97 protein-coding genes and 3 pseudogenes are annotated in these 104,905 nt (G+C 59.9%); 40 read left to right on the top strand and 60 right to left on the bottom strand.

The features are described 5' to 3' along the window. Positions 1-85 precede the first annotated feature (85 nt). A pseudogene (locus tag MESS4_RS30990) lies at positions 86-457 on the top strand (helix-turn-helix domain-containing protein); the annotation flags it as partial. 73 nt (positions 458-530) lie between these two features. On the opposite strand, the gene MESS4_RS30985 reads toward MESS4_RS30990, so the two are convergent. The 13 genes from MESS4_RS30985 to MESS4_RS30925 all read right to left on the bottom strand — a co-directional run bounded on the left by MESS4_RS30985 (position 531) and on the right by MESS4_RS30925 (position 14,557). Then, positions 531-1,427: an NAD(P)-dependent oxidoreductase gene (locus MESS4_RS30985; RefSeq protein ID WP_198292823.1), complete on the bottom strand. Its 897-nt coding sequence runs from the start codon at positions 1,425-1,427 to the stop codon at positions 531-533. Positions 1,428-1,714: 287 nt separating this feature from the next. Next, entirely contained in the window at positions 1,715-2,683 is a 969-nt protein-coding gene (locus MESS4_RS30980; RefSeq protein WP_006339987.1) for a sugar ABC transporter substrate-binding protein, read from the bottom strand. 562 nt (positions 2,684-3,245) lie between these two features. After that, positions 3,246-4,643: an NAD(P)(+) transhydrogenase (Re/Si-specific) subunit beta gene (locus MESS4_RS30975; RefSeq protein WP_006339984.1), complete on the bottom strand. Its 1,398-nt coding sequence runs from the start codon at positions 4,641-4,643 to the stop codon at positions 3,246-3,248. 6 nt (positions 4,644-4,649) lie between these two features. Next, on the bottom strand, positions 4,650-5,078 hold the full coding sequence (locus MESS4_RS30970; RefSeq protein ID WP_023813594.1) for a proton-translocating transhydrogenase family protein: 429 nt from the start codon (positions 5,076-5,078) through the stop codon (positions 4,650-4,652). After that, a complete protein-coding gene (locus MESS4_RS30965) occupies positions 5,075-6,358 on the bottom strand; it encodes a Re/Si-specific NAD(P)(+) transhydrogenase subunit alpha (protein WP_081609904.1) in 1,284 nt (427 codons plus the stop codon). The genes MESS4_RS30970 and MESS4_RS30965 overlap by 4 nt, the downstream gene beginning before the upstream one ends. 245 nt (positions 6,359-6,603) lie before the next feature. Then, the gene (locus MESS4_RS30960) at positions 6,604-7,530 is read right to left on the bottom strand and encodes an NAD(P)-dependent oxidoreductase (protein ID WP_006339980.1); all 927 of its coding nucleotides are present in this window, start codon (positions 7,528-7,530) and stop codon (positions 6,604-6,606) included. Between the two features lie 35 nt (positions 7,531-7,565). Further along, positions 7,566-8,345 (bottom strand): TIM barrel protein, encoded by a 780-nt coding sequence (locus tag MESS4_RS30955; protein WP_006339979.1) that lies wholly within the window; start codon positions 8,343-8,345, stop codon positions 7,566-7,568. Then, the gene (locus MESS4_RS30950; protein ID WP_006339977.1) at positions 8,342-8,992 is read right to left on the bottom strand and encodes an aldolase; all 651 of its coding nucleotides are present in this window, start codon (positions 8,990-8,992) and stop codon (positions 8,342-8,344) included. The genes MESS4_RS30955 and MESS4_RS30950 overlap by 4 nt, the downstream gene beginning before the upstream one ends. Next, positions 8,989-10,296 (bottom strand): 3-oxo-tetronate kinase, encoded by a 1,308-nt coding sequence (otnK, locus tag MESS4_RS30945; RefSeq protein WP_006339976.1) that lies wholly within the window; start codon positions 10,294-10,296, stop codon positions 8,989-8,991. The genes MESS4_RS30950 and otnK overlap by 4 nt, the downstream gene beginning before the upstream one ends. Then, on the bottom strand, positions 10,296-11,189 hold the full coding sequence (ltnD, locus tag MESS4_RS30940; RefSeq protein ID WP_006339972.1) for an L-threonate dehydrogenase: 894 nt from the start codon (positions 11,187-11,189) through the stop codon (positions 10,296-10,298). The genes otnK and ltnD overlap by 1 nt, the downstream gene beginning before the upstream one ends. Positions 11,190-11,379: 190 nt before the next feature. Continuing rightward, a complete protein-coding gene (locus MESS4_RS30935; protein WP_006339968.1) occupies positions 11,380-12,834 on the bottom strand; it encodes an aldehyde dehydrogenase family protein in 1,455 nt (484 codons plus the stop codon). Positions 12,835-12,855: 21 nt separating this feature from the next. Next, positions 12,856-13,683 carry a 3-oxoacyl-ACP reductase family protein gene (locus MESS4_RS30930; protein WP_006339967.1) on the bottom strand — a complete coding sequence of 276 codons (828 nt, stop codon included), beginning with the start codon at positions 13,681-13,683 and terminating at the stop codon, positions 12,856-12,858. Between the two features lie 85 nt (positions 13,684-13,768). Next, positions 13,769-14,557, bottom strand: a complete 789-nt coding sequence (locus tag MESS4_RS30925) for an aldolase/citrate lyase family protein (protein WP_036242672.1) — start codon at positions 14,555-14,557, stop codon at positions 13,769-13,771. A gap of 252 nt (positions 14,558-14,809) precedes the next feature. On the opposite strand from MESS4_RS30925, the gene MESS4_RS30920 reads away from it, so the two are divergent. Next, positions 14,810-15,649, top strand: a complete 840-nt coding sequence (locus MESS4_RS30920) for a hypothetical protein (RefSeq protein WP_006339965.1) — start codon at positions 14,810-14,812, stop codon at positions 15,647-15,649. Between the two features lie 191 nt (positions 15,650-15,840). On the opposite strand, the gene MESS4_RS30915 is transcribed toward MESS4_RS30920, so the two are convergent. From MESS4_RS30915 to MESS4_RS30895, 5 genes are all read right to left on the bottom strand, one after another. Continuing rightward, positions 15,841-16,794 carry a LysR family transcriptional regulator gene (locus tag MESS4_RS30915; RefSeq protein WP_244441250.1) on the bottom strand — a complete coding sequence of 318 codons (954 nt, stop codon included), beginning with the start codon at positions 16,792-16,794 and terminating at the stop codon, positions 15,841-15,843. A gap of 38 nt (positions 16,795-16,832) precedes the next feature. Continuing rightward, positions 16,833-18,287: an NAD-dependent succinate-semialdehyde dehydrogenase gene (locus MESS4_RS30910; protein WP_006339963.1), complete on the bottom strand. Its 1,455-nt coding sequence runs from the start codon at positions 18,285-18,287 to the stop codon at positions 16,833-16,835. A gap of 89 nt (positions 18,288-18,376) precedes the next feature. Then, positions 18,377-19,300, bottom strand: a complete 924-nt coding sequence (locus tag MESS4_RS30905; RefSeq protein ID WP_006339962.1) for an NAD(P)-dependent oxidoreductase — start codon at positions 19,298-19,300, stop codon at positions 18,377-18,379. A gap of 131 nt (positions 19,301-19,431) precedes the next feature. Then, complete coding sequence (locus MESS4_RS30900) at positions 19,432-20,277, bottom strand: SMP-30/gluconolactonase/LRE family protein (protein ID WP_157385715.1); 846 nt, start codon at positions 20,275-20,277, stop codon at positions 19,432-19,434. A gap of 30 nt (positions 20,278-20,307) precedes the next feature. Further along, positions 20,308-21,051: an SDR family oxidoreductase gene (locus MESS4_RS30895; protein ID WP_006339960.1), complete on the bottom strand. Its 744-nt coding sequence runs from the start codon at positions 21,049-21,051 to the stop codon at positions 20,308-20,310. Positions 21,052-21,277: 226 nt separating this feature from the next. Here MESS4_RS30895 and MESS4_RS30890 point away from each other — a divergent pair, with 226 nt between their 5' ends. Beyond that, on the top strand, positions 21,278-22,678 hold the full coding sequence (locus MESS4_RS30890) for an MmgE/PrpD family protein (protein ID WP_006339959.1): 1,401 nt from the start codon (positions 21,278-21,280) through the stop codon (positions 22,676-22,678). 81 nt (positions 22,679-22,759) lie between these two features. Here the strand turns inward: MESS4_RS30890 and MESS4_RS30885 are convergent, their stop codons facing one another. The 4 genes from MESS4_RS30885 to MESS4_RS30870 form a co-directional block, all read right to left on the bottom strand. Then, the gene (locus tag MESS4_RS30885) at positions 22,760-23,536 is read right to left on the bottom strand and encodes a glucose 1-dehydrogenase (RefSeq protein WP_006339952.1); all 777 of its coding nucleotides are present in this window, start codon (positions 23,534-23,536) and stop codon (positions 22,760-22,762) included. Positions 23,537-23,618: 82 nt separating this feature from the next. Then, positions 23,619-24,836, bottom strand: a complete 1,218-nt coding sequence (locus MESS4_RS30880; RefSeq protein WP_036242666.1) for an ABC transporter permease — start codon at positions 24,834-24,836, stop codon at positions 23,619-23,621. Positions 24,837-24,866: 30 nt separating this feature from the next. Next, a complete protein-coding gene (locus MESS4_RS30875) occupies positions 24,867-26,405 on the bottom strand; it encodes a sugar ABC transporter ATP-binding protein (RefSeq protein WP_006339950.1) in 1,539 nt (512 codons plus the stop codon). Between the two features lie 44 nt (positions 26,406-26,449). Continuing rightward, positions 26,450-27,415 (bottom strand): sugar ABC transporter substrate-binding protein, encoded by a 966-nt coding sequence (locus MESS4_RS30870; protein ID WP_006339949.1) that lies wholly within the window; start codon positions 27,413-27,415, stop codon positions 26,450-26,452. A 647-nt stretch (positions 27,416-28,062) separates the two neighbouring features. Between MESS4_RS30870 and MESS4_RS30865 the strand changes: the two genes are divergently transcribed. From MESS4_RS30865 to MESS4_RS30840, 6 genes are all read left to right on the top strand, one after another. Continuing rightward, positions 28,063-29,103, top strand: a complete 1,041-nt coding sequence (locus MESS4_RS30865; protein ID WP_006339946.1) for a zinc-binding dehydrogenase — start codon at positions 28,063-28,065, stop codon at positions 29,101-29,103. A 683-nt stretch (positions 29,104-29,786) separates the two neighbouring features. After that, positions 29,787-31,544, top strand: a complete 1,758-nt coding sequence (locus tag MESS4_RS30860) for an NAD(P)/FAD-dependent oxidoreductase (RefSeq protein ID WP_051070957.1) — start codon at positions 29,787-29,789, stop codon at positions 31,542-31,544. After that, positions 31,544-32,374 carry an SDR family NAD(P)-dependent oxidoreductase gene (locus MESS4_RS30855; protein WP_006339941.1) on the top strand — a complete coding sequence of 277 codons (831 nt, stop codon included), beginning with the start codon at positions 31,544-31,546 and terminating at the stop codon, positions 32,372-32,374. The genes MESS4_RS30860 and MESS4_RS30855 overlap by 1 nt, the downstream gene beginning before the upstream one ends. 29 nt (positions 32,375-32,403) lie before the next feature. After that, entirely contained in the window at positions 32,404-33,276 is an 873-nt protein-coding gene (locus MESS4_RS30850; protein ID WP_006339938.1) for a 3-keto-5-aminohexanoate cleavage protein, read from the top strand. A gap of 20 nt (positions 33,277-33,296) precedes the next feature. Then, positions 33,297-33,878 (top strand): carboxymuconolactone decarboxylase family protein, encoded by a 582-nt coding sequence (locus tag MESS4_RS30845; RefSeq protein ID WP_006339937.1) that lies wholly within the window; start codon positions 33,297-33,299, stop codon positions 33,876-33,878. Beyond that, complete coding sequence (locus MESS4_RS30840; RefSeq protein ID WP_006339936.1) at positions 33,875-34,933, top strand: amidohydrolase family protein; 1,059 nt, start codon at positions 33,875-33,877, stop codon at positions 34,931-34,933. The genes MESS4_RS30845 and MESS4_RS30840 overlap by 4 nt, the downstream gene beginning before the upstream one ends. On the opposite strand, the gene MESS4_RS30835 is transcribed toward MESS4_RS30840, so the two are convergent. From MESS4_RS30835 to MESS4_RS33860, 7 genes are all read right to left on the bottom strand, one after another. Continuing rightward, positions 34,912-35,826 carry a LysR family transcriptional regulator gene (locus MESS4_RS30835; RefSeq protein ID WP_036242710.1) on the bottom strand — a complete coding sequence of 305 codons (915 nt, stop codon included), beginning with the start codon at positions 35,824-35,826 and terminating at the stop codon, positions 34,912-34,914. The two genes, MESS4_RS30840 and MESS4_RS30835, sit on opposite strands and share 22 nt — an antisense overlap. Before the next feature lie 147 nt (positions 35,827-35,973). Next, complete coding sequence (locus MESS4_RS30830) at positions 35,974-36,780, bottom strand: aspartate/glutamate racemase family protein (RefSeq protein ID WP_006339934.1); 807 nt, start codon at positions 36,778-36,780, stop codon at positions 35,974-35,976. 53 nt (positions 36,781-36,833) lie between these two features. Next, positions 36,834-37,136: a YciI family protein gene (locus tag MESS4_RS30825; RefSeq protein ID WP_036242657.1), complete on the bottom strand. Its 303-nt coding sequence runs from the start codon at positions 37,134-37,136 to the stop codon at positions 36,834-36,836. A 59-nt stretch (positions 37,137-37,195) separates the two neighbouring features. Then, positions 37,196-37,981, bottom strand: coding sequence for a glucose 1-dehydrogenase (locus MESS4_RS30820; RefSeq protein ID WP_006339933.1), 786 nt, complete (start codon positions 37,979-37,981; stop codon positions 37,196-37,198). 92 nt (positions 37,982-38,073) lie between these two features. Next, positions 38,074-39,069: an Ldh family oxidoreductase gene (locus MESS4_RS30815; protein WP_006339932.1), complete on the bottom strand. Its 996-nt coding sequence runs from the start codon at positions 39,067-39,069 to the stop codon at positions 38,074-38,076. 224 nt (positions 39,070-39,293) lie between these two features. Then, entirely contained in the window at positions 39,294-40,631 is a 1,338-nt protein-coding gene (locus MESS4_RS33865) for an NAD(P)-binding domain-containing protein (RefSeq protein ID WP_006339931.1), read from the bottom strand. A 315-nt stretch (positions 40,632-40,946) separates the two neighbouring features. Next, the gene (locus tag MESS4_RS33860; RefSeq protein WP_006339930.1) at positions 40,947-41,108 is read right to left on the bottom strand and encodes a hypothetical protein; all 162 of its coding nucleotides are present in this window, start codon (positions 41,106-41,108) and stop codon (positions 40,947-40,949) included. Between the two features lie 253 nt (positions 41,109-41,361). Here MESS4_RS33860 and MESS4_RS30800 point away from each other — a divergent pair, with 253 nt between their 5' ends. Further along, positions 41,362-42,576: an arabinose transporter gene (locus tag MESS4_RS30800; protein WP_006339928.1), complete on the top strand. Its 1,215-nt coding sequence runs from the start codon at positions 41,362-41,364 to the stop codon at positions 42,574-42,576. Positions 42,577-42,798: 222 nt separating this feature from the next. On the opposite strand, the gene MESS4_RS30795 is transcribed toward MESS4_RS30800, so the two are convergent. Together MESS4_RS30795 and MESS4_RS30790 are read right to left on the bottom strand one after the other, a co-directional pair. After that, positions 42,799-43,653, bottom strand: coding sequence for an SDR family oxidoreductase (locus tag MESS4_RS30795; protein ID WP_006339927.1), 855 nt, complete (start codon positions 43,651-43,653; stop codon positions 42,799-42,801). Positions 43,654-43,668: 15 nt separating this feature from the next. Continuing rightward, on the bottom strand, positions 43,669-44,589 hold the full coding sequence (locus MESS4_RS30790; protein ID WP_244441249.1) for an aldolase/citrate lyase family protein: 921 nt from the start codon (positions 44,587-44,589) through the stop codon (positions 43,669-43,671). A gap of 416 nt (positions 44,590-45,005) precedes the next feature. Between MESS4_RS30790 and MESS4_RS30785 the strand changes: the two genes are divergently transcribed. Both MESS4_RS30785 and MESS4_RS30780 read left to right on the top strand, forming a co-directional pair. Beyond that, entirely contained in the window at positions 45,006-45,869 is an 864-nt protein-coding gene (locus MESS4_RS30785; protein ID WP_006339925.1) for a fumarylacetoacetate hydrolase family protein, read from the top strand. 383 nt (positions 45,870-46,252) lie between these two features. Continuing rightward, positions 46,253-47,242 carry a tripartite tricarboxylate transporter substrate binding protein gene (locus tag MESS4_RS30780; RefSeq protein ID WP_006339924.1) on the top strand — a complete coding sequence of 330 codons (990 nt, stop codon included), beginning with the start codon at positions 46,253-46,255 and terminating at the stop codon, positions 47,240-47,242. A 38-nt stretch (positions 47,243-47,280) separates the two neighbouring features. On the opposite strand, the gene MESS4_RS30775 is transcribed toward MESS4_RS30780, so the two are convergent. The 7 genes from MESS4_RS30775 to MESS4_RS30745 form a co-directional block, all read right to left on the bottom strand. Beyond that, positions 47,281-48,369: a LysR family transcriptional regulator gene (locus MESS4_RS30775; RefSeq protein WP_006339922.1), complete on the bottom strand. Its 1,089-nt coding sequence runs from the start codon at positions 48,367-48,369 to the stop codon at positions 47,281-47,283. A 79-nt stretch (positions 48,370-48,448) separates the two neighbouring features. Continuing rightward, positions 48,449-49,354 (bottom strand): SMP-30/gluconolactonase/LRE family protein, encoded by a 906-nt coding sequence (locus MESS4_RS30770; protein WP_157385714.1) that lies wholly within the window; start codon positions 49,352-49,354, stop codon positions 48,449-48,451. 105 nt (positions 49,355-49,459) lie between these two features. Next, the gene (locus MESS4_RS30765) at positions 49,460-50,488 is read right to left on the bottom strand and encodes a substrate-binding domain-containing protein (protein ID WP_006339919.1); all 1,029 of its coding nucleotides are present in this window, start codon (positions 50,486-50,488) and stop codon (positions 49,460-49,462) included. 46 nt (positions 50,489-50,534) lie between these two features. Then, positions 50,535-51,434 carry an ABC transporter permease gene (locus tag MESS4_RS30760; RefSeq protein ID WP_036242693.1) on the bottom strand — a complete coding sequence of 300 codons (900 nt, stop codon included), beginning with the start codon at positions 51,432-51,434 and terminating at the stop codon, positions 50,535-50,537. A gap of 98 nt (positions 51,435-51,532) precedes the next feature. Then, entirely contained in the window at positions 51,533-54,004 is a 2,472-nt protein-coding gene (locus MESS4_RS30755) for an ATP-binding cassette domain-containing protein (RefSeq protein WP_006339916.1), read from the bottom strand. A gap of 220 nt (positions 54,005-54,224) precedes the next feature. Beyond that, positions 54,225-54,980 carry an SDR family oxidoreductase gene (locus MESS4_RS30750; RefSeq protein ID WP_006339914.1) on the bottom strand — a complete coding sequence of 252 codons (756 nt, stop codon included), beginning with the start codon at positions 54,978-54,980 and terminating at the stop codon, positions 54,225-54,227. Between the two features lie 481 nt (positions 54,981-55,461). Beyond that, a complete protein-coding gene (locus MESS4_RS30745) occupies positions 55,462-56,430 on the bottom strand; it encodes a LysR family transcriptional regulator (protein ID WP_006339912.1) in 969 nt (322 codons plus the stop codon). 429 nt (positions 56,431-56,859) lie between these two features. Here MESS4_RS30745 and MESS4_RS30740 point away from each other — a divergent pair, with 429 nt between their 5' ends. Genes MESS4_RS30740 through MESS4_RS30725 form a run of 4 tightly spaced genes read left to right on the top strand, consistent with a single transcriptional unit; the run spans position 56,860 to position 61,137 of the window. After that, entirely contained in the window at positions 56,860-58,341 is a 1,482-nt protein-coding gene (locus MESS4_RS30740) for an aldehyde dehydrogenase (RefSeq protein ID WP_006339909.1), read from the top strand. A 55-nt stretch (positions 58,342-58,396) separates the two neighbouring features. Then, entirely contained in the window at positions 58,397-59,143 is a 747-nt protein-coding gene (locus tag MESS4_RS30735) for an SDR family NAD(P)-dependent oxidoreductase (RefSeq protein WP_006339907.1), read from the top strand. A gap of 28 nt (positions 59,144-59,171) precedes the next feature. Continuing rightward, on the top strand, positions 59,172-59,633 hold the full coding sequence (locus MESS4_RS30730) for a tripartite tricarboxylate transporter TctB family protein (RefSeq protein ID WP_006339905.1): 462 nt from the start codon (positions 59,172-59,174) through the stop codon (positions 59,631-59,633). Positions 59,634-59,643: 10 nt separating this feature from the next. Continuing rightward, positions 59,644-61,137, top strand: a complete 1,494-nt coding sequence (locus MESS4_RS30725; protein ID WP_006339903.1) for a tripartite tricarboxylate transporter permease — start codon at positions 59,644-59,646, stop codon at positions 61,135-61,137. Positions 61,138-61,890: 753 nt separating this feature from the next. Here the strand turns inward: MESS4_RS30725 and MESS4_RS30720 are convergent. Next, positions 61,891-62,190, bottom strand: a complete 300-nt coding sequence (locus MESS4_RS30720) for a YciI family protein (RefSeq protein ID WP_006339901.1) — start codon at positions 62,188-62,190, stop codon at positions 61,891-61,893. A gap of 460 nt (positions 62,191-62,650) precedes the next feature. Here MESS4_RS30720 and MESS4_RS30715 point away from each other — a divergent pair, with 460 nt between their 5' ends. Next, complete coding sequence (locus tag MESS4_RS30715; RefSeq protein WP_006339899.1) at positions 62,651-63,667, top strand: zinc-dependent alcohol dehydrogenase family protein; 1,017 nt, start codon at positions 62,651-62,653, stop codon at positions 63,665-63,667. Positions 63,668-63,891: 224 nt separating this feature from the next. On the opposite strand, the gene MESS4_RS30710 is transcribed toward MESS4_RS30715, so the two are convergent. The 6 genes and pseudogenes from MESS4_RS30710 to MESS4_RS30685 form a co-directional block, all read right to left on the bottom strand. Continuing rightward, a complete protein-coding gene (locus tag MESS4_RS30710) occupies positions 63,892-64,659 on the bottom strand; it encodes a DUF4405 domain-containing protein (RefSeq protein ID WP_244441248.1) in 768 nt (255 codons plus the stop codon). Beyond that, positions 64,643-65,122, bottom strand: a complete 480-nt coding sequence (locus MESS4_RS30705; RefSeq protein WP_006339896.1) for a hypothetical protein — start codon at positions 65,120-65,122, stop codon at positions 64,643-64,645. The genes MESS4_RS30710 and MESS4_RS30705 overlap by 17 nt, the downstream gene beginning before the upstream one ends. Positions 65,123-65,191: 69 nt before the next feature. Continuing rightward, on the bottom strand, positions 65,192-65,599 hold the full coding sequence (locus tag MESS4_RS30700; protein ID WP_051070956.1) for a cyclophilin-like fold protein: 408 nt from the start codon (positions 65,597-65,599) through the stop codon (positions 65,192-65,194). A 77-nt stretch (positions 65,600-65,676) separates the two neighbouring features. Continuing rightward, a complete protein-coding gene (locus tag MESS4_RS30695) occupies positions 65,677-66,777 on the bottom strand; it encodes an alpha/beta hydrolase (RefSeq protein WP_006339892.1) in 1,101 nt (366 codons plus the stop codon). Positions 66,778-66,827: 50 nt separating this feature from the next. Then, positions 66,828-67,574 (bottom strand): SDR family oxidoreductase, encoded by a 747-nt coding sequence (locus tag MESS4_RS30690; protein ID WP_006339890.1) that lies wholly within the window; start codon positions 67,572-67,574, stop codon positions 66,828-66,830. 64 nt (positions 67,575-67,638) lie between these two features. Continuing rightward, positions 67,639-68,713: pseudogene (locus MESS4_RS30685) on the bottom strand (MFS transporter). Between MESS4_RS30685 and MESS4_RS34880 the strand changes: the two are divergent. Together MESS4_RS34880 and MESS4_RS30680 are read left to right on the top strand one after the other, a co-directional pair. Beyond that, a complete protein-coding gene (locus tag MESS4_RS34880; protein ID WP_244441251.1) occupies positions 68,616-68,819 on the top strand; it encodes a hypothetical protein in 204 nt (67 codons plus the stop codon). The pseudogene MESS4_RS30685 and the gene MESS4_RS34880 sit on opposite strands and share 98 nt — an antisense overlap. 155 nt (positions 68,820-68,974) lie before the next feature. Next, positions 68,975-69,898 (top strand): LysR family transcriptional regulator, encoded by a 924-nt coding sequence (locus MESS4_RS30680; protein WP_006339886.1) that lies wholly within the window; start codon positions 68,975-68,977, stop codon positions 69,896-69,898. Positions 69,899-70,028: 130 nt separating this feature from the next. On the opposite strand, the gene MESS4_RS30675 is transcribed toward MESS4_RS30680, so the two are convergent. Next, entirely contained in the window at positions 70,029-70,922 is an 894-nt protein-coding gene (locus MESS4_RS30675; protein ID WP_006339885.1) for a LysR family transcriptional regulator, read from the bottom strand. A gap of 182 nt (positions 70,923-71,104) precedes the next feature. Here MESS4_RS30675 and paoA point away from each other — a divergent pair, with 182 nt between their 5' ends. The 3 genes from paoA to paoC are packed head-to-tail and all read left to right on the top strand — an operon-like array spanning position 71,105 to position 74,890. Continuing rightward, positions 71,105-71,755 (top strand): aldehyde dehydrogenase iron-sulfur subunit PaoA, encoded by a 651-nt coding sequence (paoA, locus tag MESS4_RS30670; RefSeq protein WP_006339883.1) that lies wholly within the window; start codon positions 71,105-71,107, stop codon positions 71,753-71,755. Further along, complete coding sequence (locus MESS4_RS30665; RefSeq protein ID WP_006339882.1) at positions 71,752-72,702, top strand: xanthine dehydrogenase family protein subunit M; 951 nt, start codon at positions 71,752-71,754, stop codon at positions 72,700-72,702. The genes paoA and MESS4_RS30665 overlap by 4 nt, the downstream gene beginning before the upstream one ends. A gap of 4 nt (positions 72,703-72,706) precedes the next feature. After that, positions 72,707-74,890: an aldehyde oxidoreductase molybdenum-binding subunit PaoC gene (gene paoC, locus MESS4_RS30660; RefSeq protein ID WP_006339880.1), complete on the top strand. Its 2,184-nt coding sequence runs from the start codon at positions 72,707-72,709 to the stop codon at positions 74,888-74,890. A 386-nt stretch (positions 74,891-75,276) separates the two neighbouring features. Here the strand turns inward: paoC and MESS4_RS30655 are convergent, their stop codons facing one another. The 5 genes from MESS4_RS30655 to MESS4_RS30640 all read right to left on the bottom strand — a co-directional run bounded on the left by MESS4_RS30655 (position 75,277) and on the right by MESS4_RS30640 (position 80,600). Beyond that, a complete protein-coding gene (locus tag MESS4_RS30655) occupies positions 75,277-76,005 on the bottom strand; it encodes an SDR family oxidoreductase (protein WP_006339879.1) in 729 nt (242 codons plus the stop codon). A gap of 126 nt (positions 76,006-76,131) precedes the next feature. Continuing rightward, positions 76,132-77,442, bottom strand: a complete 1,311-nt coding sequence (locus tag MESS4_RS30650; protein ID WP_006339876.1) for a sugar ABC transporter substrate-binding protein — start codon at positions 77,440-77,442, stop codon at positions 76,132-76,134. Between the two features lie 216 nt (positions 77,443-77,658). Further along, entirely contained in the window at positions 77,659-78,570 is a 912-nt protein-coding gene (locus tag MESS4_RS30645; protein ID WP_006339875.1) for an AraC family transcriptional regulator, read from the bottom strand. Beyond that, a complete protein-coding gene (locus MESS4_RS34170; RefSeq protein ID WP_198292822.1) occupies positions 78,570-78,719 on the bottom strand; it encodes a hypothetical protein in 150 nt (49 codons plus the stop codon). Before MESS4_RS34170 ends, MESS4_RS30645 begins: the two co-directional genes overlap by 1 nt. Before the next feature lie 609 nt (positions 78,720-79,328). After that, entirely contained in the window at positions 79,329-80,600 is a 1,272-nt protein-coding gene (locus MESS4_RS30640) for an aspartate aminotransferase family protein (RefSeq protein WP_006339873.1), read from the bottom strand. A gap of 691 nt (positions 80,601-81,291) precedes the next feature. Here MESS4_RS30640 and MESS4_RS30635 point away from each other — a divergent pair. Further along, entirely contained in the window at positions 81,292-81,645 is a 354-nt protein-coding gene (locus tag MESS4_RS30635; protein ID WP_036242647.1) for a transposase, read from the top strand. Between the two features lie 133 nt (positions 81,646-81,778). Here the strand turns inward: MESS4_RS30635 and MESS4_RS30630 are convergent, their stop codons facing one another. Together MESS4_RS30630 and MESS4_RS30625 are read right to left on the bottom strand one after the other, a co-directional pair. Continuing rightward, on the bottom strand, positions 81,779-82,237 hold the full coding sequence (locus tag MESS4_RS30630; RefSeq protein WP_006339869.1) for a hypothetical protein: 459 nt from the start codon (positions 82,235-82,237) through the stop codon (positions 81,779-81,781). A 57-nt stretch (positions 82,238-82,294) separates the two neighbouring features. After that, the gene (locus MESS4_RS30625) at positions 82,295-82,897 is read right to left on the bottom strand and encodes a hypothetical protein (RefSeq protein WP_036242645.1); all 603 of its coding nucleotides are present in this window, start codon (positions 82,895-82,897) and stop codon (positions 82,295-82,297) included. Between the two features lie 117 nt (positions 82,898-83,014). Here MESS4_RS30625 and MESS4_RS30620 point away from each other — a divergent pair, with 117 nt between their 5' ends. Next, positions 83,015-83,521: a helix-turn-helix transcriptional regulator gene (locus tag MESS4_RS30620; RefSeq protein WP_244441247.1), complete on the top strand. Its 507-nt coding sequence runs from the start codon at positions 83,015-83,017 to the stop codon at positions 83,519-83,521. A 291-nt stretch (positions 83,522-83,812) separates the two neighbouring features. On the opposite strand, the gene MESS4_RS30615 is transcribed toward MESS4_RS30620, so the two are convergent. Then, positions 83,813-84,838 carry an alpha/beta hydrolase gene (locus MESS4_RS30615; RefSeq protein ID WP_006339864.1) on the bottom strand — a complete coding sequence of 342 codons (1,026 nt, stop codon included), beginning with the start codon at positions 84,836-84,838 and terminating at the stop codon, positions 83,813-83,815. Next, positions 84,828-86,441: a hypothetical protein gene (locus MESS4_RS30610; RefSeq protein WP_036242688.1), complete on the bottom strand. Its 1,614-nt coding sequence runs from the start codon at positions 86,439-86,441 to the stop codon at positions 84,828-84,830. The genes MESS4_RS30615 and MESS4_RS30610 overlap by 11 nt, the downstream gene beginning before the upstream one ends. 114 nt (positions 86,442-86,555) lie before the next feature. Here MESS4_RS30610 and MESS4_RS30605 point away from each other — a divergent pair, with 114 nt between their 5' ends. Together MESS4_RS30605 and MESS4_RS30600 are read left to right on the top strand one after the other, a co-directional pair. Beyond that, a complete protein-coding gene (locus MESS4_RS30605) occupies positions 86,556-87,047 on the top strand; it encodes a hypothetical protein (RefSeq protein ID WP_036242643.1) in 492 nt (163 codons plus the stop codon). A 127-nt stretch (positions 87,048-87,174) separates the two neighbouring features. After that, on the top strand, positions 87,175-87,519 hold the full coding sequence (locus tag MESS4_RS30600; RefSeq protein WP_006339862.1) for a hypothetical protein: 345 nt from the start codon (positions 87,175-87,177) through the stop codon (positions 87,517-87,519). On the opposite strand, the gene MESS4_RS33850 is transcribed toward MESS4_RS30600, so the two are convergent. Genes MESS4_RS33850 through MESS4_RS30590 form a run of 3 tightly spaced genes read right to left on the bottom strand, consistent with a single transcriptional unit; the run spans position 87,516 to position 88,824 of the window. Beyond that, complete coding sequence (locus MESS4_RS33850; RefSeq protein ID WP_157385713.1) at positions 87,516-87,680, bottom strand: hypothetical protein; 165 nt, start codon at positions 87,678-87,680, stop codon at positions 87,516-87,518. The genes MESS4_RS30600 and MESS4_RS33850 overlap by 4 nt on opposite strands. Then, positions 87,677-88,225, bottom strand: coding sequence for a hypothetical protein (locus tag MESS4_RS30595; protein ID WP_006339861.1), 549 nt, complete (start codon positions 88,223-88,225; stop codon positions 87,677-87,679). The genes MESS4_RS33850 and MESS4_RS30595 overlap by 4 nt, the downstream gene beginning before the upstream one ends. Then, positions 88,222-88,824 (bottom strand): hypothetical protein, encoded by a 603-nt coding sequence (locus MESS4_RS30590; RefSeq protein ID WP_006339860.1) that lies wholly within the window; start codon positions 88,822-88,824, stop codon positions 88,222-88,224. Before MESS4_RS30590 ends, MESS4_RS30595 begins: the two co-directional genes overlap by 4 nt. Positions 88,825-88,911: 87 nt before the next feature. Between MESS4_RS30590 and MESS4_RS30585 the strand changes: the two genes are divergently transcribed. The 12 genes from MESS4_RS30585 (at position 88,912) to MESS4_RS30530 (ending at position 101,927) form a co-directional block, all read left to right on the top strand. Next, the gene (locus tag MESS4_RS30585; protein WP_081609903.1) at positions 88,912-89,565 is read left to right on the top strand and encodes a lytic transglycosylase domain-containing protein; all 654 of its coding nucleotides are present in this window, start codon (positions 88,912-88,914) and stop codon (positions 89,563-89,565) included. Between the two features lie 13 nt (positions 89,566-89,578). Further along, on the top strand, positions 89,579-89,893 hold the full coding sequence (locus MESS4_RS30580) for a TrbC/VirB2 family protein (RefSeq protein WP_023720448.1): 315 nt from the start codon (positions 89,579-89,581) through the stop codon (positions 89,891-89,893). A gap of 3 nt (positions 89,894-89,896) precedes the next feature. Then, positions 89,897-90,190 carry a VirB3 family type IV secretion system protein gene (locus tag MESS4_RS30575; protein WP_006339854.1) on the top strand — a complete coding sequence of 98 codons (294 nt, stop codon included), beginning with the start codon at positions 89,897-89,899 and terminating at the stop codon, positions 90,188-90,190. Next, the gene (locus tag MESS4_RS30570; RefSeq protein ID WP_006339852.1) at positions 90,187-92,589 is read left to right on the top strand and encodes a VirB4 family type IV secretion system protein; all 2,403 of its coding nucleotides are present in this window, start codon (positions 90,187-90,189) and stop codon (positions 92,587-92,589) included. Before MESS4_RS30575 ends, MESS4_RS30570 begins: the two co-directional genes overlap by 4 nt. Further along, the gene (locus MESS4_RS30565) at positions 92,573-93,730 is read left to right on the top strand and encodes a lytic transglycosylase domain-containing protein (protein WP_081609902.1); all 1,158 of its coding nucleotides are present in this window, start codon (positions 92,573-92,575) and stop codon (positions 93,728-93,730) included. The genes MESS4_RS30570 and MESS4_RS30565 overlap by 17 nt, the downstream gene beginning before the upstream one ends. A 9-nt stretch (positions 93,731-93,739) precedes the next feature. Next, a complete protein-coding gene (locus tag MESS4_RS30560; RefSeq protein WP_006339848.1) occupies positions 93,740-94,474 on the top strand; it encodes a type IV secretion system protein in 735 nt (244 codons plus the stop codon). Between the two features lie 182 nt (positions 94,475-94,656). Continuing rightward, positions 94,657-95,700, top strand: coding sequence for a type IV secretion system protein (locus MESS4_RS30555; RefSeq protein ID WP_006339846.1), 1,044 nt, complete (start codon positions 94,657-94,659; stop codon positions 95,698-95,700). Positions 95,701-95,766: 66 nt separating this feature from the next. After that, on the top strand, positions 95,767-96,486 hold the full coding sequence (locus tag MESS4_RS30550) for a type IV secretion system protein (RefSeq protein ID WP_006339844.1): 720 nt from the start codon (positions 95,767-95,769) through the stop codon (positions 96,484-96,486). A gap of 8 nt (positions 96,487-96,494) precedes the next feature. After that, positions 96,495-97,280 carry a TrbG/VirB9 family P-type conjugative transfer protein gene (locus MESS4_RS30545; RefSeq protein ID WP_157385712.1) on the top strand — a complete coding sequence of 262 codons (786 nt, stop codon included), beginning with the start codon at positions 96,495-96,497 and terminating at the stop codon, positions 97,278-97,280. Next, positions 97,280-98,746 (top strand): type IV secretion system protein VirB10, encoded by a 1,467-nt coding sequence (gene virB10, locus MESS4_RS30540; RefSeq protein ID WP_006339841.1) that lies wholly within the window; start codon positions 97,280-97,282, stop codon positions 98,744-98,746. Before MESS4_RS30545 ends, virB10 begins: the two co-directional genes overlap by 1 nt. Continuing rightward, the gene (gene virB11 / locus MESS4_RS30535) at positions 98,743-99,768 is read left to right on the top strand and encodes a P-type DNA transfer ATPase VirB11 (protein ID WP_006339839.1); all 1,026 of its coding nucleotides are present in this window, start codon (positions 98,743-98,745) and stop codon (positions 99,766-99,768) included. Before virB10 ends, virB11 begins: the two co-directional genes overlap by 4 nt. A gap of 11 nt (positions 99,769-99,779) precedes the next feature. After that, complete coding sequence (locus MESS4_RS30530; RefSeq protein ID WP_006339837.1) at positions 99,780-101,927, top strand: type IV secretory system conjugative DNA transfer family protein; 2,148 nt, start codon at positions 99,780-99,782, stop codon at positions 101,925-101,927. A gap of 96 nt (positions 101,928-102,023) precedes the next feature. Here the strand turns inward: MESS4_RS30530 and MESS4_RS30525 are convergent. Both MESS4_RS30525 and MESS4_RS30520 read right to left on the bottom strand, forming a co-directional pair. Beyond that, positions 102,024-102,326 (bottom strand): annotated as a pseudogene (locus MESS4_RS30525) (LysE family transporter); the annotation flags it as partial. A 38-nt stretch (positions 102,327-102,364) separates the two neighbouring features. Beyond that, positions 102,365-103,501, bottom strand: a complete 1,137-nt coding sequence (locus MESS4_RS30520; protein WP_006339834.1) for a PLP-dependent aspartate aminotransferase family protein — start codon at positions 103,499-103,501, stop codon at positions 102,365-102,367. 86 nt (positions 103,502-103,587) lie between these two features. Here MESS4_RS30520 and MESS4_RS30515 point away from each other — a divergent pair, with 86 nt between their 5' ends. Both MESS4_RS30515 and MESS4_RS30510 read left to right on the top strand, forming a co-directional pair. Further along, a complete protein-coding gene (locus MESS4_RS30515) occupies positions 103,588-104,253 on the top strand; it encodes an XRE family transcriptional regulator (protein ID WP_006339833.1) in 666 nt (221 codons plus the stop codon). A 28-nt stretch (positions 104,254-104,281) separates the two neighbouring features. Continuing rightward, on the top strand, positions 104,282-104,905 hold a 624-nt coding region (locus MESS4_RS30510), incomplete at its 3' end, for an FMN-binding negative transcriptional regulator (RefSeq protein WP_036242635.1).

The raw sequence follows: 104,905 nt of genomic DNA, 5'->3' as shown, positions 1-104,905 counted from the left end.
CAACTGTAGGAGCTTAGTTAAAATGTCCGGGTTTGGCAAAGTAGGAATGTCGCCCTGCTCGTCGATGAGCGAGGGAGATGGCGGGTTGGGACTGATCTTAATGAGCGAGCGCGAGCTGCAACGCATCGAGGTGCTGTCGAAGGTTTTGGAGCGGCGCATGACGGTTGTCTCGGCGGCGCATGTGCTGGATATGACGACGCGTCAGGTCCAGCGTCTGCTGAAGGCGTTCAGAGCCGAAGGCGCCGCAGCACTTCGGCACAAGGCTCGAGGACGACCGTCGAACCATCGATATGTCGCCGGCATCGGTGAACTGGCGGTTCAGTTGGTTCGGGAACACTATCTCGACTTCGGGCCGACCTTGGCGGCCGAGAAGTTGGAGGCGAACCACGGCCTGGTCGTGTCGCGAGAGACGTTGCGCAAATGGATGGCGGAGGCTGGAATCTGGCTGTCGCGAAAGCACGCTATGGCTCCACTACACCACCAATGGTCGCGAGCCGCTGATGGGCCTGACTTAGGAGCGAGGCGCCACATCATATTTTGACGTACTTCCGCCAGTTGTGTTGCTCCTTGAAGCCAAGCACTTCACGGATCTTTCGGTTCGACAGCAGTCCTTCGTTCTCGTCCACCGGCCGCCGCAGTGGGACCGTCGGGAAAAAGCGAGCCAGAAGTTCGGAATTGGGTTGTGGTACCGAATTCGAATCGTTGCTTGCGTTAAAAATCTGAAAACCCAGTCCGTCTTTGCGCAAGCACAGATCAACTATCTGGCCTAAATCGCGAGCATCTATATACGAAAACGTCAATCTACGCCGAGCGCCGGGATCCTCAGCAAAGCCTGGGAACCTGGCGTAGTCGGAAGGTTCCATGACATTGCCAATCCGCAGCGCATAAACGTCCGCGCCCGTTCGTCTCTGAAACCCTTCGGCCGTTACCTCGTTCACTCGCTTGGAAAGGCCGTAAGCATCAACGGGATCGATCGGGTAGTCTTCTTCCAGCGGTAGCCACTTGGGATCAACGACGCCATCAGTGAGGCAGATTCCGTAGGTCGTCTCGGAGGAAGCCACGATGACTTTCCGTAGCTTCATCTTTGCAGCCGCTTCCAGCACGTTGTAGGTAGACATCACGTTGATCCGAAACGTTTCCGAATCCACGGGAATATGCCCTGCGGGTACCGATGCTGCGAAATGCACAACCGCGTCAAAACCGCGGTGTCCGATTCCGTCATCGAGCTCGCCGTCGTCGGCATAGGTCTGCATCAGGGAAAAGACTTGGCCCAGATCAGTCAAATCCGCCAGCATGTCGCGCACCTTCGGATGCCGAAGGGGGGTACGGTCGACATTGGCTACCTTGTGGCCTGTCTCCGCGAGATAGTTCACCACATGCCGACCCGCCTTGCCGCTACCGCCCGTGAACAAGATTCGCATCGTCACATTCCTCTACGCAAGACGCATTCATTTATCGCCACAGTCGACAGCCGCCGCCCTCCGCAACGTGTATGCACCGAAGCGGCCAGACTCGATGGCGGAGCTCCGTGCCCTGCTAAACGCCGTCTCTAGCCCATGCGTTTGTGACCGCCTCGTCTCGACGATCGTTCGTCCAGGAGTCCGGGCGAAGTAAATTCGCGGTAAGCATGCAAAGAAGGGGTTCCCAATGCTTTGCATGCTTTCCGCCTTGTGCCAGGGCACCCAGCATTCAATGAAGGTATGGCTCAATCGACTTACCAGCGCGGGCAGTCCCCCACGTTTTCCTTCGTAAGCGGAAACAGCTTGTAGTCGATGTACTGACCCTTCTTGGCCTCCGCCGGATTGCTCACCGCTTTGAAGAGCGCGTCGAATGACAATTCGCCGATCAGTTTCGGTTGCGTGCAGACTGAGGCGTCCATCTCGCCAGAGGTGAGTGAGTTGTCTCCGAGGTCTGATCCGCCGCCGGTCGCGATGAGGAGAGCCTTGGCACTGGCGGCTTCGATGGCTTTGGCGCAACCGATGGCCATATCGTCAGCATGGCTGAAGATCATGTCCAGGTCCGGATTTGCGATCAATGCGTTCTGGCAGATCCGCTCGCCGGATGCCGGCGTCCAGTCAGATGGCTGCGACGAGACGATCTTGAATTTGATCTTCGCCTCATTCAACGCCGCCTCGAATCCCTGTTGCCGCTGTTTCACGACGGAGAATCCCGGCGCACCTTCGACAACCGCGATCTTTGCTTCGCGATCTTTCGGGAGCACGCCCGCTGCATAGATACCTGCGACATGCCCCGCCTCGATGTCATTTGTCGTTACGAGAGCGGTGAGATTTGGATAAACGTAGTCAACGGGGTGCGTGTTCGGATCCCCTACGGGCACGGCTGAGGCAACGATGGGAATTCCCGCCTCGGCGACCTTGTCGACAAGGCTTTGGACCGTGACGGAGTCGTTTGGCATGAACGCGATACCGTCGACCTTCTGGAGAATGAGATCGTCGATCTGGTTCGCCTGCGTTTCCATGCTCATTTTGGGGTCGAGCAAAATAACCTTGACGCCGTTCGCCTCGGCTTTCTCCTTGAAACCGTTCACGAGGACGACATCATATGGATAGGCCATGGTATTCGGGATAAGACCGAACACCAAATCCTTCGCCGATGCGGCGTTCGCCATCAACGACGCGGCGGTAAGTCCACCCAACAGTATTCGACTGATCTTCTTGTTCATTTCTGTATCTCCTCCCGGTTGTGGTCACCAAACTGGGGAGGTTTGATGCGCCATGTCCGCGCACCCGACTAACCTCAAAAACCCCAGCCATTGAAATATCCGTGCTCTGGCCAGCTAGAACCAAAAATGGAATGAACACGCTGCCGTTCTACTTCGCTGCGTCAGATTTCCCTCTATTTCTATCTGGCTTCCTGGAAATTCCGCTTGCGCAAGGAACACCGTAGCACCGGACCAGCGTTGGGTAAGTGGCTCCGCCCGCGAACGTCTTTCACGCCGTACGCAAAGATGAATCACTGGCGACTCTTGCGTTCGCTGACTTAGAGCAGAATCCAATTACGCGTTCTGGCCCGGTAAGAAACGTGCGACAGTATTCCGTCTAGGTCTCCGCGCCACCGAAGGACGGTGGTTCTCCTCGCCATTTTCTCGGCTGACGGCAAGGGTGCCGCGCCCCGCAATGCCCCGGCTCAGATGTCATCTCTTCAAAACTGAAAAGGCCGCCGCACTGCGCACGGACTGCCGCGCGTGTGTATGTTCCGGTGGCCGAAAGGCCAGAGCCGCTCCGTCAGTGATCCATGGCCTTGACTATCTCTTCCGTCATCTTCTTGGCGTCGCCGAGCAGCATCATGGTACCGTCCTTGTAGAACAGTGTGTTATCGATGCCGGCATAGCCAGAGCCGAGCGAGCGCTTGACGAACAGGCAGGTTCGCGCCTTGTCGACGTCGAGGATCGGCATGCCGTAGATGGGCGACGACTTGTCGTCACGCGCGGACGGGTTGGTGACGTCGTTGGCACCGATGACATAGGCGACGTCGGCCTGCGCGAATTCGGAGTTGATGTCCTCAAGCTCGAACACCTCGTCGTAAGGCACATTGGCTTCGGCGAGCAGCACGTTCATGTGGCCGGGCATGCGGCCGGCCACCGGATGAATGGCGTACTTCACGTCAACGCCGTTGGCCTTGAGCTTGTCGGCCATTTCGCGCAGCGCATGCTGTGCCTGGGCGACCGCCATGCCGTAGCCAGGCACGATGATGACCTTCTGCGCGTTCATCATCAGGTAGGCGGCGTCGTCGGCCGAGCCCTGCTTGACCGTACGTTCGATGCCGTCATCAGCCGCCGCTGCCGTTTCGCCGCCGAAGCCGCCGAGGATGACGGAGATGAACGAGCGGTTCATGCCCTTGCACATGATGTAGGACAGGATGGCGCCCGACGAGCCGACCAGCGCGCCGGTGATGATCAGCGCCAGATTGCCGAGCGTGAAGCCAAGCGCCGCCGCCGCCCAGCCGGAGTAAGAGTTGAGCATCGACACGACAACCGGCATGTCGGCGCCGCCGATCGGGATGATCAAGAGGATGCCGAGCACCAACGAAGCCGCCACGATCAGCCAGAAGATCAGTTTCGACTCCGTGGTGACCAGCAGCACGATCAGCACGATGAGCGCGATGCCAAGTGCGGCATTGATGAAGTGGCGGCCGCCGATCATGATCGGCTTGCCCGACATGCGGCCGTCGAGCTTCAAAAAAGCGATGACCGAGCCGGTGAAGGTGATGGCGCCGATGGCGACGCCGAGACTCATCTCGATCAGCGCCTGGGCATGGATGTCGCCCGCCGTGCCGATGCCGAAGCTTTCGGGCGCATAGATGGCGGCCGCGGCCACCATCAAGGCGGCAAGGCCGACCAGCGAGTGGAAGGCCGCAACCAGCTGCGGCATCGAAGTCATGGCGATGCGGCGCGCGGTGATGGCGCCAACGCCGCCGCCAATGGCGAGGCCGAGCACGATCAGGCCGAAGCGGCCGGCTGACGGGGTCGCCAGCGCCAGCGTGGTGGCGACGGCGATGCCCATGCCGATCATGCCATAGAGGTTGCCCTGACGGCTGGTCGTCGGGTGCGACAGGCCGCGCAGCGCCATGATGAACAGGACGCCGGAAACCAGATAGAGGAAGGACGCGAAGTTGGCGTTCATGGCGCTCTACTTGTCCTTCTTCTTGTACATGGCCAGCATGCGCTGGGTGACGAGGAAGCCGCCGAAGATATTGACCGAGACCAGCATCAGCGCGACGAAGCCGAAGCCGGCGGCGATGCCGGAAGCCGCGATGCCGACGGCGAGCAGCGCACCGACGACGATGACCGATGAGATGGCGTTGGTGACCGCCATCAGCGGCGTGTGCAAGGCGGGGGTCACCGACCAGACGACATAATAGCCGACGAAGATCGCCAGCACGAAAATGGCGAAGCGGAAGACAAAGGGATCGATGGCGCCGCCGGACAGCGCGTGCGCGGCGTCACCCGCCGCATCGGCACCGCCAGGCGCGGTCGCCATATTCTGCACCGCCAGCCGAACGGCGGCCGAGGCCTGGTCGAGCTGATCGAGGGCTTTCTGCAGGGTCTGGTCCATCACGCGATCCCTTTCGGCTTCGACGAGGGCGATTTGGGTGCGGCCGCCTTCTTGGGCGAGGCCTTCTTTGCAGCTGCGGGTTTACCTGAAGCGTCGGCGACCATGGTCGCGGCCGGGATCGCCGCCGGCTCGACATGAGGCTGCTGGTCGGCGTTGGCGAAGGCCGGATGCACGACCTTGCCGCTATCGGTCAGCATCGTTGCCTTGACCAGTTCGTCGTCGCGGTTGATGGCGAGTTGCTTCGTCGTCTTGTCGACCAGCGTCTCGAGGAAGGCAAACAGGTTCCTGGCATAAAGCAGCGAAGCGGAGGCCGCGACACGGCCGGGCACGTTGAGATGGCCGACGATCTTGACGTTGTTGGCCGTGGTCACCACCTTGCCGGCCTCGGCGCCCTCGACATTACCGCCGCGCTCGACCGCCAGATCGACGAGCACGGAGCCCGGCTTCATCGAGGCGACCATCGCCGCCGACACCAGCTTCGGCGCCGGGCGGCCGGGGATCAGCGCCGTGGTGATGACGATGTCCTGCTTGGCAATATGCTCAGCGGTGAGCGCAGCCTGCTTGGCCTGATATTCCCTGGACATTTCCTTGGCGTAGCCGCCGGCGGTCTCGGCCGCCTTGAACTCCTCGTCCTCGACGGCGAGGAACTTTGCGCCGAGCGAGGCGACCTGTTCCTTGGCGGCGGGACGAACGTCGGTTGCGGTGACGACGGCGCCGAGGCGGCGCGCCGTGGCGATCGCCTGCAGCCCAGCGACGCCGACACCCATGATGAAGATTTTCGCCGCCGGCACCGTGCCTGCCGCCGTCATCATCATCGGCAGCGCCCGGTCATATTCCGATGCGCCGTCGATCACCGCCTGGTAGCCGGCGAGATTGGCCTGCGAGGACAGAACGTCCATCGACTGGGCGCGGGTGATGCGCGGCATGAATTCCATGGAGAAGGCGGTGACGCCGGCCTTGGCAAGGGCCGCGACCGCGGCGTCATTGCCGTAGGGATCCATGATGGCGATGACCGCCGCGCCCGATTTATAGCCCTTAAGCTCCGCATCCGTCGGCCGGCGCACCTTCAGCACCGCATCGGCTTTGCCGGCATCCGCAGCCTTGCCGATCGCGGCACCTGCCTTGGCAAATTCCTCGTCGGGAATGCGCGACCTGGTGCCGGCGCCGGTCTCGACGATCACGTCCAACCCCAGCGCCGCCAGCCGCTTCACTGTATCTGGTGAGGCCGCAACGCGTGGTTCGTTGGCGTCGAGCTCACGAGGGATGAAAATGTTGGTCAATATTGTTTCCCTCTACCGATTTGTCGTTCGACCCGATGGTATCGGATAGATACCATCGGGTCGCATGCTGCCTTGGGAGGCGAAATTCGCCGGACGCATTGAAAACCGAGCCCATGAAATTGCGGATCAATTGGTTCCCCAATCGCCGTATGCCAGTTTCCTGCCTGGAAGACCGTTGGCACCGGGGCTCGCCGGCACGTCCCATCTTCGTGTTCGGATTAACCCGGATCGCGAGGGGCGGACCGGTGTCACTTCTCGCTGTTTTTCTTCGATTCGCTTTCCATGTTCACGCCGTTGAGCGCGCCTACATGGTCGCTCAGCATCGGCACATAGTCGTCCGCTCGACCGATCGCCTCGACGTGTGCGTAATAATGCCGGGCCGCCGAAGCCATGACGGTTACCACGCGGGCATCCGCCGCAATATTGCTGATGTAGCGAAGGTCCTTCGCGGCATTCGAGATAGCGAACTTGTGGGCGTCCCTGTCGCGATCGACGACGTAGCGCATGAAGGTCTCGAAGAACCCGTTGCCCATACGGCTTGGGCCGATCACATCCCTTATGGTTTGTGGCGATATGCCGATCTTAGCCCCCAGGACAACCACTTCGGAATAAAGCGCCCCGTACGACATGCCGATGAAATTCATCAGCAGCTTCATTTTGTGACCGCTTCCGACGGGACCAATTCGTTTGATCGTACCTGCCCAGCATTCGATGACTGGTTTGACGGTGTCGAAAAGAGCCTCGTCGCATCCGACCATCGCATCGAGCGTGCCAGCCTCGGCCTCTTTCGGAGTTCGCCCCAACGGCGCGTCGACCATGTGCGCTCCCCTCGACATGAGCTCATCGGCAAGCTTCACTGTCGAGCCTGGATCGGCGGTGGAAGTGTCGATCACGATCAAGCCGGGACGAACACCCGCGAGTATGCCGTCGCTCCCCCTCAGCACGTCTTCGACCTGCGCCGAAGTTGACAGGCAGAGGTGGATGATATCGCATTTGGCCGCCATGTCGGCGGGGCTGGCAGCTTCCTTCGCGCCCAATGCCAGCAGGCTTTCGATAGGCGCGCGGTTGGAGCGACCACGCACCCATAGATCATAGCCCTTTTGGCGGATGTTCTTAGCCATGCCGTGGCCCATCAGGCCCAACCCGATAAAACCGATAACCGGTTTTTCTACCATGGTTCTTTTTTCTCCTTCGACCTCCGACCGCCAGGTCAGATCTGCCGCGTATTCAGTTGTCGGTACTTGGCGAGCCACTTCATGTCTGGTTCGACATTGGCTTCCGGTATGTATTCCGCCCCGATCGGCTTGTCCCAGCCCAGGTCCGCCACGCGCCGCAGCACGTAGTCGTAGTCCAGTTCGCCGTGGTCGGGTTTCCCACGATGCGGCACCGCCGCGATCTGGACGTGCCCTACCAACGGCAGCATTGTTTCGAACCGCCTGGTCACGTCGCCTTCCATGATTTGCACATGGTAGAAGTCGAACATCATCCGGAGGTTGGGAGCACCGACTTCGCGGATGATGTCGGCGGCCACAGCCGTGCCGCTCAAGAAGTAACCGGGCGCGTTGTGGTGGTTCAGAGGCTCGATGAGGATCGTGACCCCCTCACCCGCCTTTTCGCAAGCGTAAGCAAGATTGTCGCAGAACGCCTTCCGCGCAAGCGGCCCACTCGAGTTGCCCGCCATGACGTGGACAGCGCCAGCGGACACTTCCGAAGCGTAGGCAAGAGCCTCGTCGATCGCCGCGCGTGCCGAAACCTCCCGGCCCGGCAGCGCAGAGAGCCCATTCTCCCCGACCGATGTGTCGCCGCGACGCGTGTTAAGGCCCAACATGCTGAGCTCCGTTTCATCCAGTGCCGCTTTCACGGATGCTGCTGACGCGTCATAAGGCCAGTGGCACTCTACCGCGTCGAATCCCATCGACTTGGCCTCTCTGATCGCGGTCGGCAGCGGACGGTCGGCCCAAAGGAAACCCAGATTGGCCGAAAACTTCATACGTCCCACTCCACGTTGAACGTCGTGACGACATCCTGGATCTGCCGCTCGGTCAGCAAGCGCGGCCGATGGCCGTGCATCAGCACCGCCAGCCGCGCGGTGGCCTCCAGTTCCTCGATGGCGGTGCAAGCAGCCTCGACGTCTTTGCCCGCCACGACCGGGCCGTGGCTGGCGAGCATGACCGCCGACCTCTTGCCAGCTAGCCCACGCACTGCGGTACCCATTGCTGGATCACCCGGCCGGAAGAACGGAAGCAACTTGACGCGGCCCAACTGCATGACGGCATAGGGCGTGAGTGGCGGAAGGAAGTCGTCTTCGTCGGCATCGGGCATCATCGACCACGCGACGGCGTGACAGCAATGCAAATGGACGACAGCGCCAGTCTGGCTTCGCGTGTCGTAGAACGCGGAGTGCAGGGGCATTTCCTTGGTGGGTTTGTCACCTTCGATATGCCGACCTTGCGCGTCAAAGCGGCTCAGCCGGGACGGATCGAGCCGACCGAAGCTAGTCCCGGTAGGAGAGACAAGCAGGCCTCCATCGGACGATCGCGCCGATATGTTTCCAGTTGATCCGTGGGTCAATCCCCGCTCGAACATGGACTTGGCCAGCGCGCATATCTGTTCGCGCAGTCGGGCATCTTCTGTCATGTGCCCAACCTTTCGAGCGCGTCCGTGAAAAAGCCTTCACCGCCGAAATTGCCGGACTTGAGCGTGATCGCGACTTCATGTCCGGCAGTGCGGGCGAAACACCACGGAACACCAGGTGCGATTTCGGAGCCGATGTCGAGTTTCCGAATGTCGAGAGCTTTCGTGACCGCGCCCGACGTTTCCCCGCCGGCTACCACGAAGCGCCTGAAACCCAGGTCGCGGGCCTTTACGGCGCAAGCGGCCAGGGTCTGCTCGACCACCGCGCCCGCGCGTTCCACGCCGAGCCTTTCCTGCGCCCGTCGCACTTCATCCGGCTCGGCCGTCGCATAGATGATCGGCGTCTGGTCCGGGGATCGGCTAGACAGCCATTCGGCCGCACTCCCCTCCCCCTTTTCCGCAAGATCCAGGGGATCGAGCCGGAGCCCGGGATGACCGCTTGCGAGATATGCGGAAACCTGGCGATTGGTCATCGCAGAGCAGCTGCCAGAAAGGACGATCGCGGGGCCAGCCTCCGCGCGCGCCCTGCCGACCGCGTGATCCCGGCAGATTAGCCCTTCCTCCAACCATAGTTTGGGCAGCGGCATGGCTACCGCACTCCCTCCCGTCATCAGGGTCATGTCGCGACACGCGTCCGCGATGACATGAAGGTCGTCATTGGAGACAGCATCCACGACAACGTGGGCGATGCCGTCAGCGCGAAGCCGTTGCAGCTCGCCGCGAAGCGCCGTCGCGCCCTTGGCAACGACGAGTCTGTTCACGAGTCCAACCGGGTGGGTTACCTGGGGCCGCAGGAGCCGCATCAGATTGGAGTCACGCATGGGAGTTAGAGGATGGTCCTTCATCGGACTTTCGGCGAGCGGCTGCTCTCCGACGAAAAGATTTCCCATGAAGATCGCACGGCCGTTCTCGGGAAACGCCGGGCAGTAGACCGTCTGGTCCGTCCCCAAGGCGTTCATCAAGGCTTCGGCCACGGGGCCGATATTGCCCCGTGCGGTCGAGTCGAAGGTCGAGCAGTACTTCCAGAAGTATCTCTGCGCGCCCGCCCGTCGGAGCCAATCGAGGGCTGCCTGGGTCTCGGACACCGCCTCTTCGACCGGAGCCGTCCGACACTTCAAAGCGATGATCTCGAAGGGCGAGGAGTCAGTAGGAGGCGTTTCGGGAACGCCCATCCGCAGAGAAACCGGGACACCTGATCTCGCGAGAAGACCCGCGAGGTCAGTCGCTCCGGTGAAGTCATCCGCGATCGCGCCGAAAAAAGTCTTGTGGACGTTGTTTCCCGCCTGACCGGTTCCTCCAAACTCCATCACGCGCCCTTCTCCGGCAGCGTGAGGCCAGCATTCCGTGCGTAGACCTTGGCCACTGCGGCGTCGTCCTCGCGTCCGAGCCCCATGCCAGAAGCTGCGACGAATTGCTGAAGCGCCGCCGCCGTGACAGGCGCGGAGAACTTGGACAAGCGCGCGACGTCCAGGACAATTCCGAGGTCCTTGAGCCAGATATCGACGGCGGAATGGGGCGTGTAGTCGCCGGCTGCGATATGCGGCGCTCGGTTCTCGAGCATCCAGCTCGTGCCGGCGCAATTCGGAATGACCTTCAGGAAAGTGGCTGGATCGATCCCCTGCGTCATCCCAAAGGTGATGGCCTCGGCCATCACCGCGATGTGGGTGCCTGCAAGCAGCTGGTTGACGGCCTTCATGGCAGAGCCAGCGCCCGCCTTGTCACCGACCTCGAACACGTTTTCCGCCATCGCATCCAGAGCCGGGCGCGCGGCGGCGAATGCTTCCGGCGTGCCTGAAGCCATAACCGACAGCTTGCCCTGCGCGGCCTTGACGGAGCCACCTGAGATCGGCGCATCGAGAAAGTGCACACCCCGGTCGCCGCATCGCCGGGCGACATTGCGCGCGTAGTCCGGGGCGACGGTGACGCACAGCACAACGACGGATGCCGGGGAAAGCCTGGCTACCAAACCACGATCGCCAAAGAGGACTTCTTCGGCCTGCGCGGCGTTCAGCACCACAACCATCAGCGCCTCGAGTTCGGAAGCGGCGGATGAAGCATCGCCCTCTGAGGCCCCTTCGGAGCGCAAGCGCTTAATCGCTTCCGGGTTGATGTCAGCGCCGAAAACGCTATGCCCCGCCCGGAGGAGCGACGCGGCGATCCCATACCCCATGGAGCCCAGTCCGACGACACCGACGTTCATTGCTTGCGCTCCATTCCATGACCGAACGTGTCGGACGCTTTGTGGTCTAAACCGATCGGCAAGCGCACCGGTAGCATTCCGTCGCCTGGCGGAAACCAGGAGAACGTCCGCGAGCACGTACCCGTGCCGCACTGGCATCCTTCCGTCTTCGGCTCGCAGGACGACGCTCCTGCCGCGGACCCCACCGCTGTCACCGGATGAATTCGGGCAGTTGGCCCGCCTCCTCTTCGAAGCCGTAGACCGACTTGATCTCGAGATATTCCTCGAGACCGACGGCGCCCATGGAACGGCCAATGCCAGACTCCTTGTATCCGCCCATGGGGCTGTAGGAGTTGGTAGCCGCTCCGTTGAAGCAGATGCGTCCCGCCTTGAGGCTGCTGGAAAATTCATAGGCTTTCTTCCGGTCTGCGCCGAAGACGTAGCCACCGAGACCGTAGGGAGAATCGTTGGCGATCCGGAGCGCCTCCTCTTCCGTCGTGTAGGGCATCACCGCCAGGACCGGCCCGAAGATTTCGTCCCTGGCGATCGTCATTTCTGGCATGACGTCCGCGAAGACTGTGGGCCTCACGAAGAAGCCTTGGTTGACGCCGTCAGGCTTGCCCGGACCGCCGCACACCAGACGCGCGCCTTCGTCCAGCCCGGACTGGATGTAGTTCTGGATGCTGTCGTACTGCGCCTTGTTGACCACAGGTCCCATTGTCGTGGCGGGGTCGCGCGGATCTCCAAGTTTGTATTTTGCGACTTCATCCGCCAGATAAGGCAATACCGTTTCAATTTGGCTTTCATGCACCAGCATGCGGCTCGGCGCGTGGCAGGACTGCCCGGTGTTGAAGAAGCAACGCTGGATGTTCCAGCGTGCCGCCCTCTCGAGGTCCGCATCCATAAGGACGATGTTGGCCGACTTGCCGCCAAGTTCCAGCGATGTCCGCTTGATGGTCTGCGCGGCGGCCTCACCCACCCGCGCGCCCGCCCGGGTGGAGCCGGTGAACGATATCATATCTATCTCGGGATGCCTGGACATGGCTTCGCCGACGACGCTACCGCGCCCGATAACGAGGTTGAAAACGCCCTTCGGAACGCCCGCCTTCTCGAAGATCTCCGCCAGGATGACGGCACTGACCGGGGAAGCGTCCGACGGCTTGAGCACCATGGTGCACCCGGCTGCAATGCCGTAAATGGCCTTGATGACCGGAGTCTGCGTGGGCCAGTTCCACGGTGAAATGAGGGCGCATACACCGATAGGCTCACGCCGTACGATTGTATCACCGATGTGGGTCTCGAACCTGTAGGTCTTGAGCAGATCGCGCGCCACTTTGATATGGCCGACCGGACCTGTCACTTGCGCCTTGGCGCTTACCGGAATGCCGACCTCTCGGGCCATCGCCTCCGCGATATCGTCGGCGCGCTCTTCGTAAGCCGCGATGATACTGTCGATGAGCGACATCCTCTCTTGGAGAGAAGTCTCAGAATATGCAGCGAATGCCCCGCGTGCCGCTCTGGCGGCTTTGTCGACATCTTCCGCGTTGCCGCCAGTGGCGACTGTAGCGAACGGCTCCTCGGTGAACGGATCGACGAGAGGTTTCTGGCCGGGGGTCGAAGGATCCACCCATGCCCCGTCGATGTACAGTTTGCCATAATGTTTCATAACACTCTCCGCCTCCGGCCGTTAGAAGCTGTGGGTGTACCCACCGTCGCAGGCGATTGTCTGCCCGGTAATGAAGGAGGCCGCAGGTGTTGAAAGGAACATCGCGAGGCCAGCGAGATCGGAGGGCACGATGGTTCTCGGGATGCACTGGAGGTCGATATTGCGCTGACGGACTTCCGGAGTGAGGCTGGCGGCGCGCTCGGCGACTTCCGTCGCCACAGTGCCGGGCCGGATGCAGTTCACCGTGATTCCTTCAGCCCCGAGTTCGCGGGCCAGGGAGTTCGTCATGCCGATCAGCGCCGACTTGGACGTGACGTAATGGAGGTAGTTCTTGGTTCCGCGATGCACCGAGTCCGACGAAATGTTGATAATGCGACCGAAACGGTTTTTGCGCATGCTGCCGACGACCGCGGAGGAGCAGAAGAACACCCCGTTGATGTTGACGTCCATCACCCTTTGCCATTCGGCCTGCGGAATCTGGTCGAAAGGACGTTTAGCCAGGTTGGAAAAAAGCGAGGCGTTGTTGATCAGGACATCCACGCGGCCGAATTTGGCCAACGTCGCCGCTACCATCTCGTCAACCGAGTCCTTCTTGGCCACGTCCACGACCAGCGGGAGGGCTTTGCCTCCCGAGGCCGTGATCTCCTTCGCCACTGACTGCGCGTTCTCGAGGCCAAGGTCAGCGATGACGGGGATTGCACCCGCCGCGGCGAACTGGCGTGCCAGTTCGCGGCCGATCCCCTGGCCCGCACCGGTCACGATGACGACACGGTCCTCTACGCTGAAGTTGCGCGCCTCTGCTGGAACCTCGATTTCTGGAGCAATTTGTTCGGCAGTTCCAACAGTCACGGGCTTTCCTCCAGTAAGAGCGCGGCCAACCAGGGGCCGGCGGATCGAAGAATGCTTGGACCGCAGAATGCCGCGGTCCAAAATGTCATCGGAACAACCGGGCGGTCGCGGTCGCGGCACTCATCAGGAAACCCGTATCGCTTCCCGCGGACACGTAGCGTCCCCCCAGACGGATCATTTCCTTGGCGAGTTCCGGGCGAGAATTCAGTCCTCCAACCCCGAGATGCTTGCCCCTTGCCCTACAAACCGCCGCCACATGCTCGTACGCCTCGCGTACCCGCGGGTGATCCAGTTCACCGGGAACCCCAAAGGAGTTGCAAAGGTCGTTGGTGCCGACCAACAGCATGTCCATTCCATCGACCGACGCGATATCGTCGGAGTTCTCGACCGCTATCGCGGATTCGATCATGCCGACGACCAGCGTCGCCTCTTCCATGTCCTCCATGACCTCGGCCGCAGGCCCGCCACGGAAGAGAGTATGGGCATTGGTCGCGAGCAGAGAGCGACTTCCGCGCGGGGGGAAACGGGAGGCATCCACGATTTCCTCCGCCTCGGCCCGGTTTTCCACATGGGGTACGATCACGCCCTGGGCGCCTGTTTCCAAAACCCGGCCGATTTCGGTCTTGTTGATACCGGGGACGCGAACCAATGGTGTCACGCCCAGCGCGGTTGCCGTTAGACTGATCTGACTGACTGTCTCAAGCGAAAAGCTGCAGTGCTCCAGGTCTATGTAGAGGCAATCGAAGCCCGCACTCTTGGCGATAGCGGCGATCTCGACACCGCGCATCAGTCGTACAACCATTCCGACGGCCACTCCGCCTGAATCCATCTTGGATTTCGTAAGGTTCTTCGAGGGCGTTTCCAAATTGAACATGGTCGATCCAGAAGACTCGCGAACAGATCGCGAGTTGCTTTAATTCGCCCGTTCAGGCGGTGCCTTAGGTTTTGCAGTCAACACTTACGCTTATCAAGTCCTTACGCCCTCCGAGACCCCACCCGGAATAACGTGATGTTATAGCTGCCGAAATTGGAGGATACCGAGACCCCCCGGTTTGGGTTTATCTGGGGACCGACAGTTCGGTCCTGGAGCCGACGGTTTGGTCCCGAAGACGAGAGGAGTGAGAAGATGCGTATCGGAGAATTTGCAACAGCCGAGGGTGGCGCGGTCGGTTCGATGAGAGACGGCAAGCTCGACCAGAAGTTTCTCCTGCAGGGCGATGACGATTCCCCCAACAACTATCTGCTGAATGTCGGCCTGACGGGATCAGGCGGCTGGGGCACGCCCCGTCACCGCCATAACTTTGATCAGATCCGCTACGTGCTGAAGGGCAGGTATCCGGCAGCTCCTCACAAGATCATGGACGAGGGTTCGGTGGCGTATTTTCCTGAGAGCGTGCATTACGGTCCGCAGGATCGGCCCGAGGGGCTGGAAATGATGGTCATACAGTTCGGTGGTGCCAGCGGCGCGGGCTTCCTGAGCACACCCCGGCGGGAAGCAGCCAATGAGGCTCTGAAGGCAAAAGGCGAATTCAAGAGCGGCGTTTTCACCTGGGTGGATGAAAAGGGCCAAAAGCACAATATGGATGGCGCGGCCGCTTGCTACGAAGAAGCGACCGGAAGGAAGATGGTCCTCGCCAAGCCGCGGTATGACGATGTCATCATGATGGATCCAGACTCGTACGATTGGATCGAAACGGGAAGGCCAGGTGTGTACTCGAAGCTTTTGGGCACGTTCACAGAACGCAACACCAAGATGAGCTTCATCAAGGTCGAAGCCGGGGCGACATACAATACGGGATCGCGGTCTCAGGTCGACGTGCTTTTCATGAGCAAGGGGAACATCACGGTCGAAGGCAAGACGTACGGCGACAAGACAGCGCTGGAATTAACCCCGTCGGACGCTCCGGTCGACATAAAGGCCAACGAAGAATCGCTGTTTTTCGTTGTAACGTTGCCGAAGTTCTGATCCATCCATGGTGCAACAACGTACCCGCCGCCCAAAGTCGGCGGGTTCACTCCCGATTGCCGGGGGCCAAGGTTAGCGCATTGCCGGGCGGAGATGGGCGGATGATATCCCGCACACTGAAAGACGTTGCCGTCCGCCAGGGACTGGGGTTCCCTGGAAGGCTTTAATTGGCCCCAAGATCTCAACGGCGATTAAACGTGACGAACGTCCTGATGCCCGTTGTGGTCGTGGCAGAGCTCCAAGCCAACTTCCGCGATGCAGGTAACCAGATCCTTTCGCGGCTGGTCCATTTGGTAGCCTTCCCGAAAAAAGACGGCGATGTCGCGGCTGAGCACGGGATCGTCGAACGCAAGCGGAAGCAGGCGTTGTTCGGCAATCTCCTCATGAACAGCATGGGCCGGGAGCAAGGCTATATGGTCGGTCTCGGCCACCAACGACTTTAGGAGCGAAACTGACCCGCACACGGTCACCTGGCTAGGAAGTGCTAGGTTCATGGTTTTCAAGATGTGGTCGAGGACGGTGTGCGTGCGGCGGGATGTGGGGCTTATCCACGGGTACTGAACGAGCTGCTCCCATGTCAGGTTTTCCGACTTTCGCAACGGGTGATCCACTCGAGCGATGACACGCAGGGTATCCCGAAACAAAACCCTCTGGCGCAACCCGTCCAGCATGTCGAAAACCTCGGTGAACCCGACCACGAAGTCAAAGTCCCGGCGCAGCAATCCGATCAGAAGGTCAACCTGAGCATTTTCGACGACCTGCAACTGTCCGTCTTGATGTGCGTCGCGCCATTTTCGCATGGCCATCGGCACGATCTTGCTCGCCAGGCTGGGCAGGCTTCCCAGCCTGATCGCCTCGTTGTGAACATCTAGCGAGTTCAAGAGATCTCGTTCGGCGAGCTCCACTTCCTCGCGGATTACCCTTGCGTGGCAGTAAAGAATATCCCCGCTTCTCGTTGTCACGATGCCCTTGGGACCGCGCTCGATCAGCTGCATTCCCAGTTCCGCCTCGAGCCTGTTCATGGAGGTGGACAAGGCGGGTTGGGAAACGCTGAGCAATTTCGCGGCGCGATTGAGGCTGCCCTGTTCGATGACAGTGGCAAAGTATAGCAATTTCTTAGGATCGATTTCCAATAGCACCGACACAATTCGCGCCCGCCAACGCGGGCGACGCCTTCTGGTTTCTAGACCCGCACACGCCTTTCAGCAATCGTTTTGGCGACTGTGTAGCTGTTCCACATCTCCGGTCCGCCTTCCCTGCCGATACCGCTCTCGCGATATCCGCCGAAGGGAGCATCCGCCCCGGGGCTGGTAAACACGTTGAGCGCGACAGAGCCGACCTGCAGTTCGCGGCAGAGGTGGTCCGCGCGCTCCATCGAATTTGTGAACACGAACGCGGCCAGACCCATGTCGAGACTGTTGCTGATCGAAAGCGCCTCATCCATGGAATCGACGGGAGCGCAGGGGGAGAGCGGGCCGAACGGCTCCTCTTTCATGATCCTTGCGTCCAGAGGCACGTCCGCAAGAACAGTGGGGGCATAGAACCAACCGCGGTTACCGACGCGCTGGCCGCCTGTGACCACCCGCGCGCCGTGTGCGACCGCGTCCTCGACCAGACCGGACATCGCGTCCAGACGACGGCGATTGGCGACCGGCCCCATTTGCGTGTCTTTAGCGAACCCGTCTCCGACTACAAGTTTGCTCGCCTTGGAAGCGAGGCTCTCGACGAAATCGCTGTAGACCGAGCGGTGAACCAAGAACCGGGAGGGCGCGGAGCAGAACTGGCCCGCCATCCGGTATTTCCAGTTCACGGCCAGCTGGGCGATCGAGTCGGGATCAACGTTCTCATCCACCAGCACCGGGGCATGTCCGCCCAATTCCATCAGGACCGGCTTCATCGTCTCGGCGGCGAGCCGCGTCAGATGTTTCCCGACGTTGATCGATCCAGTCAGGGTGACGAGGCGGGTTATCGGGGAAAGCACGAGAGTGCGGGAAACTTCGTCCGGATCGCCGAAGACCACATTCAAGACGCCCTTGGGCAAGCCGGCATCGAGGAAGCATTGGGCGAAAAGACATGCTGTCGCCGGTGTCTCTTCCGCAGGCTTGAGAATAACGGAACATCCTGCCGCCAACGATGCGCTGATCTTTCGCGACGGTGCGCTCATCGGCACGTTCCAAGGCGTGAAAGCTGCGACAGGGCCGATCGGCTCGCGCACCACAAACTGTTGTATAGGCGGGTCTGTGGGAACGATGCGGCCATACAGGCGCCGGATTTCTTCCGCGTCCCAGTCGAGAAACGTGGCCGATCTTTCGATCTCGGCGAGAGATTCTGAAAGCGTCTTGCCGAGTTCCATCGTAAAAATCGGCGCGATATCGGCCGCCCGCTCACGAACGAGACCCGCCGCGCGGCGCATGATCGCCGCGCGCTCGGTCGGAGGTGTTCTGCGCCAGACCTCGAAACCTCGCGCGGACGATTCCAGAGCGTTCTGAAGGTCTTCCGCTGTAGCCTTGGGCACTTGGCCCAGGATGGACTCATCGCTGGGATTTTCCACATCGCAAAGAGCCGGGCGGTCGTAGATCCATTCGCCATCTATGAGAAGGCCAATGGGTGGATACGGATGGTTGGGCTTGTCGCTCATTTCTGGTTTCGTCCCTTTTCAAGCCGATTTGCTGGCCAGAGGTTCACATGGTCCGACCTTCGCGCGTCGAGCTGGACGCCGGAAAGCCATTATTCTTCTTCGCCCTGGAGGAATCTCAGGACCTCGGTCTCTGCGATCCTGGCCCCCCGCGCCCGCTGGCCCCACGTCTGCCCCCCGATGTGCGGAGAGAGGACGACATTGGGCAACACGGCGAGACGTTCGGGAACATCGGGTTCGCTATCCAGTACATCCAGCGCCGCCCCGGCGATGATGCCCTTCTCCAGCGCTTCGATCAGCGCGTCCGTGTCGACGAGTTTCCCGCGGCCAACGTTTACGAGCCGGCCTTTGGGACCCAATGCGACAAGTTCTTCGGCGCCTATGACATGCTGGAGGTCAGGCGTCCCCGGCAGCGCCAGGACGAGTATGTCCGACGCCGCGCAAAGGGCCTTCCAGTCCGCGTGCAGAGACGCGCCAAGCCCCATGTTCGATGGGCGGTCCAGCCCGGCGATTTTCATTCTCGATACGGATGCCCGCGCGGCGATCGCCTGACCGATCCGACCGCTGAGGCCCGCGATACCCATGGTCATGTCGACCACACTGTCACCAACCTCGAATCGACCATTCTGCCATTGGCCGCTGCGCGCGAAGGCATCGGCGCGCACGAGCCCGCGGCAGGACATCAGCGTCAGAGCCATGGCAAGATCCGCGACATCGTCGGTCAAGGCTTCGCCAACAGGGCGCACCTTCACACCGCGTTTAGCCAATGCGTCACCGTCGATAAGTTCGGTTCCGACCCCTTGCGAGACGACAAAGCGCAAGTTTGGCAACGCTTGGGCAAGCTCCACGCTGCAGCCGCGCGACGCGCTGGTCATCAGGACCTGGACGGCGCGGCGGTCGGCTTCCGGCAACGCAAGGATATCTCTCGGCCCAGGCACGATCCGCAGAAGGTCGCGCTCTTCAAGCGAGGGATAGGTCATTCCCGCGAGCGCGGGGAAAGAAAGCACGGGATGCATTTGGGCGCCGTTCCAACGTATCGATGAGTGGCCACGCTATCGGCGCGCCCGTCCGCCGGCAACGCAAAGTCGGATTCGCGGCAGGGAGTTATAACGTTTACTTATATCAGTTTCTAACACCTGGGCTTGGGCTACGCGCCAGCCGGGACTTCGACGTCGATCGTGAAGATCGCACTGTTGCGCTTGCCCGCCGCCATGTCGCCCTCGGTTCCGATGAAAGCGGTCATGAACAGCGTGCTGCCCGAGTTGCCCCCGAGCGTGCAGGAGATGCCGGAGCCTTCGAACTGGACGAAATCGGTGATCTTGCCGCCATCGAGGACCCGCAAGAATTCACCGGTGTTGTAGGCACCGACCCAGATCGCCCCCTCGGCGTCAACGCAAATGCCGTCGGGCTGCCGTTTTCCAAGATCGGCGAATAGCCTTCTTTTGCTCAGCCTGCCAGCTTCGTCGATGTCGAAGGCAGTGAGGCGGCCTTCCCAGGTCTCCGCAACAACGAGGGTTCTGCCGTTATCGATGACGACGGACCCATTTGGGAAATCGACTTCGTCGGCGACTTCTTCGACGGTGCCGTCCGGATCGACCCTGTGGAGCGAAGTCGTCTTGCGTTCTTCACCAGCCGCGAAATCGTACCCGAAGTTTCCGACGTAGATCCGGTCATGTTCGTCGATCGCGAAATCGTTCAGCCAACCGGTCGCGTGTTTTGACAGGTCGGCGTAGTCAACCAACTGTGTGCCAGGGAAGTACCTGAGGAGCTTGCGATCCTTGGCGGAAGCCACAATCAAGCTTCCGTCGGAAAGGAACCCCAGCCCAGAGGGTCGGTTGGGCACATACAAGAACGTCTTGGGGTGCCCCTCGGCCGAGAGGGCGCAGACCTTATGATCGAAAACGTCAGATACCCACAAGCGGTCATCTCGCCATTTCGGCGCTTCGAGGAACATGAAATTGTCCGCGAACAACGTAGGTTTCTGGGTTGCCAATTTCGTCCTCCCCGGCGAACTTGACCGGCGTCACCAACCGCCGTCGCAATGGATGTCCTGTCCCGTGATCAGGTCGGCCTCGGGCGACGAAAGGAACACGACCAGATTTGCAATGTCTTCGGGCTCGATCCTCCGCTTCAGGCTCTGCCGCTCCAGAATCCACTTGTGATATTCCTCTCGCTTCTCGCCGAAATGGCGCCATTCGGCTTCAGACACCACCGCACCCGGCGAAACGCCGTTCACATTGATGCCGTAGTGACCGAGTTCGCGCGCCAACGCCTTGATAAGACCGTACATCGCTCCCTTCGAGGCGACATAAGGGACGAAGCCTTCCCAGTGGCCGGTCAGGGTCGCGGACGTCATATTGACGATCTTGCCGTATTTCTTCTGCTTCATCATGGCGCTGCACGCTCGCGCTACGACGAAGGCAGCAGACGAATTGATCCGGACCTCGTTCTCGTATTCCTCAATCGTGAATTGCTCGTGCGGCTTGTTCACGACGAATGCCGCGTTGTTCACGAGAATGTCGATGCCGCCCACTTCTTCGGCTAGCGCGGTCACGGCCTTCTCCGTGCCAGCGAGGTCGCTAAGATCGCAACCGAAATAGCGGACGTCGCGAGCGATCTTCCCAATTGTTTCGGAAGCATTTTCCACATGGGGGCGGTCCGAAGCGATGACCGTGGCCCCGGCTTCGTGATAGCGAGCCACCAAAGCCTTTCCGATCGTTCCCAACGCCCCGGTGATCAGAACTGTTTTTCCGGCTAGATTTGCCAACATATCCTCCCAATGTTTTGTCCAGGTAAAATTCCATCTCTCGATCGAAATGAGAACACGGAAACTCACCTTAGTATCGGCGCATATAGCTTCTTGTTATATCTCGATCAGATCAAAAGACCTTGCCGCGTGAAGTTATGGATGCGGCCCGACATGTGACGTGAGATTGCTGCAGATACGAGATGGCCGCCGGCGCGGGCGGGCGTGTATGGAGGAGATTGCGACTATGCCCACCGAACCCGATCTCGTGCATGTTTTTGCCCGGCACGCGGCGGAACTCTCGTACGACGCTCTCCCCACAGTCGCGCGCGAAGCTGCAAAAAAAAGCGTTCTAGACACATTGGGTGTCATTCTCGCCGCGAGCGGGATGGAACCTGCGGTCAGGGGCGTAGTGGAAATCGTGGAGGAAGGCGGCGGAAAGCCGGAGTGTTCCGTGATTGGCTTTGGCGGTCGTCGCCCCGCAATGATGGCAGCGCTCGCGAACGGTGCGATGGCACACTGCCTGGATTACGACGACCAGACCCCATGGGGACAGCACACAGCGAGTTCCATCGTGCCTGCGGTGTTCGCAGTCGCCGAGCGCCGGGGCGGCGTTTCCGGGAAGGATTTGATAGCGGCGGTCGCTGTGGGGCAGGATATCTTCGGCCGCTTGCGATGCAATGTGGATTGGAAAAAGGACTGGAACCTCTCGACGGTACTCGCTGTCTTCGCCGCAACAGCTTCCGCGGGCCGTACGATGGGACTGTCTTCCAGACAGGTCGCGCACGCTATGGGCATCGCTACCATGCAATGCAGCGGCATCATGGAGATGGTAGCAGGGCGCGGCAGCGATCTTCGTGGCATGTACGCCGGATTTTCAGCCAAAGGCGCTGTCCTGGCCGCCCTTATGGCTGAAAAAGGCATCACAGGCATCGATCGCATGTTTGAAGGCCAGTACGGTTTTATGAATACCTACTTTGGCGGCGGTTTCGATCGCGAATCCATGGTTCGCGATCTGGGCCGGGATTTTCTTGGAAGTGGGACGCTGTACAAGCGTTGGCCGTGTGTGGGTACCGCCCACAGCCATATGAAAGCCGCGATCGACATCGTCACGAAAAACGATGTGCACCCAGACCAGATCGCGGAGATCCGTCTCCATGTCGGCGACTACCACGAGTTGATGTGTCAGCCGCTTCAGGAGCGGCGGAGCCCGGCGACATTGGCTGATGCGAAATTCAGCTTGCCATTTCTCGTTTCTATCGCCATCGCCCGACGGGGCATGAGCGTCTCGGATTTTACCGAAGATGGTCTTCACGATCGTGCAGTGCTCGAGATCGCGACCAAGATAAGCCTTGTGAACGATCCAACTCTCAATTGGAAACTCGAACTCCCACCCGGCCGCGTGGAGATTCTCACCCATGACGGCCGCCGATGGTCGGAGGAAGGCCGAAGCGTTCCTGGCAACGCGGACAACCCAATGGGCTGGGACGACATCTGCTCGAAATTCAGGGAATGCGCGACGATCTCGGTCACCAGATTTGCGGACGAAGTCGTGACCCGGGTAGCGGGTCTCGCCGGTCGGCTCGAGGAACTCTCCGATGCAACGGATCTGGTGAAACTTCTGTCTCCGCCGGCACGCGAGGCTTAGAACATGCGTCGATCGCCATGACGCTCCAGACGGACGTCCGGTGGAGTCAAAAAAGCTTCTATCGAGACTGTTTCACTGCCGCTAAATGCCGGCGGTCTGCCCGCCATCAACAACCATGGCATGACCCGTCACGAAAGCCCCGGCGTCGGAGCAAAGCCAGAGGACCGTGCCAGCGATCTCTTCTGGGCGTCCCATGCGTCCAATAGGTTCTTGCGCAATCACGCGAGCCCGACCTTCATCCGTATCGCCTGTGTAGCGGGCGATCATCGGCGTATCGATGATGCCCGGGCAGATCGCGTTCACCCGAATGTTCTTGTTCGCGTACTCAAGGGCAGCGACCTTGCTTACCGCCACTACACCGAACTTGGAGGCACAATAGCTGGACTGCCCGCGGATCGCCAAGACCCCCGCGCCCGATGCGGTGTTGACGATCGAGCCGCCTCCTTGGCGCAGCATGATTTCGATCTCGTGCTTCATGCAGATAAAAACGCTTTTCAGGTTCACGGCGATGGTCTTGTCCCAAACGTCCTCGGACAATTCCGCGATCGGTTGCGCGGGCTGTTCGATGCCCGCGTTGTTGAACGCGATGTCCAAGCGGCCGAACTTATCCACGGTCTGGTCCAAAGCCGCCTTCACGTCAGAGCTTTTGGTCACGTCGCAGATGACGGCCAGCACCCTTCCGCCACGTCCTTCGATCTCGGCGACTGTTTCCCTCAAGCCCTTCTCGGAAATGTCGGCGGCCGTCACAGCCGCGCCCGCCATAGCAAATGCGATCGCTGCGGCGCGGCCGATACCGCTTCCTGCCCCGGTGACGAATGCGACTTTGCCGCCGAGATCCACTCTTGGTATGTCAGTCATGTCTATTGTCCGGTTGTCTGTTTTTTGAGGCAGAACTAATGGATTCGCGGGCCGCCGGTCGCGCTGAAGCGCCACCTGCTGCTCAGCCGCCCGTTTTGGATTTCGCCTTGGTGCCGCCCACGGTGTAGATTGCCGCTGCGACCACGACCACCACGCCCTCTATGAGGCCCTGCCAGTTCGCACCGAGGTTCAGGATGTTGAAACCGTTGGTCAGCGAATAGAGCAGCAGCGCTCCGGCCAGCGTCTTGATGACGCTGCCTGCGCCACCGAACAGCGAGGTCCCCCCGAGGATGGCGGCGGCGATAACCGTGAGTTCCGCGCCCGTAAGACCCGCCGGATTGATGGACCGCAAGCGGCTCGCGAAAAGGACACCAGCAAATCCTGCCGCGCCACTACAGAAGACGAAAGCCATCAACTTGTATCGCGTGACGTTGATACCGGACAATCGGGCCGCTTCTGAATTACCACCGACCGCATAGACGCGCCGGCCAACCATTGTGAAGCTTAGCGTGAACCAGACGATCGCGGTGAAGACGACCATCATAATGACAGGATTCCGCAGTATCAATTCACCGCCGGAGGCCCAGGAGACCAGCAGGAAGAAAAGCCCAGCCACGACCATTCCGAGTGTCGCGGGCCGCAGGCTCTTCCCCGCCATGCGGGTCTGGAAAATCCGGAATGCGGCCACGGCCAGGAGCGCCAGTCCCGCGACCAATACGAGCCAGAAACCATCATGACGCCCACCTTCGAAGGATTTCATGGTGGCGATCACATCTGGATTTGCAACTGAAAGCGATCGTCCGTCGGTGTAAATTAACACCAAGCCGCGGACCGCGGTCATCGTGCCGAGGGTAACGATGAACGCATTGATCCCAACGTATTGAACGATTGCTCCATTCAGAAGACCGATGCTCATTGCCACGATCACCGCGAGTGCCGCGGCAGGCCAAAAGCCGATCGCGTCGGCATTGCCGATCAACATCACTGCGGCAAGAGCCGCGACCGACGCCACCGATAGGTCGAAATTGCCGCTGATCAGAACCACAGTCATCGCTACCGCCATGATTGCGATCAGCGAAGACTGATAGATAACATTGGAAAGATTTTGCACACTGAGATAGTTGGATTGACCGATATAAGTCGTGATGATCGTCAAAGTGACGATCAACAGCAGCAGCGCGTAGTAAACGCCCATCTCTTGAAGTCCAAATAACCTCCGCCAATTGGTTTTGGCGCTGGTTTGCACGTCCTGACCAAGCACGTCAGACTGATCCAAGCGATTCTCTTTTATTATGGTCATGTTTAAATCTCGCTGTGAGATGCCCGCCGTTCAGTGGCGCGCGGCTTCGGTCGCTGCGCTCTTGCCGCCAGCCAGCAGAAGCAATTCATGCTCTGAAGTGTCGCGAGCGTTGCGTTCGGCAATGCACTGGCCATCACGCATCACAAGAATGCGATCGCAAACCGTCAGCAGTTCCTCGAATTCCGAAGATACGATTATGACCGACTTGCCTTCGCTTGCCAGTTGTCGAACCAGACGCAGAATGTCCGTTTTCGCCCCGATATCGATACCCGCCGTCGGCTCGTCGAGCAGGAACAGCTTGACATCACTGAACAGCCATTTGGCGATTGTGACCTTCTGCGCGTTGCCGCCACTCAGTTCCTTGACGAGGATTTCCGGCGAGATGGCTTTGATCCCAAGCATCCTGATGGCTTCCCATCCCCGGTCCCGTTCGCGCTCGCCCACCGGAATCGCGTTCCACATTGAGACGCCGCCCAACGCGGGCAATGTGGTGTTTTTCCAAATCTCAAAGTCGGGAACCAGGCCTTGAGCCATTCGGTCCTCGGGAACCATGCCGATGCCAGCCTTGACGGCCGCGCCGGTGTCCCGCGCGACGCGTTTTCCATCGAGCACCACCTCGCCCGTCGCGCTCTTGTCTGCGCCGAAGATCGCGTGGAGCAGTTCGCTTCGGCCGGATCCCAAAAGCCCCGCGACACCCACGACTTCCCCAGGCGCAACGCTCATCGAGATCTTCTGCAGCTTGCCCCTGGAGGCAAGATCACGGAGTTCCAAGCGCGGGATCTGATCGTTGCCAACGACAGCCAACGGCACGCGGCTTTCGGCCTGACGCTCGAGAGCGACAATCTGCTTTCCAACGATTGCCTCGGCGATACGATTTTCGTCGAGATCGCAGGTGTTGGCGCGCATCACAGCCAAGCCGTCGCGAAGCACAGTAACCTGATCCGTAAGCGCCATCACTTCGTCGAGGAAGTGAGACACGAACAGAATGGCTTTCTTCTCGCCTTTAGACAGACGCCTAACCGTGTTGTAGACCAGCTCACGCTCTTCTGAGGCGAGAGACGCGGTCGGTTCGTCCATGACGATCAGATCGGCGCCGGTTCCGAGCGCTTGGAATATGGATACCATTTGGCGCTCGCCGATCGACAGCGAGCTGACCAGGGTGTCCGGATCCAACCAGTACCCCACGCGTTCGCAGAGCTGGTTGAACTGGGTCCGAATGGCTGACGACCGTCGCCAGCGCCCACCGTTGCCCAGAAAAACGTTCTCTAAAATGGAAAGTGTCGGGACCAGCGGAATATGCTGGTGGACAGTTGCCACGCCCATGTCATTCGCGGCTTTAGGGCTATCCCATTGCACCGGTTGTCCACGCCAGATGATCTCGCCTAACGTGGCCCAGTAGGAACCGGACAGGATCCGGATCAGGGTCGATTTGCCGGCGCCATTGGCCCCCAGCAGACCGTGGACTTTGCCCCGCTCGATATCGAGATCGACACCGCGCAGGGCCAGCGTTCCATTGGGAAACCCCTTCACGATACCACGCAACTGCATGATTGGACCGTTGTCTTGCATCAGCTGGGTTTCCCAATCTGTTTGCTATCGACGAAGGAAGTTTATCACCACTTCTCTGGGCAGTCGTCCAGCTTGTCCTTGGTGATCGGCGGCATGTCGTAAGTCACGAAACGTCCCTTCGGCGTCTTGGGATCGGTCGCGGCCTCCTGCATTGCCTTGAACATCAATTCGCCGAGCAACAGTGGACGGGTGCAAACCGAGCCGTACATTTCCCCGGCTTTGATTGCATCATAACCCAGCTTTGAGCCCCCGCCGGTCGCGATGAGCTTGCCCTTCCAGCCTGCGGCTTCGATCGCACGTGCGCAACCGATCGCCATGTCATCCGCCTGGCTGAAAATCACATCCAGATCCGGGTGTGCGGTCAGAAAGTTTTGGCACACCGCCTCACCTTGATCCGGCGTCCAGTTTGTCGGCTGCTCGGCAACGATCTCATAGTTTGCATTGGCTTTTTTCAAAGCAGCAACGAAGCCGTCAGTATCCAGCTTAACCACTGCGTAGGCAGGATCGCCTTGGACGATAGCGATTTTGGCTTTGCGGTCTTTGGGGAGAACCCCTGCGGTCATTTCTCCCGAGACGTAGCCGGCCTTATAGTTATCTGTCGCAACCAACGCCGACAAAGCCGGGTATGGATCCTTGACGTCGCGCTTTTGAGGATCACCGACCTGTGCCGCGATAGCAACGACAGGCACCCCGGCAGCGGTGATCTTGTCGACGAAGGACTCAGCCACGACGGAATCCAGAGGCAAGAAACCAATGGCGTCGACTTTTTGAGAAAGAAGATCGTCCAACGCGTTGCCCTGCTTCTCCACACTGCCGCGCGGATCGAGCACAACGGTCTTGACGCCCGCCTTCTTGGCGGCCTCCTCGAAGCCCTTCGCGGTCATGACATTGTAGGGATACTCGAGGCTTGCGGGCACGTACCCGAAGGTGAGATCCTTCGCACCGGCCGTTCCGGCGGACAGAAGCGCCGCGATAGCTGCCACGCCGAATTTCAGTTTCATTCCGCTCATGAGTTCCTCCCTGGAGCAAGTTTTGCTATGTGCCGGTTGAGATGGCTTTGTCGGTTTCGGCACTATGAAACCGGGCCGTGCGTCGCTACGCAGAACTCGAGGCAAACGAGATTCAACGAGAGCAACCGCCGTGACCGACGACAATTAGGAGTTCATCACTCAGTTGAAATCGATAATTGTCTCGGCAAGTATGTACAGGGGGAAAGAAACGCCATCTTTATTTACTGGGTCCTGGCGCATTCTGATCCTCCCTAAAGTTCACTAAGCGATTAAATAGCAAGTCGATTTTGCTAGCAGTATCGGCTGGGTTCAGCCTTATACCGAAGTTCGACCTGCCTCCTCCTGCGTTAACTTCTCTAACATGCTGAAATTTTGCACGACAGAGGTCCGACGCGACGGTTATAACACCAGATTATGTCGTGGAACCGGACAAGGGTCGCGGCTGTCGACACTGGAAAGCCTCTTTACAGGCGATATCAGTTGTCCCCGGCCAACAAGCCCTAGCATTGCAAAGCTACATATAACATTAAGTTATATAATAGCTCCGCAAATGCGGCGAACGGGGCGAAAACGGTTGTCTCAAGAGTTCGGATTTGCGACCCAGCTTGGTAACAGCCCGATCACTTGAGGGTCGGCGTACCTGAGCGATGTTGGAGATCATGGCGATGAGAGGGGTTGTTTTCCTCGGCGAAGGCGCAATGGAACTTCGGAAATTCCCCGACCCTGTTCCAGGGCCGGACGAGGTCGTTATCCGGGTGAAGGCCTCGGGCATGTGCGGGAGTGACTTGAACCACCTCTATGAGCCCAAGCGAACCGAAGACCAGATCGTCATCGAAGGGCATGAGCCATGCGGCGTCGTCGAGATGGTGGGTTCGGCTGTGAGACCTCATGAAGCGAAAGTCGGCGACAGGGTGATGATCCATCATTATGACGGCTGCCGCACTTGCTCCAATTGCCGTTCGGGCTGGACCCAGAACTGCGACAAGGGACGGATTGCTTTCGGTGGAAATGGCCACGGTAGCCATGCGGATTTCATGAAAGCCCCCGTTCACACGGTAATCAAGCTACCCGACGTGCTGTCGTTTAAGGCAGGTGCGGCCATCGGCTGCGGAAGCGGGACTGCTTATGGTGCTCTGAAGCGGATCAACCTGCTTGCCGAAGAAACCATCGCCGTTTTCGGTCAAGGCCCAGTCGGGTTGAGCTGCACCATACTCGCCAAGGCCTTTGGCGCGCGGGTCATTGCGCTCGACGTAGGCGAGGAACGCCTCGCAATGGCCAAGAGATTCGGTGCTGATTTCCTCGTCAACCCGTTGAAAGACGATCCCGTCCAGGCCATCAAGGACCTCACCCGCGGTTTGGGCGCCGACAAGGCGGTCGAATGCAGTTCGAACCCGGTCGCGCGTGAGCAGGCGGTCAACTGCATCTGCCAATGGGGTATCACTTGCCTTGTCGGCGTTCACGGAACCATACAGTTCGATTGCAATGAGGTCATCACGAAGCAGAAGACGCTCGTGGGTTCGCTGACCTTCAGCAAGAACCAGCAGGAAGAATGCGCTCAGTTCGTCAGCGAACGAGGCATAGACGTCGATTCCCTGTTCACGCACGAATTTAAGCTCGAAGACGCCGCGGAGGCTTATGCCCTTTTCGAGCAGAGAAAAATTGGCAAGGGCGTTTTCGTCTTCGACTGAACCCCGTCTTTCCACTCGGACTTGCCGGATGGCGCGGTCGGTGCAGATTGGGCCATGAGCTTCGCTATTCATTCGGTTTGATGGTGACTTCGCCATGGGGTGCCAAGAAATAGACGTGGCCGTGCACTCCACCACCCGCCTGGCAGCCAAGCCGGTCGTTTAGGCCCAGGACATCGGCGCCAGGTGCTTCTCCATGATCGCGTGCAGGTTCATGACGACACCGGTGAGTCCAGCCGGAAGGCACCGATGAGCACTCGACGAAGCTTACTCGCGACAGCACTCCCCGGTGGCGCACCCGCGAGCGGCCTCGTCACTGTCGAGCTTCAAGGGGACAACTGACGCATCCCAGCGAAGCCGCTAGTGTCCTGGAAACCCCAATCCAATTACTGGATTTTAGACACTCTAACCGGTTGATTTTGCTCGGCGCTACACTTCACCCAAAGCCAGCCACCATTGCGGGGGCCTTGCGCGCAAGTCGCTCGCTTCAAAGCGGCCGGCGAGTTGAGAGCTCGTTCACATTTGCACCGGAGGCCAAGATGTTTGCCGTTCGGCACCATGTTTGATCGTACCGGTATCCGCTATTTCTTAGAAATCGCGCGGACGTGTTTCGCTCTAGCGGCGCGAACGCTTGGGCCGACCCGCGAATGATCTGGGATCCAGCCTGGTGGATTGGAGACGTTGCCATGAATATTGCCAGCAGTATGGCAGCCAACGAGGCTGATTTCGCCGCGCGATGGCTGACGTCATTCGAAGCCGCGCTCGGAGCCGGAGACGCCAATGCACTTGGCCGGCATCTCGCAGACGATTGCCATTGGCGCGATCTGTTGGCTTTCAGCTGGGACATCACGCCTCACCAATCGAGGCAGCCGATCATCGATGGCCTTCTTAAGGCGCAGCCGGATGTGCGTGCGAGAAATTTCAAGCTGGCGGAAGACCGCACCCCGCCCCGCCGCGTAACCCGTATCGGCGTGGAATCGATCGAAGCGATCTTCACGTTCGAGACGAACGTCGGTCGCGGCTACGGGTTTCTCCGGTTGGTCGCCGACGCGCCGGATACGGCATGGGCATTAATGACATCGCTTGAGGAATTCAAAGGTCATGAGGAACCGATAAACGATCAAAGGCCAAGCGGTTCTGCTTATTCGAGAAACTTTGGCGGCGACAACTGGAGCGACCTGCGTGCGAAGGAGCAAGCCTTCACAGACCGCGAGCCTGCCGTGCTGATCATCGGCGCGGGCCAGGGCGGGTTGAGCATAGCCGCCCGGTTGAGACTGCTGGGTGTGGATACCCTGATCGTGGACAAGATGCCGCGCGTCGGCGACGTCTGGCGCAGGCGCTATCATTCGCTGGCGCTCCACAACCAAGTGAAGCTCAACCACCTGCCCTATTTGCCTTGGCCGCCAAGCTGGCCCAAATACCTGCCCAAGGACATGATCGCCAATTGGCTGGAAAACTACGCCTGGGCCATGGAGTGCAACGTCTGGACGGAAACGACCTTCGTCGGAGGATCTTTCGACGACAAGGCTGGCCACTGGAACGCCAAGGTGCGGAGGGCGGACGGATCGGAACGGGTTCTGAGGCCGAAGCATATCGTCTTTGCCAACGGCGTGGCGGGCCGCCCGCTGAAGCCGAAGGTCGCGGGTCTGGACTCGTTCAAGGGCGAGGTCATGCATACGCATGATTTCACGAGCGGCGAGGATTGGGGCGGAAAACGTGTGCTTGTTCTCGGCGCGGGCACGAGCGGTCATGACGTGGCACAGGATCTCCATGGCCACGGCGCGCAAGTGACGCTGGTGCAACGAGGGGGTACGACTGTCACAAGCGTGGCCGCCGCCGGGCTGGTGCATTCCGTCTATTATAGCGAAGGCTTGCCAGTCGAAGACTGCGACCTGATTGCGGCGACCAGTACGTATCCGCTGCTCATCCGCAGCTACAAGGCAGCCGTCACGAAGATCAAGGAAATCGACCGCGAACTTCTCGCCGGGTTGAAGGCAAGGGGGTTCAAGCTGGATTTCGGCGACGACGAAACTGGGCACCAGATGAAGTTCCGTCGCCGTCACGGTGGCTATTATCTCGACTGCGGATGCTCGGAGCTGATCATCAATGGCGAAGTCGGCCTCATGCAGTGGGAAGAGATCGATGAGTTCGTCGAGGAGGGCGTGAAACTTGCCAACGGACAGGTCGCTAAAGCCGATCTGGTAGTGATGGCCACCGGTTACCAGAGTCAGCAGGACCTGATCCGCGAGCTTTTGGGTTCAGAAACGGCGGACAAGATCGGGCCGATCTGGGGTATCGCGCCCGATGGGGAACTCGCCAACATGTTCCGGCCGACGCCCCAGCGGGGCCTTTGGTTTACCGGAGGCGGTTTCGCGCACGCGCGCATCTACTCCAAATACATTGCCCTCCAGATCAAGGCACGCGAAATGGGGTTGTTGAGCTGATGCCACTCGATTTGTCCGGCAAGACAGCCTTTGTAACGGGTGCCGGATCGGTCGGCGAAGGCTGGGGCAACGGAAAGGCGGCGGCCGTGCTTATGGCGCGTCAGGGTGCCAGGGTGTTCGGCACCGACATAAACCGCGAAGCGCTGACCGAGACCGGATCAGCGATGGGTCGGGAAAACCTCGGCGGGCGATGGTCGTCCTGCCAATGCGACGCCACCAGCAGCAAGAGCGTCGAGGCCGCGGTGGCGCGGTGCATCAGCGAATTCGGCCGTATCGACATTCTGGTCAACAACGTGGGTGGCAGCGCCCCGGGCGACCCAATTTCGATGAGCGAAGAGGAATGGCAGACGCAAATCTCAATCAACCTCGACAGCGTTTTTCTGAATTGCAAGCATGTTCTTCCCGTGATGCTCCGCCAGTTCGAAGAAGGCGGGAGCGGCGGCGTAATCATCAATATCGGTAGCGTAGGGTCGATGACCTTCCAGATGGGCGGTCGCGTGAGCGTCGCCTACGCGGCATCCAAGGCAGCGGTCGAAGCCTTTTCGCGCTCTACAGCCATAGCGTTCGCCAAGAAGGGCATAAGGGTGAACACGGTGGTTCCCGGTTCCATGCACACACCGCTCGTCGAGAACAGGTTGGCTCGCCAGCTTGGCAAGGACGACGTCGTCAAGCTCATCGCGGAGAGGAACGCGAGCGTGCCCATGGGGCGCATGGGAGACGCGTGGGACGTGGCGAACGCGGTGCTGTTTCTCGCAAGCGACGAGGCTCGTTACATCACCGCCACACAACTGGTCGTGGACGGCGGACTGACCGCGGCACGCCCGGCATAATTTACGGCAAATACATGTTCGGAGGAAAAATGAGCCGACCAGTTATTATCACTTGCGCTGTTACCGGTTCGGGTGACACCACCGCGGCAAGCCCCTATGTGCCCATCACGCCCGAACAGATCGCCAACGATGCTCTCAGGGCGCATGAAGCGGGCGCTGCCATAGTGCACATACACGTTCGCGATCCCGAAACGGGCAAACCCAGTCGCGACATCCACCTCTACCGGGACGTCGTTGGACGCATCCGGCAATCCGGCGCCGATGTCGTGATCAACTTGACGACGGGTGTCGGGGCACGTTTCACACCCGCCGAAGACGATCCGAACCGGAACGCGGTTTCGGGTCTAGCCTCACCCGAGGAGCGTATGGAGCATGTGCTCGAGCTGCAACCGGAAATCTGCAGTCTGGACGTTGCAACAATGAACTTCGGCGCGCACGCGTTCGTCAACGTCCCCGCACACATCGAGCGTATCGCGCGAGCCGTCCGTGCAGCCAACGTCAAACCCGAACTCGAGGTCTTCGATCTGGGCCATTGCGCGCTCGCCGAGCACCTTTTCAATCAGGGAATATTCGCCGAACCTGCCATGTACCAGCTTTGCCTGGGCATTCCGTGGGGGGCTCCCGCGACCACGGAGGCAATGTTGTCGATGAAGCAGATGGTCCCGGCCGGAAGCAACTGGAGCGCGTTTGGCATCGGCGCGAAGGAGTTCCACATGGTCGCCCAGTCAGTCATCCTCGGAGGGCATGTACGCGTCGGGCTCGAAGACAACCTTTTTCTTTCCCGTGGCGAGCTGTCCCACGGAAATAGGCCCTTGGTCGAACGCGCGGCGAGGATCATTGAGGACCTGGGGGCGGAGGTGGCCACGGCTTCGCAGGCCCGGGACATATTGCGGCTCGGTTGAGCTAAATGACAGGAGTCCTCATGCCTCGCCTCGAAGCATTGTCGGATGACGAGATGACCGCCGCGCAGTCCGAAGTCAGCGCGGAAGCAATCGCCGGGAAACGGGGACGCGTGCCCGCCCCGATGATCGCCTGGCTCAGAAATCCGGAACTCGCGCGCAGGGCACAGCGGCTCGGCGAGCTTCTCAGGTACGACACCACACTTCATCCGCGTCTGTCGGAACTCGCGATCCTTGTTTGCGCCAGGCATTGGACGTCCCATCATGAATGGACGGCACACAAGCGCCTGGCGTTGGAAGCGGGGCTGAACCCGCACGTCATCGCCGACGTGGCAGCTCGGCGTCGGCCCGAGGGGACTGGCGACGAAGAGCGCCTCGTACACGATATCGCGTTGTGCCTCGTCTCGACCGGTCGGATCCTCCGCGCGCTTTACGATCAGGGCGTTCAGCGCCTGGAGGAACGGGGAATGGTCGAGCTGGTGGCGATCGTCGGCTATTACTGCCTTGTATCGGTGACGCTGAATGCATTCGAGCTAGGAATCCCGGGATCGATCGCGACGGAACTCGACGATCCTGAATTTCCCTCGCCAGGGCCTGCTCCGTGAGCCGCGCGCATCCAGACTGCCATCTGAAGGACGAGGAGCCGATCGATCCCGGACTGCCGATCGTCGATGCCCACCATCACCTCTATGACAGACCAAACCTTCGCTATCTGCTCGACGAGCTCAAAGCGGATCTCGCAAGTGGACACAACGTGGCGGCGACGGTGTTCGTCCAGGCCCACGCGATGTACCGCGACCGGGGTCCGGAAGCGATGCGTCCTGTCGGTGAAACCGAGTTCGCCAAAGGCGTTGCGGACGCGTGCGCGGCCGATCCCGAATGCCAAACGCAGGTTTGCGCGGGAATTGTCTGCCACGCCGATCTGATGTTGGGCGAAAGCGTCGAAGAGGTTCTCGGGGAGCATGTCCGCGCTGCCGGCGGCCCTCATCGGGGAAATCTGCGCGGTGTTCGACACATCGCCGCCTGGGATGCCGACCAGGAAATGCTCAACGGCGCCTATCCGTCGACTCCCGACATGCTTGAGGACGCCCGTTTCCGGGCCGGATTCGCCAAGCTCTCGAAGTACGGCCTCCGGTTCGACGCCTGGCTTTACTACCATCAAATTTACGGCCTGACGGCGTTGGCAAGGTCCTTTCCGCATATTCCGATCGTCGTCGATCACTGTGGAGGCATCTTGGGCACCAGAGGCTATTCGGGCCGTCATGCGCAGGTCTTTGCCGAGTGGTCCATGGCGTTGCGCGAACTGGCGGCTTGCGACAACGTCGCGATCAAGCTTGGTGGTCTCGGAATGCCAATTTCAGGTCTCACCCATTCGGAATGTGGAAGACGGCCTGACTCGGCTGAACTTTGCACGGCTTGGCGACCATGGATGGAGACGTGCATTGAGATTTTCGGAACCTCGCGATGCATGTTCGAGAGCAACTATCCCGCCGACCGGAAGAGCCACACCTATGGCACCGGTTGGAACGCGATGAAACGGCTGGCGGCAGGAGCGACAGAGACAGAACGGGACGATCTCTTCTGGCGGACCGCCGCGAGATTCTACGGGCTGGAAATGTCCGGTTCCGGCGACATCGCTCAGGCGGGACGCTCGTCGTGATGACGGAACAAGGCTACCAGGAAGTCCAAGAACGCGCGCGTCTTGGGAGAAACTTTCCGGCTGCTCGGGTAGACCGCGTAAAGGGCGGTGTCGAACTCGGTAGGACTTACTTCATGATCCGTCAGGAGAGGTATGAGATCGCCCTTTCTAACGGCTTGCCTGACGGTCGACTCCTGCATAATGACCAAGCCGAGACCGCTCATTGCGCTGGTGAACAGCGCAGCGCCACTATCCGTCTGGAGGTTCCCAGATACCGGTATTTCCACTGTGGTCGCGTCCTTGGTGAAGCGCCAGCGGTTGTCGTAATTCTTCGCCCGAAAGACAAGGCAATTGTGTTTGACGAGGTCTTGCGGAGCGGTGGGATGACCGCTCCTTTCCAGATATCCCGGACTGCCACAGAGAACCCGGCGGCTCGGGCTCAGGCGGCGCGCTATCAAACTTGAATCCTCAAGGTTGCCGAGCCACACCGCGACGTCTATCCCGAGCCCAACGAGGTCGGCGCGCTCGTCCGTCAGCGTGACCTCGATCATGACTTCGGGGTTCTCGGCAAGAAAGTCCTTCAGCGCCGGAACGATCACTGCGTTTCCAACGGAAATCCTGAGATGCACACGCAGCCGCCCTTTGACTGTATTTTGGTAGCCGCTGACTTCCCGTTTTACGTCGTCAATCTCGCGGATTAGTTCGGTTAGCCTCTGATAATATAGATGGCCGACCTCGGTGAGGGATTGCCGCCGAGTCGTGCGGTTGAGCAGCCGGACACCCAGCGTCGCTTCGAGGCGATTGATCTGCCGAGCGATGGAGGTCACAGATGTGCCTAGATGCCGGGCAGCGGCCGAAAAGCTGCCGTTCTCGACTACTAGAACGAACGCCCTATCCAATTTGAGTTCGTCCATTGCCTCCCCCACCCCGTTCTCCTCTCGCGTCGAAAAATGCCTGATCGCAAGCACTGCCGCTAGCTGGTCGCCAATCAGCGAGATGCCACAATGCACACGTGAATACGGCGTCCGTCAAAATTTCACACGCTGCGCGGTTGCCTCCAGTTAGGTCGCTCCTGGGTAGACATGCTGACCGTAGGCATTCCTGATGTCGGTCAAGAGTTTCCCGGTCGGGGGCGCGTACGTCATGCGCTTGCTGGTAAAGACACCCGTCAGCTGTTTGATTTGGACCGCCAGCTCGGCGGTCTTCACGAGTGCGAGCGGCCCGTTGAGCACGGGCGTGGAATTGACTTCGTGGATGCCCGCCTCGGTCAGAACCGTCATCAGACTGCCGCCAGCCGGGATCAAGACCTCGGCTCCCTTTTCGATGCTGCGGTTGGCCGCCTCGGTGAATTGACGGACAACCTCCGCCCTCGCGTCGTCATCTCGGAGGGCGAGATCGAACACGCCCGGTCTCTCGACCGTCATGGTTTCGACGGATGCCAATCGGGACATGACCCCTTGGTTGCGGACCCCTTCCATGATCCGCGGCACGAACTTGGGATTGACGTTGATGAGAGAAAACGACGCCCCCATGAGGCAAGCCACATGGATAGATGACTCACGCAGGCCGAGGACCGGAATATTCAGAAGCTCACGGAGTTCATGCACCCCGGGCTCGAAAATGTTTCCGACTAGAAAGGCGTCGTAGCCGTCCTTCTCCGCCTGCAGACCCTTCTCCGTCACTTCCACGGTGTCCAACAGCTCGAGATAGCGGTACTGGTCCGCGATAGCCCGATGAGGACTGAGTCCATCCACCGTGATCTCAGTGCCGGAAGCGGCAGCCTTTTGAATGATCCTTCTGAGCGCCTGCGCATATAGGCCGTCTCGGGACCCCCGAGAGACGCCGAAGCTTTGGTAAAAGAGTCTCATCGTCAACTCCTGCTATTCGTCCCGCTTCAAGCGCCGCTCAGGGAAGCGCGCTTTCAGACGATGTCGACCAGATCCGGATTGTATCTGCCCTTCCGCATCCTGTAGATGGCGATCTTTTCGAAGATACCTGCTTTGTAGAATGGCTCGTTGGAGATGAAATCTTCAGCACCCACCCGAGCCGGGACGTTCAGAATGAAAAGACTTCCCAAGGCCACAGACGCGTCGTCATTCTGGAGTGGGCCCGAAAAGAATATCCTCGATTTGAATTGATCGAGGTATTCCCGGTGCACCGTCAGGTGCTCTGCCCTCGCCTCGGCGGTGTCCGCCCTGTCAAGGCAATATACGGTCCACAACATCAAATTTCTCCTCTGGCACTTTGGTGCCGCGTATGTCGGTGTTGAACCCGTGACCTCAGTCACATGCGGTCGGAACGGCCCCCATCGACAAACAGCGTGTGCCCTGTGACATAGCTGGAGTCGTCGGAAGCGAAGAAAAGGACAGGTGCCGCGAGCTCTTGCAGAGTTCCCAAACGACCCAGCACCACCGTGCTCTTGCGGTGCTGCAGGTGTTCCTGAACCTCTTCGGGTGTTCGTGTCGACGCGGAGAACGGGGTGAGAAAGCTGCCGGGCGCGATGCAATTGACCGTCACTCCGCTCGGGCCGAGCTCGCGCGCCAACGTCTTCGTGAGCATGATGACCCCGGCCTTCGCCGATGCATAGGCGGCGCTTCCACCAGGAGATCCCGCGGTCTTGTGCGGGGCCGCTCCAGTGCCTAGCGCAGAGCTGATATTGACGACGCGTCCATAGTTCTGGCGCACCATATGTGGCGCAACCGCCTGCGTGCAGAAGAATACCCCTTTGAGATCGACATCCAGAACGATGTCCCAATCTTCACTCGTCGTGGTGGCGAACGGACGATACCGTGATACGCCGGCGTTGTTGATCAGGATGTCAATGCGACCGTACTGGGCCACCACTTTGTCCATGAATTCCGCGAGTTGATCGCGCTGGGTCACGTCGACTGCCGAACCGGAAGCTCTGCCCCCAGCCTGTTTGATCGATTCAACTGCCTCCGGGATGGCATCCTCGTTCTTGTCAGCGAGGACCACCGCTGCACCTTCCGCGGCGAAGAGGTCTGAGATAGCCTTGCCGATGCCGGAGGCACCTCCCGTAACGATCGCGATCTTGTCCTTCAGTCGCATTCTCTCACTCCTCCGTGCCACTTCGTTCACGACATTCCGACCCCTGATTGACCGGCGACCTAGACCGATCGATAGGTCTGCCCGAATGCTTGTCACGCCTCCGCGTGTTCCCGTCTCATGCGGTCCAGCGCCTCGAAGATCGCGTCGTCGACCTCAATGGTACCCGCGATTTGCGCCTCTCTGCGTTTCGCTGCGCTAGACCTGCCGGGTACTCGAACTTTGGATATCCCGGCGGCGGGGCGCGAAGCCTCAATCTGATCGATGAGCTTTGTCACCGACGCTCGAAACTGACCAAGCGGCATCAGAAGCTCCGGATTGAACACCAGGAAGAAGAACCCACAGTCTGACACTTCTTCGACAATGGTCGCGCTCCCGCACAGGATGCCGAGCACTTGCACCACGAGGGAGAGTCCGGATCCGCGGTGTCCACCCCACGGCATGAACGCACCGACGAGTGCTTCTGTCGGGTCGACTGTCGGACGGCCCTCCAGATCGACGGCCACGTCAGGTTCCAACCGCTTTCCAAGCTCTTGGCGTAAAAGGACATCGCCCCAAGTTGTCATGCCGGTTCCAAAATCCACGACCAGAGGATCCGGGTCCGCGGGGAAGGCGAAGGCGACCGGATTGGTGCCGAATATCCGGTCAATGCCGCCCGTGGGCGCGACCCTCGCCATCGTGTTTGCAGTGTGCATGGCGATGAAGCCTTTGCGCGCAGCGCGCTCCACATAATAGGCAAGGCGGCCGCTGAACCAGGTGTCGGTAACGCCGACAACACCCACGCCACTCTGCACGGCCAGTTCAAGGGCCTTATCGATGCCCACCAACGAAGTGACATAACCATTGGTCCCTCCCCCGCAGACAACTGCGGAATTCGGAGATTTGACGGTCACGGTTATCGGCTTTGCCGGTGGCCTCTGTTTGAGGTTTTCGACAATTGCCAGGACTCGGGGCAAGCCCGCGAACGCGTGACCGGCAGCGGCCGCGTCGACCAGATGATCCGACACAATCCTGGCATGCTGGGGATTCACTCCATGTTTGATCAAAACGTCGGTCGCCAACGCGTGGGCGTGTGAAAACGTGACCTGCATCTAACCTGCCTCCGAGATGGCTAGCTTACTTTAGCCCGGACGCCCCATTAATACCGACATTCGCCCACGATCTTAACGCCAGGCGCAAAGATGAACTCCTTCGTCTTTGTCTCACACCCGCACAATGAACCGAAGGAGTCGCCAATCGCATGCGAAAGCGGCGGGACAGCATATGCGGGGAAAATCGGATTTCGTCGGGGCGTGCGATATTCCACCGGCTCTGACTATTTTGGGCTACCGCTTTCGAGTCGAAGACCCTGCCCCTTGGCGCGTTCGAACCCGCTGACCATCACCCCGATGTCGGATTGGTGGCCGAACTCGTTGGACGCGCTCTCGAATGTAGCAAGCACCGCGTTGCTCACAATGGCCGGGACGCCGTACTTGGCACTCAAGCGTGCCACGTTCCGCAACGCCTCAAGCATCCCCTCAATGGTCTTACCCGCCCTGTAAGGCTTGCCATGGGAAATCGAGCCGAGAACCCGCTCGGATGCAAGGCTCCAAGCGGAACCAGAGTTCAGAACCTCATTCATCGGCTTCGTCATAAGGCCATACTTTATGCCCATCGCCGCGCATTCGAAGGTCGCAATGTGATTGCATGCGTCAACGGCGCTTTCGATAGAGGCAAGAACAGAACTTCGGTCTTTCTCCGGCATAGCGGCAACATCGGAGTCCGCATCAGCGCGGTCGAAATCGACACCGGCCAGGGATCCTATGATCCGGAAAACATCTTCCAGACGCGCTCCCCCGCCCAGGGTGTTCAAGCCGACCTGCATGATATTTCGGGCAGCGAAAGTAATGTGCATCGGAGATTTAGTTTGAAGTCCGAGTTCCAATGCCTCGTTAAGATCCTTCACCATGAGGGCGAGCGAGAAGTCCGTGGAGGCCTTACCCTCCAACTTGGCAACCAACATCTTCTTGGTGGTGAAGTTGGCGCCGTCGCCCGCGTTGAGGCGCTCAGTGATCTCGCCGAGCGAAAGTCCGGCCTTGAGCCCTAGGGCGGCAAGTTCGAGAACCACCATCCGATAGCACGCCCCCATGGCATTGTTGACAAGCTTCAGAGCTTGACCGTCGCCAATGCGATCACTGCAGCGGAAAACCTTCGAGCTCATGGCGTTGAGGACCGGAGCGGCCATCTCCCACGCCGCGTCTGGTCCCGAAGCGATGATCGACACCGTGCCTGACTGCGCGGCGGGAATCCCTCCGCTGACAGGAGCATCCAGCATCAAGACGCCGAGCTTCTCCAGGCGACTTGCGATCTCAGCCGTCTCTTGAGGTACGCCGCTGGTCTGATCGACGACGAGCTTCCCTGCGGTAATCCCGTCTTGCAGGCCGCCTGAACTGAAAATCGCCTCGCGGACGTTCGATGTGCGGGGAAGGCAGAGCATCACGATGTCGCAAGCGCGCGCCAATTCTCCTCCGGTCGAGGCCGCCGTCGCTCCCATTCCCACAAAATCTGCGACAGCCCTCTCGTTGAGATCGCAAACCATCAATTCGTGCGAGTTCAAGAGATGCCGCGCAAGGGAGCCTCCCATCGCTCCCAAACCGATGTATCCGATCTTCATGTCAATCGCTTTCAGTCAAAACTTCTTCCAAGCCCGGCACTTTGCCAAGTCGGGCTTCGAGCTCCGAGTTGTCCCTTTATGCCGGATGGTCACAGCGAAATGAACCTCGTCGTCCTCCCGGCGCTCGCAATGGAGTTTCGCGCTGCGCGTTACAATCGTAACTCAGCCAAGCGGCCCACCTATTGACGCGGCAGACTGATCCATCAACTTGCCGCGACGCCCAGGGCAATCCGAGGGTCCTGCTCAGCTATTCGCTAGTTCGTTCGTGTTGATCGACAGCCGTGAGCACCCGCCGGCCGACCTCTCGACAATAGGTTATTGTGCATGGGAACGACGCCGCGCGAGCATCATATGATTAGCCGCTCCGGGCTGGACTTCATTGTAGCTGTCGTGGACTGCGGTAACGCGTACGGCGCTCTCGATGGCGTCAAAATCGAGGCCGTCCTTGATACCATTCCCATGGCTGGCCTCGGCCATATATCTGCGCCGTTCATAAGTCCTTGCAGGATTGCGGGGGTAATCGCGCGATGCTGCATGTGCTAACTAACCTTCGCGTGTCCGAACGACCGGCCAAGTGCCCGTGCCTCGATCTTCCTCACCGAGCAAGTTTATAGGGGGGCAGCATTGGGCGGCGCGTTCTCCGCCAGATGCCTGATTCTGGCCGGCGGATTCCTGGTCGCGTTTCTAACGTGGCTGGATTCGCCGAGCGATAGAAAGTTACGAGAGTCGCATGAGCCCTCGCCTCGCCCATCTTGACGAACAGCCGGGGAATTCGTCGGTCGCGGTGAAACTGCTGCCCTTGATAGGGATCGTCTTTGTAGCCTTCTTGATCATAGGTTTGGCGCTACCGGTTCTCCCGATTTATGTCCACGACCAGCTAGGCCTCGGTACGATCGCAGTGGGATTAGTGGCGGCCAGCCAGTTTGCAGCGTCTCTGCTCTCGAGGTTCTGGGCAGGAAACTACGCTGACCGCCGCGGCTCGAAGCCGACCGTGCTATTAGGGCTCGCTGCCGCGGCTGTCGCTGGATGCCTCTACCTTGTCTCGCTGTTGCTGGTGAGCTCACCGGTATTGTCGGCGTCCATACTCGCGATAGGTCGCGGCCTTCTTGGTGGGGCGGAAAGCTTTATCATCACCGGCGCGCTGAGCTGGGGTTTCGGTACTGTCGGACAGCAGAACGCTGGCAAGGTAATCGCGTGGGCAGGAACGGCGGTGTTCGCCGCATACGCGGCCGGAGCCCCAGTTGGGACGGCATTGTTTTCCGAATACGGGTTCGTTTCCATAGCTGTTGTCACAACTGTCGCGCCCTTGCTCGCTATTGGGATCGTCGTCCCCATAAGACCGGTCGCAACGGTTCCGCGCCAGCAGGGGTCGCTGCGTGCGGTGCTGTCCGCGGTGTGGTTACCAGGCATTGGAGCCGCCCTCAGCAGTGTCGGTTTCGGAGCTGTTATCACCTTCGCGGTTCTATTGTTTGCCGAACGAGGGTGGGAGTCCGGCTGGTTGGCCGTCTCTTGCTTCGCGGGGTCTTTGATGTTGGCACGTATCCTGTTCGGCCATCTTGCAGACCGCATCGGCGGGGCAAACCTCGCACTCTACTCGCTGCCTGTCGAGGCGCTGGGTCAAATGCTGATGTGGCTGGCTCCGTACCCGGCGGTTGCGCTCGCGGGAGCGGCCGTGACCGGTTTCGGCTATTCGCTCGTATACCCCGGATTCGGCGTCGAAGTTGTCAGACGCGCTCCCGTCGAAAACCGTGCGCTTGCGATGGGAGCCTATACAGCCTGTCTCGACCTCGCGATGGGGGTCTCCAGTCCTTTGCTTGGTGCGATAGCGGCCCAAGGGGGAGTTGGAATGGTATTCGCGGTTAGCGGCGTCCTTGTGCTGCTGGCATCGGTCGCTGCCATGAAACTCAGATATCGACAACCAATCCGGGTCGGGGATCACGCATGAAAGACGCCCCTCCTGTTGAGTTTTGCCTTCCTCATTCGGCCGTCATGTCGTTGAGGCCGCTATCGTCCGCATCTCAGGTCGGCTGAGTGACTGCACAGGGGAGAACCAATAGCTCGACTGAATACGCGTGTACGCCAATGGGCGCCCGCATTTTTTGCGGACATCAGTCGCCCGACAACTCGCCGCACGCGTCGACGGCTGCCGATGCCGCGCGCTCGGTGACTAGCTGCTGTGAGTATAACCACCATCGCAGGCGATCGTCTGACCCGTGATGAACCCGGAGGCGGGCGTGGCGAGGAATATCATCAGACCCACCAAATCGGTATGAACCATTCCACGCTGCAGGCACTGCTGCGATAGCTGCATGCGGCGAAGATTCAGCGTCGGATTGACGGCTCGTTCAACTTCGGTGGCTACTGGGCCGGGCCGGATGCAATTGACGTTTATGCCATCGGGTCCGAGTTCACGTGCCATTGCGTTGGTCATGCCGATCATCGCTGATTTGGATGTCACATAGTGGAGGTAGTTGCTTACTCCCCGCGGCACCGCGTCTGACGACACATTGATGATCCGTCCCCATCTGGCGGCACGCATGACTGGGGCCACGGCGCGCGCGCAGAGGAAAGGGCCCGTGACGTTGACGCGGATCACCTGATCCCATTCTTCGAGCGGGATCGCCTCGAACTGACGCTTGTCGAGCGTCGCGAACACCGCGGCGTTATTGATCAGGACATCGATCCGGCCGTGCGCGGCCACGACTGCCCGCACCAGATCGTCAATCGACGCCGCGTCCGAGATATCGACGCAAAGCGCAGTGGCCTTACCGCCGTTCTCCACGATCTCATCACGCACCCGGTGGGCGTTGGCGAGATTGAGGTCCGCCACAATAGCGATCGCGCCGGCCGCCGAGAATTGGCGCGCGAGCTCCCGTCCGATTCCTTGCCCGCCACCGGTGATCAGAACCACGCGGTCGGCAACACTGAAATCCCGTGCCCACTCCGGAACCCCGGAATCCTGGGGTGTGTGCACGAAGGTATCTTCGTCCATAGTCAACGCTGAAGCTTCCATCTTTGTCATGACCTTCTCCGGTCGTCATTTGAATTTTCTCGCTTGCGCGATCGCGGCGTTGGTGAAGAACGTGACGTCGGCTCCCGCCGTGGCATAGCGGGCTCCCAATGCAGTCATTTCCTCGATCAGGTCCGGTCTTGGGCCGAGGCCTCCGACTCCGAAATGCACCTCGTTTGCCTTGCAGGCCGCAGCGACACGCTCGAACGCGGCACGCAGATTTGGATGATCGAACTCACCGGGCAGGCCAAGAGCGTTGCACATGTCATTGGCGCCTACCAGCAGCATGTCGACGCCTTCGACAGCGGCAATCTCCTCGACCGCTTCCAGCGCCGCGAGCGACTCGATCATCATGACAACCATTGTGGAGTTGTTGATGCTGAGCATGGCTTCGGCTGCGGGCGTAGGGCGGAAATTGAGATGCGGCAGGCAAGGCGCAATCGAGCGATGGCCGAGTGGCGGGAATTTCGCGACCTGTATGGCGACGGCAGCGTCTTTAGCGGATTCGATGTGCGGCAGGATGACGCCCAGAGCCCCGCATTCGAGAGCCCTGGTGATCGATGCATGACTGGCATCGACCACCCGGACCAGCGGGGTCACTCCCGCGAAATTGCTGGCGATGCAGATCTGGCTAATCGTTTCCAGCGAGAAGCTGTTGTGCTCCTGATCCAGTAGTAGGCAATCGAAACCCGCAGTCTTGGCGATGGCGACTATTTCCACGCCGCGCACAAGGCGCACGATCATGCCGACAGCCCGTTCGCCAGCGGCCATCTTGGCGAGCAGCGAGTTCGCCGGGCCGGAACTTAAGTCAGACATTGAAAATCTCCGTTCGCACGCCGAATGAGCCCATTTGCCGTTCATTGCTGGTCGTGGCAGCGGTGCAGTCACGAGATCGCTGGCGCAAGAATTCCGCTCAAATCTGTAGCGCGGAGATTCCGGAATCAACATGCAAAACGATCGCTGCAAGAGTGCGATGCTATAAGTTATACCCTTGAAAATGCGCTTATTCCCGTCGGGAGCCCGGTCTTCTAAAATCTGACCAACGTGCTCGGCAGCCAAGACGGCACATACGAATATTTTCTATCCGCCGGCTGGCGACGACGACCTTCTATTGGACTGTCCGCGGGACGCCGCTCGGACGGTTCGGTCCGCAGATCGGAAAGGCGCCATAAGCTCGGTTCATTGCCAAGCCGCGGATCCCCGATGCACTGAAGCCGCGTGACAGCCGGGCAAAGAAACCCACCGCGGTCGACGTAATCGCCGAAATCTCCGAGAGCCTTCGTCTTCCGAAATCGGAATTCCGCAGGCTCCAAGATCTCAAGCAGAGTGACCTGCGAACAACACCGTATGAGAGGATGCAAAAAATGAAAGTAGCAAGATTCGTCGTCGATCAAAAAACTTTGCTCGGCGTCGTCGACGAAGCCACAAACGTTATTCACCCGCTCGACGATCATCTGTCCAACATGACGGATCTGATCCGTTTTTCCGTTTCCGGATTCACGTTCGACGCAAAAGGTCGACCTGGAATTTCGCTTTCCGAAGTCAAGCTCCTCGCGCCGATAGTTCCCGATCGCAATATCTTCTGCGTCGGCAAGAATTATTTCGAGCACGCGAAGGAATTCGCGGGGAGCGGCTTTGAGGCAGGAGCGGTCAAAGGAAAGGAAATCGACCCATATCCCGCGATTTTCTCTAAACCCCCAAGCACCGTTGTAGGGCCCGGGGCCGTCGTGGAGATGCATCCCGAGGCCACGCAGGCCGTCGACTACGAGGCCGAACTGGCGGTGATCATCGGGCAGTCGGGCCGGAATATCCCGGAATCGGAGGCCCTGCGGCACGTATGGGGCTACACGATCGTAAATGACGTGACGGCGCGGGATCGCCAGCGCAACCACAAGCAATGGCTGGCGGGCAAGGCACTCGACACGTTCTGCCCCATGGGACCATGGATCGTGACCGCCGACGAGGTCGATGGCAGCAATCTGGATATCGAATGCACGGTAAACGGCGAACTGCGGCAGAAGGCCAATACCAACGATCTCATATTCGAAATACCACAATTGATCGCCGCCATTTCTGCGGGCCTGACGTTGCGGCCGGGAGATGTGATCGCGACAGGCACGCCCGCAGGCGTGGGGATCGGCTTTACTCCGCCGCGCTTCCTGGTTTCTGGCGATCGGGTCGAGATCACCATTTCCGGCATCGGGTCGCTCAGCAATTCATTCGCCTAGTCGGTAGCGCTACCGTTCCCACACGATAAAACTTCGAAGGCTGCGGGACGCGGCCCTCGACATATCGATAGACGGTATCGGACGGTATCGGGCCGTAGACACCGCGTCTCTCACGAGCGATGTCGAAGGCTCGGGATCAGGTGCGTCCAATAGGTAAGAAAGTTTCGCGGGTGCCCCGCCCGGCTCGGCGCTTGTTCCATGCTGCCCCTGCTCCGCACAACCAAGATATGACCCGACCTTATACCCCAAAATGCCGAGAGCTTGTTTGGTCGGCTGCGACAGCTATCGTCACTCGGTCAAAGGACAGGGACACGGCCGCATGTGTCTTCGTTAGATAGTGGAGAATGCCGATCAAGGCTTCCCGCCATTCGAGGAGGAATCAAATGAAAATAGCCAAACCGACTAGACGACAAGTGCTCGCTGGCGGCATCGCCTTCAGCGCCCTCAGCGTGCTTGGCTCAAATGCCATGGCCGACGACGGACCGGTCAGGTGGATCGTCGGTTATCCACCCGGCGGCGCGACCGACACGATCGCCCGCCTTCTGTCCGCACCGGTTTCTTCCAAAATTGGACAGACGATCATTGTCGACAACCGTCCGGGCGCTGGCAGTTCAATCGCTGCCGCAGCTCTGGCGAAGTCTCGCCCGGACGGTTTGACGGTCATGGCCGTCGACAACGGGACCCTGATCATCAACCCGGTCGCCTACAGCAATCTGCAATACGACCCCGACAAGGATTTCCGTCCCATCGGGCTTTACGCCGAAGTCAATATCCTCCTCGCGGTTGGCAAGGACCAACCCTACAAGACGGTGGCGGAATTCCTCCAGCAGGCAAAAGCGTCGCCGAACCCCATCGCGTACGCGAGCCCCGGCATCGGAAGCCCTCTGCATCTCGCGATGGAGCGCCTGGCGCGCGACGCCGGCGTCAAGCTCGAGCACGTGCCATACAAAGGTATGGCGCCTGCCCTGACGGACGTGCTCGCGGGCGTCGTGCCGAGCATCGTGATCGACTACACGACCGCGAAGGAAGTCATCCGTTCCGGAGATCTACGACCGCTCGCGGTTTTCTCGGAGTCCCGGCTCGCGGCGCTTCCCGAAGTTCCGACTTTCGGCGAGCAAGTGCTGCCCGGCTTCTCCGCGGGAGCCTGGCAGGGTATGGTCGTTCCTCATGACACGCCGGACGACGTCGTGGACCGGCTGACTGAGGCGCTAGCATTCGCGTTGCAGGACAATGGAGTGAAGAAGCGTTACGACGAACTCGGCCTGGGCATTCCAGCCAGCAGCGCTCCCCAGGCTTTCAGTAAGCGTTGGCAGGACGACAAAGCTATCCTGCAGCCGTTGATCCGCGAACTGGGAATCAAACTCGGGCAATGAAACAGCGCCGGGGCCGCGGCTCGGCGCGGCTCCCGGCGTTAAACTCCGATGGCATCGTCGCTTGGCGGGGACCGGGATGCCAGTGCCGCACGGCCGCTTCGATCAGCTCTCGCCATATCCGCCAGCTCAGGATCGTAGCCTGCATCGGAAGGCGATACATCCTGAGACATGTTCTCGTAGAGACCCGGGTGCAATTCGGGCCGGATTTGGCAAATTCCCTGGCCCACGCTCTCGATGATCGCGATCAAATCGCGACTTGCCTGATCCAATTGATAACCCTCCCTGAAAAACAGGGCGATGTTCCGATGCAATGCGGCATCATCGATGGGGAGGCTGCACAGACGGCCCTCGGCGAGTTCCTCCTGCACCGCGTGCACTGGCAGGACAGCCAGACAATCGCTGTTCGCCACCATCGATTTCAAAAGGGTGACCGAGCCGCACACAGTCACGTTTTCAGGCGGCGGCACCTTCGCAGATCTGAGCGCTGCATCCAAGATCGCGTGTGAGCGCCGCGCCGTGGGGAAGACCCAAGGGTAGCTGACCAATGTCGGCCAATCGACCTCCCGCTCATCGCAGAGTGGATGTCCATTGCGCGCGATCACCAGAAGCTGGTCACGGAAGAGCACTCGCTGGCGCAGGCCGTCCTCCAGATCGTAACATTCGGTAAACCCGATTACGAAGTCGAATTCCCGGCGCAGCAGTCCGACAAGCAGATCGATCTGTGGACTTTCGACGATCTGCAATTCTCGATTCGGATTGACTTCCTCCCACCTCTTGAGCGCCAGCGGCATGATGGAACTCGCCAGGCTGGGCAAACTCCCCACTCTTATGGCAACGGGAGCATTGCCCCAGGTGTTGAGGAGTTCCCGCTCCGCCAAGCCGATCTCGTCGCGGATCAATCGGGCGTGGCAGTAGAGAATCTCGCCCAATACCGTCGGCACCACGCCTTTGGAGTTTCGCTCGAAGACCTTGACGCCCAATTCGGTCTCCAGCCGCTTGATGGAACGTGAAAGGGCGGGTTGAGTGACTTTGACCGCGCGAGCCGCGCCCTTGAGGCTGCCGTGATCGATGATCGCGGCCAGGTAGAGCAGCTTCCTAGGATCGATCTTAGGCAAAACGTCCTGCATCGAGGTTCCAATGCCGCTCACGGCGAGGAAGATTGCTGGTCCGGAAATACTTATCAACTCTTATCAGGCGTCGGGCGGTCTACCGAGGGCCGTTAATTTTCAACCGGACACGGTACAGCGCGTTCATTGCACAAATGTACATCATGTTGCGCCGCGGTCCGGCGAAAGTGAGGTTGCCCACGATCTTTCCGAGCTTGATCTTGCCGAGCAAGTTTCCACCGGTCTCATAGCAATAGACGCCCTCGCCCGTGCTGATCCATATGTTGCCGCTGTCGTCCAGGCGTAGGCCGTCGAAGATGCCTACTGGGCAGTCCGCCAAGACTTCGCCTCCGCTCACCCGCATGTCGTCCTCGACCTTGAAGGCGCGCACGTGGGCGGGTCCGCCCTCGAAATGGCTCTTGCCGCTGTCGACGACGTAGAGCGTGCTTTCGTCCTTCGAGAAGGCGAGACCGTTCGGCATCACCATGTCGGTGATCTTGGCTTCCACCTCGCCCGTAGCCGGGTCCACGCGGTAGACATGACAGCCGTCGACTTCGGGTTCGGCCTTGGCCCCGTCGAGATCGTGCAGAATTCCGTACGTCGGATCCGTGAACCAGACCGCGCCATCTCGGGTCACGACGGCGTCGTTGGGGGAATTGAGCCGCTTGCCGCGCCATTGATCCGCGACGGTTATGATGGTGCCATCGTGTTCGGTGCGGCTGACCCGGCGGTGGCGGTGTTCGCAGCTGAGCAGCCGTCCTTGCGGATCGACTGTCTGACCGTTGGGATGGCCGCAGTCCTGTCGGAAGACGCTGACGCAGTCATTCGTCTCGTCCAGACGCAAAATGCGATCGTTGGGAATGTCCGTGAACAGGAGGTAACGTCCGGCTGGGAAGTAGGCAGGCCCCTCCGCAAACAAAGCACCGCTGAAAAGTTCCTCAGGGGGAAAGATCGACGCGACCATATCCCTGAAGTCCCTTTCGATGATTTCGTAGTGTTCGGACATCATTCTCGTTCCTCAATCGTGTCCTTCCAGCGGCCTCGCCCTTATCCACGCGCTGCCTCGCGCTCGCGCGCTCGGCCCGGCCAGTTGGCCGGGCCGAGAACGTGCTCACTTCGCGCCGATGAGGTTCTTCAGGGTCCAGTCGTAGTCGTACTTGACCCAGAGGGTGTCGCTGTCGGCCATGCCCTTGTGGTCGGTCTTCAGCTGGAAAAGCGTGATCTGCGGGATCGGTGCCACCATTTTCATGGGGACGTCGATGCCGCTGAGCTTGGCCACGGCCACGTTCACCGCCAGACTGCCAACGCCGGGGTCTGAGTTGATGGCGACCGACTCGTAGCCAGACTTCGCGTTCAGCTCCAGGAGCAGATTGACGTCTGCGCCGTCAAATCCATATACCTGCAAGGGCACTTCCCGGCCAGCCGCCAAGAAAGCCTGGGCCGCCCCGAACGCCGCGACACCCTGCGACAAAACGATATCCACATTCGGGAGCGTCGGAAGGATCGAGGCGACCCGCTGCTGGGCGACGGACTGGTTCCAGTCGCCATAGACTTCGGACACGATCTTGATGTCGGGGTATTTGGCCAGCGAGCGGATGTAGGCGTCCTGAATCGCCTGCTCGGCGGCGTTTCCCGCCAGGCCGCGGATGTTCAGCGCGTTGCCTTTTCCCCCGGTGCGTTGCGCGATATAGCCGATATACTTCTCCCCGAGCTCGTTGTAATCGAGCTGGAGACTGATCGCTTTGGGGTTCGTGACCGAGCCGAGCGCCGTGGTCAGCACCGGGATGCCAGCGCTCACGGCATTGTCAATGGCACCGTTCAGGGCCGTGTCGGAAAGCGGTTCCAGGATAATGAAATCGACGCCCTGAAGGGTTAGGTTGTTGAGTTGCTGGATTTGAGTCTGCGGATCGCCTGCGGCGTCCACGACGATCAGCTCGACGTTCTTGCCCTTGGCGCTCAGTTCCGCCGCGGCCCATTGCGCCGCAGCGAGGAACCCCTTCTGCCAGCCGTTGCCTTGGAACGGCGTCGCCACGCCGATGACGAATTTCTCCTTGGCGAGCGCAGGCCCACCAGCGAGCGCCGTGGCGAGCAGAAGGGTGGCGGCCAAAAAGGATCGCCGTTTCACCATGTTTCTCAGCATTGTCTTTTCCTCCTCATTGTTATTGGACTGCATATGCCCCGCGGGACTACCTTCGATCTGGCGACCAGATGGCCGTCAGACAGACCGTTGCAAGAACGATCGAACCTTGGATGATGTATTGCGCCCCGATGCTGAACTGCAGAAGTATCAGGTCGGATTGGGCGAGTGTCAGGACCAACGCGCCTATCGCGGTTCCGATCACCGACGTGACGCCCCCGATTGTCCGTGTTCCGCCAATTACGACAGCGGCGACCGAACCAAGCAAATAGCTGCGTCCGAGGTCCGCCGAGACACCGCCTTGGTAGACGGCGAGAAGGATACCCAGCCACGCGGCGAGCACACCCGAGAGGACGAATGTCCCCAGCAGCAGCCATCCCCTCCGTACGCCCGCCAACCGCGCCGCCTCCGCGTTCTGACCCAAGGCGTGCAGCTGCACGCCGAAGACGGTACGTGAAAGAAGGAAACCTGCCGCCGCCAGAGTCAGCGCCGCGGCGGCAAGGACGCCGGAAAGTCCGAAGAAGCGAACACGCAGAGCGACTTCGAACAGGCCGCCGACACGGTCGAAACCACCGCTCTGGATGGCGACGATAAAGCTGTAAAGGATGTAGCCGGTGGAAAGTGTGGCCACGATGGCCGGGATGCGCAGCCGCACGATGAGAGCCGCGTTTACCGCGCCCGCCGCGACTCCGACCAGAAGGGTCAGCGCGACCGAACCCGAGATGTTTCCTTGGCCCAGAAGGCCCGCGGACATCACATACGCGCCAAACGTGACGACATAGGGAAGTGAGAGGTCGAAATTACCCGGCCCGCTCGCGATCACGGACATCTGCGCCGTCCCGGCGAGCGCCAGGAAGCCGGCGATGGTCGCGTTTGCGAGGAGGAACGAAATCGACAAGGTGCCCGTGACCATTCCGGCCAGCAGCCATAGCGAAATCGCCGCGACCAATGCACCGATCCATGATCGCCTCAGGAGACCGCGCCCGATGCTGGCAAGGGTCCAGGTCCTGGAGATCGAGGTTCCGTCCGAGGATGTGGCTGGCTGGGTCATGGCTCGATGGACCTCGCGAGCGAGCGAAAGCTCAAGGCAAGGACGAGGATCAGGCCACCGATGGCGGTGGAGTATTCCGAGCTGATCCCGAGGAAAGTGAGGTTGGTTGTGACCAACGAAATTGCGACGACGGCCATCACCGCGCCGACGGGAGAAACCAGTCCGCCCGCGAAACTGGCACCGCCCACGACTACCGCCGCGATAGTCGCGAGCGTGAAGCTTGACGCGACATGGACATTGCCCGCACCCGTCGCGGCCACCAGCACCAAGCCCGACAACACCGCGAAAACCCCCGCGAGCGCGTAAAGCGTCACCCGCCCCGCCAGTGCAGAGAACCCGAGCGAGACGTAGGTCCTCCGGTTATTTCCCAGAGCGCGGAGCCTGATGCTGTAACCCCATCCGCGGCAGATCCAGAAGCCGAGCAGTGCCACCGCCGCAAGGGCGACGCAGGGCAGCGGAAGCGGCCATAGCTTGACTTGAACCGCCGCCGACAACCATTCGGGAGACTTGCCGCCTGGCGTTTCGCGGATCGTCAGCCCTATCCCGAGCCAAATGAACGAAGCGCCCAATGTGGCGACCACCGACGAAACACCGAGAAGCTCGACGACAAACGCTAGCAGCACATATCCCGCGACTAGGCCGGCAAGCGCCAGTATCCCGAGCACTGGCGCGTCGACCAGATAGGTCGCCGCGAGTACGTTCGCGAGGCCTATCGCAAAACCGAGACCGAGATCTATGTCACCGCCAAGCAGGAAAAGCATCTGGGCCAGGACCGCGAAAGCCAACGGTAACGAGGCCTGGAGGAGGAGTTCGAGCCCGAACGAACTGAAGGCATTCGGCTGCTGCCAGAACGCCAGCGCGAACATGGAAACCATCAGCACAGCGGCAGGCAGCGATCGCCATGAAAGGAGCCGTGCCAAAGAGGCTTCTCGCGCCCCCCCGCCAGCCGGTGGCGCGATCTCGCCGGACGGCGGGGTTTCGTCCGTCGGCCGCAGGAACGAAGCCTGCACGATCCGCTCTTCAGTAACGTCCATGCGGTCGAATTCGGCCGCCACTCGCCCTCGGGCCATGACATAGACGCGATCGCATTTATGGAACTCCGCCACCTCGGTGGAGTAAAGGATCCCGCCGCGTCCCTTTTCCTTGAGCTTGTCTAGGATTGCGTAGATCGAAGCCTTGGCTTTTACGTCAACACCTCGGGTGGGATCATCGAGAAGTAGCAGCGGCGCCTCGCTGGCCAACGCGCGGCCAAGCAATGCGCGCTGTTGATTGCCGCCGCTCAAGCTGACTATAGGCGAGTCCGCGCGTTGGGAGAGGCCCAGTTCCGAAAGCCACTCATGCGCCCTCGCCTTGAGACCGGAGAAATCCACGACACCCGCGCGCGCGAAACGGGGTACGGCAGAAATCGCGACGTTGTCTTCGACATTCCAGAGCGGCAGAAGCCCCTCGCGCTTACGATCGCCGCTGATGTAGGCGATGTCGCTGACCGAACGCACGGCCCCGGTGTCACGTTCCCTCGCGGCGAAGATCGCTTGCAGCAGTTCCCGCTGGCCCGCTCCTTCCAGCCCCGCGATCCCGACGAGCTCCCCCGCCCCAACCCTGATTGAGACGTCGCGAAGGCAGCCGGTAGAGAGCCACTGGACGCTCAGCAGGTCGGAAGAGGCATCTGCGATGGACAGAGGCAGGATGGCGCTGGGCGCTTCGACCGTCGCGCCCAAAAGCGAAAGGAGTGCGTCATGGGTGAGATTTCGGCCGTCCCCGTCGAAGTGGAGCTTGCCGTCGCGCAGTACCACCACACGATGGGCCAGGCGCAACGCTTCCTCCAGTTTATGGGTCACATAGATTATCGCGACGCCCTCCGCTGCCTTCCGAGCGACCAGTTCGGCAAGTTGGTCGGCCTCGTGCGCTGAAAGCGCAGATGTCGGTTCGTCGAGAATGACCAGTCGGGTGTTCGGCTCCGTCATCGCTCGTGCGATCTCGACCATCTGGCGTTCAGCCACCGACAGCCGGGCGACCTCCGCGCACACGTCGATCCGGTTTCCGGGGAAGACCTGCATTCGTTCGGCCGCGCGTCGAACGATCTCACGCCGGGACCGCGCGCCGCTTCGTTCGGCCGTGAGATCGAGATTCTCGGCGACGGTGAGGTTCGGAAAGGTCGAAAGCTCCTGGAAGACCCGCTGGATGCTTCGGGCGCGTGAGCCTTTGGATATGTACTGATCGAACTCTACTGGTTCGCCATCGACCGCCATCCCTCCGGAGCTCGGCCGCAGTGTGCCGCCGAGGATATTTAGCATCGTGGATTTCCCCGCCCCGTTCGGCCCGAGCAGGACGAGGATTTCGCCCGCACGGATATCGAGGCTGACGTCGCGCAGAACCTCGTGAGTGTCAAAGCTCTTGGACAAGTTTCGCGCCGAGATGAAAACGGCCCCTCCGTGGGGGTGTTCAGCGCTGCGGTCGTTCTGTTGCATCGAGCCTCCTCCAAGGACATTCCACGCGCGATCAATCAGCCTCACGGCTCAATTCCAGCACGACGAAATTCTCCTCCTTGGCGCACACGCCAAGCAGTTGCACCCCGAGAGAAGGGTGATGTGGCTAGTAGATCAGCTGCCGTTCAGTCCCGACCCGCGTCGCGCGGATATTGTCCCGGCTCAGCCTTGGACATCTAGCCCGGATTCGCCAGGCACGACATCACAGGCACGCGGTCTGACCGCCGTCCACCGAGACTACGGCACCGGTCATAAAACTGGCGTCGTCGGTCAGCAGGAAGACGATGACGGCGGCGATCTCCTCGGGCTCCCCCATGCGGCCGATCGGATGGGCGGCCTTGATGCGCGCCACGGCCTCCGGGTCCTGCAGCATGTATTCGACCAGCGGGGTCCTGGTCATGCCGGGTGCGATCGCGTTGACGCGAATTCCAAAAGGACCCAGCTCCGGACACATGGACTTGGTGATGCCCGAGACAGCGAATTTCGACGCCACATACGGAAGTCGGTTTGGAACGCCCATCACCCCCGCTCCGGACGAGATGTTGACGATCGCACGGGACCCCGTGTCGTCCTGGACCGTGCGTGCGAAGGCTTGGCACATGTTGACGGTGCCGCCGAGATTGACCGCCATGACCCGTTCCAGTTTGTCAGGCTCGACATCCAGAATGGTGGCCACCCCGGTGATGCCAGCGCAGTTGACCAGACCGTTGAGGCGTCCCAGCCGCCCCCGGGTTTCCTCCGCCAGGGCAAGTGCCGCCGCCGCGTCGCGGACATCGATCACCGCACCCTTGACGCGCTCGCTGCCACCGAATTCCGCAACAATCTTTTCGACTGCCTCCGGGCTGACATCGGCTGCCACGACGTCGGCACCTTCGGCATGCAGCCGCCGCACGCACGCGGCACCTATGCCGCTCGCCGCCCCGGTCACGATCACTGTACGGCCTTCAAAACGATTCATGCGTATCCTCCGCTGCGAAAGTCGACCCGCCTTGCGGATCCGGACGTCATTCCCGGTTATCGTCCGGGAACGCGCTATGTTGTTCTGCCATCGCTACGCAGAAGGTATTTGGTCGGCTCCGTCCATTGTCAATTGATGCTACGGCTGGCAGCCAGTTCCCAATCCAATCCGAACGATACGCCACAGCCGAGATATTTCTGTTAAAACATCTACTTAACGCGGAATCACGACTGAAGAGATGATATGCCCTAGCGTTATACCCAAGCTGAAAACACCCCACTCCGCATCGCGGATGCATCCAGCCCTGTCGGCTATGGCGGCCTGGTTTTGCATCGAACCGTCGCGATCGGTGACTATAGGGGCCCGCGGACGTGCCGCGGTCGTTCGGCTAGGAGGAAGGCGCCGCAGGTAACCTGATGGTGGGGTGGATTGCCGAGCGAAATGGCCGACCGGTCGTCATGCCTCGCGGCCGCTCCCGATATTAAACGGCAAGCACCTTTTCGACGGCAACCGCACAACGCTGGGGCTTGCAAAATTCCTGTCCGACGGAACCGACTTGGAAGATGAGTTCGCGGCTGGGGTTATCGAAAACGTATCCTTCGCGGGAGAAGACAGCGATGTTCCTGTCCAGCGCGGGGTCCACTACATCCAGACATGTCATACGTCCGGCCTGGAGCTCTTCCCGCACTGCGTGAGCTGGCAAGACCGCCAGATGATCGCTGTTGACGACTAGCGATTTCAACAAGGTGACAGAACCGCGGACCGTCATATGCTCCGGTGGAGGGATCTTGGCGGCTTTGAGCGCCGCGTCGAGGATCACGTGGGACCGCTTTGCGGTTGGGCAGACCCAGGGATAGGTGACGAGTAGCTCCCATTTGAGGTCTCGCCCGGAAGCAAGAGGATGTCCCACCCGGGCGATGACGAAGAGCTTGTCCCGGAAAAGCACTCTTTGCCGCAAACCGTTTTCGAGATCGTAGCACTCGGTGAAGCCGAAGACGAAATCGAACTCGCGCCGAAGGAGGCCAGTCAGAAGATCGATCTGCGGTACTTCGACGATCTGCAGTTCCCGTTCGCGGAACATCTGGCGCCAGCGTGTCAGTGCGATCGGTAATATCGAGCTGGCCAGACTCGGCAGCGTGCCGATCCGGATGATGCCCGGGGTGCCGCCCTGCGCATTGATAAGAGCCCGCGCGGCAAGCCCGATCTCGTCGCGGATCAAGCGCGCATGGCAGTACAAGACCTCCCCGGTGGGCGTGGGCAGGACGCCAAATGGACCACGCTCCAGAACACGCATGCCCAGTTCGTTTTCCAGTCTGCTCATCGAGGTGGACAGGGCGGGCTGGGACAACCCCAGCGCTTTCGCCGCGCTCTTCAGGCTGCCATGTTCGATGATCGTTGCCAGATAGAGGATCTTGTTGGGATCGATCCTCAGGCGGCTCACGGGAAGCATTGTCTTTCTCCTGGTTCACGGCAAACACCGTGCTTCCTTGCTAGCCGAATCCACCCCGCATTCATTTCCCGTCGACCCGTCCAACCCAGGCTCATGGTCGCCCGAGGCGATCTTAGCGCTGCGCGCAAGGAGGCGAAGCTATATGAACACGCGGATCGCACGATGCCGATAACCAGTGCTTATACCCCTCTGCCGCCGGTTGGGGTCTCATGTGGCCAATGGGTGGAGCGTCAATTAAAGTCCGCCGGCAAGTGGTCATCGCCGATAGGAAGTGGCGTCCGCCTGAGATTTTGACGGTCGACCTCGGCCATGCGCACTCTACGAGAAGTTGCATCGCGAACCCGATAACCGCCCTGCGAATCCCGCCAGGACGCGCCAGACTAAATCGAATGCATGGGCCGGTGGTCGCAGAGCTCCAGAGGACGTCCGATGAAACAATACCAGATGTTTATAGCTGGCGACTTTGCCGATGCGGCGGCCGGAGAACGCCTTGATACCGTCGACCCTTATCGGAGCGAAGTCTGGGCGCAGATCCCGCGCGGCAGATCCGTCGACGTCGACCGTGCCGTCCGCGCCGCGCATGACGCGATGACGAAGGGCCCGTGGTCGCGCTACACTGCAACGCAGCGCGGAAAGGCGCTGAATGCGATCGCCGATCTGGTCGATCGGAACCGCGACCGGTTGGCGGAAATCGAGACACGCGACAACGGCAAGCTCCTGCGGGAAACAAGGGGCCAGCTCGGCGCGATCGCAGAGTGCTGGCGCTATTACGGAGGGTTGGCGGACAAGATCGAGGGCCACTCGATACCGATCGAAAAACCCGACGCGATCGCATTCACGTCGCGAGAACCCGTCGGGGTCGTCGCCGCCTTGACGGCTTGGAATTCTCCTCTCTGGTTCGCATCTATCAAATGCGCTCCGGCAATGGCCGCTGGATGCGCCGTGGTGGTGAAACCCTCGGAATTCGCATCGGCCAGTACGCTCGAATTCGCGGAACTCCTCAAGGAAGCGGACATTCCCCCCGGTGTTTTCAATGTCGTGACTGGACTTGGCCAGGAATGCGGGGCCTCGCTCGTCGAGCACCCCAGCGTCGCGAAGATCACCTTCACCGGATCTGACGTGACCGGTGCGCGGGTTTACGAAACCGCGGCGCGCAGCATGAAGCGGGTATCCCTCGAACTGGGCGGCAAGTCACCGAACATTGTGTTCGCCGACGCTGACCTCGACCTGGCCGCGTCGGGGGCCGTATCCGGTATTTTCGGCGCATCCGGCCAGATGTGCACCGCAGGCTCGCGCTTGCTGGTCCAGCGCTCGATCATGGAGGAGTTCACCGGCAGGCTCCTCGATCTCGCGAGGAACATCCGTCTCGGCGATCCCATGGACCCGGAGACGGACGTCGGGCCGATCGCGACGCGGCCCCAGTTCCAGAAGGTCATGGACTATCTCGACGTCGCTCAGGCGGACGGCGCGCGGTGCATCCTGGGCGGCAAAGCAGCGGAAGGCCCGGGCCTGACCGGTGGCCAGTTTGTGCAGCCCACCGTGTTCACCGAGGTGAAGAACAACATGCGCATCGCGCAGGAGGAAGTGTTCGGCCCAATCCTTTCCATCATCGGCTTTGACACCGAAGAGGAAGCGGTCGAGATCGCCAACGACATCGATTACGGGTTGGTCGCAGGCGTCTGGACGACCAACATGGGTCGAGCGCTCCGCATGTCAAAGGCGCTCCATGTCGGCACGGTGTGGATCAACACATACCGGGCCTACAGCTACATGGTGCCATTCGGAGGCATGAAACGCTCCGGACTGGGTCGTGAGAGCGGAACCGAAGCCGCCAACGAATACCTCGAAACGAAGAGCGTCATCATATCGATCGCCGATGCCGCGCCTGGCAATCCGTTCATCATGAGGTAGCGCCGGGAGAGGCGCGCGAACGTCTCGCCGATCCGATTGCGCAAGGGAGGACGCAATGAACATATCCGAAGGTTCCGCCACGGCGTGCAAACGCCTCGCTGGAAGGCGTATCGTTGTCACGGGAGCCGCCTCGGGTATCGGCCGGGCCACGGCCGAGCTTTTCGCAGCCGAGGGGGCGGCGGTCGCGCTGCTCGACCGAAACTCGGCGGCCGCCAGCGAAGTCGCCCACGCCATCGGCGGCTTCGTCGCCGAAGCCGACGTTACCGATGAAAGGGGCGTTGAAGCCGCGGTTCGAAGATGCGAAGAAGCTCTGGGCGGCATCGACGGTATCGTCAACGCCGCTGGCATCATGGCGACGGGCTCGCTTCTCGACATGCCCGTCGCCTTGTGGCGGAAAATCATAGACGTCAATCTGATCGGCACATACCTGGTCACGCGAAGCGCGCTTGCGTCTCTCCGCAAGGCGGAGAGCGGCACGGTCGTCAACATCGCCTCGGCGCAGGGTCTGCTGCCCAACGCCGCCGATCACACCGCTTATGCCGCCTCGAAAGGCGGCATCGTCAACCTCAGCCGCGCGCTCGCCGCGGAGCTGGCTCCCCACATCAGGGTCAATAGCGTGTGTCCGGGCATGGTCGATACGCCCATGGCGGACATTCACCGGGCAAACGTCTCGAACTATGCCTTGAAGCGGATCGCGCAGCCCGACGAAATCGCCCGCGCCATCCTTTTTCTGACAGACGGGGATTCGTCCTACGTAACCGGAGCCGCCCTGGCGGTCGACGGCGGCCGCTCCTTCCACTGAACCCGCATTCTACCGGCAGAGGTCATCCATGAGCAGCAGAGTCAATGCAAAGGATATCGCAAGCGGAGCGGTGCTTCTCGTCCTCGCAGCGGTCGGCCTTTTCATAAATCTGGAGTACCCGTTGGGGACCGCGAGCCGGATGGGTCCGGGATACATGCCTCTGATTGCCTTCGTGACGTTGGGCGTATTGGGCGTGGGTGTCCTGGTTTCCGGGTTCAGAGGCGCACCCGGTCAGTTAGAGAACTGGGCCTGGCGCGAGCTGGTCCTCATCATTTCCGCGTTCGCGATCTTCGGGGCACTGCTCGAGGACATCGGCATGGCCACCGCAATCATCGCGCTGGTCGTTATCAGCGGATTGGCTGACCGGACTCAAACACTGAAAGGCCTCGCCGGGCTCGCTATCGTCCTGCTTATCATCTGCTGGTTGGTCTTCGCCTGGGGACTGCAGATACGGGTGCCGTTCTTTCCCCCCCTCCTGAACAACCTTTGAGGCCTCGACGATGCTCGAAAATCTCGCGCTTGGCTTCTCCACGGCCGTCACCTTCCAGAATCTGGGTTTCGCCTTTATCGGTTGCGTCATTGGGACGGCGATCGGCGTGTTACCCGGTGTCGGACCCGTGGCGACGATATCGTTGCTGCTGCCTTTGACATTCGGCCTCGACCCCATCACCTCGATGATCATGCTCGCCGGAATCTATTACGGCGCGCAATATGGCGGATCGACTTCGGCAATCCTGTTAAACCTGCCGGGCGAAGTCACTGCCGTCGTGACGACGCTTGAAGGTCACAAAATGGCACTGGCTGGCCGCGCCGGAGCGGCGCTGGCCGTGGCCGCCCTTGGTTCGTTTTTCGCGGGCACCGTGGCGACACTGTTCGTAGCCGCTTCTGGGCCCGTTCTGACGGGTGTCGCGATGTCGTTCGGTCCAGCCGAATACTTCTCGCTGATCCTGCTAGGTCTGATAGCGGCGACGGTGTTGGCGCAGGGAAGCATATTCAAATCCCTTGCCATGATCGTATTGGGCGTCGTGCTGGGGCTGGTCGGCACCGACGTCCAGAGCGGCCAGTTGCGCTTCACATTGGGTTTTCCGCAACTCTTCGAGGGTGTGGGCTTCGTTCCGCTTGCGATGGGAATTTTCGGGGTCGCGGAGATCATCCGCAATCTCGAATGCCCCGAAAACCGCGCAGGGACCGCGTCGAGAGTCGGCAAGCTGTGGCTGACCAAGACGGAATTCAAACGGGCTGTTCCCTCGGTCCTGCGGGGGACCGCGCTTGGGTCCTTACTGGGAATACTGCCAGGCGGAGGCCTCGCCCTTTCCACCTTCGCGTCCTACATGTTGGAGCGCAAGGTATCCAAATACCGACATGAATTCGGCAGCGGAGCGATCGAAGGTGTGGCGGGTCCGGAAAGCGCCAACAACGCGGCTTCCCAGACATCGTTCATCCCGATGCTTACCCTTGGTCTTCCTGCCAACGCCGTGATGGCTTTGATGATAGGCGCGCTCATGATCCAGGGCATCCAGCCGGGTCCCCGCATGATTGCCGAGCAGCCAACGCTGTTCTGGGGGTTGATAGCCAGCATGTGGATCGGCAACCTGATGCTCGTGATCATCAACCTGCCGCTCGTCGGCGTGTGGGTCTGGCTTCTCAAAGTGCCTTATAAGTATCTCTACCCCGCCATTTTGGTCTTCTGCGGCATCGGAGCCTACTCCATCAATAACTCCGTTTTCGATGTCTATCAGACCGCGGTCTTCGGATTGGTGGGATATGCGCTGATCAAGCTGGAATTCGAGCCCGCGCCTCTTTTGATCGGTTTCGTCCTCGGCCCGATGATGGAAGAATATCTCAAGCGCGCAATGCTCCTCTCGCACGGCGACGTAGGCGTCTTTGTCGAACGTCCGCTTAGCGCCGTATTCCTGTTGCTCGGCGTACTGGCGCTCGGGGCAATGGTGATGCCAAGCATCCGGCGGAAGAAGGACCAGGCGCTGTCTGAATAGGGAAGCGCCAGGATCCGTAAGGGCGACGTCACAACCGTGAGTTTACTTCTGGGAGGCCCAAAGCTAGCGTGTTGCGCGAAGCAATGGTGCGGAAGCCTGGAGGAGCTCCTCGCATCTCTTTTGCTAAAGGCATTCCTGACACCTTCCCCCCGCTGAAACGGGTCTCACAAGAAGGAATACGGGCGCCGTAGCGTTGCCGGGTCAAGCTAAGCGAGACCTGTGAGAACCGTCCCACTGGGAAAGCAAAAGCAGGAAAGGACCATTGTTGGGGCCTCCGTCTACAACACAAAAGCGGTGGGCCAGACCCATCGCTTTGCGTGTAAATCGACTGCCGACTTCGGCTGTTATCTGCCGAAGAGGTTGCGGTCACTGCCAAACGTGGCAGGCTTTTGTGCCTCGTCCGACGGATTGAGGAGATTGCGGACCGTCGAAGCTCCGTCCGAAATAGAGCCGGTGCTCTGATTGTCGACGCTGAATTCGCCCAAGCCACCCTTCCCGCGATCGAACTGATGTTAATCAGCCACACCACGAGCCGCGTCCGCCGCGGCGCTCAACAGGTGAGGCAATTCCGCGCGTCGTGTAAAGCAGACCGTGCACGTTGATGGCGAGCATACGCTCCCATTTCCTCGACTCGGCCCCCACGACGGGGCCAAGCAACACTTAGCAAGGCGGGCCGAGGGGCAGTTGGAGTGTCAGGTTGTCCTCGGCATGGCCATTGTCAGGCGGCTTTTTCCCGCAATCGGCGCGTAGCCCTCACGTGGGGATGCGCTTGTGATCGAAAATGAACTTGCGCCATCTGGTGATCGTGTACTTGCTGAAAATGCCGTTCTGAAAGAAGGGGTCGTTCTCGATATAATCGACTGCTTCTTGACGAAGATCGGTGTCCAGAAGAATAAGACCGCCGTTCGGGAAATCGTCATCATCAGGGAAGAAGCCACCGCTTGCGATGATGCGATCGGCGTTCTTGGTCACGTACTCGACGTGGATGGGACGCATCGCCTTTTTCTTCTCCAGAACTCCGGGGTCATCCGTGAACATGATGGCGTAGGGCATGCATACCTCTATGTGACTTTGTTGAGGGAGTGACATCGCATGGACGGTGCAGTCGCGTATGCTCGTCTTGATGTTTAACTTTCGACCCGGCGAGCTGCAATCTTACGGCCGACAAGGGTATAACGTCGAGTTATGTCAAGGACTTGGTTCGACGTTGTGCTCAAAGCATCAAAGCCAAGCGATCTACTGCCGCATCGCGCTTCGCTATCTGGAAAACGGAACGGGGTCGCTTTTAATTGAGGCAGTGTAACCTAACGCAATTCATGTCCAGCATGCATAAGTGTAATCGATCTGCCGCGATAATGCCTGACGAACCCTCGTGGTAAAATACGGATGATTAACACGACCAGCGCGGCACCTCTCCCGGTTCGGCGCTCGCTTCTTAGCCTCCCGTCGCCATTCGGTGCGATCGCTCTCATTCTGATCCAGACCATTCAATGCAACACCGAGGAAACAACTCATGCTTGGAACAGTCCTGCACGGCCCCGGTAACATCCGTTGCGAAGAGGTCGACGACCCAAAGATCCAGAAGCCCACTGACGCCATTATCAAACTCTCGGCTTCGTGCGTTTGCGGTTCCGACCTATGGCCCTATCGCGGACTCCAACCGATGAATGGCCCTGCCCATATGGGCCACGAATACTGCGGCGTGGTGGTTGAAGTCGGGAGTGAAGTGAAGACCATCCGGCCAGGCCAATTCGTCGTCGGGTCCTTCTGCATTTCCGACAACACATGCCCGCATTGCCGTTTCGGCTTCCCTTCGTCCTGCGAGCACCGCGAATTCATGTCCGGAGCCCAGGCCCCTTACGCCCGCATCCCGCTGGCCGACGGAACACTCGTGGCAACCGCCGAGATGCCATCCGACGATTTGATCCCGAGCCTCCTCGCGACCTCGGACGTACTTGGCACGGGCTGGTACGCAGCGGATGCCGCCCGCGTGCAGTCCGGTGCAACCGCAGTCGTCGTCGGTGACGGCGCCGTCGGCCTGATGGGCGTGCTCGCCGCCAAACAGATGGGCGCGGGACGCATCATCGCGATGAGCCGCCACAAGGCCCGCCAAGAGCTGGCGCTTGAATTCGGAGCCACCGACATCGTCACCGAGCGCGGCGACGATGGCGCGGCGAAGGTGAAGGAACTCACGAACGGCATCGGCGCGGAGTCAGTTCTCGAGTGTGTCGGCACCCAGGAATCGATGTCCCAGGCGATCAATTGCGCGCGACCGGGCGGCTCGATCGGGTTCGTGGGTGTTCCGCACGGCGTGCAGCTTGATGGCGCGAACCTGTTTTTCGCTCAGAAAAACCTTTTGGGCGGGCCGGCACCGGTGCGGAAGTACCTTCCCCAACTCCTCGACCTCGTGATGACCCGCAAGATCAATCCGGGCAAAGTATTCGATCTCGAAATACCGCTCGAGGACGTGGCCGAGGGCTACAAGGCGATGGACGAACGCCGCGCGATCAAAGCCCTGCTGCGGATGTAAGGCCGAATGCAAATCGGCAGGACAGGGCGTGAACGCATCACCCCCTGTCCTGCCGGTCATCGTAGGTCTTTTCCATCGCGTAGTGCAGCAACACCATGCCACCCTCAAGGGTCTCGGTCGAAAGATGTGGCAAGGAAAGCCTCTCGGCGGATGCTCATCCGGTTTCCCGGCATACTCCAAAATCGCAAGCATTCGGGGGCTGAGCGGCCCAATGGCTCTGCAGATCACCCTACGGACTGGATCGGTCGCTGCGTCGGATTGCGTAGTCCAGCCAAGCGACCACCATGTGAAGCCGCAGAGACCCATCCAGTCATGACGTAGTGCGTCAGAATGGCTGGGAGGGCGAGGACACCCGCCCAATGCCCGAAGAACGGCGTCACGGACGCCGTGAAATCCCAGAATTCAAGGCTATAGGTGAAGGTCAGCTTGCCCCACACGCCGAGCACCCAAAAGCTCCACAAGCCGAATCCCGCATTTGCCGTCGCCGCCGCGCGAAGCGTCCATGCCCTGAGGGGGCTTCCGCGTGACAGACCCAGCATCGAGCGCAGCAGTGCCATGACGCGGATCCAGTGAATGCCGAGATGGATGCCGACGACGATCATCACCCAGTAGGCGCAGAACCAATGGACCTCGCGAAGGTACGCGATGTTTGGAAGCGGCAGGAAAGCCAGCACCGATCTCGAGATGACGATACTCGTCGCCAGAAGAACCGCCATATTGACGATCAAGAACAGATGCAGCAGCACCGTGAAGACGCGGCGGCCATCGTAGCGACCCCGAAAGACATTCCTGAACCACAACCGGTTCATGGCGATGTGCCAGGCGATCAAAACAAACATAGCCGTGCCGAAGATTTCGTGCGGAATGTTATCGAGCCACCAGTAGGCAAGCGACAAGAGCAGCAAAGCCGCCATGGCGACAGGGACCAAAAGCCGATGCGCGACTCTCGTCGTCAGCATGGAGCCTCCTGTCACCCTAAAGCGGATCGTCATCGGAAATCGCTCCGTCATGGGTGAACATGAACTGTTGACTTTGGCGCGACCGGTGGCAGGCGTAGCACTGCGCTACGTTCTCATCGGCCTTGATCGATTGATCCGGCCAGAACCATTGATATTGCCACTCGTCGTCGCCGGCACCGATTTTCTGGCTGATTAGGTACCGGGTCAGCACATCGCTTTGGTAATCGACAAGCACCATTTGGGTCCCCACGGGGACCGGTTGTCCGGCCCTCAGCGCTGCGAGTGCGGCCGAGCTTGTCAGCATATGTTCGCGCGTGATGCCGCGACGCACGGTTGTGTAGTGCTCAAGCTGTTCAAGAGGCGGGAAAGTCACGGCATTGGCTTCGGCATATGCCGGCGACGGGCCGGTCCCCTGCGGCAACGTCAGGTAGCTTGCGACAAGGGCCAGTGCTCCACAGACTGACGCCAAACCAACAGGCAGGATTCTATTTTTCATGGTGTCTACGTCTTCTCGCTCGGTGCGATGGAATGAGGTGATGGGCCGGACGATCGTTAAGGCCGCGCCCTACTTCGCTCGGTCGATCTCAATGGTGATCGGGCCAGGGCGATCGAAAATGGACGCATCGCCATCAACGCGGCCAAGAATGATGATCCCCGGTCGCGGAACGCTTCCCTTGCGATAATAGATCACGAAGTCAGTCGATCCCCATAATCCGAGCGTGCCATTGTCGAAGTCAAGCTGGCGTCCGGACTGCGGCAGCGAGGAAGGCAGATTGCCCGTCTTCTCCTGCCGAAGATGATCGCTCATGTCCAACGTGACCGGAAGCATTCCAAGCAAGGCTCTTGTCGCTTCATTGTCGACCAGCTCGGCAGTCAGTTTCCCCCAGGGTGATGAGATCACGATCTTTTCCTGTGCCATGGCGGCTCCCGTAAACAGCATTGAGGCGATTGCACTGAGAATGATGTTGCGCATTGCGATACCCGTCCGTGTCATTGTTGCAAGGCCGGCCCACGTCCCGGCCTTCGTGCCGGGACGTGGGCCGGTTGGCGTCAGGCGGTGAGGTGCTTGTCGAAGAAGGATTGCAGCTTGTCCCAAGGGATAAGCGCTACCTTGTCATACAGATCGACGTGACCGGCGCCGGCAACGATATGGAGTTCCCGCGGCTCGGCCGCCTTGGCCAAGGCCTGCTGGCTGAAGAAAAGCGAATGCGCATTCTCGCCGGCGACGAGCAGGACAGGACGCGGAGAGATCGCATCCAAACGTTCGAAAGGCCGGAAGTGGAAGTAGGAAGGATCGCTGGTGACCGATATCGCCGACGTCGAGCGGGGATGCGCGCCACGCGGCATCCGGTAGTATTCGAAGAATTCCCGCGTGATCGCGTCGGTCTTGTCTGTAAGAACCTGAGGCAGTTCGCCGTACCGCTTCTCGCCTCCGGCGAATTCCACCCAACGCTGTTCGGCCATATCGGCAAGCGCGGCCTGGCGTGCCTCGGGGCGCATCGGTTCGCCGGCCCAGGCCCATTTGGCGCCGCCCATGTCGTACATGCTGACGGTAGCGACGGCCTTCATGCGCGGATCGATCTGTGCGGCGGCAAGAGCGAAACCGCCGCTGGCGCAGACGCCGATTACGCCGATGCGGTCGCGATCCACAAGAGGATCGACGCCCAGGAAATCGACGCCCGCACTGAAGTCCTCAATGAACACGTCGGGTGAAGAGATGAAATGCGGCTGACCGCCGCTCTCGCCATTGTAGGAGGCGTCATGGGCCAGGGTGATAAAGCCACGCTCCGCCATCGTCTGGGCATAGAGGCCAGAGGTCTGTTCCTTGACCCCGCCAAACGGATGGCCGACCACGAGCGCGGGATGACGGCGCGAACGATCAATATCTTTTGGAGTGTACAGGTCGGCGACCAGTGTGATGCCCAGGCGGTTGGCGTACGACACCTTCCGGTGATCAACGCGGTTGCTCTGGGGGAAGGTTTTGTCCCAGGCAGTGGTAGATTGGGCAAGTACCGACGTTGCCGAGGCGGCGGTCACAGCGCCTATCACAGCAACCGCCGCGCTGGCCGCGCCTGCCGCTTTGATAACGGAGCGCCGATTGGGATTGAAGCTACCGAGCGCAGGTTGCTGGCTTGTGAAATGTTTCGACATAGGTCTGTTCCTTAAGTGAGATTGGGCTCATTGCGTCGACGCGCGACTGGTTACAGTTCCTGCGCAGTTGGCCGGAAGATGATCTCGTTGATGTCGACATCCTCGGGCTGGCTCACGGCGAAAGCGACCATGCGGGCATAGCTCTCCGCAGGGATGCCGACCTTGCCGACATAATCCTGGTTCGCCGACTGGACGTCCTGTTCGCTGATATGGTCGAGAAGTTCCGTCGTCACCGCACCCGGAGAAATCAGCGTGTTACGGATGTTATAGGGCTTCATTTCCTGCCGTAGGCCCTCGGACAAGCCGCGAAGAGCGAACTTTGTCGCGGAATATACCGCTGAACCCGGGAACACCTTGTAGGCGGCGACCGACGCCGTGATGATGATGTGGCCGGATTTCTGTTCTTTCATGTACGGCAACGCAGCGGCGATGCCGTGCAGCACGCCCCGCAGGTTAACGTCGATCATCTGGTTCCACTCATCGACCTTCAACCGCTCGAGCGGCGAGAGCGGCATTATGCCGGCATTGTTGATGAGCACGTCGATGCGGCCGAAGGTCTGTACGGCGGTGTCCACCAGCCGCTGCATGTCATCGAGCTGGGTTACGTCGGTGGCGACTGCCACGGCATTGCCGCCGGATTTGGTGATGTCGGCCACGAGGGTTTGGATCCTATCGACCCGCCGTGCCGCAACGACGATGCTGGCGCCCTCGGCGGCAAGATGACGGGCAGCTGCCGCGCCCATGCCGCTTGAGGCGCCGGTGATGACTATGACTTTGCCTGCGATGTTATCGGTCATTATATTTTCCTGACAATTTGGAACGTGGCGTGGGGGGCCGTCGGTGAAAGTTGGTCATGTATCGTCATGGCTGAATGCTGCGGTTGACACGCCAAGCCGCCACCGCAAGGAGCGATGAACCGCACAGCAGGCCGGCGCTCAGCGCGAAAGTGCTCCACCAGCCGACAGCGTCGAAAAGGAAGCCGCCGGTTGCCGCGCCAGCCGTGATTGCAAGCTGGATCACGGCCACCTGCAGGCCGCCTCCAGCCTCGGCATCGTCGGGCATGGCGCGGGTCAACCAGGTGCCCCAGCCTACGGGTGCAGCGGTGCCAAAGAAGCCCCAGGCAGAAAGCAGCAAGGATACGAGGATCGGGGCTGCACCGAATAAGACCAAGCCAGCTGCCAGGAGCGCCATGATGATCGGAATGACTATCAGGATACTGAAGAGCCGCTTGTTCAGCAGGTGACCGATGCACCAGGTTCCAGCGACGCCGGCCAGTCCCATCACCAGCAGTATTGCGGACAGATCCGCGATGTCGAGTTGGGTAACCTGTTCGAGGAACGGACGCAGATAGGTAAACAGCGCGAACTGGCCCATGAAGAAGAACAGGATGGAGGCCATGCCCAGCGCGACATGAAGGCGTCCAAGCAGCGTAAAGACATTCGCAGTACCCCGGTCGCGCCGCGGCGCCAATGCAGGCAGGCTGATCCACTGCCAGACCAGCGCCAGCAGGCCGAGTGGGACGACCATGAAGAAGGCTCCCCGCCAGCCGACATAGGCGCCAAGGAAGCTTCCGAGCGGGGCCGCAATCGTTGCTGCGATGGCATTGCCAGCGTTCAGCAGGGCAAGGCCCTTGGGCACCAGATCGGCCGGCAGTAGACGCATCACGGATCGCCGTGGACATCGACCAGAAGCCGCCGATCGCCATCCCGAGCAGCGCCCGGCCGACCATCAGGAAAGCGTAGTCCGGCGCGAATGTGACGGCGAGGCCGGAGACGACAAGCAGCCCCGTGAATGCCAGGACCACGATGCGTCGATCGATACGGCGGGTGAGACCTGCGATGAAGAGGCTGGTCACGACCGCGAAGGCGCCCGAGATCGAAATCGCCTGGCCCGTTTGGCCGGCGGTAATCCCTAGATCGGCGGCGATCGGCGACAACAGGCTGACCGGCATGAACTCGGACGCGATCAGCACCGCAACACAAAGCGCCATGGAAATCACGGCGCTCCAGGCGGAGCGGGAATTCGTCAATTCACTGTCATAGGTCACGTCCATTGCCGCTATCCTTGGTTCGGCGGGATGACGCCCCTCACCGATCGGCCGTCGTGACAGGAAGATATGTAGCGCTACTCGTTGGACAATCCGTGAAATCTGCATGAAGTTATCGATCTGTGATATGAATTGTCGAAGGAGGCGCCCTTGCAACGTGAGGAAATGAAGGACTTGCTCTGGTTCCTGGAGGTCGCCCGTGAGCAGAGCTTTACCAAGGCGGCGGCCAAGCTCGGTACTTCGCAATCAACGCTCAGCCTCACCATCAAGCAGTTGGAGGCACGGCTGGGGGTGAGGTTACTCGCGCGCACCACGCGCAGCGTGGCGCCTACCGAAGCAGGCGAGCGCTTGTTCCGCTCGCTTGCGCCACGCATTGAGGAGATTGATGCCGATCTTGCGAGCCTAACGGCATATCGAGACACACCTTCGGGAACAGTCCGCCTGACGCTTTCCGACCATGCGCTTCAGACTACCGTCTGGCCAAAATTATGTCCGGTTTTGAAGAACTATCCCGATATCCGGGTCGAACTTTATAGCGACAATGGCATGCGAAACATCGTGGAGGAGAGGTACGATGCCGGCGTGCGGCTTGGCGAAAGCATCGACAAGGACATGATTGCCGTGCGCATCGGCGCGGACTGGCGCATGGTTGCGGTTGCATCACCGCAGTATCTCGCGCAGCGATCGATTCCGGTGACCCCACAAGACCTCGTCGGGTATGATTGTATCAATCAGCGGCAAGCGACTGCCGGGGGCCTCGCCGTCTGGGAATTCGAGAAGGACGGTCGTGAGTTACGGGTGCGCGTCGAAGGGCAACTGACCTTCAACACGTCATTTGCCATAATCGACGCAGCCCTAAATGAGTACGGCATCGCGTTTCTTCCCGAAGATCTCGTCCGCGATCATGTCGTTGCGGGACGGCTAATATTGCTTCTCGACGACTGGAGTGAACCCTTTTCCGGCTACCATTTGTACTATCCAAGCAGGCGGCAGATGTCTCCGGCGATGACAGTGATACTGGAAACGCTACGGTACAAAAGCCCCAGTGCAACGGGTCCGAAGGCTGCGCGCTAGAGCAGTTCCCTCGAACCAGTCGAGCGTAACGACACCGTGGGGGCGCCGATCGTAAAGCTGGCTCGCTGGCTCCAGTGGGGGGGCCAAAAGCCGCCATTCATCGCTCGGGCATCACCCAACCCCACATCTTTTAGTCGCGGTACTTCAATCGATCGATCACTAGACGCAGCGCTGAACTGACTTGCCGTCGGCCAGAATAGAATAGATGGAAGCCGTCGAACGGAGGACACCAATCCGCAAGAACGCGGCGGAGGCTGCCCTGCTTGATTGCGTCACGCACTTCGGGTTCGGTGACGAAAGCGATGCCATGGCTTTCCTTCGCCGCCTCGATGCAGATGTCGCTTTCGCTGAATATGAACGGTCCGGAAACCTTTTTGACGATCTCCATACCGTCCTTTTCGAACTCCCAGTCATATGGTGGCGCACGGACGTTGAAGCGTAGCGCTAGACAATCGTGAGTATCGAGTTCCGAAGGATGTTCCGGGACACCGTGCTCTTCGAAATACTTCGGAGTCGCAACAGCCGCCATGCGCAGTTGCGGCCCTATCTTTACAGCAACCATGTCGGGGCCGACGAATTCTCCCAGTCGTATTCCTGCGTCGAATCGATCCTCGGTAAGATCGGCGAGACGGCTTTCCAGACTGAGCTCGATCTTTACATCCGGATAGTCGCGGACAAGTTGTGAAAGGATCGGCCACAAGGCAGTACGTGCTGCGGTCTTGCTTAAGGTCAGCCGCACCAGACCACGCGGGGCATCGCCAAGAAGGCGCAGCTCCTCCATACGAGCATCGATCTGACCGAAGCTGGGTCGCAGCGTCTCAAGGAGCTTCTCTCCAGCCTCAGTCGTTGTCACGCGCCGCGAGGTGCGGTTCAACAGCTTCTGTCCGACCGACGCCTCCAGGCGGCGGATTGTATGGCTGACTGCAGATTGAGAGATTCCCATTCGCGCAGCGGCGCGTGTGAAGTTGTTCTCTTCCGCGACAATCAGAAAAACTGCCAGATCGCCCAGTTCCTCGCGTTTCATTCATGAGCCTTCGACATTGTTGGGCACACCATAGCGGCTCAACCCCACCTACCCAATCAATAAATCATGAACTGAATTCATCCTTGGTATGAATAAGATGAGGGTGGTTCCGTTGCCTTACCCACTTACCTTTCTCTGGAATGACGTGAAATCCGCGCAAAATCAGACAGGAGAGAGCATCCGTGGCTCCACCCATCGAATTCGAGATTTGCCGAAGGACGCTTCTGGTCGGCACAGCTGTATCAGCCGCAGCAGCAGCAGCCGGTTTAACCGGACCGGCTAATGCGCAAACTGCCCGCAACGGTCTTCCCGTGGGACCCCAGCGGATGTCTGTGTCGCTGAAGATAAACGGCGCGCAACGGACCCTTGAGCTTGATAACCGGACGACCCTGCTCGACGCGCTGCGGGAGACCATGCAGCTCACCGGCACCAAAAAGGGCTGCGACCATGGCCAGTGCGGCGCCTGCACCCTCACAGTGAATGGCCGACGCGTCAACTCCTGCCTCAGCCTCGCGGTCATGCATGAGGGGGACGAGGTCACGACGATTGAAGGGATCGGTACGCCAGGGGATCTCGACCCGATGCAGGCCGCTTTCGTCGAGCACGATGGCTTCCAGTGCGGCTACTGCACGCCGGGCCAGATCTGCTCGGCCAAAGCGGTGATCGAGGAAATCCGTGCCGGCATCCCCAGCCATGTCACCGGCGACCTGACTGTGCCGATCAAGGTGACCGATGAGGAAATCCGGGAACGGATGTCGGGCAATATCTGTCGCTGCGGCGCCTACTCCAACATTCTCGCAGCAATCACCCAGGTGGCGGAGGAACGGTCATGAAAGCCTTTTCCTACGAGCGCGCCGCAAATCCGGCCGCCGCCGCGGCGCGGGCTGCCCAGGTTCCCGGCTCGAAATTTGTTGCTGGCGGCACCAATCTTCTCGACCTGATGAAGCTGGAGATCGAGACGCCGGTACATTTGATCGACGTCAATGGGCTTGGGCTCGATAAAATCGTTGAAACTCCCGAAGGCGGGCTGCGCATCGGTGCGCTCGTGCGCAACACCGATCTGGCTGCTCACGAACGTGTCCGCCGAGATTACGGTGTCCTTACGCGAGCGCTTGTCGCGGGCGCCTCGGGTCAGCTGCGCAACAAGGCGACAACCGCAGGCAACCTCCTGCAGCGCACCCGCTGCCCCTATTTCTACGACACTGCCCAACCCTGCAATAAGCGTACTCCCGGCGCTGGCTGCGCGGCGCTGGGCGTAGGTGCCTTCTCGCGTCAGCTCGGCATAATCGGCACCTCCGACGCTTGTATCGCGACACATCCGTCCGACATGGCCGTCGCGCTGCGGGCACTCGATGCCGTGGTCGAGACTGTGACCTCCGTGGGAGCGACACGCAGAATTCCTCTTGAGGAATTCTACCGCCTTCCCGGCGACACGCCAGAGCGCGAGACGGTGCTCATGGAGGGCGAGATCATCACCGCGGTCACATTGCCTCCGCCAGTCGGAGGCCGCCACGCCTACTACAAGGCGCGCGACAGGGCCTCCTACGCGTTTGCGTTGGTCTCGGTGGCGCTGGTCCGCCAGGCCGACGGGGCCGGCCGCGTCGCGCTCGGCGGCGTCGCGCCAATGCCGTGGCGTGCGGCGGAAGCCGATGCCGAGCTGCCGAACGGCGCACACGCCGTCATGGCGCGTCTGCTCCATGGTGCGCGGCCGACCGAGGAAAACGCCTTCAAGATCACGCTGGCCGAGCGGACGCTGGCCGGCATGCTAGCCGAGGACTAAGCCGATGGAATTCAATGAACCTGCTGGCCAGAACATCTTCGACCGCGCCACGATTGTCGGGAAGCCGCACCAGCGGATCGAGGGTCCGCTGAAGGTCACTGGAACCGCACCGTACGCCTACGAGCGCCACGACGTCGTCGCGGGCCAGCTTGTTGGCTACCCTGTCGGCTCTACCATCGCCAAGGGCCGCATCACTTCGATCGACGCCTCGGTTGCCCGTTCGGCGCCAGGCGTCGTCGCGGTGGTCACCACGCTTGAGATTGACCCACTGCCGCTGGGGTTTCTGAACGTCGCAAGGCTGTTCGGAGGGAACGAGGTGCAACACTACCACCAGGCTATTGCCGTCGTGGTCGCCGAAACCCTGGAACAAGCCCGCGCGGCCGCCGCGCTTGTGAAGGTGACCTACGAGCAAGAAAAGGCGGATTTTGATCTCGACGCGGCGTTTGAGCGTCTCCAGGGCACTGGCAAGCCGAGCACCGATGTCGGCGATTTCGACACCGCGTTTGCGAACGCCCCGGTGACCTTGGATGAGATGTATCGCACACCCTCTCATTCCCACGCGATGATGGAGCCGCATGCCTCGATTGTTGACTGGTCGGACGGCGACCGGCTGACGGTCTGGACATCGAACCAGATGATCAACTGGAACCGGGGATCTCTGGCCACGACCTTCGGCCTCGATAAGGAAAAAGTTCGGGTGGAGAGCCCGTATGTCGGGGGCGGCTTCGGCGGCAAGCTTTGGCTGCGGGCTGACGAGGTGTTGGCCGCGCTCGGCTCCCGTGCCGCCCGCCGCCCAGTCAAGCTTGCATTGCCGCGCCCCTTCATGATGAACAACACGACGCACCGCTCTGCAACGGTGCAGCGCATCCGGCTGGGCGCCACAAAGGACGGAAAACTGACGGCAATAGGTCATGAGGTAGCTTCGCATACCCTGCCGGGCGGAAGGGGCGAGGACGCCACGGCACAGACCCCCTATTTCTATGCCGGTGCCAACCGGCGGATCATTCACCATCTTGTTGATATGAACCTGCCGGAGTCTTCAGACATGCGCGCGCCAGGCGAAGCATCAGGACTGATGGCGCTAGAGATCGCAATGGACGAGATGGCCGAGAAGCTCGGCATCGACCCGGTCCGGTTCCGTATCCTGAATGACACCCAATTGAACCCGAGCGACCCCAAGGTTCCCTTCTCGGAGCGGCATTTCGTGGAGTGCCTCGAACGTGGCGCCGAGGCATTTGGTTGGACCAATCGCAACAAGACGCCCGGTAGGAAACGCGACGGAACTTGGCTGATCGGGCACGGCATGGCCGGTGCCTATCGCGGCGGCCCGACACTCGACTCCGGGGCGCGGGTGCGTCTGAACGCCGGCCGGCTGGTCGTCGAGACCGATATGACCGATATCGGCACCGGATCTTACACGATCATAGCGCAAACTGCGGCGGAGACCATGGGCCTGCCTATGGATGCGGTCGAGGTTCGGCTCGGCAACAGCGCCTATCCGGTCGCCTCGGGCTCCGGGGGACAGTTCGGTGCGGCCAGCTCCACCGCAGGCGTCTACGCCGCCTGCCTGGCCCTTCAGCGTCAGATCGCCAAACGGCTGGACGTGGAGAATCCACGCTTCGAGAATGGCCACGTCCGAGCCGGCAACACGGTGGTGTCCTTGGCTCAGGTCTCGGCCGACCAGGAACTGGTCGCCGAAGACACCATGACTTTCGGAGATTTCAAGAAATCCCTTTTACTCGCGACCTTCGGCGCGCATTTCGTCGAAGTTGGGGTCCATGCCGGCACCGGCGAGGTGCGCGTGCGACGGATGGTGGCGGTATGTGATGCAGGCCGCATCCTGAACCCGGTGACCGCCCGCAGTCAGGTCATAGGCGGCATGGCGATGGGCGTGGGTGCCGCCCTGTCGGAAGAGCTCGCCACCGATCTCGGACGCGGGTTCTTCGTCAATCACGATCTTGCCAGCTACGAGGTGGCGGTGCACGCCGACATCCCTCATCAGGAGGTGATTTTCCTCGATACGACCGACGCGTCCTCAACGCCGCTGAAAGCCAAGGGCGTCGGCGAACTTGGGCTCTGCGGCGTTGCAGCCGCTGTCGCCAACGCAGCCTACAATGCCACCGGCATTAGGGTCCGGGACTATCCGATAACGCTGGACAAAATGATCGAGCGCCTTCCGGCGGTCTGAACGACATCCGACAGAATTAGGTTAGCGGCAGGCCAATCAGGCAAGGGCTGCCGGGCACCTATAATTCGCCCTAGGCCCTCGCCATGGCGACAAGATCGTTGCCGATTTCGGGACGATTCGCATCGCCTTCGCCTGATCGCGGCTATCTGATCTCGTCCCTTCGCTCGCGAAGCAGCCAAGGACTGTCTGGTAACGATGAGTATTTGGATTGCGGAACGGCCGCCATTGCCGAAAGCGATCGTCCCTTGACTGATTGTCTGAAAAGCGCGGCCGTGCAAAGTTGTGGCAGCAACACCGAGATCGACCCACATGGGCCGGCAGCGGCATGTCTGCTCCGGGCGAGGCGTGATGTCGGAAAGATGTGCTGCCGGCGGACGTCCAGGACCTCAGAGATCAAAGTTGGTCGGCATCATCACCACGTCGCGGATCGTCATGCCCCGAGGGCGCGTGAGCATGAAGGTGATCACATTTGCCACTTCGGCTGCTTCAAGCAGGCTTCCTGATTCCCTGGCTTCCTTCAACTTCTCCGGTGGCCAGTCCGCGAGCAGCGCGCTGATCACAGGGCCTGGCGAAATCGACCCAACCCGGATGCCGTACTTGAATACCTGACGCCGAACCGTCTGCACAAAGCAGTTGATCGCCCATTTTGACGATGCATAGACCGGCTCCCATGGCGTCGGAAAATGGGCGGCCAAGGAGCTGGTGACGATGATGTCCCCCGTCCGACGCCCGATCATATGAGGCAGCACATCGTGCACATTCTTCATCACGACGTTAATGTTCAGGTTCAGCATCCGGTCGATGGCACCCGCGTCGGAGTCGACCAGGTCACCGCCCACATAGGTGCCCGCATTGGCATGAAAGATATCGAGCTGACCTGCCGTTTCCAGAACGCGCGGCATCAGTGTCGCACAGTCCTTGGGGTCGAGAAGATCGATGACAATCGGGATGACCGAGTCTCCATGCTTGGCCTGGAACGACTGGAGGGCCGCCTGGTCGCGATCGATCGTCACCACGCGCGCGCCTGCTTCTAACATCGCCTCCGTACTCGCCAGCCCTATACCCGACGCAGCCCCTGTGACGGCGGCAATCTTGCCTTCCAATTCTCTCGCCATGAAATCTCGCCCTATCTAGCTGGATCTTGCGGGACGATAGCAAAAAAAGAGACCGCCCGAACTGGGATTCGGGCGGCCCCTTTGCCGGCTACAATGGGCAACCGGCATTCGGCACCGGGAGGAGCCTTACTTGATATAACCACCCTCGGTCATCGCCGCGGTGGCGGCGTCCTGGGCCTGCTTCAGGGCATCGTCGACGCTCGACTGGCCGGCAAGTGCCGCCGAGAAGAGCTGGCCGACGGTGGTGCCGAGACCCTGGAACTCAGGGATGGCGACGAACTGGACGCCGACATAAGGCACCGGCTTGACGGTCGGATGCGTCGGATCGGCGGCATTGATCGAGTCCAGCGTCATCTTGGCGAAAGGCGCCGCCTTCTGGTACTCGGCATTGGCATAGAGCGAGGACCGTGTGCCCGGAGGAACGTTGGCCCAGCCTTCCTTCGAAGCGACGAGTTCGGCATAGTGCTTGCTGGTTGCCCAGGAGACGAACTTCTGAGCCGCGTCTCCTTTCTGCGTGCCGGCGGGAATGGCCAGCGACCAGGCCCACAGCCAGTTGCCGCGCTTGCCGAGACCGTTGTCGGGAGCGAGCGCATAACCGACCTTGTCGGCGACGGTGGAGTTCTTTGGGTCGGAGACGAAGGACGCAGCGACCGTGGCATCGATCCACATGCCGCACTTGCCCTGCTGGAACAGCGCCAGATTTTCGTTGAAGCCGTTGGACGAGGCGCCCTCGGGACCGTCGGCCTTCATCAGGTCGACATAGAACTGCAGCGTGCTCTTCCACTCGGGCTGATCGAACTGCGGCTTCCAGTTCTCATCGAACCAGCGGGCACCGAAGGAGTTCGACATGGCGGTGAGGAAAGCCATGTTCTCGCCCCAGCCGGCCTTGCCGCGCAGGCAGACGCCGTTCACGCCATTGGCGCGGTCGGTCATCTTGTCGGCGGCTTGCTTGATGAAGTCCCAGGTCGGCGCGTCAGGCATCTTCAGGCCAGCCTTCTCGATCAGGTCCTTGCGGTACATGACGAAGGAGCTTTCGCCGTAGAACGGTGCCGCATAGAGCTTGCCGTCGACCGACAGGCCGCCGGCGATGGCCGGGATGATGTCCTTGACGTCGTAGTCGTCGCCGAGCTTGTCGAGCGGCAGCAGCCAGCTTTGCTTGGCCCAGATCGGAACCTCGTAGGTACCAATGGTCAGCACGTCGTACTGGCCACCCTTGGTGGCGATGTCTGTGGTGACGCGCTCGCGCAGCACGTTCTCTTCGAGCGTGACCCAGTTGAGCGTGATGTCGGGATTAGCCTTGGTGAAGTCGTCGGTCAGCTTCTGCATGCGGACCATATCGCCGTTGTTGACAGTCGCAATCGTCAACGTTTCGGCCGACGAGAAATTGGCCATCGCCAGTACTGAGCAAAAGCCCAGCATAATTGTCTCGAATTTCATGTGTCTCTCTCCCACGGTTCCAGCAGCCTAGTTCTCCTCAAACCTTTGGTGGCTGCCGACAAGGACCATATCGCCGCCAACCCTGGCTCTCTACAGCCCTACGTGCCAACCAGTGATACTTTCTTGTCCTATTATTATTCAGAATAGCACGTGAGCGATGGCCAACCTTGCGCCGACACCCCCCTTTTGCAATCCGATTATCGGCGACGCGAGCGTTCACGGATACTTGGCCATGTTTCGGTCTTGGAGATACACCCTCCTATATTCGCTGGGCGTGCATCCACGAAGGAGCAGGAACCGCCGGTTAAAGTTCGAGATGTTTTCGTAGCCGCATTCAAACGCGATGGTCGACACCGTTTCGTTCGTTGTCGCCAGGAGGGCGCAGGCTTTGCTTATCCTGAGAAGGGTGATGAACTGTGCATAGTTTTGGCCGACCCGTTTTTTGAAGAACCGGCTTAGGGACGTCTCGGTCATTTCGCTGATCTCGGCGGTCCGCGCCAGCGAAACATCACCCATCAGATTGCTCTGGATAAATGAGAAGATGGCCTGCATTTTCTGCAACTCTTTGCTCCTTATGCTGGACATACGCGTGCCGGAAAGAATCTGGTACTCCGGCGTCGCGGCCATCTCGGCGAGTAGAGAGAGGAAGGCCCCAAACCGTTTTGCGCCGGACAGATTTCCCAAGTCTTCCATTGCGGACGCGAATGCTACGGCCACGGTCGGAGTAAACCGGACGCCACTCGCCGCGCGCTCCAGAAGGTCGTTTATGGCGGAGATTTCGGGGAAGATCGTTGCCGCTCCATCCATCGCCTTGGCGTCGAACTGGATCACGAGGTCGCGACCGACGATGTGTTGGCCGGGGCTGCAGTGCGAAATCCAGTCATGTGGTAGCCAGCTGCCGACGATCGTCAGGTCCCCTGGCATGAACTCACCGACGAAGTCACCGATCAAGGCAGTTCCCGAGGATTGCCGGATGAGATGGATTTCCACTTCCGGATGGCAGTTCCACACCGACCTGCGCCACGGATAATCGTCGATACGCCACACAAAGCTCTCACCTGCTACGGGAACGATGCGCTCGAACTGCGGCGACTGCAGCCGCGCCAAGTTGTGACTGGTTTCCCTCATCAAACATCCTCCGCCATCTGGCTCAGATCAGGCCGGGGCGCGCAGCCCTGCAGAAAGGTCGCGTCGACTTGGACAATAGAGTAGGCCATGTCCGGGACGAACCAGTCATCAAGGCACCGGGTGAACGCGGCACTCGCCAGATGCTGCATCACCCTATTATCCCAGACATAGGCCAGCCTGCAGCCCTACAGAGCAGCCGCGACCATCAGCTGTTGGTCGTTGAGGGTGATCGGCCCGCGAACCTCGACGTCGATCTCCTCGCTACCTTTTCGAACTGCCAACTATATATTGCACCGCTTCAAAAGCGATATCTAATGCGAATGACCAAGGCGTTGAAGGTCGGCCTAGTGTGGAGCAACACCTATCGGAGCTACAGCTATATGATGCCCGTAGGAGGCACAAAGCGGTCAGGAGTCGGACGAGACGCGTTAGAGAGTCGCACGCGTTGATAGATGGCATTCAATTCGCCTTCCGCTGGCGGTGCTCACGAGAGCATCCCGGGAAGGGAGAAGATGCGTTCCGGTATCCCAGTCGAAACTATTCTGCATTGTCGCTCGGCGGCTTTGCGCAGGGCCTTGGGTCTTGCTAGATTTGCGAGGCCGTACGCCTCCGCTTCTAGATAGGGCCTTGCGTACGGAATGTGCATGATCGCTATCTCGGCATCCAGGCTCGCAAATGTCTGAACAAGGCGGTAGGCGACGGAAAGTCTGAAAGGTCGTCTCAGCGAACTGGTCCGCGGTCTAGTCGTTTTTGGTCACTCAAAAAATGGAGGTCATGGCGTTGTCGAGTGCATCGAGAACGCGGTCGATGTCGTCGTTGGACAGCGCAAGCGAGAAATAGAATGTTCCGTGGGTCAGGACGCCGCGGCTGACAAGTCCCGTCGTAAGTTTCCGCTGCATTCTCAGATCACCCGACACGCTGCTGCGGTAGTCTGTGACGGGAATGTCCGTGAGCACGATCTGTGACAATGGCCCCGAGCCGATCGCTTGGCCGGCTACTCCATGTCTCTGGAAAATTTCAGACGCTCCCGTACGGAATCGGTCACCTATCTCGTTCAGTCGTTCATAGGTCCCGGGGCGAGAAAGGACCTTGAGCGTGGCGATGCCGGCCGCCGCGGCGATAGGGTTGCCGCATGCCGTGCTCCCAGTGAAACACTTCCGCGGATCGGCGGGACTGCGGGGATTGGCCAGACGGAGAATTTCTTCGCGTCCGGCGACAGCCGACAACGGCATGCCGCCACCGATCACCTTGCCGTAGGCCGCGAGATCCGGTGTGACGCCATACCGTTCTTGTGCTCCGCCCCAGGCCAGGCGAAATCCCGTAACGACCTCATCGAAGATCAGCAGAATTCCGTTAGCATCGCAGATCGAGCGAAGTCCTTCGAGGAAGTCGGGCTTTGGATCGATGCAGCGCTGTTGCGCCTCTACGATTATGGCTGCAACCTCGTTGCAGGCACCCGCCAAAATCTGATCGACAGCCTCAAGGTCATTGTAGGGAGCAATCAATACTTCGTCTTCAAGCACCTTGGGGATACCGGCGCTGTCAGGCCGTGCGGCTGGAAAATTGGGGAACGGGCTCGCCGGCGACATGCTCATCAGGGCGTAGTCATTTCCGCCGAGAAACCCGCCTTCAAACTTGAGGATTTTTGATCGACCCGTAAAAGCGCGCGCCAGTCGCATAGCGTACAAAAAAGTCGCATCTGATCCTGTCACACCGTATTTGATCTGCTCCGCACAAGGGATCGATTCGACAAGGGTTTCCGCAAGTTCGATACCCTTCTCGTTCAGCAGGTAGAAGTTCGAGGGGCATTCGACCGCGCTTTTCAAAGCCTCGACGACTTCAGGATGGGCGTGGCCGATCAACATCGGGCTCGATCCGTTCACGCAGTCGATGTATTCGGTGCCATCGGTCGAATAGACCTTGGAGCCTTTTCCGGTTTTGACAACAAAGTCGACCTCTTCATCCAGGACATAAGTAGTGAAGGCTCCGCCGGGTATTGCCCGGCGCGCACGGGCTAGGATCTCGTTCATGGGGCACGATCTTTGGGTTTGAGTTGGCGTCGTGCGCGGTCTCAACATTTCAAACCAAGCGGGGCAACACGGAAGACCTGAGGCTTGTTGCGGTTTTTCCGAAGCAAGCGATCGGTGTCGTAAGAACTGTGGCATTCCTTTGGAATGCGATAGACCCGCAGAGTTGAATACCGCGGCAGCAGTGACCAGGCGACCCTTTGAATGCAGTGCGCCGGTCGCGCAACATTTCGACGCTTGGCCCTATTGGTTCGAGAGATTGGCTTCAGTGCCTATCGACAGAACCGGAAGCAGGCAGGACCCTCCGCCGAGCAAGCCAAATTGAATGCTCGATACTGAGCGCGACGCCTTGCCGAACGCGCCCTCTGATTTGCATGGCTGTCGCCATCGTACAGGTTATGAGAAGACCGGCCCATCGGCTGACCAGCCATACCAACGGTCGGGATCGACCATGATTGCGCGTTCTGGCTTGTCCGGCTGGGGGATAGCAGAACCAATGCCACCAAAGTTTGGCAAATTGGGCATTGCAGCGTTCGACGGCTTCCAGGATAGGAACGCCGTCCATGACAATCAGATGGCTGATTGCCGGCGGGTGATCCGTACGCCCCCGGCGAGGGCCGCCTTGCGCAAGCATGGCACGGTAGCCAGGCTGCGCTCTTAAAATCGTTCTCACGAGCTTAGTTAGCAGCACAGCATGAGCCATGTGACGTTGTTGACCGGGCCTGAGCGGCGTCGTCGTTGGAGTGAAGAGGATCAATGCCGGATAGTGGCCGCGGCATTCGCGCCCGGGGCCGCAGTGGTGACGGTAGTCCGTCAGTACGATGTCGCGACCAGCCTTATCTATAAGTGGCGGCGCACGGTGAGAGCCCGCGAGACGGGCTTTGCCGAAGTTGTCGTGGTTCCCGCTGAGCCTGTCGCCGCTTCGGTGCCTGTGGCGCCGCCCGCGGTGATCGAGCTGGAGATCGCCGGCAAGGTGCGGCTGCGGATTCCACCGACCACGCCGCCGACTCTGGCGGCGGCGATGGTGAAGGCGCTGGGCGTTTCATGATCCCGGTTCCGAGCCAGGTGCGGATCTGGTTGGCCGTCGGCCGGACCGATATGCGTCGCGGGATGCAAGCCGGCGCCATACACCTTGCTCTTGCCAACGGCCTTCGCTACCTTCCCCTCCGCTCTCGGCGCACTCACTTGTGCGGCATGCAATAGACCCCCTCGGATTCCATCAGTACCGCGCCACCCTTCAACTCGCTCAGTGCGCCGACCCACGCTTCCGAAAAGGTGCGGCTGGCATCGACGGCCGTCAGCCAAAGAACCCGATTGTCGGCCAGTTCGACCTTAACCTCTTGCTGCAAAGGGCTTGCCTGCACGGTCTGTTGATAGTGGCGTTTGATCCTGACACTGCTAGCCGGGAACTCAGCTTCGTTGCTGCCGTAGTTAAGCACAAATCCGATGTGGTCCTCAGCCACCGAGCAACTGCCATCACGCTCGCACACGATTTTGGCAGCGGTCTTGCAGTCCCATTTCAGTGAAGCGGGCCACATAGGATTGTCCACGTTTGATCGCGGCTTGTCGCTCTGACCAGCCGCCGTCAACATAGCGCCTGTGTTCAAAATCACAGTGGACAGGAGAAGCGCCTTGAACACTACAAACCTCCTTGAATTGTCACCCCCATAGTGCCTCGTCCTGCGTGATCGCCTGGCTCATGGCATGTTGAGATTGAACCAGCTTTTCTGGCGCACGCCCTTCGCGTCATCATACTCGATGAACCAGGGCTTTCCGCGCATCGGTCGAGGGATGGTGTAGTAGGTGGGGCCATTACCCAGGGAATGCCCTCGATCGTTTCCCGCGGTCTGGATTGTTGTCGCAACCACCTTACCGTCGATTTCGATTTGGACCGGACGTGACCCGTCTCCATGATGCCCGCCGAGGGCGTTGTTTTTGAAAACAACGGGCGAGGAGAGCCTATCGGCCGCGATGCGGCAGATGTTCCGTTCTTGACCTAAGCCCGGCCGATCGGATTCGGAGCTGCCAACTGCTTGCCAGCCAGACGGACAATCCTCATACTTCTCAAATCTCGCCGCGCTGGAGTTGGCTTGCGGACAGGTCGGCCAATTAAAACCCGGGGCTTCCATCGCCGCAATCAACTTGTAGATTGGCGGGTGGCACGAGGGGGTGCCTTGCCAGTCGCCGGAAAGACATAGGAGGACCTGACAGCCCCATTCCGAGGCTTTTGATTGGGATGGAAGAGCTGCGGCGCCCGCGATGGCGACGGCACCCCCTAGTAGGAATTTGAGTATGGTCATAGCCTTTTCCTCGCTGCAGATTTGACAGTTTACTATGGATGATCCGCGCGAAAAAGGACAGGTCGAAAAGGCAGGTTTGTGCGACTACATCGATTTATGAAACGAGACGACGGAGGCGTGGTCAACAACCCGTTGCGCGCCAACATTGCACTGACGCTTGAGCGGGAGAGAGCCAGACGCGGCATATCCCATATGCACATGGCCGAATTGTTTCGGACCGCCGAGGGCGAAAAACTGGCCTATCGAACCTACATTCAGACTGTGCGTCAGAAAAATAATGTCACATTGACGACGCTGCAGATCATGGCAAACGGCTTGCAAGTGTCTTTTGCAGGACTGCTCGCCGGCGGTAAGAAAGTTCCGGAGTGGGCGCATCGGTTGGACGACAATGCGATCCGCAAGCGGCTGGCCCACATCATCGATATTGAGCGACAACGACGTACTTTGCACCGCTATGAGATGGCTGAGCTCATCGGCGTGGCGGAGGCAACGTATATGAAACTCGAACGCGCGAGCGGCAACATCAGCGTGGACACGATTGCCGCGATCGCCAAGGCGTTGAAACTTGATCCAGCGACCTTCCTCTTTTCCGAAAAGATCCCGTCTGGCAGAGCCGACACCTAGCCGGCCCACGAGTGTTCCTAAAGGGCCCACTATTCGCCCCAGCCGGCGCCGCTCATATGCCCTGCCGGTCAGGCCCGGCGGCCGACTAGCGCTCCTAGCCTGGTGTGATTGCCGGCGCGCGTAGAGAAGAAGGGTGTAGTGGCCTTTTCGACAATTGCCGGTGTCATGCCTGCGCCGTTGTCGGCCGCTTCCAGGGGTCGGTTCCGGTAGGGGGCGACCCCAGATTCATCACTTTCGTGTCGTGATGCCTACCAGAGAATTTGCTTCTGAACTGACCGGCCAACGCCAAACTCATGCTCGCCGAGCCGACTTGTCAGCACACGACAGAAACCGCTTCAAGCTCAAACCGGCCAACAAAATGTATGGCGGCAGGGCGAGCGAATAATGACCACAGTTTAATTCCAAGATATTTGGCCTAGCTCCGGCGTCCTTCAGCCTCTGCATGAACCTCTCCGATAGCTCTGGCAACACCACTTTGTCTCTCTTAGCCAACACAACGTGAAGATCGAGATCAGGCCGTGCCAAACTATGTGCATAATTCTCCAAGTTAAGTGGACCCCAGGCCCTTCCGAGATCGGTCAGCTCAATCTCAGGCTCGAGGCTAGCACGTATCAATCGTGTCGCGCGACCCGTCCAAACCATATCCGCTAGACTCCCCGCCGTCAGAAACAACGAGGCTTTTGACACAGCCGAGTCGTGCGCCGCGAGCACCCCCGCAACCCAGGAGCCTAAGCTCATACCGAGAACCGAAATCTCTCGATAGCCTTCGATCTTCAACCAACGTATGAGTTTTCGCCCATCCAACACTGCCTGCCTTACAGATTGGATCGTTCGACCGAGATTAGGGCTAAGCATATAGTCGGCGTGCACGGAGCCGGGACGGCTGCGCTCGAAGTGATAAGGCATAGCAATCTCGACAACCGTGATGCCACGTTGCGAGAAAAAGTTGGCAATCTGACGATTCCGGGAGCTTGCATTCCAATGGTGAAAAATCACCATCGCCTGATCGAACGACCCGCTTTCTGTGATTTTCGCCGAGACGACATTGTTCTGTTCGACATCAGTAGAAACGTCCGATGGAAATTTGAGCCACCCATCTAGCCTTTCAAATCCCTGATCACTCACATTCGGGTCATCGAAAAAGGCTGGATCAGCCACGGCTTGGTCCGCAAGGGCACAGAATTCCTCGATACTTGTTATCTTATTCGCACCTGGAAAGGCGCGTTCCGCGTCAAGGGCGAAATCCGTTGGTTTCTTCCCTTCCTCACCGCGTCGCGCCCGCCGCTCATCCCAATGATCAAGCCAACTATGATACACTCTGATTGTTTCCCAACTTACTCGCTTGCCATCGCCCTAACCCTGGATCAAACAGGCCGTATATTGCGAACAGCACTCCAACGCCCAGAAGGATCGAAAAGCCAGCAAATGCATCGATCAGCAAGTAGCCAGCCACGAGTAACGCCACGATCGCCGACATCCTCCACAAAGACATACAAAACCGAAGTTCGACACCTAAACGGATGGAGCCGTACAGAAATACAGCACAGGTCGAAATAGCGATAAGAAGGCTACTGTAATGGGTCGGCCTGCGGTAGCTGATCCCGGCGCTCACATCATTGCGCCCATAGAAGGCGGAAGACATATCGCCGACCAACCAAGCCACAATATTCTCTCCACGCGATGTCAGGTAAGCACTCTGGAGCTTCATGACTATGGCGATCAGAAGCCCCAACACAGTGCACCGAAAAATCGCACGCATAACCCTGAGGCTGGCTTCATGGAGTTCGTGTTGATAATCAACCTCCAGCCGATTACTCGCTGCTTCTCCAATAATCCAAAGATCATGGATCACAGTATAAAGCAAAATGAGGCCTACGAAGAACAGATAAAAACAGAGGCACATATACAGGTAAGCGAGCCCCGTGAATACGATCGCTTCCGGCACCGATATAACTTCAGGGCGCACAATCGCTAACGAGCCCCAATCCGTCGCATAGTTGCCACCACCTTTGAGCAACGGCATTAAAGACACGCCGATCCACTGAAAAAGACCTGCGAATACCACACAAATCAAAAAAACCGCCCAATATGAATACGAAGAAGCTTGTACGCTGCGCGCCCAGGCATCGTCGCTTTCCATCTTGTCGCCCTGCGCTACAAGCTTTGGGCGGCCTTCATCTTTCCAAAAGGTCACCAGCTCGGTCACGAAGGCAAAAAACAGTGGCAAAAATACCATGAAGACGAATGTCCAATTCGCTGTCCAAAGAAACCCAACCTGCTTGACGACGCCATCCGCCCGGCCATATGTCACGCTGTGAATCCCCGTAAGATACGACAAAAACCCAAGAGCGGTGACACCCGCAAACACCGACGCCGGTAAATTCAGGGGAGATCCGCGACTAAAAAACGCCTCCGATTTCCTCGCTAAACTAAAACGCCGGCTCGGCCCCTTGGCGTCAGAATCCCGTGTCAGCTCTGCCAGGGAGTCTGTCTCGTCATCGAAGGTCGCAGTCAGTGCCGTATCTGGAATCTCCTGTGCAACGCTGCTTCCGGCTCTCTTCCATTCTCGTCTCTTGGCCGATAACCGCGATTGCGCCGCACCAAGCTCCATCTGCCATTCGCTAGTTGCGACCAGATCATCGCATCCAAAAATCCTCGCCAGCCAACGAATGTTGGCAGTGCTAATTCCCTTCTCGTTCTCTTGAAACCAAAGCTGCACCGTTCGCAGATCGACCCCAACCCGGTTGGAATCAATCTGTGAAATCGCCTCTGCAAGGAGCTCGGGCGTCCATGGGCCAGCAGGAAACCCGTCTTTGCCTAACAGTCGACCCGCGCCCGCCGCCGCCAGTCGTTTGAATAATTCTTTGAAATCACTCCCGTCTCTCGGCGGAGGGAGAAATAACTTTCCGTTCTTAAACAACAACTTATAGGCTCTAGTTTCGTTCCGCTTCGCTAGGCTTCGTATCCTATCGTGCCTTCGTCCTCAATCAACGTTTTTGTCAACTCGATTTTGGCCGGCACGGGAGATGATCGAATGACGGGCGAACTGCTGGAGAGGCCGAACACGGTTGCGTGGGAGATGTTTCGCAAACGCCCGGCCAAGGCACTGAACTGCCCGGATCGGTCGCAGGGCGGGCGCCACCTTTACGATGCGGTGATGATGTTAAAAAAATCCTGGTGTTACAGACTTTACGGACTGTCAGATGAGCAGGCCGAGTTCAGATCATGGACCGGCGCACCTTCGGGCGGTTCCTTGGTCGTCTGGATGCCGGCGACAGGGTCGACGCGGGTTGCTGGCCAGCACCAATACCGGCGCCGAAGGCAGCCGATGCCGAAGAATATCGAGCAGGGCAACCGGACATGCTTCCGAACCCGTGCCCGTGTCGAGCATCCTTCGCCGAACAGAAGGACCGCATGGGACTGTTCGTCCGCACCATCGGCTGGTCGCGGCCGCGGCAAGGTCAAAATCGGCGTGGGCAATTTCGCCTACAATCTGAAACGTTTGTCTGGTGGCAGGGTAGTGTGACCGCATGAGCGAAAAGTAGGGGAAGCCAGGGCTTCGGGAGCCTGAGAAGCAGAGGGATGAACCCATCCCTGTTTTTCTCGCCTCCCCAGGTATCGTTTACGAATTGTCATGAGCGTGGAGCCGGTCGATGCCCATTCAAGTCGTCTGTAACAACGGAGTGATGGAAGAGGCCGATGGGGTCGCGAATCTGCTCGCGGCGCATCGTCAAGCAGTCGCCATGGTTGAACGTCTCGGCAAGCGATGGATGAGGGCCGAAGGGCCGGACGAGACCCTGATCGGCCGGCGATTGGATTCGGTCATGGCGGAAGAGGCTATCGCGCGTCGGCGCGCGGCCGCTGCGCCGGTGGCCGATGTCGTTGAGATGAAAATGAAGGCAGCTTATTTCCGTCGGCTGTTGGGGAACGACTGGTGCGAGGTTGATGCCGACGATTTTCGCGCGTTGCTCGGTTCTTTCGCGAAACTGCGGTCCTAGAAGAAGAACGCTGAAATCCATGAGGCCACGGTATTCCAGGCCACGTAGATTCCCGCCGGCACCAAGATGATCGCGATGAATGCGATAGCATCGCCGATTGCGCCGTCAGTGCGTCCTTCCACGGGATAGTAATATTCGTGCGCCTCATCGTCGTGCTTCATTGTTGTATCTCCGACCGCTTGTTTAGCAGTAGCTGAACAGGATGCTGAAACGTCGTGCCCCACAGACCTGTGCGTTTCATCTTAGCGCTGATTTCCGCGACGAGGTAGCTCTCATTGACGGCTTTGCCCTTTGCTGTCGTTGCCGCAAACGCGTATCCAGTCGCTATGAGCGCTGTGCCAACGTCGATTGTTTCGCCATTCATCTGCGCGCCGCACACGACAAAGACCGCTTTATCGAGGGCGTAGCCGATTGGCTGGCATGTCACCGCCGCGCTATCGAACAGCGCAGCAAGGTGCGCCAGCGAGATGTTCCCGCAATCGAGTTTGTTCCCATTTGGCTGTTCAGCCGATGTGCCGCGAAGACATGACTGCACGCCATAGAGGCGGAAAAGGTGGTCTCCGTCACGCCAGGTATCTCCGGTCAGCAGTTGAGCCGATTTCGATACCGCGAAGGGCCTTGGCGCGGCAGATTCGGATGCACCCTGAGCCTGTGCCGATGCGCACAAACCAAAAGCGGCCAGCACTGCAAAGCTCGCCTGTTTCATTCCTGGAACTGTCCACCGAGGTCGGCGGAGTGCTCCAGATCGGGGCGCAGCGACTTGCCGTCCTTGTTGCGTCCGATTGCGGCCATGTCGAAGAAAACCATTTCGTCATCGTCGTAGGCGACGTTGTACGGGTCGTTTGTATTGCCCGCACCGACGAGAGAAAAACACGACACGGCGTCTGGTTCCCCCTCCCTGCTCTGCAGCACAAGCGTTTTGCAAAGCACGACAGAAGCACGATCGTTGTAGATTCCTTCTTCATAGTCCTGCGCGGCCTTCGTGCAGTCCCACTCCTGCGCCTTGTAGGTAATCTTCGGTTTTGGGCAGGCTGCGAGGCCACGCAGTCGATAGGCCACGCCGTTGATGACGCGCTCGGTCGCCGACAGCACCCTCACCGGCGAGCTGAGGGCGGCCGCATCGCGCTTAAAGAGCGCGCCTTTCGCATCGTAGCGCTCATAGACGAATACCTTCTCGCCCGGCTTGGCAAACTGGAGCAGGTAGTGTTCCGACGGCTGCGCGAAGGCGCTTGGGGCGTCGGCGCCGGCAGCATAAGCCGCGGTACCCTGGAGCAGCAAAGCCGTGCAAAGGGCAATCTGTTTCATCGAAATCCGTCCCTGCGGTGCATATGGTGTTGACACTTTACTAGGGCTGCGTGTAGCCATAGTAAAGTGTTAAATTTTGGCGACAGTATGAACACTCAAACAGCTCTTCTGTTGACCCTCTGTGCTGCTGCAATGCCGTTGCAAGCGCACGCCCGGGATCTGGCATCAGACCGCGTCGCAGTAGCCTTTGCAACGCCGGCGCACGCCCTTGCCGCGGTCGGCGCACAAAGGCCGGAGGCGTGTAAAACCGGAAATCGTGCAGAGGTCTCTCAACTTGTGCGTTCAATCGCGCAGGACGAAGGCTTCGACGCCGATCTAGCCGAGGCGATTGCATGGGCTGAAAGCGATCTCGGCGCCAGTCAGGGTCCGTCCAAGGCCGGAGCCCTTGGGATCATGCAGTTGATGCCGGGCACCGCGGCCGATCTCGGCGTGAGCGACCGTTGCGATACGCAGGCGAATGTTCGGGCTGGCTTGCGCTATCTGAAGTCACTCTATGACGAGTTCCAGGATCCGCTGCTGATGCTGGCGGCGTATAACGCCGGGCCGAACAGCGTCTACAAGGCGCAAGGGATTCCGGTGAATCCGGAGACCGCGGAATACATCGTGAAGATACTGAACCGCTGGAAGTTCGGCGGTGTCGTGAAGAAGTCGGTCGTGACCAAATCCGAAATGCTCGCGGCCGCTCCGCCAGCAAGTGAGGACGCTTGGCAGGATGGTCATGTCGTGGATTTCGGCAACTGAAAGGAGCCAAAGGGTGGAATACAGGAAAGCGGGCAAATTTGCCCTGAAACTGGCCTTGGCCTCGGCGGTCGGAATAGCGCTCGCGCCGGCGACCGCATACGCCCAATCGGCGGCACCAGTCGAAAACGTGCTGGAGTGGTTCGTCGGCGTTCTGCAGGGCAACATAGCGCGCTCATTCGCCATCATCGCGGTCTGTTTTCTCGGCTTCCTCGCCATGACGGGCCGGCTGGCGTGGATGATGGCTTTTTCCATCATCATTGGCATCGCTCTGATCTTCGGCGCTGCCCAGCTGGTGGATGCGGTTCGCGCCACCGCGGGAGGCAGCTGAGCCATGGACGACGAGGAAGTCTATGTCGAGCCGGTCAGCCTGCCCCTGACACGCCCCCCGATGAAATGGGGGGTGCGCTATGAAGTTTTTGCACTGAACGGCATCCTTGCGGTGATCGGCTTTATCGCCACGAGCAGCTTCATGCTGGGTCTTGGCGTGTTCGGCGTGGTGCATCTGGTCAGTGCCTATCTGTGCCAGCGCGATCCCTACATCTTTCATATTTTCGAGCGGCGCGTCTCCAAACGCGGAGCCGTGGCGAACCTCACTTTCTGGGGGGCGAGGAGCTATTCGCCATGAGCCTCGACGCGGACCTGAAATTTGGCCGTGAGCGCCGCCGCGAAAAGCCGGCTGCGATGCACATCCCCTACCTTCGCCATGTCGATGACAATCTGATCGTGACGAAGAGCGGCTTTCTGGTCGGCGCCATCCAGCTCAGCGGCCTGCCATTCCAGACAATGGACCAGGCTGAGTTGAACAGCCGCATGTTCAACCGCAACACTACGTTCCGCAACCTGTCGACCTCTCGATTTGCGGTCTACACAACGATCATCCGCCGGCACGTGACCCCGGAGATCGAAGGCGACTTTGACAATCCTTTCGTGGCCGAGCTCGACGCCCGCTACATGGATGAGCTTGGATCAAAGAACCTTTTCGTCAACGAGGCGTATCTGACGGTCATACGGCGCCCGATGGTCGGCCGGGTCGGCTGGGTGGACAAGGCGCTTAATGCATTCCGCATCAGCACCGCAGGCGAAGAAACCCGCGAAGAGGCGATTGCCGAACTGCATGACGTCCTTGACGGTATGGTCAAGGATTTCGCCGCTTATGGGGGTCGTCTTCTCGGTGTCGTGAAACGTCGCGACAGCTTCTTTTCCGAGCCCGCTGAATTTCTGGCGAAGATCGTCGCAGGCGGCGGGGACGTGGAAATGCCTTTGCCGCGCATGTCCCTTGGCGATGTTCTGGCGACGCGGCAGCTGTTTTTCGGCAAGTCGGCGCTGGAACTTCGCGGTCCGGACCAAGCCAAGCTCGGCGCCATGGTGTCAATCAAGGAATATCCGCCGTTCACCGCGCCGGGCTCTTTGGACGGTCTGTTGCGCCTGCCGCATGAGTTTGTCCTGACGCAAAGTTTCGCGATCGAAGACCGTGTCACGGCGATGCGCAGGATCAACACCATTGCCAACCAGGTCGAGGGATCCGACGAGGCGGGCACGACGGTCGAGGTATCCGTCCATGACGGTGCCGACAAGCTGGCCGGCGGCGAAGTCGTCTTCGGACAACATCACATGAGCGTCATGGCATTGGCCTCGGACATGAATGGCCTCAACCGCGCGCTATCCGACATCACGGCCGAGCTTTCGCGCATGTCAATCGTGCCGGTACGCGAGACACTAAACACGGAATTGGCCTTCTGGGCGCAGTTGCCGGGAAATTTCAGCTACATCGCGCGACGTGCGTTGATCTCGTCGCTGAATTTCGCCGGCCTTTTTTCAGGACACAATTTCCCGTCCGGCCAACGTGAGCGGCTGCACTGGAAACGGCCAATCGCCTTGCTCGAGACGACCAGCCAGACAGCCTACTATTTCAATTTCCACGTACACGATGTCGGGCACTTCACGGTGTTCGGACCGACCGGCTCGGGCAAGACCGTGGTGCTGTCCTTCCTGATGGCGCAGGCCATGCGCATCATGCCGCGGCCACGATGTGTTTATTTCGACTACATGCGCGGCGCCGAAATCTTCGTTCGGGCGCTCGGCGGTCGTTACGAGGTGATGGAACCCTCTCAGCCGACCGGGTTCGCGCCGTTGCAGCTTGATGACACGGCGGAAAACCGTTCTTTCGTTGAAGACATGCTCATCTACATTCTGACGCCGGAAGGCGGTGTGCTTGATGTGGCGGAGATGCGCGTCATCAACGCGGCCGTCGACATGATCTACAAGATACCGCGCCAACAGCGGACCTTCGACCTGCTGCCGGAAGTGCTGCGGGGCTCGCTCATGCCTGGCATGAATGATCTGGCGGCGAGGATACAACCCTGGCTCGACCCAAAGGACAAGGGCTGGCTTTTCAACAATCCCGTCGATCTGGTCGATTTCTCGAAACCCGTTGTCGGGTTCGACATGACGAAGATCCTGGGCGACCGAAAGCTGCGCTCGGCGGCGTTGCTCTACATCTTCCATCGTCTGGAGGACGTCATCGACGGCTCGCCGATCATGCTTTTCCTCGATGAAGGCTGGAAGCTGCTGGACGACGAGGTTTTCGCTGCCTTCATCAATGAGACGCTGAAGACCATTCGTCGCCGCAACGGCGTGGTCGGCTTCGGCACGCAGACAGCGGAAGACGTCGTCAGCTCTTCCATCTCGTCGTCCCTGATCGAGCAAACGAAGACCAACATTTTCTTCCCCAACCCGAAGGCGAGCAAGGAATCCTACATGGAGCGCTTCTCGCTGACAGCGAAGGAATTCGAGTTCGTACGCCGAACCGCGAAGGAAACACGCACCTTCCTCGTCAAGCATGACAGCGACTCGGTTGTAGCGAAGCTCGATTTGTCGGCGATGCCCGATCTCATCAAGGTCTTGTCCTCGAACGAAGCCAACAGCAAGGAATGCGCACGGCTCCGGGAAACCTTCGGCGACGAGCCGGAGATGTGGCTGCCGTACTTCTGCGGATGGGAGGACGAGCATGACGAAGCGGCTTAGCAGCTTTTGTCTGGCCGTGGCTCTCGCGACAGCGGCAAGCATGACCGTGGCTGTCGCCCAGATCGCGGTCATCGACGGGCCGAACCTCGACAAGCGGCAAGAGGACGAGCAGCACAGCACGAAGTCGGATGAGGCCAAGAAGGAAGAAACCGACAAGAAGAAAAGCGTCGTCTGCACCTATTCGGACAAATACCGTTCACAGATGTTTCGCCGGTCACCTGCCGAAGCGTTGCAGCGCGACGCAGGCAACGTGAAGATGATCCGCTATTATGCGCAAAAAAACGGCGTGCCCGAAGGCTTGGCGTTGTCCGTTGCCTATCAGGAATCGCGCTTTGACACGTGCGCCGGGAGCCACACCGGCGTCAAAGGCGTCATGCAACTGACCAAGGGCACCGGCAAGTCCATGGGACTTGACCGCGACGTGAACGAGCAGAACGTCGAAGGCGGTGTCAAATATCTCGGAATGGGCGTGAAGCAATGCGGGGCGACGAATTACAGCTGTCTCGCCTCCTTCTACAACGGATCGAATGCTGCCGAGCAGGGAGGGTGGGCCGGCGGTGTCGGCCGCTGGAACAGCTACTTCAACGACTATGTATCGAGCGGCAAGGCTCCGGCCGCCGCACCGCCACCATTCTCGATCGTTACCGCCGACGGCGCGGGCGGCTCGGCCCAGGACGACGCCATGGGCGCGGTGAGGAAGGCGGCTGGCGGTCTCGACGCAAGTTCATCGCAGATGGGCGCCAACGACGCGGCAATCGACGCACTGGCGGGCAATGTTGGCCAGGTGACCGAATACAAGGACGCTTGGGAGCTGAATTCGTCGGCTCGGGGGATCAACGCGGGTGTCACCAACCAGTACCTCGCCCAGGCGGGGGATTTTACGGCGTTGCTGGCCCAACTTCTATCGTTGCAGAATGTGCAGGCATCGCAGTCGTCCAAGCTGATGCAACCGCCAAAGAGCGGCTCTCCAAACCCGCTCTCTTGCGATCCCGCTAAACTGGAGCGCTTGAAGATCGATCGCGGCCAGTGGCTTCCATGCGCGGTTGAGAACGCGGCGACAAGCTCGGCCGACAGCCGCTCGATCATCATCACCAGTGATCCTGCCGGCGCTGCCAGCGTGATCAATTCTCTACAGCAATAGGAGGCTGACATGAAGAAATTCGCGATTGCTGCCTGCATGGCGCTTTGGACGAGCGCGAGCTTTGCACAGATTGCCGTCATCGATGGCGCCAATCTCGATGTCGCCCGCAAGAACGCGGAGAACACCAACTCCATCATGGACTCGAACAAGGATATCCTGAAAAAGAGCGAGGAGATCCTGCAGGCTCTCAGCGGCAGTCGTGATGGTTCGCTCGGCATCGGACAAATGGGCCTTGGCGGCAACATGTCGATTGCCCAGGCTCCGTCGTTCGGATCGATTCTGAACGGCGGCGCGCTTTCTTTTGGTGGCCTGTCGCCCGAAATCCAGAAAATCGCCGGCGCCGTCATCAATGGGCTGCAGCTGGTGAAGCAACTCCAGCAGATTGCTGGCAAGGAGACAAGCGCCGTCAACACAGCCTATGGCGGCAGCGTCAACGTGGCCTCGCTGCTAAGCGCGCTGACTTCGCAGGCCTCGCAGGGCGTCGCCCAGCGCCAACAGTCCCTCCAGTCCGCGAGTGGGCAGATCGGGCAGTCGCAGGACGTGAAGGGATCGGTGGACCAGAACACCCGAATGCAGCTGGAAAACGCGCGCGCGGTCAACGAATTGATCGGTGTCCAGAACGGCGCGGTCGCTGCCCTGAATGAGAAGCTGAAGGGGGACCTTCTTCGTCAGAGCCAGGTGCAGAAGATGATGACGCCGCGCAACGTCAATCCGTTCGCGGAATTTGGCAAGAGCGGAGGCTAGCGCTTGTCGAGGCGAGTGCTGCGCATATGCGCTGTGATTGGGCTTAGCGCAGTGCTTTTCGGATGCGCAAATCGCGAACGGAAAGCGCCGTGCGGGCCTTTGGCGTATGCCCGCACCGACGAATGCGGCGCGCTAAAACCGGTCAATTCAACGCCGTTCGCCAGCATCATTGACGAGGATCCATGAACGGTCTCGCCGCAAGCATTCTGGGTGGCATTGACAACATCGGTGAGGACTTCGTCCGCACCGTTTATATGCAGTTGGGCAATGCGATGGGCAACGTCTTCACCCTCATGCTGACCCTCTATATCGTGTGGTGGGGCTATTCGATCCTGAGCGGGCGGGAGTCGATCTCGCCGCTCGAGGCAGCCTATCGCCTCGGCCGCGCCGTCATCATCTATCTGCTGCTGACTGGATGGGGCACATTCTCCGCGACGATCTACCAGCTTGTTCAAAGCATTCCAGATGAGGTCGGCAAGGTCATCGTCGGCGCCGTGTCGAGAGCCACTGGGAATCAGCTCAACGACCAGGCGGCAATTCCAGCACTTATCGACAACCTCTACCAAGGGGCGCAGGACGTCGCCAATCAGGTCTATAGCGGATCCTTCTACGACATTTTTGGCGCGCTCTTGTCGCTGCTCGTCCTGCTGTCGGCCATCATCTTCGCAGCGCTTGCCATTGCCGCAATCATCGCCGCCAAGGTGATGCTGTTCATCACGCTCGCCTTGGCGCCGATATGGATCATTCTCTGGCTTTACCGCTGGTCCTCGCGCATGAGCGAAGGCTTCCTTTCGCTCACCACCTTTCTGATGATTCAGCAAATCCTGATCTACGGCTTTCTCGGTTTCTACTTCTCGCTCGTCAACGCGGCGCTGAACACCGCCACGTCGGGCGGAGCGACCATGGACAGCAAGATGTCGCTGGTGCTGCCCCTGGTGCTGGTGACGATCATCGGGATCTACGTTCTCATGCAGATACCCTCGATTGCTTCGATCCTGAATGGCGGCGGGTATCTCAGCACCGTGGGGGCTCGCTACTCATATGGGAGGTTCGGCAGAAACGCCGTGCGCTACTCTGGTGCCCAATGGGCCGCCGGCCGCGCCGCTCGGGGCGCCCGACAGTTAGCGGCAAACAGCTTCCGATCTCCGCGAGCAGCAAGGGCGGACGACGCGGCTCGGTCAGCCATCCAGCAAGGTGCGCGCGATAACGCCAGGCCTCTGGCCTAGAACACACGAACGATCATCGATCGCGGCCCTGGATCAGGATGCGTCACGCAAACGAGGCAATAGTAAGTGTCAACTCCATCGGAAACAGCTGCTAACGGCGGCAGCGAGCTCGTCGACAGACGCTACTACAGGGCGGGCGCGACCTGGGAAGACGACACGCACAGGTCAATGCGGCGATCGCGTACATTGGCCTGGATCGTCAGCGGCGTTTCCGGACTGGTGGCGGTGCTTTCGCTGCTGGCGCTCGTGCTGATCCTGCCGCTCCGGCAGTTCGAACCGTACGTTGTCGAGGTCGACAAATCGACGGGCTACCTCGAGATCATGCGCGCGCTGAAACCTGGAGACTTGTCGCAGAACGAGGCCGTCACGGCGGCAAATCTAGTGCGCTACATTCGGGCGCGCGAAACCTACGATTCCCGTGAACTAAAACAGAATTACGACCTGGCGCAGCTCTACTCCACCGACGCGGCGTCCAAGGATTTGACATGGCTGTATACGCCAGCAAATCCGCAATCGCTCGACAAGATCTATGGCCGCAATGTCACCGTCGCGGTCGAGATTAAGTCGGTTTCCCTGCTCAATCGCAACACGGCCTCGGTGCGCTTTGCCACGACGACGCGGCGGGACAATTCATCCACCGCCGACAATTGGGTGGCGGTGATAAAGTTCCGCTACACCTCAACACCGCTCAAGAACGAATGGCGTTTCGACAACCCGTTGGGATTTCAGGTCACGGATTACCGCCGCGACCAGGAATCGGCGCCGGCTGCGGGGAGCCTGCAATGAGATGGCGCGTGAGACTCGCCCTGGCGACCGCCCTTCTGCTCGGGACGATCCACGGCGCGGCCGCACGCGATGGCCGCATCCGATATGTCACCTTCAACAACGACGACGTGACCACGGTGCGCGCCGCTCTCGGTATTTCAACCATGGTCGAACTCAGTCCGACCGAAGTCATCGAAACCGTCTCCGCCGGCGACACGAAAGGCTGGTCGATCATCCCCAAACGCGGATCGCGATTCCTCTTCGTCAAGCCGCTGGAGCGCGATGCGTGGACCAATGTCAACGTTGTCACCAACCGTCGTGTCTACTCGCTGCTACTGGAGGGGACTGACGATAGCCGCGATCGGGCATCCTTCCAGGTCCGGTTCAAATACCCGGACGAGGATATTAACGCGCGCCTGCTCTCACAGGCCAAGGAGAGCGCCGCCGATCCGGATTTGAAGGACCTGAACTATGCCGATCTCAATTACGACTATGCGTACAAAGGCGATGACAGCCTGAAGCCACGCACCGTATTCGACGACGGCACCAAGGTGTTTCTGGAATTCAAGGGTGACATTCCGGCGATTTTCGTGGTCGACGACAAGCGCCATGAGTCTCTGGTCAACGTTCGCACTCAGGGCAAATACACCGTCATCGACAAGGTGGCACGGCAATTCACCTTGCGAGCCGATGGCAAGACGCTCTGCCTGTACAACCGGGCGCGACCCAACGCCATCGATCCAGTCGAGCAGGTCTACGGTCCAACGAAACTAACAGGCGGTTCCACCCTGTTCGGGTCCAGCGGAGGGCGGTGATGACCCAGATCGATTATAACCAACTGGACGGCAGCCCGACGGTGGCGCGCCGCGGTGCGGGTGTGGGTACCAAAATCGCCCTGGTCGGCCTCGGCGTGGTGCTTGTAGGCGCGTTGATATGGCTGAACTGGCCTCGAGAGCCGGTATCGCGCGATCTTCGCAGCGATGGCGAGGAAAACTTCAACCCGCCAGAGTTTCGCCCGCCGGCGTTGAACGAGCCGCCTCAACCTGCCGACGGCACGATCGACCAGATCGTGGTGCCCCCGCCGGCCGCCGACCAGAGTGGCACGCAGCAGGCTGACAATGTCGATCAGACCGTGCAGGAGGGCGCAGACCTTGATGCGCAGCGGCGCGCGCTGGAGGCACAAATGGCGGCCGAGGAAGCTCGCCGCAAGGCCGAGGCGGAAGAGGCCCGCCGCAAGGCCGCGGCTGAGGACGAGGCTCGCCGCAAGGCTGAGGCCGCCGAGCATGAAAAGGCGGTGTGGGAACGCTTGCGGTCGAACCAGATGGTGACAAATGGTGAAACCGGCTCGACGGATGCTGCCGGCGCCCAGGCGGCACAGGTCGAAATCGCGCCCGACGGTCAGATCGTCCCGGTCCCCGGAGCCGACAGTGATCCCAACAAGGCATTCCTGGCACAGTCCGAGGCAAGCTCTTCCGGCATCGTCAAAGCAAAAATCTTCCGACGCACCGATGCGTTGATCCCAGAAGGAACGATCCTTCGCGGCTATTTGGAAACCGCTGTTAACACCGACCTTCCCGGCGCGGTGCGCGCTGTCGTGCGTGAGGACGTGTTTTCGCTCGACGGCAGGCGGATCCTCATTCCGAAGGGCTCGCGCCTCACCGGAGAATACCGCTCGGGGCTTGCGCGCGGACAAAAGCGTGTTTTCATCGTCTGGAACAGGGTCATCCGCTCGGACGGCATTTCCGTCGATATCAAGTCGCCCGGTGCGGATGCACTCGGCCGCGGCGGCATGGGCGGACGTGTCGATACGCACTGGGTTGAACGGTACGGCAACGCTATCATGCTTTCCGTCGTTGGCGGGGTCTCTGAATATCTGTCCTCGCTTGGCGATAAGACCCAGGATGGACAACAGCGCCAGGTGTCGACGACCGATCCCGTGACCGGTGAGACCACGACCGTAACTTATGGTGGCAATGGTTCGCAGCGCGACGCCCGCGGCATCGCGTTCGATAAGTCATCAACCGCCCTGCAGCAACTCGCGCAAGAGGCGTTTCGCGACACGCAGAACATTGGCCCGACAGTCTATGTGGACCAGGGCACATCGGTGGTCGTGCTGGTGCGGCGAGATCTCGATTTCTCGGATTTGTACGCCGATCCCGTTCAGGAAGAAGTTGCACGAATGAAGGCAGGTGGGCGGCCGAAGGCCGCGATCGATCCGACGCCTCTTTACGCGACGCCAAAGGATCATTTTTATCCCGGCTATGGGAGCCCGGTGAAATGAACGCCGTGCATCCCCTCCCCGACCCTTGGGCAAGAGCCCCGGTCCTGCGCGCTCATCTGGAGCCAATATGGTCGTATTTGAACGAAGACTCGGTTTCCGAGATTGCGATCAACAGGCCAGGTGAATTGTTTGTTGAACGCCTTGGCGCCAAGGAAATGGAGCACGTCGTCAAGCGCGAGGTCACGCCCGGCTGGATTAGGCATATCTCGACGGGTGTCGCCTCGGCGACAAATCAGGTCATCAACGAAGAAAAGCCGGTCCTGTCGGCTGCCCTACCCTCAGGTGAGCGCATCCAATGCATCTTGCCGCCCGCGGCTCCCGAAGGCGGGGCGATCTCTATCCGCAAGCAGGTCATCATGGATATGAGCCTTGATGCCTACAAGGATCTCGGCGCCTTCGAGAACACGGCGATGGGCGCCGGCTTGGCGCTTTCAACCGAAGAAAAGCGACTTGTCGAGATGTTGCAGGACACGTCGCCGATGGAGTTCCTGCAGTATGCAGTGCGCAACCGCGTCTCGATCGTCGTTTCAGGCGGCACGTCGACCGGCAAGACGACGTTCTTGAATGCACTCCTGAAGGAGATCCCGCCTCATGAACGGATCATCACGATCGAAGACACCCGCGAACTGAGGCTGCCGGCTCCCAACAACGTCACGCTGATAGCCTCGAAGGGCGACCAGGGCCTTGCCAAAGTCTCCGCGCAACAGCTTCTCGAAGCCTCGCTTCGCATGCGACCCGACCGTTTGTTGTTGGGCGAGTTACGCGGCGCCGAAACCTTCGCGTTCCTCCAGGCGATCAACACCGGCCATCCTGGTTCGCTCACCACCGTTCATGCCAATTCCGCCCGCTCAGCCTACGAGCGGCTGGCGCTCATGGTCATGCAGGGCAGCTCGGGCCTCTCACGGAGCGAAATCCTCGACTACCTGCGCGAGGTCATTCCGGTGGTCGTCCAGATGGTCCGTACCGAAGGCGGCCGGCGCGGCATCAGCGAGATCAAGTTCACCAAGGCGGAGACAATCTAACGGGGACACCTATGCAGAAAGTCGCAACAGCAATTTTCATGGTGCTCATGGCGATGGCCATGGGCGCCCTGCTCTTCACGGTCGCCTATGTCGCGACAGATTGGTACCGGACTGGCTCCCACGTCCTGTTTGACCAGCTGAACGCCAATCCCTTGCCGGTTGTTCGTCTGGCCTGGGCTGACGTGACTGCAAGAAATTTTGACCGGGTGCAATACGCCATTGCGGCGGGATTTGTTGGGTTTCTCTTGCCACTTGTCAGCTTGTTTTTCATGCGTCCGAGAAAGCGCAATGACTCTCGCTTCATGACTATGAGCGACATATCGAAAACCGGCCTTACGAAAGTGGGCGGCGTCTTCGTCGGTCGAGCTGGCGGCAAGCTCGCCGAAATTCTGTCGCCCAGGCGCGATCAGCGCTCCGGCAAAATCCACTTGACGCAGCGCAAGCTGATTGGTGGCAAGAAATTGTGGATTGATGGCGATGATATCGGCGGCTTCGTCATAGGGCCGCCGCGCTCCGGTAAGGGTACGTCTCTCATCATCCCGAACGCCTTGACCTGGCCGCATTCGCTGGTGGTTCTCGACCTGCGGGGCGAGACCTATGCGGCGACTGCTGGTTACCGTTCGACCATGAGCCGCGTGGTGCGTTTCGCGCCGGCTGATCCGGACGGAAATACCGCATGCTACAATCCGATGGACTTCATCTCGCTGGACTCGGCACAGCGCGACATCGACCTTCGCAACATCGCTGCGGCATTGTTTCCGCGCCCCCCTTCGAACGCGGATCCCTACTGGGTTAACGATGCCCGCCTCCTTTTTACCGGCATCGCGTCCTTCGTCATGGAATCGCATGCGATCCCGAACGAGAAGAAGACCTTTGCCACAATCCTCGAGATCATGAACGGCGCCGAGCAGCCGCTCCTCGAATTCATCGGCTCGCTGCGCGAGGAACGCCGCCGCGAATGTTCGCATTTGACGCTGCAAACCCTGTTGCCCTATTTTGAAATGTCTGAGCGGCAGTTTTCCGGAATCTACGCCGGCGTGCGGACCGGCATGGCCCCCTTTCTCAACGAGCGCCTGATGCGAGCTACCTCGCGCAGCACGTTCGATATTCGCAATCTGAAGCGCGACCGGATCTCTCTTTATCTCGACGTACGGCGCGAGCAGATCACGTCGCTTGGACCGTTGTTCAACGTCCTGATCACGCAGATGATGAACTTCATGTCGGAAACTATCCCGCGTGCGGACGAGCATCCGGTGCTTGTGCTGCTCGACGAGTTCCAGAACCTCGGCAAGCTCGAAAACGTGACCGAAATGGCGAGCGTGCTCGGCGGCAACGGCGTTTCTATGTGGTTTTTCGTGCAGTCGCTGAAGGCCGTAGACGAGATCTATCGCCAGGAAGGACGCAAGACGCTCATCAACGCCGCTCGCGTGCAGATCTTTTTCGGTGCGCAGGACGCGGACGATCTGCGCTATGTTTCCGAGCAGCTCGGCGAAACGTCGGACGTGCAAAAGGACGTGACGCGCACCAAGGCAACATTGTTCGACACCTATTACACGCGCTCGGAACACCGCAAGGAAGTACGGCGGCCGCTGATGCGGCCAGATGAAATCCGTACGCTCGACAAGAACAAGGTCATCATATTGCCGCGCGGTGAACTGCCGATCCTCGGTACCCGCAATTTCTATTTCGCCGACGGCCAGCTCGCCAAACGCGCGTTCCTGCCCCTGCCCGCCTCTAACGACGCTTCGCGCACGAAAAGCCCTGCATTGGACGCTTCCGCGGCGGTTCCATCTCCTGTTGTCCCGACGATTGTGCCGACAGCACCGGCGTACCGCTCCGGTCTCCTGCAAGCCCGCCTGCGACGCGGCGCGACATTTGCCGCAAAAGCAGGCCGCATAGCACCGACTCCAGGCCGGCGCGCAATAGCAAAAGAACGACTGAAAGCGACAGACGCTGCAGCTGTGCCAGCCTATGCCGCCGTTGATTTTTCCGCTTTGGCGGCCAAAGCGGTCACAACACGCATAGCGCCCGACAAAGAAGCGGCGGTTGCGGCCATCCTGAACAAGGTGCGGTCTCTGCGCGCCAACGCAGCCGACACCGAGACTTTCGATCGAAATCTCAGCATCGTCGAAGATGCTTTGCCTGATCTAGTCGATTAGCCGAGAATCTACGGCGATCGCCGACCACGAGCCTCGCCAGCGGCATGTAAACAAGCCGGCCACCGGCCGGTTGGCCATAGTGGTGGCACTGTCGGGCTTGTCGGGTGTCAAAGCTCCCCTCGCCGCCTTGAACGCAAGAAAGAGCAGATAACAGCCCCCTAGAATTTTCAGAACGACGAGAGCCTGGGCATAGCTGGCTAGAAGGGCGGAACCGCCGGTGGCGGCCATGACGCCCCAGAAAACCGAGCCGGTGACAACGCCGGCGGCCAGAGCGAGGGCAGCCTGGCGGCCTTGATGCATCGCCGTTCCCATGATCCGCATGGTGCTCGGGCCCGGGCTGCCGGCTGCGATAACGTAGGCGGCAGAGACGAGTAAGAGATGGCTTAGGTTATGGCCCATCACAGATCCTTGCCCGACGAGGGCCATCTGGTCTTGCTTTACACATTGAGGCTTGCGCCTAGAGCCTGCATCAGGTCGTCGATAATGTCCTGAGGGTGCTCGAGCCCCACGGACATTCGCAGCAATCCGCCCGGCGCTTTGGACTTTGCACCCTCAACGGATGCGCGATGCTCGATCAGGGAGTGCGTCCCGCCAAGGCTTGTCGCCCGCACGACAAGCTTGAGGCGGGCGGCCACCGCCATAGCAGCATCGGCTCCACCTTCGACGATAAAGGAAAGCATCGCGCCGTAACCGCTCATTTGCCGCGTAGCCAGATCGTATCCCCGATCATCTTGCAAGCCAGGAAAGAGCACTTTCTCGACGCGTGGATGGGACGCCAAGGCCTCCGCAACCTTCTGGGCGCCTTCGCAATGAGCGCGCATGCGTATCGGCAATGTCTGCAGCCCCCGCAACGCCAACCAACAGTCGAAGGGTGCTGCGACGCTGCCCTTGTGTTTCTGGACCATCCGTAGCGGCCGTCCGAGTGGCGACGCGTGCGGGACAACAACGACGCCCGCCATCAGATCCGAGTGGCCGCCAATGTACTTTGTCGCCGAGTGCATGACCGCATCCGCCCCAAGTTCAAGCGGCCGCTGCAGCACAGGCGTGGCCCAGGTATTGTCGACCACCGCCAAGGCACCCGCGTCATGCGCGATTTTGCAGATGGCCGAAATGTCGACGACGCGGATCATCGGGTTCGACGGCGTCTCGACCCAGACGAGGCCGGTCGGCTTTGAGGTGACCGCGGCGCGCACCGCATCCAGATCGCGCATATCGACCGCGACAAAATCGAAGCTAGTGCCGATATCAGTTTCGTCCATCAGCGAGCGGATGCCAAAATACATATCGTCGGGAAGGACGATCCTTCCCGTCGACGGATGGCTCTCAAAGACTGCAGCTATTGCAGCCATGCCCGAGGCAAAGGCTATTCCTTCGTGTCCTCCCTCGAGCGCGGCCATCGCCGACTCGAATGCATTGCGCGTCGGATTTGCATCACGAGTGTACTCGAACCCAAACGGAAACGAGCCGTCGGCACCGCGCTCGAACGTCGTGCTGGTATGAAGCGGGAATGAAACCGCGCCCGTGGATGGATCGACAGCTCGACCGCTATGGATTGCCTTCGTTTCAAAGCGCACTGGCCAATTCCTGTTTAAGGCGCGGTTGCAATTTTGCGCCGGTCATTATATTGACCGTAAGCGAAGCGAGAGCTGAAGTCAATATAATGACCGACACCCCGACACCTTTAGAGACCGAGCAGGAACTAAGCCAGGCGATTGCGATCCGGATCCAGGATCTGAGACGCGACCAGAACCTGACATTGGATAGACTGGCCAAACTGACCGGCCTGTCCAAGGGGACGGTTGTCGCTCTTGAACAGGGCAAGGCAAACCCGAGTATCGCCATCCTTTGCCGTCTGGCGGCGGCGTTCTCGCTATCGGTTGCCGATCTGCTGAATGAGGCACCTTCCACGGCCCCCGACCACCCGATCGAACGGAGTATTTCCAGAACGCTTTGGACCAGCGCCAAAGGCAGCCAGGCAAAACTTCACACCTCAACCTCGGGACGCACGATGTTCGAACTTTGGAGCTGGGTCCTCATGCCGGGCGATGTGTTTGCCGCCGACGCGCACAGTCCCGATACGCGCGAACTGATCTCGGTTGCCCAAGGCTCGCTCAAGGTCACGGTGGGCAGTGACGAGATCATTCTAAATGCAGGCGAGAGTGCGCGCCTCGTTACAGATCAACCCCACTCGTATGCCGCGGCATCCGACGTGCCCGCCCACTTCTCGATGGCGGTTCTTGAGCGCGGCGGACAGCGGGTTCCGGCCCCCTCTTCGCCGGCACCGACGTCGCCTCTGGCTGTTTCGCAAGACCTCGCAGACCACTAACAACCCCTTCACGACAGGAGATCCCCTTTTGTACGTTCCTCCGCATTTCGCCGTACCCGATCAGAACGCCCTCTTCGATCTTATCGAAAAATACCCGTTTGGTATCCTGATCACCCACAGCAAAGGCTCCCTCGACGCGAACCATATCCCCTTCGAGCTGGATCGCTCAAAGGGCGATAAGGGCGTCCTCAATTGCCATGTCGCCCGCAAAAATCCTGTCTGGGAGGAAGTCGCCAATGGTGACGAAGTCCTCGTCGTCTTCCGAGCGGCCGACGCCTACATCTCGCCGAACTGGTATCCCAGCAAACACGAATTCCATAAGCAGGTGCCGACCTGGAACTATCTCGTTGCCCACGCCCATGGTCTCATCACTGTCCGGGACGACGAGCGCTATGTGCGCCGCAACGTAGCTAAGCTCACTCACATGCACGAGGCCAACCAGCCGGACCCGTGGAAGATGGGCGACGCGCCGAAGGATTTCATAGACACGATGACCAAAGCGATCGTGGCCTTGGAGATCGAGATCACCAGCCTGGTTGGAAAATTCAAACTCAGCCAGAACAAAGAGGTGCGCGACATCCAGAACGCCGGGGAGACGCTGACTGCGCAAGGCGCTTATGAGCTGGGACAGGCGATGTTCGCGGCTGCAGCG

The sequence above is a fragment of the Mesorhizobium sp. STM 4661 genome (assembly GCF_000359125.1).
In the GTDB taxonomy this organism is placed as follows: domain Bacteria; phylum Pseudomonadota; class Alphaproteobacteria; order Rhizobiales; family Rhizobiaceae; genus Mesorhizobium.
This window is presented reverse-complemented; position numbering and strand designations above follow the sequence as displayed.

Bases quoted from the DNA above. Each gene is read 5' to 3' on its own strand.
- MESS4_RS30980 (WP_006339987.1), bottom strand. From the start codon at position 2,683: ATGAACAAGAAGATCAGTCGAATACTGTTGGGTGGACTTACCGCCGCG.
- MESS4_RS30975 (WP_006339984.1), bottom strand. From the start codon at position 4,643: ATGAACGCCAACTTCGCGTCCTTCCTCTATCTGGTTTCCGGCGTCCTG.
- MESS4_RS30960 (WP_006339980.1), bottom strand. From the start codon at position 7,530: ATGGTAGAAAAACCGGTTATCGGTTTTATCGGGTTGGGCCTGATGGGC.
- MESS4_RS30955 (WP_006339979.1), bottom strand. From the start codon at position 8,345: ATGAAGTTTTCGGCCAATCTGGGTTTCCTTTGGGCCGACCGTCCGCTG.
- MESS4_RS30950 (WP_006339977.1), bottom strand. From the start codon at position 8,992: ATGACAGAAGATGCCCGACTGCGCGAACAGATATGCGCGCTGGCCAAG.
- otnK (WP_006339976.1), bottom strand. From the start codon at position 10,296: ATGGAGTTTGGAGGAACCGGTCAGGCGGGAAACAACGTCCACAAGACT.
- ltnD (WP_006339972.1), bottom strand. From the start codon at position 11,189: ATGAACGTCGGTGTCGTCGGACTGGGCTCCATGGGGTATGGGATCGCC.
- MESS4_RS30935 (WP_006339968.1), bottom strand. From the start codon at position 12,834: ATGAAACATTATGGCAAACTGTACATCGACGGGGCATGGGTGGATCCT.
- MESS4_RS30925 (WP_036242672.1), bottom strand. From the start codon at position 14,557: ATGTTCAATTTGGAAACGCCCTCGAAGAACCTTACGAAATCCAAGATG.
- MESS4_RS30920 (WP_006339965.1), top strand. From the start codon at position 14,810: ATGCGTATCGGAGAATTTGCAACAGCCGAGGGTGGCGCGGTCGGTTCG.
- MESS4_RS30910 (WP_006339963.1), bottom strand. From the start codon at position 18,287: ATGAGCGACAAGCCCAACCATCCGTATCCACCCATTGGCCTTCTCATA.
- MESS4_RS30905 (WP_006339962.1), bottom strand. From the start codon at position 19,300: ATGCATCCCGTGCTTTCTTTCCCCGCGCTCGCGGGAATGACCTATCCC.
- MESS4_RS30890 (WP_006339959.1), top strand. From the start codon at position 21,278: ATGCCCACCGAACCCGATCTCGTGCATGTTTTTGCCCGGCACGCGGCG.
- MESS4_RS30885 (WP_006339952.1), bottom strand. From the start codon at position 23,536: ATGACTGACATACCAAGAGTGGATCTCGGCGGCAAAGTCGCATTCGTC.
- MESS4_RS30880 (WP_036242666.1), bottom strand. From the start codon at position 24,836: ATGACCATAATAAAAGAGAATCGCTTGGATCAGTCTGACGTGCTTGGT.
- MESS4_RS30875 (WP_006339950.1), bottom strand. From the start codon at position 26,405: ATGCAAGACAACGGTCCAATCATGCAGTTGCGTGGTATCGTGAAGGGG.
- MESS4_RS30870 (WP_006339949.1), bottom strand. From the start codon at position 27,415: ATGAGCGGAATGAAACTGAAATTCGGCGTGGCAGCTATCGCGGCGCTT.
- MESS4_RS30865 (WP_006339946.1), top strand. From the start codon at position 28,063: ATGTTGGAGATCATGGCGATGAGAGGGGTTGTTTTCCTCGGCGAAGGC.
- MESS4_RS30860 (WP_051070957.1), top strand. From the start codon at position 29,787: ATGAATATTGCCAGCAGTATGGCAGCCAACGAGGCTGATTTCGCCGCG.
- MESS4_RS30855 (WP_006339941.1), top strand. From the start codon at position 31,544: ATGCCACTCGATTTGTCCGGCAAGACAGCCTTTGTAACGGGTGCCGGA.
- MESS4_RS30850 (WP_006339938.1), top strand. From the start codon at position 32,404: ATGAGCCGACCAGTTATTATCACTTGCGCTGTTACCGGTTCGGGTGAC.
- MESS4_RS30845 (WP_006339937.1), top strand. From the start codon at position 33,297: ATGCCTCGCCTCGAAGCATTGTCGGATGACGAGATGACCGCCGCGCAG.
- MESS4_RS30835 (WP_036242710.1), bottom strand. From the start codon at position 35,826: ATGGACGAACTCAAATTGGATAGGGCGTTCGTTCTAGTAGTCGAGAAC.
- MESS4_RS30830 (WP_006339934.1), bottom strand. From the start codon at position 36,780: ATGAGACTCTTTTACCAAAGCTTCGGCGTCTCTCGGGGGTCCCGAGAC.
- MESS4_RS30825 (WP_036242657.1), bottom strand. From the start codon at position 37,136: ATGTTGTGGACCGTATATTGCCTTGACAGGGCGGACACCGCCGAGGCG.
- MESS4_RS30820 (WP_006339933.1), bottom strand. From the start codon at position 37,981: ATGCGACTGAAGGACAAGATCGCGATCGTTACGGGAGGTGCCTCCGGC.
- MESS4_RS30815 (WP_006339932.1), bottom strand. From the start codon at position 39,069: ATGCAGGTCACGTTTTCACACGCCCACGCGTTGGCGACCGACGTTTTG.
- MESS4_RS33865 (WP_006339931.1), bottom strand. From the start codon at position 40,631: ATGAAGATCGGATACATCGGTTTGGGAGCGATGGGAGGCTCCCTTGCG.
- MESS4_RS33860 (WP_006339930.1), bottom strand. From the start codon at position 41,108: ATGGCCGAGGCCAGCCATGGGAATGGTATCAAGGACGGCCTCGATTTT.
- MESS4_RS30800 (WP_006339928.1), top strand. From the start codon at position 41,362: ATGAGCCCTCGCCTCGCCCATCTTGACGAACAGCCGGGGAATTCGTCG.
- MESS4_RS30795 (WP_006339927.1), bottom strand. From the start codon at position 43,653: ATGACAAAGATGGAAGCTTCAGCGTTGACTATGGACGAAGATACCTTC.
- MESS4_RS30790 (WP_244441249.1), bottom strand. From the start codon at position 44,589: ATGTTGATTCCGGAATCTCCGCGCTACAGATTTGAGCGGAATTCTTGC.
- MESS4_RS30785 (WP_006339925.1), top strand. From the start codon at position 45,006: ATGAAAGTAGCAAGATTCGTCGTCGATCAAAAAACTTTGCTCGGCGTC.
- MESS4_RS30780 (WP_006339924.1), top strand. From the start codon at position 46,253: ATGAAAATAGCCAAACCGACTAGACGACAAGTGCTCGCTGGCGGCATC.
- MESS4_RS30775 (WP_006339922.1), bottom strand. From the start codon at position 48,369: ATGCAGGACGTTTTGCCTAAGATCGATCCTAGGAAGCTGCTCTACCTG.
- MESS4_RS30770 (WP_157385714.1), bottom strand. From the start codon at position 49,354: ATGTCCGAACACTACGAAATCATCGAAAGGGACTTCAGGGATATGGTC.
- MESS4_RS30765 (WP_006339919.1), bottom strand. From the start codon at position 50,488: ATGCTGAGAAACATGGTGAAACGGCGATCCTTTTTGGCCGCCACCCTT.
- MESS4_RS30755 (WP_006339916.1), bottom strand. From the start codon at position 54,004: ATGCAACAGAACGACCGCAGCGCTGAACACCCCCACGGAGGGGCCGTT.
- MESS4_RS30750 (WP_006339914.1), bottom strand. From the start codon at position 54,980: ATGAATCGTTTTGAAGGCCGTACAGTGATCGTGACCGGGGCGGCGAGC.
- MESS4_RS30745 (WP_006339912.1), bottom strand. From the start codon at position 56,430: ATGCTTCCCGTGAGCCGCCTGAGGATCGATCCCAACAAGATCCTCTAT.
- MESS4_RS30740 (WP_006339909.1), top strand. From the start codon at position 56,860: ATGAAACAATACCAGATGTTTATAGCTGGCGACTTTGCCGATGCGGCG.
- MESS4_RS30735 (WP_006339907.1), top strand. From the start codon at position 58,397: ATGAACATATCCGAAGGTTCCGCCACGGCGTGCAAACGCCTCGCTGGA.
- MESS4_RS30730 (WP_006339905.1), top strand. From the start codon at position 59,172: ATGAGCAGCAGAGTCAATGCAAAGGATATCGCAAGCGGAGCGGTGCTT.
- MESS4_RS30725 (WP_006339903.1), top strand. From the start codon at position 59,644: ATGCTCGAAAATCTCGCGCTTGGCTTCTCCACGGCCGTCACCTTCCAG.
- MESS4_RS30720 (WP_006339901.1), bottom strand. From the start codon at position 62,190: ATGCCCTACGCCATCATGTTCACGGATGACCCCGGAGTTCTGGAGAAG.
- MESS4_RS30715 (WP_006339899.1), top strand. From the start codon at position 62,651: ATGCTTGGAACAGTCCTGCACGGCCCCGGTAACATCCGTTGCGAAGAG.
- MESS4_RS30710 (WP_244441248.1), bottom strand. From the start codon at position 64,659: ATGACGATCCGCTTTAGGGTGACAGGAGGCTCCATGCTGACGACGAGA.
- MESS4_RS30705 (WP_006339896.1), bottom strand. From the start codon at position 65,122: ATGAAAAATAGAATCCTGCCTGTTGGTTTGGCGTCAGTCTGTGGAGCA.
- MESS4_RS30700 (WP_051070956.1), bottom strand. From the start codon at position 65,599: ATGCGCAACATCATTCTCAGTGCAATCGCCTCAATGCTGTTTACGGGA.
- MESS4_RS30695 (WP_006339892.1), bottom strand. From the start codon at position 66,777: ATGTCGAAACATTTCACAAGCCAGCAACCTGCGCTCGGTAGCTTCAAT.
- MESS4_RS30690 (WP_006339890.1), bottom strand. From the start codon at position 67,574: ATGACCGATAACATCGCAGGCAAAGTCATAGTCATCACCGGCGCCTCA.
- MESS4_RS34880 (WP_244441251.1), top strand. From the start codon at position 68,616: ATGAAGAGGCTGGTCACGACCGCGAAGGCGCCCGAGATCGAAATCGCC.
- MESS4_RS30675 (WP_006339885.1), bottom strand. From the start codon at position 70,922: ATGAAACGCGAGGAACTGGGCGATCTGGCAGTTTTTCTGATTGTCGCG.
- MESS4_RS30665 (WP_006339882.1), top strand. From the start codon at position 71,752: ATGAAAGCCTTTTCCTACGAGCGCGCCGCAAATCCGGCCGCCGCCGCG.
- paoC (WP_006339880.1), top strand. From the start codon at position 72,707: ATGGAATTCAATGAACCTGCTGGCCAGAACATCTTCGACCGCGCCACG.
- MESS4_RS30655 (WP_006339879.1), bottom strand. From the start codon at position 76,005: ATGGCGAGAGAATTGGAAGGCAAGATTGCCGCCGTCACAGGGGCTGCG.
- MESS4_RS30650 (WP_006339876.1), bottom strand. From the start codon at position 77,442: ATGAAATTCGAGACAATTATGCTGGGCTTTTGCTCAGTACTGGCGATG.
- MESS4_RS30645 (WP_006339875.1), bottom strand. From the start codon at position 78,570: ATGAGGGAAACCAGTCACAACTTGGCGCGGCTGCAGTCGCCGCAGTTC.
- MESS4_RS34170 (WP_198292822.1), bottom strand. From the start codon at position 78,719: ATGCAGCATCTGGCGAGTGCCGCGTTCACCCGGTGCCTTGATGACTGG.
- MESS4_RS30640 (WP_006339873.1), bottom strand. From the start codon at position 80,600: ATGAACGAGATCCTAGCCCGTGCGCGCCGGGCAATACCCGGCGGAGCC.
- MESS4_RS30635 (WP_036242647.1), top strand. From the start codon at position 81,292: ATGAGCCATGTGACGTTGTTGACCGGGCCTGAGCGGCGTCGTCGTTGG.
- MESS4_RS30625 (WP_036242645.1), bottom strand. From the start codon at position 82,897: ATGACCATACTCAAATTCCTACTAGGGGGTGCCGTCGCCATCGCGGGC.
- MESS4_RS30605 (WP_036242643.1), top strand. From the start codon at position 86,556: ATGACGGGCGAACTGCTGGAGAGGCCGAACACGGTTGCGTGGGAGATG.
- MESS4_RS30600 (WP_006339862.1), top strand. From the start codon at position 87,175: ATGCCCATTCAAGTCGTCTGTAACAACGGAGTGATGGAAGAGGCCGAT.
- MESS4_RS33850 (WP_157385713.1), bottom strand. From the start codon at position 87,680: ATGAAGCACGACGATGAGGCGCACGAATATTACTATCCCGTGGAAGGA.
- MESS4_RS30595 (WP_006339861.1), bottom strand. From the start codon at position 88,225: ATGAAACAGGCGAGCTTTGCAGTGCTGGCCGCTTTTGGTTTGTGCGCA.
- MESS4_RS30590 (WP_006339860.1), bottom strand. From the start codon at position 88,824: ATGAAACAGATTGCCCTTTGCACGGCTTTGCTGCTCCAGGGTACCGCG.
- MESS4_RS30585 (WP_081609903.1), top strand. From the start codon at position 88,912: ATGAACACTCAAACAGCTCTTCTGTTGACCCTCTGTGCTGCTGCAATG.
- MESS4_RS30575 (WP_006339854.1), top strand. From the start codon at position 89,897: ATGGACGACGAGGAAGTCTATGTCGAGCCGGTCAGCCTGCCCCTGACA.
- MESS4_RS30570 (WP_006339852.1), top strand. From the start codon at position 90,187: ATGAGCCTCGACGCGGACCTGAAATTTGGCCGTGAGCGCCGCCGCGAA.
- MESS4_RS30565 (WP_081609902.1), top strand. From the start codon at position 92,573: ATGACGAAGCGGCTTAGCAGCTTTTGTCTGGCCGTGGCTCTCGCGACA.
- MESS4_RS30560 (WP_006339848.1), top strand. From the start codon at position 93,740: ATGAAGAAATTCGCGATTGCTGCCTGCATGGCGCTTTGGACGAGCGCG.
- MESS4_RS30555 (WP_006339846.1), top strand. From the start codon at position 94,657: ATGAACGGTCTCGCCGCAAGCATTCTGGGTGGCATTGACAACATCGGT.
- virB10 (WP_006339841.1), top strand. From the start codon at position 97,280: ATGACCCAGATCGATTATAACCAACTGGACGGCAGCCCGACGGTGGCG.
- virB11 (WP_006339839.1), top strand. From the start codon at position 98,743: ATGAACGCCGTGCATCCCCTCCCCGACCCTTGGGCAAGAGCCCCGGTC.
- MESS4_RS30530 (WP_006339837.1), top strand. From the start codon at position 99,780: ATGCAGAAAGTCGCAACAGCAATTTTCATGGTGCTCATGGCGATGGCC.
- MESS4_RS30515 (WP_006339833.1), top strand. From the start codon at position 103,588: ATGACCGACACCCCGACACCTTTAGAGACCGAGCAGGAACTAAGCCAG.